General features: G+C 67.5%; 105 protein-coding genes, 2 pseudogenes and 2 riboswitches (2 of these 109 cut by a window edge). Of the genes and pseudogenes, 41 read left to right on the forward strand and 66 right to left on the reverse strand.

Annotated elements, in window-relative coordinates:
• On the reverse strand, nt 1–1,744 hold the 5' portion of the coding sequence (gene ptsP, locus AC0N04_RS02225; protein WP_474278160.1) for a phosphoenolpyruvate--protein phosphotransferase. The gene continues 20 nt to the left of window position 1, outside the view; the window shows 1,744 of its 1,764 coding nt (coding positions 1–1,744); its start codon is at nt 1,742–1,744; the stop codon falls past the left edge of the window.
• Nucleotides 1,745–1,880: 136 nt separating this feature from the next.
• On the opposite strand from ptsP, the gene AC0N04_RS02230 reads away from it, so the two are divergent.
• A complete protein-coding gene (locus tag AC0N04_RS02230; RefSeq protein ID WP_474278162.1) occupies nt 1,881–2,729 on the forward strand; it encodes a GNAT family N-acetyltransferase in 849 nt (282 codons plus the stop codon).
• A 33-nt stretch (nt 2,730–2,762) separates the two neighbouring features.
• Here the strand turns inward: AC0N04_RS02230 and AC0N04_RS02235 are convergent, their stop codons facing one another.
• From AC0N04_RS02235 to AC0N04_RS02245, 3 genes are all read right to left on the reverse strand, one after another.
• A complete protein-coding gene (locus AC0N04_RS02235) occupies nt 2,763–3,032 on the reverse strand; it encodes an HPr family phosphocarrier protein (protein WP_474278164.1) in 270 nt (89 codons plus the stop codon).
• Nucleotides 3,001–3,450, reverse strand: a complete 450-nt coding sequence (locus AC0N04_RS02240; RefSeq protein ID WP_474278166.1) for a PTS sugar transporter subunit IIA — start codon at nt 3,448–3,450, stop codon at nt 3,001–3,003. Before AC0N04_RS02240 ends, AC0N04_RS02235 begins: the two co-directional genes overlap by 32 nt.
• Nucleotides 3,451–3,605: 155 nt before the next feature.
• Entirely contained in the window at nt 3,606–4,205 is a 600-nt protein-coding gene (locus AC0N04_RS02245) for a hypothetical protein (RefSeq protein WP_474278168.1), read from the reverse strand.
• Nucleotides 4,206–4,293: 88 nt separating this feature from the next.
• Between AC0N04_RS02245 and AC0N04_RS02250 the strand changes: the two genes are divergently transcribed.
• Nucleotides 4,294–5,484: a hypothetical protein gene (locus tag AC0N04_RS02250; RefSeq protein ID WP_474278170.1), complete on the forward strand. Its 1,191-nt coding sequence runs from the start codon at nt 4,294–4,296 to the stop codon at nt 5,482–5,484.
• Nucleotides 5,485–5,491: 7 nt separating this feature from the next.
• On the opposite strand, the gene AC0N04_RS02255 is transcribed toward AC0N04_RS02250, so the two are convergent.
• The 9 genes from AC0N04_RS02255 to AC0N04_RS02295 form a co-directional block, all read right to left on the reverse strand.
• Nucleotides 5,492–6,172, reverse strand: a complete 681-nt coding sequence (locus AC0N04_RS02255) for a DUF4197 domain-containing protein (protein ID WP_474278172.1) — start codon at nt 6,170–6,172, stop codon at nt 5,492–5,494.
• A 237-nt stretch (nt 6,173–6,409) separates the two neighbouring features.
• Nucleotides 6,410–6,880, reverse strand: a complete 471-nt coding sequence (locus AC0N04_RS02260; RefSeq protein WP_474279044.1) for a nuclear transport factor 2 family protein — start codon at nt 6,878–6,880, stop codon at nt 6,410–6,412.
• 2 nt (nt 6,881–6,882) lie between these two features.
• The gene (locus AC0N04_RS02265) at nt 6,883–7,656 is read right to left on the reverse strand and encodes an SDR family NAD(P)-dependent oxidoreductase (protein WP_474278174.1); all 774 of its coding nucleotides are present in this window, start codon (nt 7,654–7,656) and stop codon (nt 6,883–6,885) included.
• A gap of 24 nt (nt 7,657–7,680) precedes the next feature.
• Nucleotides 7,681–8,247 (reverse strand): DUF3833 domain-containing protein, encoded by a 567-nt coding sequence (locus tag AC0N04_RS02270; protein WP_474278176.1) that lies wholly within the window; start codon nt 8,245–8,247, stop codon nt 7,681–7,683.
• Nucleotides 8,244–9,551: an MFS transporter gene (locus AC0N04_RS02275; RefSeq protein ID WP_474278178.1), complete on the reverse strand. Its 1,308-nt coding sequence runs from the start codon at nt 9,549–9,551 to the stop codon at nt 8,244–8,246. The genes AC0N04_RS02270 and AC0N04_RS02275 overlap by 4 nt, the downstream gene beginning before the upstream one ends.
• Nucleotides 9,552–9,560: 9 nt before the next feature.
• A complete protein-coding gene (locus AC0N04_RS02280; RefSeq protein ID WP_474278180.1) occupies nt 9,561–10,073 on the reverse strand; it encodes a chalcone isomerase family protein in 513 nt (170 codons plus the stop codon).
• Between the two features lie 107 nt (nt 10,074–10,180).
• On the reverse strand, nt 10,181–11,455 hold the full coding sequence (locus AC0N04_RS02285; protein WP_474278182.1) for a class I SAM-dependent methyltransferase: 1,275 nt from the start codon (nt 11,453–11,455) through the stop codon (nt 10,181–10,183).
• Nucleotides 11,452–12,249, reverse strand: coding sequence for a DUF1365 domain-containing protein (locus tag AC0N04_RS02290; protein WP_474278184.1), 798 nt, complete (start codon nt 12,247–12,249; stop codon nt 11,452–11,454). Before AC0N04_RS02290 ends, AC0N04_RS02285 begins: the two co-directional genes overlap by 4 nt.
• Nucleotides 12,250–12,258: 9 nt before the next feature.
• On the reverse strand, nt 12,259–13,578 hold the full coding sequence (locus AC0N04_RS02295; RefSeq protein ID WP_474278186.1) for an NAD(P)/FAD-dependent oxidoreductase: 1,320 nt from the start codon (nt 13,576–13,578) through the stop codon (nt 12,259–12,261).
• 147 nt (nt 13,579–13,725) lie between these two features.
• On the opposite strand from AC0N04_RS02295, the gene AC0N04_RS02300 reads away from it, so the two are divergent.
• On the forward strand, nt 13,726–14,391 hold the full coding sequence (locus tag AC0N04_RS02300; protein WP_474278188.1) for a TetR/AcrR family transcriptional regulator: 666 nt from the start codon (nt 13,726–13,728) through the stop codon (nt 14,389–14,391).
• Between the two features lie 78 nt (nt 14,392–14,469).
• Here the strand turns inward: AC0N04_RS02300 and AC0N04_RS02305 are convergent, their stop codons facing one another.
• From AC0N04_RS02305 to lipB, 3 genes are all read right to left on the reverse strand, one after another.
• Nucleotides 14,470–14,613 carry a hypothetical protein gene (locus AC0N04_RS02305; protein ID WP_474278190.1) on the reverse strand — a complete coding sequence of 48 codons (144 nt, stop codon included), beginning with the start codon at nt 14,611–14,613 and terminating at the stop codon, nt 14,470–14,472.
• A gap of 323 nt (nt 14,614–14,936) precedes the next feature.
• Nucleotides 14,937–15,935 (reverse strand): lipoyl synthase, encoded by a 999-nt coding sequence (lipA, locus tag AC0N04_RS02310; protein WP_474278192.1) that lies wholly within the window; start codon nt 15,933–15,935, stop codon nt 14,937–14,939.
• Between the two features lie 69 nt (nt 15,936–16,004).
• Complete coding sequence (lipB, locus tag AC0N04_RS02315; protein WP_474279046.1) at nt 16,005–16,667, reverse strand: lipoyl(octanoyl) transferase LipB; 663 nt, start codon at nt 16,665–16,667, stop codon at nt 16,005–16,007.
• Nucleotides 16,668–16,719: 52 nt separating this feature from the next.
• Here lipB and AC0N04_RS02320 point away from each other — a divergent pair, with 52 nt between their 5' ends.
• A complete protein-coding gene (locus tag AC0N04_RS02320; RefSeq protein WP_474278194.1) occupies nt 16,720–17,508 on the forward strand; it encodes a tetratricopeptide repeat protein in 789 nt (262 codons plus the stop codon).
• On the opposite strand, the gene AC0N04_RS02325 is transcribed toward AC0N04_RS02320, so the two are convergent.
• From AC0N04_RS02325 to AC0N04_RS02355, 7 genes are all read right to left on the reverse strand, one after another.
• On the reverse strand, nt 17,492–17,767 hold the full coding sequence (locus AC0N04_RS02325; protein ID WP_474278196.1) for a YbeD family protein: 276 nt from the start codon (nt 17,765–17,767) through the stop codon (nt 17,492–17,494). The genes AC0N04_RS02320 and AC0N04_RS02325 overlap by 17 nt on opposite strands.
• Nucleotides 17,768–17,781: 14 nt before the next feature.
• Nucleotides 17,782–18,672, reverse strand: coding sequence for an aminotransferase class IV (locus AC0N04_RS02330; protein ID WP_474278198.1), 891 nt, complete (start codon nt 18,670–18,672; stop codon nt 17,782–17,784).
• Nucleotides 18,673–18,704: 32 nt separating this feature from the next.
• Nucleotides 18,705–19,865 carry a D-alanyl-D-alanine carboxypeptidase family protein gene (locus AC0N04_RS02335; protein WP_474278200.1) on the reverse strand — a complete coding sequence of 387 codons (1,161 nt, stop codon included), beginning with the start codon at nt 19,863–19,865 and terminating at the stop codon, nt 18,705–18,707.
• A 62-nt stretch (nt 19,866–19,927) separates the two neighbouring features.
• Nucleotides 19,928–20,548: an alpha/beta hydrolase gene (locus AC0N04_RS02340; protein ID WP_474278202.1), complete on the reverse strand. Its 621-nt coding sequence runs from the start codon at nt 20,546–20,548 to the stop codon at nt 19,928–19,930.
• Nucleotides 20,549–20,600: 52 nt separating this feature from the next.
• On the reverse strand, nt 20,601–20,927 hold the full coding sequence (locus tag AC0N04_RS02345) for a (2Fe-2S) ferredoxin domain-containing protein (RefSeq protein WP_474278204.1): 327 nt from the start codon (nt 20,925–20,927) through the stop codon (nt 20,601–20,603).
• A 55-nt stretch (nt 20,928–20,982) separates the two neighbouring features.
• Nucleotides 20,983–22,104: a VanZ family protein gene (locus AC0N04_RS02350; protein WP_474278206.1), complete on the reverse strand. Its 1,122-nt coding sequence runs from the start codon at nt 22,102–22,104 to the stop codon at nt 20,983–20,985.
• Nucleotides 22,105–22,129: 25 nt separating this feature from the next.
• Nucleotides 22,130–22,570 carry a CopD family protein gene (locus tag AC0N04_RS02355; protein WP_474278208.1) on the reverse strand — a complete coding sequence of 147 codons (441 nt, stop codon included), beginning with the start codon at nt 22,568–22,570 and terminating at the stop codon, nt 22,130–22,132.
• 260 nt (nt 22,571–22,830) lie between these two features.
• On the opposite strand from AC0N04_RS02355, the gene hemB reads away from it, so the two are divergent.
• The 3 genes from hemB (at nt 22,831) to AC0N04_RS02370 (ending at nt 25,740) form a co-directional block, all read left to right on the forward strand.
• A complete protein-coding gene (hemB, locus tag AC0N04_RS02360; RefSeq protein WP_474278210.1) occupies nt 22,831–23,832 on the forward strand; it encodes a porphobilinogen synthase in 1,002 nt (333 codons plus the stop codon).
• A gap of 13 nt (nt 23,833–23,845) precedes the next feature.
• Nucleotides 23,846–24,952 carry a magnesium transporter CorA family protein gene (locus AC0N04_RS02365; RefSeq protein ID WP_474278212.1) on the forward strand — a complete coding sequence of 369 codons (1,107 nt, stop codon included), beginning with the start codon at nt 23,846–23,848 and terminating at the stop codon, nt 24,950–24,952.
• A gap of 89 nt (nt 24,953–25,041) precedes the next feature.
• Entirely contained in the window at nt 25,042–25,740 is a 699-nt protein-coding gene (locus AC0N04_RS02370; protein WP_474278214.1) for a PEP-CTERM sorting domain-containing protein, read from the forward strand.
• A 17-nt stretch (nt 25,741–25,757) separates the two neighbouring features.
• Here the strand turns inward: AC0N04_RS02370 and ybeY are convergent, their stop codons facing one another.
• Nucleotides 25,758–26,216, reverse strand: coding sequence for an rRNA maturation RNase YbeY (ybeY, locus tag AC0N04_RS02375; protein ID WP_474278216.1), 459 nt, complete (start codon nt 26,214–26,216; stop codon nt 25,758–25,760).
• Nucleotides 26,216–27,199, reverse strand: coding sequence for a PhoH family protein (locus AC0N04_RS02380; protein ID WP_474278218.1), 984 nt, complete (start codon nt 27,197–27,199; stop codon nt 26,216–26,218). Before AC0N04_RS02380 ends, ybeY begins: the two co-directional genes overlap by 1 nt.
• A 34-nt stretch (nt 27,200–27,233) precedes the next feature.
• On the opposite strand from AC0N04_RS02380, the gene ruvA reads away from it, so the two are divergent.
• The gene (ruvA, locus tag AC0N04_RS02385; protein ID WP_474278220.1) at nt 27,234–27,806 is read left to right on the forward strand and encodes a Holliday junction branch migration protein RuvA; all 573 of its coding nucleotides are present in this window, start codon (nt 27,234–27,236) and stop codon (nt 27,804–27,806) included.
• A gap of 73 nt (nt 27,807–27,879) precedes the next feature.
• On the opposite strand, the gene AC0N04_RS02390 is transcribed toward ruvA, so the two are convergent.
• From AC0N04_RS02390 to AC0N04_RS02400, 3 genes are all read right to left on the reverse strand, one after another.
• The gene (locus tag AC0N04_RS02390; RefSeq protein ID WP_474278222.1) at nt 27,880–28,374 is read right to left on the reverse strand and encodes a copper chaperone PCu(A)C; all 495 of its coding nucleotides are present in this window, start codon (nt 28,372–28,374) and stop codon (nt 27,880–27,882) included.
• 98 nt (nt 28,375–28,472) lie between these two features.
• Nucleotides 28,473–29,129, reverse strand: a complete 657-nt coding sequence (locus tag AC0N04_RS02395; RefSeq protein WP_474278224.1) for a Crp/Fnr family transcriptional regulator — start codon at nt 29,127–29,129, stop codon at nt 28,473–28,475.
• A 98-nt stretch (nt 29,130–29,227) separates the two neighbouring features.
• The gene (locus AC0N04_RS02400; RefSeq protein ID WP_474278226.1) at nt 29,228–29,620 is read right to left on the reverse strand and encodes a DUF2946 domain-containing protein; all 393 of its coding nucleotides are present in this window, start codon (nt 29,618–29,620) and stop codon (nt 29,228–29,230) included.
• A gap of 107 nt (nt 29,621–29,727) precedes the next feature.
• On the opposite strand from AC0N04_RS02400, the gene ruvB reads away from it, so the two are divergent.
• Nucleotides 29,728–30,795 carry a Holliday junction branch migration DNA helicase RuvB gene (gene ruvB, locus AC0N04_RS02405; RefSeq protein WP_474278228.1) on the forward strand — a complete coding sequence of 356 codons (1,068 nt, stop codon included), beginning with the start codon at nt 29,728–29,730 and terminating at the stop codon, nt 30,793–30,795.
• A gap of 7 nt (nt 30,796–30,802) precedes the next feature.
• Here ruvB and AC0N04_RS02410 read toward each other — a convergent pair whose 3' ends face one another.
• From AC0N04_RS02410 to AC0N04_RS02470, 13 genes are all read right to left on the reverse strand, one after another.
• Nucleotides 30,803–31,801: a TonB-dependent receptor gene (locus AC0N04_RS02410; RefSeq protein WP_474278230.1), complete on the reverse strand. Its 999-nt coding sequence runs from the start codon at nt 31,799–31,801 to the stop codon at nt 30,803–30,805.
• Nucleotides 31,802–31,957: 156 nt separating this feature from the next.
• The gene (locus tag AC0N04_RS02415; protein ID WP_474278232.1) at nt 31,958–32,329 is read right to left on the reverse strand and encodes a DUF2946 family protein; all 372 of its coding nucleotides are present in this window, start codon (nt 32,327–32,329) and stop codon (nt 31,958–31,960) included.
• A gap of 50 nt (nt 32,330–32,379) precedes the next feature.
• Nucleotides 32,380–33,327, reverse strand: a complete 948-nt coding sequence (locus AC0N04_RS02420) for a branched-chain amino acid ABC transporter permease (protein WP_474278234.1) — start codon at nt 33,325–33,327, stop codon at nt 32,380–32,382.
• Nucleotides 33,328–33,331: 4 nt separating this feature from the next.
• Nucleotides 33,332–34,216 (reverse strand): branched-chain amino acid ABC transporter permease, encoded by an 885-nt coding sequence (locus tag AC0N04_RS02425; RefSeq protein WP_474278236.1) that lies wholly within the window; start codon nt 34,214–34,216, stop codon nt 33,332–33,334.
• 55 nt (nt 34,217–34,271) lie between these two features.
• The gene (locus AC0N04_RS02430) at nt 34,272–35,477 is read right to left on the reverse strand and encodes an ABC transporter substrate-binding protein (protein WP_474278238.1); all 1,206 of its coding nucleotides are present in this window, start codon (nt 35,475–35,477) and stop codon (nt 34,272–34,274) included.
• Nucleotides 35,478–35,504: 27 nt separating this feature from the next.
• A complete protein-coding gene (locus tag AC0N04_RS02435) occupies nt 35,505–36,209 on the reverse strand; it encodes an ABC transporter ATP-binding protein (protein ID WP_474278240.1) in 705 nt (234 codons plus the stop codon).
• Nucleotides 36,209–36,985 carry an ABC transporter ATP-binding protein gene (locus AC0N04_RS02440; protein WP_474278242.1) on the reverse strand — a complete coding sequence of 259 codons (777 nt, stop codon included), beginning with the start codon at nt 36,983–36,985 and terminating at the stop codon, nt 36,209–36,211. The genes AC0N04_RS02435 and AC0N04_RS02440 overlap by 1 nt, the downstream gene beginning before the upstream one ends.
• On the reverse strand, nt 36,982–37,860 hold the full coding sequence (locus tag AC0N04_RS02445; RefSeq protein ID WP_474278244.1) for an IclR family transcriptional regulator: 879 nt from the start codon (nt 37,858–37,860) through the stop codon (nt 36,982–36,984). Before AC0N04_RS02445 ends, AC0N04_RS02440 begins: the two co-directional genes overlap by 4 nt.
• 192 nt (nt 37,861–38,052) lie before the next feature.
• Entirely contained in the window at nt 38,053–39,141 is a 1,089-nt protein-coding gene (locus AC0N04_RS02450; RefSeq protein WP_474278246.1) for a sterol desaturase family protein, read from the reverse strand.
• 84 nt (nt 39,142–39,225) lie between these two features.
• A complete protein-coding gene (locus AC0N04_RS02455; RefSeq protein WP_474278248.1) occupies nt 39,226–39,891 on the reverse strand; it encodes a histidine phosphatase family protein in 666 nt (221 codons plus the stop codon).
• Complete coding sequence (locus AC0N04_RS02460) at nt 39,888–40,193, reverse strand: DUF1840 domain-containing protein (protein ID WP_474278250.1); 306 nt, start codon at nt 40,191–40,193, stop codon at nt 39,888–39,890. The genes AC0N04_RS02455 and AC0N04_RS02460 overlap by 4 nt, the downstream gene beginning before the upstream one ends.
• 64 nt (nt 40,194–40,257) lie before the next feature.
• Nucleotides 40,258–42,432, reverse strand: coding sequence for a putative bifunctional diguanylate cyclase/phosphodiesterase (locus tag AC0N04_RS02465; protein ID WP_474278252.1), 2,175 nt, complete (start codon nt 42,430–42,432; stop codon nt 40,258–40,260).
• Nucleotides 42,429–43,715 (reverse strand): HD-GYP domain-containing protein, encoded by a 1,287-nt coding sequence (locus AC0N04_RS02470; protein WP_474278254.1) that lies wholly within the window; start codon nt 43,713–43,715, stop codon nt 42,429–42,431. The genes AC0N04_RS02465 and AC0N04_RS02470 overlap by 4 nt, the downstream gene beginning before the upstream one ends.
• Before the next feature lie 205 nt (nt 43,716–43,920).
• Here AC0N04_RS02470 and AC0N04_RS02475 point away from each other — a divergent pair, with 205 nt between their 5' ends.
• The 5 genes from AC0N04_RS02475 to AC0N04_RS02495 all read left to right on the forward strand — a co-directional run bounded on the left by AC0N04_RS02475 (nt 43,921) and on the right by AC0N04_RS02495 (nt 48,518).
• The gene (locus AC0N04_RS02475) at nt 43,921–44,985 is read left to right on the forward strand and encodes a homocysteine S-methyltransferase family protein (RefSeq protein WP_474278256.1); all 1,065 of its coding nucleotides are present in this window, start codon (nt 43,921–43,923) and stop codon (nt 44,983–44,985) included.
• 173 nt (nt 44,986–45,158) lie between these two features.
• On the forward strand, nt 45,159–46,331 hold the full coding sequence (locus AC0N04_RS02480; RefSeq protein ID WP_474278258.1) for a patatin-like phospholipase family protein: 1,173 nt from the start codon (nt 45,159–45,161) through the stop codon (nt 46,329–46,331).
• 16 nt (nt 46,332–46,347) lie between these two features.
• Nucleotides 46,348–47,085: an acetoacetate decarboxylase gene (locus tag AC0N04_RS02485; RefSeq protein ID WP_474278261.1), complete on the forward strand. Its 738-nt coding sequence runs from the start codon at nt 46,348–46,350 to the stop codon at nt 47,083–47,085.
• 51 nt (nt 47,086–47,136) lie between these two features.
• Nucleotides 47,137–47,919 (forward strand): 3-hydroxybutyrate dehydrogenase, encoded by a 783-nt coding sequence (locus AC0N04_RS02490; protein WP_474278263.1) that lies wholly within the window; start codon nt 47,137–47,139, stop codon nt 47,917–47,919.
• 176 nt (nt 47,920–48,095) lie between these two features.
• Complete coding sequence (locus AC0N04_RS02495; RefSeq protein WP_474278265.1) at nt 48,096–48,518, forward strand: cupin domain-containing protein; 423 nt, start codon at nt 48,096–48,098, stop codon at nt 48,516–48,518.
• 6 nt (nt 48,519–48,524) lie between these two features.
• Here the strand turns inward: AC0N04_RS02495 and AC0N04_RS02500 are convergent, their stop codons facing one another.
• Nucleotides 48,525–49,280 carry a glutathione S-transferase gene (locus tag AC0N04_RS02500; RefSeq protein ID WP_474278267.1) on the reverse strand — a complete coding sequence of 252 codons (756 nt, stop codon included), beginning with the start codon at nt 49,278–49,280 and terminating at the stop codon, nt 48,525–48,527.
• 110 nt (nt 49,281–49,390) lie between these two features.
• Here AC0N04_RS02500 and AC0N04_RS02505 point away from each other — a divergent pair, with 110 nt between their 5' ends.
• Nucleotides 49,391–50,614 (forward strand): polyhydroxyalkanoate depolymerase, encoded by a 1,224-nt coding sequence (locus tag AC0N04_RS02505; RefSeq protein ID WP_474278269.1) that lies wholly within the window; start codon nt 49,391–49,393, stop codon nt 50,612–50,614.
• A gap of 40 nt (nt 50,615–50,654) precedes the next feature.
• Here AC0N04_RS02505 and AC0N04_RS02510 read toward each other — a convergent pair whose 3' ends face one another.
• Nucleotides 50,655–51,275, reverse strand: coding sequence for a cyclic nucleotide-binding domain-containing protein (locus tag AC0N04_RS02510; protein WP_474278271.1), 621 nt, complete (start codon nt 51,273–51,275; stop codon nt 50,655–50,657).
• A 97-nt stretch (nt 51,276–51,372) separates the two neighbouring features.
• Nucleotides 51,373–51,459: riboswitch (S-adenosyl-L-homocysteine riboswitch) on the forward strand.
• A gap of 61 nt (nt 51,460–51,520) precedes the next feature.
• On the opposite strand from AC0N04_RS02510, the gene metH reads away from it, so the two are divergent.
• Nucleotides 51,521–54,334, forward strand: a complete 2,814-nt coding sequence (gene metH / locus AC0N04_RS02515; RefSeq protein ID WP_474278273.1) for a methionine synthase — start codon at nt 51,521–51,523, stop codon at nt 54,332–54,334.
• Between the two features lie 56 nt (nt 54,335–54,390).
• Here the strand turns inward: metH and AC0N04_RS02520 are convergent.
• The 3 genes and pseudogenes from AC0N04_RS02520 to cysQ form a co-directional block, all read right to left on the reverse strand.
• Nucleotides 54,391–55,500 (reverse strand): annotated as a pseudogene (locus AC0N04_RS02520) (capsule biosynthesis protein); the annotation flags it as partial.
• A gap of 181 nt (nt 55,501–55,681) precedes the next feature.
• Nucleotides 55,682–57,745, reverse strand: a complete 2,064-nt coding sequence (locus AC0N04_RS02525) for a capsular polysaccharide biosynthesis protein (protein WP_474278276.1) — start codon at nt 57,743–57,745, stop codon at nt 55,682–55,684.
• 56 nt (nt 57,746–57,801) lie between these two features.
• Nucleotides 57,802–58,632, reverse strand: a complete 831-nt coding sequence (cysQ, locus tag AC0N04_RS02530; RefSeq protein ID WP_474278278.1) for a 3'(2'),5'-bisphosphate nucleotidase CysQ — start codon at nt 58,630–58,632, stop codon at nt 57,802–57,804.
• Between the two features lie 992 nt (nt 58,633–59,624).
• On the opposite strand from cysQ, the gene cysD reads away from it, so the two are divergent.
• Together cysD and cysN are read left to right on the forward strand one after the other, a co-directional pair.
• Entirely contained in the window at nt 59,625–60,524 is a 900-nt protein-coding gene (cysD, locus tag AC0N04_RS02535; RefSeq protein ID WP_474279048.1) for a sulfate adenylyltransferase subunit CysD, read from the forward strand.
• The gene (gene cysN / locus AC0N04_RS02540) at nt 60,524–62,428 is read left to right on the forward strand and encodes a sulfate adenylyltransferase subunit CysN (RefSeq protein ID WP_474278280.1); all 1,905 of its coding nucleotides are present in this window, start codon (nt 60,524–60,526) and stop codon (nt 62,426–62,428) included. The genes cysD and cysN overlap by 1 nt, the downstream gene beginning before the upstream one ends.
• On the opposite strand, the gene AC0N04_RS02545 is transcribed toward cysN, so the two are convergent.
• The gene (locus AC0N04_RS02545) at nt 62,386–62,958 is read right to left on the reverse strand and encodes a hypothetical protein (RefSeq protein ID WP_474278282.1); all 573 of its coding nucleotides are present in this window, start codon (nt 62,956–62,958) and stop codon (nt 62,386–62,388) included. The genes cysN and AC0N04_RS02545 overlap by 43 nt on opposite strands.
• A gap of 175 nt (nt 62,959–63,133) precedes the next feature.
• On the opposite strand from AC0N04_RS02545, the gene AC0N04_RS02550 reads away from it, so the two are divergent.
• Nucleotides 63,134–64,384, forward strand: a complete 1,251-nt coding sequence (locus AC0N04_RS02550; RefSeq protein ID WP_474278284.1) for a cellulase family glycosylhydrolase — start codon at nt 63,134–63,136, stop codon at nt 64,382–64,384.
• 27 nt (nt 64,385–64,411) lie between these two features.
• On the opposite strand, the gene AC0N04_RS02555 is transcribed toward AC0N04_RS02550, so the two are convergent.
• Nucleotides 64,412–65,392 (reverse strand): GDP-L-fucose synthase family protein, encoded by a 981-nt coding sequence (locus AC0N04_RS02555; RefSeq protein WP_474278287.1) that lies wholly within the window; start codon nt 65,390–65,392, stop codon nt 64,412–64,414.
• Nucleotides 65,393–65,402: 10 nt separating this feature from the next.
• On the reverse strand, nt 65,403–66,545 hold the full coding sequence (gene gmd / locus AC0N04_RS02560; RefSeq protein WP_474278289.1) for a GDP-mannose 4,6-dehydratase: 1,143 nt from the start codon (nt 66,543–66,545) through the stop codon (nt 65,403–65,405).
• 366 nt (nt 66,546–66,911) lie between these two features.
• On the opposite strand from gmd, the gene AC0N04_RS02565 reads away from it, so the two are divergent.
• From AC0N04_RS02565 to AC0N04_RS02590, 6 genes are all read left to right on the forward strand, one after another.
• A complete protein-coding gene (locus AC0N04_RS02565) occupies nt 66,912–71,156 on the forward strand; it encodes a PAS domain-containing hybrid sensor histidine kinase/response regulator (RefSeq protein WP_474278291.1) in 4,245 nt (1,414 codons plus the stop codon).
• 51 nt (nt 71,157–71,207) lie between these two features.
• Complete coding sequence (rfbC, locus tag AC0N04_RS02570) at nt 71,208–71,750, forward strand: dTDP-4-dehydrorhamnose 3,5-epimerase (protein WP_474278293.1); 543 nt, start codon at nt 71,208–71,210, stop codon at nt 71,748–71,750.
• A 50-nt stretch (nt 71,751–71,800) separates the two neighbouring features.
• Nucleotides 71,801–73,249: a mannose-1-phosphate guanylyltransferase/mannose-6-phosphate isomerase gene (locus AC0N04_RS02575; RefSeq protein ID WP_474278295.1), complete on the forward strand. Its 1,449-nt coding sequence runs from the start codon at nt 71,801–71,803 to the stop codon at nt 73,247–73,249.
• 156 nt (nt 73,250–73,405) lie between these two features.
• A complete protein-coding gene (locus AC0N04_RS02580) occupies nt 73,406–74,800 on the forward strand; it encodes an undecaprenyl-phosphate glucose phosphotransferase (protein ID WP_474278297.1) in 1,395 nt (464 codons plus the stop codon).
• 77 nt (nt 74,801–74,877) lie between these two features.
• A complete protein-coding gene (locus AC0N04_RS02585; protein WP_474278299.1) occupies nt 74,878–76,107 on the forward strand; it encodes a TonB-dependent receptor in 1,230 nt (409 codons plus the stop codon).
• 176 nt (nt 76,108–76,283) lie between these two features.
• Complete coding sequence (locus AC0N04_RS02590) at nt 76,284–76,784, forward strand: PEP-CTERM sorting domain-containing protein (protein ID WP_474278301.1); 501 nt, start codon at nt 76,284–76,286, stop codon at nt 76,782–76,784.
• Nucleotides 76,785–76,880: 96 nt separating this feature from the next.
• On the opposite strand, the gene AC0N04_RS02595 is transcribed toward AC0N04_RS02590, so the two are convergent.
• Nucleotides 76,881–78,053, reverse strand: a complete 1,173-nt coding sequence (locus AC0N04_RS02595) for a glycosyltransferase (RefSeq protein WP_474278303.1) — start codon at nt 78,051–78,053, stop codon at nt 76,881–76,883.
• An 83-nt stretch (nt 78,054–78,136) separates the two neighbouring features.
• Between AC0N04_RS02595 and AC0N04_RS02600 the strand changes: the two genes are divergently transcribed.
• The 3 genes from AC0N04_RS02600 (at nt 78,137) to AC0N04_RS02610 (ending at nt 81,755) form a co-directional block, all read left to right on the forward strand.
• Nucleotides 78,137–78,988, forward strand: a complete 852-nt coding sequence (locus tag AC0N04_RS02600) for a PA4780 family RIO1-like protein kinase (protein ID WP_474278305.1) — start codon at nt 78,137–78,139, stop codon at nt 78,986–78,988.
• Complete coding sequence (locus AC0N04_RS02605) at nt 78,988–80,439, forward strand: MFS transporter (protein WP_474278307.1); 1,452 nt, start codon at nt 78,988–78,990, stop codon at nt 80,437–80,439. Before AC0N04_RS02600 ends, AC0N04_RS02605 begins: the two co-directional genes overlap by 1 nt.
• Before the next feature lie 62 nt (nt 80,440–80,501).
• A complete protein-coding gene (locus tag AC0N04_RS02610) occupies nt 80,502–81,755 on the forward strand; it encodes a cellulase family glycosylhydrolase (RefSeq protein ID WP_474278309.1) in 1,254 nt (417 codons plus the stop codon).
• A gap of 7 nt (nt 81,756–81,762) precedes the next feature.
• Here AC0N04_RS02610 and AC0N04_RS02615 read toward each other — a convergent pair whose 3' ends face one another.
• Nucleotides 81,763–82,086 (reverse strand): DUF190 domain-containing protein, encoded by a 324-nt coding sequence (locus tag AC0N04_RS02615; RefSeq protein ID WP_474278311.1) that lies wholly within the window; start codon nt 82,084–82,086, stop codon nt 81,763–81,765.
• 79 nt (nt 82,087–82,165) lie between these two features.
• A complete protein-coding gene (crcB, locus tag AC0N04_RS02620) occupies nt 82,166–82,555 on the reverse strand; it encodes a fluoride efflux transporter CrcB (protein ID WP_474278313.1) in 390 nt (129 codons plus the stop codon).
• Nucleotides 82,556–82,644: 89 nt separating this feature from the next.
• Nucleotides 82,645–82,708, reverse strand: a riboswitch (Fluoride riboswitch).
• Nucleotides 82,709–82,824: 116 nt separating this feature from the next.
• Between crcB and AC0N04_RS02625 the strand changes: the two genes are divergently transcribed.
• The 3 genes from AC0N04_RS02625 to AC0N04_RS02635 all read left to right on the forward strand — a co-directional run bounded on the left by AC0N04_RS02625 (nt 82,825) and on the right by AC0N04_RS02635 (nt 87,781).
• Complete coding sequence (locus tag AC0N04_RS02625) at nt 82,825–83,997, forward strand: nucleotide sugar dehydrogenase (RefSeq protein ID WP_474278315.1); 1,173 nt, start codon at nt 82,825–82,827, stop codon at nt 83,995–83,997.
• 592 nt (nt 83,998–84,589) lie between these two features.
• Nucleotides 84,590–86,251, forward strand: coding sequence for an Nramp family divalent metal transporter (locus AC0N04_RS02630; protein ID WP_474278317.1), 1,662 nt, complete (start codon nt 84,590–84,592; stop codon nt 86,249–86,251).
• 15 nt (nt 86,252–86,266) lie between these two features.
• Nucleotides 86,267–87,781, forward strand: a complete 1,515-nt coding sequence (locus tag AC0N04_RS02635) for a carbohydrate porin (RefSeq protein ID WP_474278319.1) — start codon at nt 86,267–86,269, stop codon at nt 87,779–87,781.
• 24 nt (nt 87,782–87,805) lie between these two features.
• On the opposite strand, the gene AC0N04_RS02640 is transcribed toward AC0N04_RS02635, so the two are convergent.
• Nucleotides 87,806–88,552, reverse strand: coding sequence for a YceI family protein (locus tag AC0N04_RS02640; RefSeq protein ID WP_474278321.1), 747 nt, complete (start codon nt 88,550–88,552; stop codon nt 87,806–87,808).
• A gap of 169 nt (nt 88,553–88,721) precedes the next feature.
• On the opposite strand from AC0N04_RS02640, the gene AC0N04_RS02645 reads away from it, so the two are divergent.
• Complete coding sequence (locus AC0N04_RS02645) at nt 88,722–89,117, forward strand: universal stress protein (RefSeq protein ID WP_474278323.1); 396 nt, start codon at nt 88,722–88,724, stop codon at nt 89,115–89,117.
• Between the two features lie 128 nt (nt 89,118–89,245).
• Nucleotides 89,246–90,697 (forward strand): aldehyde dehydrogenase, encoded by a 1,452-nt coding sequence (locus AC0N04_RS02650; protein ID WP_474278325.1) that lies wholly within the window; start codon nt 89,246–89,248, stop codon nt 90,695–90,697.
• A gap of 42 nt (nt 90,698–90,739) precedes the next feature.
• On the opposite strand, the gene AC0N04_RS02655 is transcribed toward AC0N04_RS02650, so the two are convergent.
• Entirely contained in the window at nt 90,740–93,430 is a 2,691-nt protein-coding gene (locus AC0N04_RS02655; RefSeq protein ID WP_474278327.1) for a cation-translocating P-type ATPase, read from the reverse strand.
• Between the two features lie 69 nt (nt 93,431–93,499).
• Nucleotides 93,500–94,168 carry a helix-turn-helix transcriptional regulator gene (locus AC0N04_RS02660; protein ID WP_474278329.1) on the reverse strand — a complete coding sequence of 223 codons (669 nt, stop codon included), beginning with the start codon at nt 94,166–94,168 and terminating at the stop codon, nt 93,500–93,502.
• 449 nt (nt 94,169–94,617) lie between these two features.
• Here AC0N04_RS02660 and AC0N04_RS02665 point away from each other — a divergent pair, with 449 nt between their 5' ends.
• Complete coding sequence (locus AC0N04_RS02665; RefSeq protein ID WP_474278331.1) at nt 94,618–95,124, forward strand: hypothetical protein; 507 nt, start codon at nt 94,618–94,620, stop codon at nt 95,122–95,124.
• 78 nt (nt 95,125–95,202) lie between these two features.
• Here the strand turns inward: AC0N04_RS02665 and AC0N04_RS02670 are convergent, their stop codons facing one another.
• Nucleotides 95,203–95,739: an FxDxF family PEP-CTERM protein gene (locus AC0N04_RS02670; RefSeq protein WP_474278333.1), complete on the reverse strand. Its 537-nt coding sequence runs from the start codon at nt 95,737–95,739 to the stop codon at nt 95,203–95,205.
• Between the two features lie 178 nt (nt 95,740–95,917).
• A complete protein-coding gene (locus AC0N04_RS02675; RefSeq protein WP_474278335.1) occupies nt 95,918–96,652 on the reverse strand; it encodes a glycine zipper 2TM domain-containing protein in 735 nt (244 codons plus the stop codon).
• Between the two features lie 313 nt (nt 96,653–96,965).
• Here AC0N04_RS02675 and AC0N04_RS02680 point away from each other — a divergent pair.
• From AC0N04_RS02680 to AC0N04_RS02700, 5 genes and pseudogenes are all read left to right on the forward strand, one after another.
• Nucleotides 96,966–97,055 (forward strand): annotated as a pseudogene (locus tag AC0N04_RS02680) (amidase family protein); the annotation flags it as partial.
• Between the two features lie 355 nt (nt 97,056–97,410).
• Nucleotides 97,411–98,418 carry a thiamine pyrophosphate-dependent dehydrogenase E1 component subunit alpha gene (locus AC0N04_RS02685; protein WP_474278337.1) on the forward strand — a complete coding sequence of 336 codons (1,008 nt, stop codon included), beginning with the start codon at nt 97,411–97,413 and terminating at the stop codon, nt 98,416–98,418.
• A 17-nt stretch (nt 98,419–98,435) separates the two neighbouring features.
• The gene (locus AC0N04_RS02690) at nt 98,436–99,476 is read left to right on the forward strand and encodes an alpha-ketoacid dehydrogenase subunit beta (protein ID WP_474278339.1); all 1,041 of its coding nucleotides are present in this window, start codon (nt 98,436–98,438) and stop codon (nt 99,474–99,476) included.
• On the forward strand, nt 99,473–99,718 hold the full coding sequence (locus tag AC0N04_RS02695; protein ID WP_474278341.1) for a biotin/lipoyl-containing protein: 246 nt from the start codon (nt 99,473–99,475) through the stop codon (nt 99,716–99,718). The genes AC0N04_RS02690 and AC0N04_RS02695 overlap by 4 nt, the downstream gene beginning before the upstream one ends.
• Before the next feature lie 11 nt (nt 99,719–99,729).
• On the forward strand, nt 99,730–100,485 hold the full coding sequence (locus AC0N04_RS02700; protein WP_474278343.1) for a lipoate--protein ligase family protein: 756 nt from the start codon (nt 99,730–99,732) through the stop codon (nt 100,483–100,485).
• Here AC0N04_RS02700 and AC0N04_RS02705 read toward each other — a convergent pair.
• Nucleotides 100,451–101,479, reverse strand: a complete 1,029-nt coding sequence (locus AC0N04_RS02705; protein ID WP_474278345.1) for an NAD(+)/NADH kinase — start codon at nt 101,477–101,479, stop codon at nt 100,451–100,453. The two genes, AC0N04_RS02700 and AC0N04_RS02705, sit on opposite strands and share 35 nt — an antisense overlap.
• 161 nt (nt 101,480–101,640) lie before the next feature.
• On the opposite strand from AC0N04_RS02705, the gene AC0N04_RS02710 reads away from it, so the two are divergent.
• The gene (locus tag AC0N04_RS02710) at nt 101,641–103,644 is read left to right on the forward strand and encodes a sigma-54-dependent Fis family transcriptional regulator (RefSeq protein WP_474278347.1); all 2,004 of its coding nucleotides are present in this window, start codon (nt 101,641–101,643) and stop codon (nt 103,642–103,644) included.
• Between the two features lie 13 nt (nt 103,645–103,657).
• A complete protein-coding gene (locus tag AC0N04_RS02715; RefSeq protein WP_474278349.1) occupies nt 103,658–104,269 on the forward strand; it encodes a methyltransferase domain-containing protein in 612 nt (203 codons plus the stop codon).
• Between the two features lie 117 nt (nt 104,270–104,386).
• On the opposite strand, the gene AC0N04_RS02720 is transcribed toward AC0N04_RS02715, so the two are convergent.
• The 8 genes from AC0N04_RS02720 to AC0N04_RS02755 all read right to left on the reverse strand — a co-directional run.
• Nucleotides 104,387–104,950, reverse strand: a complete 564-nt coding sequence (locus AC0N04_RS02720) for a PEP-CTERM sorting domain-containing protein (RefSeq protein WP_474278351.1) — start codon at nt 104,948–104,950, stop codon at nt 104,387–104,389.
• Between the two features lie 46 nt (nt 104,951–104,996).
• On the reverse strand, nt 104,997–105,632 hold the full coding sequence (locus AC0N04_RS02725; protein WP_474278353.1) for a DUF642 domain-containing protein: 636 nt from the start codon (nt 105,630–105,632) through the stop codon (nt 104,997–104,999).
• Nucleotides 105,633–105,887: 255 nt separating this feature from the next.
• Nucleotides 105,888–106,529, reverse strand: a complete 642-nt coding sequence (locus tag AC0N04_RS02730; protein WP_474278355.1) for a PEP-CTERM sorting domain-containing protein — start codon at nt 106,527–106,529, stop codon at nt 105,888–105,890.
• A 193-nt stretch (nt 106,530–106,722) separates the two neighbouring features.
• Nucleotides 106,723–107,190, reverse strand: coding sequence for a GNAT family N-acetyltransferase (locus AC0N04_RS02735; RefSeq protein ID WP_474278357.1), 468 nt, complete (start codon nt 107,188–107,190; stop codon nt 106,723–106,725).
• Entirely contained in the window at nt 107,187–107,495 is a 309-nt protein-coding gene (locus AC0N04_RS02740; RefSeq protein WP_474278359.1) for a type II toxin-antitoxin system TacA family antitoxin, read from the reverse strand. Before AC0N04_RS02740 ends, AC0N04_RS02735 begins: the two co-directional genes overlap by 4 nt.
• Nucleotides 107,496–107,762: 267 nt before the next feature.
• Nucleotides 107,763–108,866, reverse strand: a complete 1,104-nt coding sequence (locus AC0N04_RS02745) for a DUF1972 domain-containing protein (protein ID WP_474278361.1) — start codon at nt 108,864–108,866, stop codon at nt 107,763–107,765.
• On the reverse strand, nt 108,863–109,894 hold the full coding sequence (locus tag AC0N04_RS02750; protein ID WP_474278363.1) for a glycoside hydrolase family 99-like domain-containing protein: 1,032 nt from the start codon (nt 109,892–109,894) through the stop codon (nt 108,863–108,865). The genes AC0N04_RS02745 and AC0N04_RS02750 overlap by 4 nt, the downstream gene beginning before the upstream one ends.
• A gap of 37 nt (nt 109,895–109,931) precedes the next feature.
• Nucleotides 109,932–110,759, reverse strand: partial view of a glycosyltransferase family 4 protein gene (locus tag AC0N04_RS02755; RefSeq protein ID WP_474278365.1) — the 3' portion only. The gene runs 285 nt beyond the window's last position; the window shows 828 of its 1,113 coding nt (coding positions 286–1,113); the start codon falls outside the window, past its right edge; the stop codon is at nt 109,932–109,934.

Here is a 110,759-nt window from a genome sequence, read left to right on the forward strand (position 1 = left end):
CCGCGCAGGCCTCCTGCGGCGACTCGGCGTCCAGCACTCGGTCTAGGTGACTCTGTAGTGCACGCACATCGGCGCGCAAGATCCGCTGCTTGATGGCAGCGATTTGCGCGGGGTGCATCGAGAACGATCGCAGACCCATCGCCAACAACAACTCGGTGAAGGCGGGATCGCCAGCCATCTCGCCACACACGCTCACCCCTTTGCCTTGCTCGTTGGCCTGAGCAATCGTCTGAGCGATCAGGCGCAGCACTGCTGGGTGCCAGGGATCGTACAGATGGGCCACCGCCTCATCCGCGCGATCAATCGCCAGCGTGTACTGGATCAAATCGTTGGTGCCGATGGACACGAAATCGAAGTACCGCAAGAAGCTAGGCAACATCATGGCCGCAGCCGGTATTTCGATCATCGCCCCCAATTCGACGTCTGCGCACGCCTGGCCTCGCCGCGCAAGTTGATCCTTGGCCGCGGCTACTGCCTCGCAGATCTGCTGCGCTTCCGAACGATGCGCGACCATAGGGATGAGAATTCGCACCTTGCCAAAGGCACTTGCCCGCAGGATTGCGCGCAGTTGCTCGCCGAACATCTCCGGCTCCGACAAGCTCCAGCGAATCGCTCTCAGGCCAAGCGCCGGATTGAGCTGGCCGTCGCTGCGCTGTTCGTGCGCCGACATCCGATCCAGTGGCTTGTCTGCGCCAATGTCGACCGTTCGAATGGTCACCGGAAGCCCGTTGAGCGATTCGACCACGCTTCGATAGGCCTTGAACTGCTCCTCTTCGTCGGGCAGTCGCCCGCCGCGATTCATGAAGAGAAATTCACTTCGAAACAGCCCGACACCAACCGCGCCAGCAGCCAGCGCAGATGCCGCGTCGCTGGGCATCTCGATGTTCGCAAGCAGCTCCACGCCTTGTCCATCCAGCGTCACGGATGGCTTGTTTCGCAATCGATCGAGACGTGCGCGCTCCAACTCCGCCTGTCTCTGGCGAAATCGGTACTCCTCCAGAACAATCGGTGACGGATTGACCAACAGCACTCCGGCATCGCCGTCGATCACGATCCAGTCGTCCTGCCTCACGATGCGACTGGCCTCACGGGCGCCGACCACCGCAGGGATATCCAGGCTCCTCGCCACGATCGCGGTGTGCGAGGTCTTGCCCCCGACATCGGTCACGAATCCGGTAAAAACGCTTCGCTTGAACTGCAGCATGTCGGCCGGCGCGATGTCGTTCGCCACCAGCACCAACGGATCCTCGCCTGCGAAATCCCGCGGCGCCGGTGCCCCATCCGCGCCCAGGGCGCTTCGTTCCGACCGGGCCATCGCCTTCAATACCCGCTCGACCACCTGTTCGACATCTGCCTTGCGTTCGCGAAGGTAGTCATCCTCCATCTCGTCGAACTGCCGTGCCAACACTTCCAACTGTGCCGACATCGCCCACTCGGCGTTGTAGTGGCGCTCGACGATCCACTGCTTGGTGGCGTCGATCAGCATCTCGTCATGCAGCAGCATCAGATGGACGTCCAGCAGCGCGACCAACTCCGCATGGGCCTCCTCGGGCACCTCCTGCTTCAGGGCGATCAACTCGGCAGCGACCTCGTCGCGCGCCTGCCTGAGCCGTGCCACCTCGCCATCGGCCTGATTCGCGTCGACGAAGTAATGCGCCACATCAACGCGGCTAGACGCGACCAGCACGGCACGTCCGATCGCCACACCGCGCGACACCGGCAAACCAAACATCTGGATGCTCATGGCTTGACTGTAGCAGCGCATGACGGGGAGGGCGACTTGTCGACACCGCTCCACCGTCACATGAAAGTCATGGCGCTTTCATGGGTAAGTCACGGCCACGCGTCAGCATGCCGGGCAAGACATCAGGAGAAGCGCCATGAAGGAGTTGCCCAGCCCCACGCTGCCGTTGATCGGCATGCTGGACTTCAAACGTTCGCGTCCCGGGTCCCGTCCCGTCGCTCCCCAGCATGCCCTGGCGCCGGCCAACCCGCCGTTCAAGGTCACCTGGGCCCGCCATCAGGACGACGTCAGAGAGGCCCAACGCCTTCGTTACCAGGTCTTCGTCGAGGAAATGGGCGCTCGACTCGATCTTCCCGCGGGAGCCCCTGCCGGGCACGATATCGATCTCTTCGACGACTACTGCGAGCACCTGCTGGTTCGCACGGTGCCTACGGACGACATGCCGGCAACGGTGATTGGCACGTACCGGGTGCTGACGCCCGGCGCCGCCCGTCGCGCTGGAGGCACTTACAGCGACACCGAATTCGACCTCACGCGCCTGCGTCCGATGCGCGAACGAATGGCCGAGTTGGGCCGTTCGTGCGTTCACGTCGACCATCGCTCGGGCGGCGTCATTCTTGCGCTCTGGGGCGCGCTGGCCGGCTTCATGGACCGCAACGGGCTGGACACCATGGTGGGCTGCGCGAGCATCAGCATGAGAGACGGCGGTCACCTGGCGGCCAGCCTGTGGGCCCGGTTGAAACAGACCCACCTCGCGGGCATTGAATACGAAGTCCGTCCGCGCCTGGCGTTGCCCGTGGACGACTTGGACCAGAGCCTGGTCGTCGATCCGCCACCGCTGATTCGCGGCTACCTGCGTTGCGGCGCCAAGGTGCTCGGGGCGCCTGCATGGGATCCCGACTTCAACACCGCGGACCTGCCCCTGCTGATGAGGCTGGCGGATTTGCCCGCCCGTTACCGGCGCCATTTCCTCGAAGAGGCTTGATGCCTTCACGCTGCGGGATCCACCCGGGCCCGGTCACTGCCCTTCGCCGAACTTCTCATTGACCAGGGCGGCGATCGCGTCCATCGCCTGCTGTTCGTCCGGGCCCTCGGTTTCGACTTCGACGTCGGATCCGAGCCCGGCGGCGAGCATCATCACCCCCATGATGCTTTTGGCGTTCACCCGCCGGCCATTGCGTGTCATGAAGACCTCGCAATGGAAACCGCCCGCAAGCTTGGTCAGCTTGGCCGAAGCCCGGGCATGCAAGCCCAGCTTATTGCTGATGGTGAGCGTCTGTCGAATCATGATTCTTGGTTGTCAAGGACTGGTTCTGGGGCGGCTGCGAGGCCACTTGCATCACACCGTGGACCCCTCCCTGGGTCGCTCGCTCCACCAGACCATCGAGCGTCTCCGCCGAATAGCATAGAACACGCCACAGCATCGGGACGTTGACACCCGTCACCAGGCGAATACCGGCACCGTCGACAAGCCGCTGCGCCGCGTTGCACGGCGTTGCGCCGAACACATCGGTCAGTATCAGCGTCTGCCCCTGTTCGCCGACCCCCAGCATTTGCCTGGCCCCTGCTTCCGCCTGTGCCACGTCCCACCCCGGCAAGACATCCAGCGCGACCAACCGGTCCATTCCTTCGGGATAGACGTGCTCTGCAACGCTTCGAAGCGCAGAGGCGAGCGGCGCATGCGCCATGATCAACAACCGAACCATGAGTAGACTGCCATCCCATCGGGCAGGCGGTAGGTCCCGCCCAGGTCAACCAAAGCCGCCAGCGCGACTGAATCCGGCGATTATCGTTGCCGGCAGCTACTCGTACCTTGCCCAATGCATGGGTGTGCCTATTGACGCGCTTGAACCACCATCTCTCAAGGTTCGAATCTAAGGCCGTCAAAGAACGGTTGGGCCATCTGGTCGGACAAATCGCCTCCTGAACTGATCAGCAAGCCCTCGACCACCCGGGTTCCGCGCGCAAAGAGCGCCAGCTCGAGCGCTCGCCCGTGGTGTTGCGGCCCTTGGCGCCGGACCATCCAGCGTCCAGCCTCCGACTGTGGCGTCATCCCGGGCATGGCGTACGGCACAGGGCGCACCGCTCCTGCCGGCGACTGCTCGAAGGCCAGCGCGCGCAGGGCCGTCAAGACCGCCGGCACCTGCGCCGGATCACCAACATCCACCTGAGCCACCGCGAACGTCGCGCCGCCAGCTTGGCACACCTGCACTTGCCAGGTGACCGCCTGCCCGCCGATGTCAACCGTCCTGCTTTGCTGGGACGGGCGGCATGGAAACAAGCCGACCCACCCCGCATCTGGCGGCCGGACCTCGCGCCAATTCAGCGTCGGAGAACATCCCGCCGCGGCCAGCAACCAGGTCAGCACCACGGCTCGACCGCGCCTGACGCCCCCGAAATCCTGTCTCATGCGGCGATTATCAGCGCTCACTTCAAGGGGATGGACGTCCGCCACGGGCATGGCGAGGATGTGACTTTGTGAACCCTGTCACGCTAGAAGCGACCGACGGGCGCTTGCACTTGTTTCAATTTGTGTCAGTATCCGATTCGTGAACTCCAACCCGCCACTCGCCACGCAGCGCGCCGTGAACGTCCCTGATCGCCTGCCCGACCTTCCGGCAGACCTGAATTCCATCGGCGGCCCCCATGACGGGGGGTCGGAGGCCCATTGGCGGGAATTGATCGGACAGATCGGCAGCGACATCGGACTGCCGTTGACCAGCGCACTTGAAAGAGTGACCGCCTTTGCCGCCACAGGCAAGATCGACCGCGCAGGCCTCAAAGCGCTGCGCGAGGAGATTGAACGCGCCCGGCGCGTCGGCATGATGGGTCAACAACTGGCCCGCTACGCATCGGGTCGCATCCGTCAGTCGCCGGAGCAAACCAGCCTGACGCAAATGCTGCGCGACGTGCTGGTCCAGCGCGGGCGTGAGGTCACGTCCCGAGGTATCGAGATTCGACAGTCGATGCAGCCTGCCGAGGTGATCATCGATGCCACCTTGCTGCACGCGCTGATTCAGGCGGTGGTGGACTGGGCTTTCGAGCAGGCGACCCAGACCATCGAAATGCGGGTCGATTTCCGCCGTTGGCCGGCCAACGCCCGCCTGATCTGCCGTTTTCCCCACGCCCCCGAAGCGCACCAGCCGCTCGATGTCGTCGCCCGCCATGACCCTTCGGAAGCACTGGATTCCATGTCCTGGCGATTGGTGCAGCAGCTTGCCTGGACCCTGAAACTGGGCATCGAGCGCTTGGACAGCCTCGAAAACACCACGCTGACGCTGGAATTTCCGCACACGCTCACCGATCAGCTCGAGGGCGTCACGGCCATCGAGCTCGATCACGGATTCAGCACGTCGGACAACTCCAAGCCGCTGGCTGGAAGCCATGTTCTGGTGGTCGCCACGCGGCGCGACCTGCGTGCGGACATCCGTGAGGCCACCCGTCACATGGGACTGCTGGTGGACTTCGTCAACTCGGTCGAAGAGGCCGAAGAGTTCTGCCGCGACGCATTGCCGCACGCGATCGTTTTCGAATCGGCCTTGGCGGGCCAGCGCCTGAACCGCCTGCGCGATGGCATCCTGGAAGACGTGCCGGGATTCGTCTTCATCGAAATCGCCGAGGAAGGCGACGCGTTCGAACTCTCGGATGAAGACAGCAAGCGCCATGCCCTGGTGGGTCGCAGCGCGGTGGCCGAATCACTGCCTTCGGCACTGATCTTCGAGCTCTCCAGAACGATGTAGGTCGGTCTCAGCCGCCGAACACCTTGCGCAGCAACTCGCTGCCGGTTCCCACCGGATCCTGGCGGATTTTTCGTTCCTCTTCGCCGATCATCAGGTACAGCCCGTCCAGCGCCTTGCGTGTGACATAGCGCTGGATATTGGCGTCCTCCCCCTTCACCAGGCCCAACCCGGCCGCTTTGCCGGCGACCGCGTTGTACTTGTCCGCCAGCGAAACGCGCTCGGTCGCCTGGGTCACGATCGGCAGGAACTTCGTCGTCAGCGGCGCCCGGGTTCGGCTCGCAAAGTAGTCCGTCACCGACGTGTCCCCGCCGCGAACGATCTTCACCGCATCCGTCACGGTCACGGACTTGGCCGCATTCACCAACAAGGTCCTGGCTTGCGGCACCGCCGCCTCCGCCGCTCGGTTCATCGCCGTCACCAGTTCGTCGACCCGTCGTTGCTGACCTGAGAACCGCAACAATTGGGCTGCCTGCTCCAGCACACCCGGCAGCGGAATCCGCACCTTCGGGTTGCCCAGAAAGCCATCGGGCCGCCCGAGCAACCCCACGGCGGAGACCGCCCCGCGTTGCAAGGCCTCTCGCACCCCGGCGGCAGCGTCTCCCTGGCTCAGGAACCCGGCCCAAGCCTTCGACCCGGCTCCCCCCAGCATCGCCATCGAAACCCAGATCGACCACTGTCTGCGTTGCATTGCATCCCCTTTCAACGGTTGGCAGCATCTTGCGCGTGAAGACCGGTGGATGGCAATCGTCCGAACAATCGGGCGGCGGGCCACCGCGACCGGCCACAGTAAAAAGTGCTGGATGTCACCGAACCGTTGTCGGACAACGCCGGCAAGCGCCCCACTTGCGGACCTGGTCATGAACACCATTGCGGCCACCGCAGCGGCCGGATGCCTCTACGGTCGTGGACAAAAATCGACGCCCGGTTAGATCCCGGGAGGCTGAATACGACGGCGCAGCCACCGCATCAAGAGCCCGAGCAACGGCAGCTTGGCGTAGAGTTCCTCAGCGGCGTCCCAGTAGTCCCGGTGGAGGACGATGCGGCCACCTTTGTCATAGACCAGACGGGTCGCACCGTGAATCGTGAAGGGCCGAGCCGAGCGCGAGCGCCTGAACGTGAAGGTCCAGGTCAGGAAGGCCTGGCTCCCTTGGCTGACGGCATCAAGAATCGTGAAGCGCGGCTCGATCAGCGTGTCAAACATGTGCGCGAAAATCGCACGAATGGCACCGCGGCCACGCACCTCGTTGAACGGATCCTTGAACCAGGCCTCTTCGGCGTAGAGATCGAGCGTCGCATCCAGCGTGGCGCGGGTCAGTGCTTCAAAGCAACGCACCACCTGAGCGGTACGCGGGTCTTCGGCAACAGAGCCGGATGCAGGCGGATTCGGAATCGACATGCTCAAGCGCGTGTGATGTGACGGACGACCGCAAAATACAACGATTGCGGCAGGTGACGCAGCAGCCGTAACCACAACGTGAAACGACGTGGAAAGTGCATCTCGAAGCGCCCGCGGGACCAGCCGCGCAGGATGTGCTGTGCGGCTTCGTCGGGCGTGATGAGCGCCGGCATCGAGAAGTCGTTGTGCGCTGTCAACGTGGTATCGACGAAACCCGGATTGATGATGGACACGCCGATTCCCAGCTCATGCAGATCGAGGTAGAGCGTCTCGGCCAAGTGGATGAGAGCAGCTTTCGTCGGCCCGTAGGCCAGCGAGTTGGGTAGGCCGCGGTATCCCGCCACGCTGCCCACCAGACTGATGTGACCGCTCCTGGCACGCGTCATGCCGGGAAGAACGGCAGCCAGCATGTTGAGCGCGCCGACGTAGTTGACCTGCTGGTGCCGCAGCATCTCGTCCAGGTCAAAAGCCGTGGCGCGCAGTGGCCGGTAATGGCCCGCGCAGTACACCGCCACGTCGATGCGGCCATGCACGTCGATCAGCCGCTGGGCCGCAGAGTGCATGGCGGCGGCGTCCCCGGCATCGAGAGCCAGCGCGATGCAGTCGGGGTGCTGGGCGACAAAGCTCTCCAGGGCGCTCGCGTTTCGAGCCGACAACGCCACGGTCGCGCCGCTGGCGTGCAGAGCACGGGCGGTGGCGCGGCCTATGCCGGACGACCCACCCACCACCCAGACGACGCGGCCCTGCCAGTCCGAGAGCTTGGGATTGAGGGACATCTCGTTCCGATCTGGGTAACGCAATCAACCTTTGTGGAACGAGAGCGTCAAGTCGCCCAGACGCACGCCGAACTTGGTCATCACCGCCCGGTTCAGCAGAGTGTGCTCGTCCATGAGGTACATCCAGTCATCAAGCTGCACGTTGACGACTCGGCCATCGACCGGCAACGCGAGGGTGTAGTGCCAGTTGAAGGCATTTCCGGCGGCTTCGCCTCGGGCCTGCCCGACCACATCAGCCGCAGTACCGACATACCGCGAATCGGCACCTCGACGCAGGTGCCAGACTCGCCGCTGTTGCGTCCCGTCGCTGTAGGTAAAGGCTTCGTCGAGCGTCCCGGCGTCGCCCTGCCAACTGCCGGTCATCTGTACTCTGAAGCGCTTGACGACGCGCCCAGAGCGATCGGTGAACAGGCCGTCAGCGGTCACCGGTCCATTGAAGTAGCTGCGAAGATCAAGCAGCGGGCGTTCGTTGGCGTAGTCACGCACAACAGGACTGGCGCAGCCAGAAATTCCGGCTGAGACGGCAAGGGCGACAAGGCCCAGTCCACGCCACGCGCCGCGGTTGAAGGTGCCAATCAAGTCATTGCTCATGTGGAGGCTCCTAAGGCCGGGTGTTGACGATGCACGCGCCACAGGACTGCCGCGGCGCCGAGCTTGAAAGCACACGGCAGCGCGCCGTACACCAGGCAGAGGGCGATCAGGGCCCGGGGTTCGTGCGTCCCGTTGCGGTAGCCCGTCAACGTCAGCAGCGGCAATGTGACGCCGGCGGCCAGAGCCAGGTTGAGCTTCATGGCGCAAGCCCACCAGCCGAAGAAGCGCCCTTCACCTCGAGCCGCGGCGCCGGCGTGGCGAACCACCCCGGTCAACAGGGCGCCGGGCACGGCCAGATCGGCCCCGAGCGCCAGCCCGCTGGCCGCGCAGATGACGAGAAACGCCCCGCTTTCGCCCGCGCCCAGCGTCGACACACCGACAAACGACATCACGCTCAAGCCCATGCCGACAAGCCAGGTGCGCGACAAACCGTGCCGCTTGACGAGATGCAGCCACAGTGGCAATCCGACACCGGCGCAGACGAAGTAGGTCGTCAAAAACCACGGCTCGCGCGCGGCGTCCTGCAGGAAGTCGCCGACGAAGAACGGCAACAGCGTGGCAGGTATCGCACTACCGACGCCATTCAGAACGAACACTGCAAGCAGCGCGCGAAACGCAGACGAAGACCAGGGGGAGGCATCCTGGCGATCAGGCACGCCTCGCCCCCCTCGGGGCGCCGGCCCATCGGGCGGACGGGTGCGCCCGAGCATCGCCACGCCGAGGGCCAGCCCCGCACCCAGCACCACGCTGGTCGCGTTCAAGCCCAGCCACCCCGGCAGCAGGCTTGCGGACACCACCCCTGGCAGCGCCGCGCCTTCGCGCCAGGCCACGATGCGCGCCCGCTGGAGAGGCGTGCCACTCCAGCGGGCCCCCCAGGCCTGGTGGACCACGGACACCACGCTGAACGTCAGGTAGGTCGCGACCAGCGTCACGGCCAGCCAAGCCAAGGCGGCTTGGCCGCCCGCAGCGGGCGGCCGCCACAGCGCCGCGAAAGCCAGCGCCATTCCCAATGAGGCCAGTGCGGCGACCCGCCAGGCACGATCCACGCCTGTGGCGAAGAGGCCATCCACCCAGCGGCCGATCAGCGGATCCAGCACGGCGTCAAGCGCCCGCGTGGCCAGCAGTACCGCGCCCAACGCCGCGAGCGGGATACCAAACTGCTGCGCGTAGTGATGCGGCAAGGTCACATACAACGGCAGCGACACGAAGGCCAATGGCAGACCCAGCGCACCATAGCGCCAGCCGCTGAACGCCGGCTCGGTGGCTGCGGCGGGCGCGGTGCCGGGGGCGATGTCGCGGCGCATCGCCTCCACTCAGTCGGCTGCGCCGATCAAGTCCCGGCGTAGCGCAGGTGCCGACGTCTGCGGGTCGAGCCAGATGCCGAAAAACAGATGGGCGTAGGTGCGGTCGGTGATCTGGGCCGTGAACTTGCCGTTATGGAAGAAGCGCACACGGCCTTCGCCGTCGTACACCCCCACCAGCCGGTCGTGCGCCGCGACGTTCGGGAAGGCCTGCTGCATCAGGAGCAACCAAGCGCGGCCCTGCGCCTCAGTGAACTCGCCGACGCGGCGCATCTCGGCCACCGAGCGCTCGGCGATCGCCGAGCCATCGAGCTTGCGTGCGTAGTCAAGCTCCAGCGCGAAGGGCTGGCTGTCATACATGGAGGCATGGAAACCGGGCGCAGCCCACAGCCGCGCCTCGTAGACCAGCAGGCCGAAGAAGCGCAGCGACCCTCGTCCGACGAGTTGCACCTGGGGCGATGTGGCCAGGATCTCGGACGGCGCGGTGTTGGGGGCAGAGCGTTCTGTGGCCGCGATGGTGGTCATGATGGGTTTCGTGGTGAGTGAGCTGGACGCCGCGCCGGCGCTGACATGCAGGAACAGCGTGAAGCAACCGAAGGCAAGAGATGCGGCCGAAGGCCCTCGGCGCACGCTCACGACGCCCGGCGCAGGGTGAACTGCATGACATCGGTGTTGCCCATGTCGAAGGCCGCTTCGCAGTACGCCAGATAGAACTCCCAGATCTGCTTGAAACGCAGATCGAAGCCTTGCTTGAGCACCGCTGCTTCGCTCCGGAGAAACGCAGTACGCCAGCGACGCAAGGTCTCGGCGTAGTCCCGCCCGAAGGCCAGTCGACGCTCTACGACGAAACCACCCGCGCAGGCTAGCGCTTCGAACGCCGCAGGGCTGGGCAGCAGACCCCCAGGAAAAATGTACTGCTGGATGAAATCGGTGGATTTGACGTAGCGATCGAACAAGTCGTCCCGGATCGTGATGGTCTGAATGCACGCCCTGCCACCTGGTTTGAGGCAGCGCCGAAGCGCGTCGAAATAGTCCGCCCAGTATTCCCTGCCCACGGCCTCGAACATCTCGATCGACACGATCGCATCGAAGGGATCGCTATGGTGTCGGCTTGGCAGGTCACGGTAGTCCTGGAACCGCAGATCGGACTGTGCCTGCAAGCCGGCCTGGGTCATGCGCTCCTGCGCCCACACCAGTTGCTCCTTTGAGAGCGTCACTCCGGTCACATGGGCGCCGAAGTCGCGTGCGGCCACCTCGGCCAGACCACCCCAGCCGCAGCCGATTTCCAACACCCGACTACCCCGGGCCACTCCGGCCTCCCGCAGAGCTCGCCGCACCTTGGCCTGCTGGGCTGCGTGAAGCGGCACGGACTGCACGTCGCCGCGGCCTTCGAACCACGCGGCGCTGTAGCTCATCGACGGGTCGAGCCAGAGGCGATAGAAGTCGTTGCCCAGGTCGTAATGCGCATGGATGTTCTTCGCACTGCCGCGCCGCGAATTCCGGTTCAGAAGGTGCTTGACGCGATGCCACAGCGAGCCCCACCACGAACCGTAGAGGACACGCTCGATGTGTGCGCGGTTGGCGATGAACAGGCGTAACAACGCAGCCAGGTCGGGCGTGCTCCAGTCCCCATCGATGTAGCTCTCGGCAAACCCGATATCACCCGACCTGAGCGTGCGCTCGAACACACGCCAGTTGTGCAGACGGATCGAGGTGCGGGGGAGATGGCCCGCGTCCGCCGCTGCGCGCACCGTGGGGAAATGCGCCGTCGATCCGTCGGGCATTTGCACGTCCAGCTCGCCCTGCGGCAAACGGGCCAACAACTTGAACACGCTGCGCGCTGCGGCAGGTGCCGACTCGGGCAGCGCCGTGGTGCCCGCGAACGGGGGAGCGGTGGTGCTGTTCATCGTGTGACGAAGCGCTCAGGCTTGGCTGGTTTGCTGAAGAAGGGCACGCGCTTGGCGGCCAGACGCAAGGCGTGCCAATGGATGCGCAAGACCACGGCCAGCGTCATCAAAGGCATGCCGAAAAACGCACGACGCGAGGTCGCGGCGCAAAGCGGCTGCAGCGCGCCACTGACGCAGGTCTGCAGCAGCAGACCCTGTGCGTCGTGCAAGTCGATGCGCACGGTGGTCTGCTCGCCGCCGCCGTTCTGTCGGGGCGGTGTGCGCTGGAAATGAAAGCGGTACTGCCCGGTGTTGCGGCAAAAGGGCGAGACGTGGAACACCTTGTCGGCCGACAACTCGACTTCCCAACCGAGCGAAGGGCCCGCCAGCAGGTAGCCGTGCCGCTCTCCGAAGGTGTTGTTCACCTCGACCAACACGGCGGCCAGCGAGCCGTCAGCGCGGTGGGCGTACCAAAAGCTCACGGGCTTGAACGTGTGGCCAAGCACGCGTGGCAGGGTGTGCAGCCACACCTCGCCGTCCGCATCGTCGATGCCCTCTCGGTGCAACACCTCGTCGAACCAGGCCAGCGCATCCGCACGACCATCGCCGTGGTCGCGATCATGAAAGCTGATCAGCCCGAAGCGGTTTCGCCTGACGTCGGGACTAGGCTGTCGGTGCAGCGTGCGCAGGGGCAGCAGCAGGAAATAGGTCGGGTACCGGAACGAGTGCTCGACCGGCCGCAAGCGGCGATGCCATACCCGGCCGAAGCCGATCAACGGCAGCACGGCTGGAGTCGGGACAGGCTTCTTCGTCATGACGCTGTGTCAAGCCACGACGCGCAAGTCGGTCGCGGCCAACTGCGGCAACGCCTGCGCCAGTGACTCGGCCACGGCCAGGCCCGACTTCAGGCCGTCTTCGTGGAAGCCATAGCCGCACCACGCACCGCAGAACCAGGTGCGTTGCTGGCCTTGCAGCTCCGGCACGCGGCGTTGGGCCGCAATGGCCGGGCCATCGAACACCGGATGGTCGTAGGCGATGCGCTGGTGCACGTGCGCAGCCGCGATCGGGCGCACCGGATTGAGCGAGACGATCACCGGTTGCTGCCAGGGCAGCGGTTGCAACCGGTTGAGCAGGTAATGCAGGCAGACCTGGGTCTGCTCGCGTTGGGCATCAGCGGCTCGCTCGTAATTCCATGCGGCCCAGACCTTGGACCGCGTGGGCAACACGCGGGTGTCCGTGTGCAGCACGGCGACGTTGGGTTGGTAGCGAATGGAGCCCAGCACGCTGCGCTCGACGACGCTGGCACCGGAGCCCAGCAGGCGCAGCGCTTGGTCGGAGTGGCAGGCGAACACCACCGCGTCGAAGCGCTCGCTGCCATGCTCGGTCTGCACGAGCACACCGGTCTGGAGCCGCGTCACGCGATGCACCGACGTCTTCAGCCGCACGTCGCCCAGGCGGGTCAGCATCTTGCGCACGTACTGCCTGGAGCCGCCGCGCACGGTGAACCACTGCGGTCGGTCAGTGACCTGAATCAGGCCGTGGTTGTGGCAGAAGCGAATCAGCGTCGCCATCGGAAAGCGCAGCATTTGATCGGTCGGACACGACCAAATGCAGCCGATCATGGGCAGCAGATAGTCGTCGCGAAACGCCTCGCCGAAACCGTGGGCGTCGAGGAAATCCTTGATGGGCTGCGTCAGCGAAGCGTCGGCGCCACGCTCGGCCAGGGCGGTCGCCAGCCGGTTGAAGCGCAGGACGTCGGCGAGCATGCGCCAGAAACGAGGACGCAACAGATTGCCGCGCTGAGCGAACACGGTGTCTAGCGAGTGGCCGCTCCACTCCAGCGCCGGCAGACGCTCGGTCCGAGGCGCCTGCACCGAGAACGACATGTCGGACGCCGCCACATCCACCTTCAGCTCGGCGAACAGGCGGATCAACGCGGGATAGGTGCGCTCGTTGTACACAAGAAAGCCGGTGTCCACGCCGTGGGTTACGCCGTCCAGCGTCAGATCGACCGTGTTGGCATGGCCGCCGACATGCCCCGCCGCCTCGAACAAGGTCACGTGGGCCGCGCCACCGGGCGCCGAAAGCTGCCAGGCGGCGGACAGGCCCGCGATACCGGAACCGATGACGGCGACACGATGCATGGCGAAACACTGACCGAGTTGGGGGATGGCTGTTGAACTGAACTGGTTAGTTCATATATTGAACTACAACGTTCACACTATAGTCAATTTATACCAATATTGAACTGATGGGTATTTTCAACATCCCAATGGGTCTAAAATCCGCTCGTGGCCACCCGTCCCTCGATCCGTGAACAAGTGCAGCGCGTGCGCGAAGACGCCATCGTGGCGGCCGTCAATCGCCTGCTGGCCACCAAGGGCTACGACGCCATGACGGTGGACGAGGTCGCGATGGAAGCCGGCTTGGCCAAAGCCAGTCTCTACAAGCACTTCACCTCGAAGGAGGAATTGGCTGGCGCGGCGATGGTGGGCGTGCTGGATCGCACGCTGGCCTTCGTCGACGGCCTGCGCAAGCAAGCTCAGGCGGACACGACGATCCGGCCGCTTGACCAGTTGAAGGCCGTCACGCGCTGGGCCATGCAGACCCAGCTCGACGGCGAGATGCCTTCGCTGCCGGCACAGAACTCGTCGCTCAGCGCGTCGCTCAAGGCCAACGATGCCTACATGGACCGCCTCATCGACCTAAGCAACAAGCTCAGCATCTGGATCACCGAAGCGCAAACCAGCGGGCAGCTCAACCCGAAGCTGCCCGCCGAACTGGTGCTCTACACCTTGTTCGCCCGCGCCTGCGATCCGGTGGTGGACATGCTCAAGTCGTCGGGCCAGTACACCGACGCGCAAATCATCGACTGGGTGAGCGCCACCACCTTCGAGGGCATGGGTCCCGTGGCCGGCGCAGACGCCGGACGCCAGGCGTCTCCTGCCCTCGGCTGAACCGCGACGCGTCGGTGCGCGGTAGGAAGATCTGAACTCGCCGTCCGGCGACGATCGCGACGGTGGCGAAGGGACTTTTCACATTCCAAGCGCCTGACGCACGCTCTTCGCGTGGCCTGAACCGAAACCGCCGCCTAAATTCGCTGCGGACACCGCGCGGTCATGGTCCGGACAGGAATCGATCAAGCTTTGCTGGATCTGCCGGCGAAAAATCGCTGCCATGGAGGTTCCCATGAGCAAGCTTGCATCTCTCACGCACGAGCAGGATCGGGTCAGCGATACCCCGGCCCAAGCGCCTGAGCCTGCGTACGCCACGCAGACTGCGCGTCAGCAGGTCGTTTCAAGACGTGTTCAAGTCCGACACCCTTGAATAGCGCGCGCGGACTGGCGCCGCAGACAACCAGGGACCCGGTACGGATCCACGCGCGGCGGGTGCCCTGCGCCTCGCGTCTGCCATGAGATCTTGTGCGGCTGGCACGGCGCCGCAAGAGCCCCTGGCCTTGTTACATCCCGCCAGGTTCGCGCTTGCTTCGAGCAGTCCGCTGCTACTTCGCAGCGTCGACACCCACCCCCGCCTGCATCGCCTGCTGGTCCGCGTGGTAGCTGGAGCGCACCAGCGCGCCGACGGCAGCATGCGAGAACCCCATTGCATTGGCTTGCGCCTCGAACATCTTGAAGGTGTCCGGATGCACGTAGCGGGTCACGGGCAGGTGGTGGCCCGAGGGTGCGAGGTACTGGCCCAGGGTCAGCATGTCGATCCCGTGCTCGCGCATCTCGCGCATCACCGCGAGGATCTCTTCGTCGGTCTCGCCCAATCCCACCATCAGGCCGCTCTTGGTCGGCACGTCCGGGTGCAGGGCCTTGAATTTCTTGAGCAGGTTCAGGCTGAACGCGTAGTCGCTGCCGGGACGGGCCTGCTTGTACAGGCGCGGCACCGTTTCGAGGTTGTGATTCATCACGTCGGGGGGCGCCGCTTTCAAGATCTCAAGCGCGCGGTCGTCACGGCCACGGAAGTCGGGGACCAGGATCTCGATGCGGGTGGCCGGCGAGTGTTCGCGTACCTGCCGAATGCACTCGACGAAATGACCGGCACCGCCATCGCGCAGGTCGTCACGGTCGACGCTGGTGATCACCACGTACTTCAGCTTCAGCGCCGCGATCGTGCGGGCCAGGTTGAGCGGTTCGTTGTCGTCGAGCGGATCAGGGCGCCCATGGCCCACGTCGCAGAACGGGCAGCGGCGAGTGCACTTGTCGCCCATGATCATGAACGTGGCGGTGCCGTGGCCAAAGCACTCCCCGATGTTCGGGCACGAGGCCTCCTCGCACACCGTGTGCAGCTTGTGCTCGCGCAGGATGTTCTTGATCTCGTAGAAGCGCGTGCTGGGGGAACCGGCCTTGACGCGGATCCAGTCGGGCTTTTTCAGCGTCTCGGCGGCCACCACCTTGATGGGAATGCGCGAGGTCTTGGCCTGGGCCTTTTGCTTGACGCTGGGATCATAGGCCTCGCTGGGCTGGGCATCCTGGGGGTTGAGTTCGGTGGCCATGAGGGTGGGTTCAGGCGGCGCCAGACGGCGCGCAGGGAGGGTGCAGGAGGTGGAGCCGTACCGCGGCGCTCAGCCGCCCAGGTGGGCTTGCAGCCGCTCGGCCAAGCATTCTGAAACGCTTTGCAGCTCGACCTGGACGCCCAGTGTAGCGAGGTCCACCGTGCGCAAGCCTGCATAGCCACAGGGGTTGATGCGCTGAAACGGCGCCAGATCCATCGCGACGTTGAGCGACACGCCGTGATAGGTCCGGTGGTTGCTGACCTTGATGCCCAGCGCAGCGATCTTTCCCAGGCCCTGGAACGGATCCTGCCGGGGCCCGGACGGCAAGCCGGCATGAAACGGATCGCCCAGGTTGACGTAGATGCCAGGCGCGCCCGCGACACGAAACCCGAGCACGCCGAAGCGCTCCAGGGTCTGGATCACCGCCGCCTCGATCCGGTAGACGTATTCCTTGACGTAGACGCCCAGGCGACGCAAGTCCACCAGCGCGTAGATCACCACCTGGCCGGGCCCATGGTAGGTGACCTGCCCTCCCCGATCCGTCTGCACCACAGGAATCTCGCCCGCGCCCAGCACGTGCTCGGCCTTGCCGGCCACGCCCTGGGTAAAGACCGGCGGATGCTGTACCCGCCACAGCTCGTCGGGCGTCTCGGCCCCGCGCGCCTGCGTGAAGGCCCGCATGGCATCGAACGTCGCGGCGTAAGCTTGCAGGCCCAAGTCGCGACACACCATCGCGGGGGGATGCGACGAGGCGGTGGACACGGCGGTCTCGGCAGGATCACGCATGCCCGCATTGTTCCAGAGCGCCAACGTCCTGAAGCCATCGCGGGATATCGAGCCGGAGTATCGTCAACCCATGCCTTCTTCCCACCCGATCCTGCGCGCCGGCGCGGCCCTTCTGGTCAGCGTTTTGCTTGGTAGCCTGCCGGCGCATGCCGCCGGTGCACCGTCTGCGGCCTTGCTGGCCGCCGTGGATCTGTACCACCACGGCCACTTCGCTGCCGCACAGCGGCGCTTCGAATCCCTGGCCAGGCAGGGCGACCCCGCCGCGCTCCACGATCTGGCTGTGATGCATTTGCGCGGCGAGGCCCACCCCTCCGATGTGCGGACGGCGCGCAGGTTGCTGGAGGCTTCGGCGGCGCGGGGTTTCGTGATGGCACAGATGGCGCTGGGTGAACTGTATGAGAGCCGCCGACTGGGGCCGCCGGATCTGGCGCGCTCGCTGCAGGCTTATCAGAAGGCCGCCGAAGCCGGCAGTGTGGACGCCGAAGTCGCCACCGGAACGGCCTATTTCCTGGGACGAGGCACGGCAGCAGACGACACGCAGGCGCTGCACTGGTACCGGCTGGCCGCCGATGGCGGCGACGTCGGGGCGCAGTACATCCTGGCCTCGATGTTCGAAAAGGGCGACGGTGCGCCGAGTGATCTGCGTTTGGCTCGGTACTGGTACGCTGCGGCAGCAGCCCAGGGCGATGTGGCAGCGCCCTACAAGGTGCGCGAACTCGATGCCCGCCTGGCCGCGGCGGCCCCGGAAGCGGCCTCCGCGGCCGCGTCGGCTACAGCACCACCTTGACCATCGGGTGGCTGGTGAAGGCCCGGTACAGCGCGTCGAGTTGCTCGCGGTCGAGCACCGTCACCGTCACCGTCACGCCCAGGTAGTTGCCGCCCTTGCTGGGACGTGTCTCGATGCTCGCGGCGTCGAACCCGGCATCGAACTGCCGCGCCACGCTCACCACCGCGTCGACGAACCCATCGACGTGCGCCCCCATGACCTTGATCGGAAAGGCGCAGGGATAGGTGATCAGCGACTCGTTGTTGGGCAGGTCGGCCATGAGCGGGGGCTCCGTCAGATCGATTGGTCGCGCTTGGCGCGCTGGTAGGCCTCGAACAGGCGGCCGTAGACCGGCCCGGGCTTGCCGCGCATCGCGCCATGCCCGACCGGCTCGCCATCCAGCCGGGTCACCGAAAGCACTTCCTTGCCGGCCGAGCTCAGCAGGATCTCGTCGGCGGCACGCACATCGGCCTCGCTGATCGGGCGCAGGTTGTAGGCAATGCCCTGGTCTTCGCACAACTCGCGCAGCAACCCGACACGCACGCCTTCCAACACGTGCTCGTTCATCAGCGGCCCCAGCAAAGCCCCTTCGTGCACGATCCAGACATTCGAGGAGGAGCCCTCCGTCAACCACGGTCCGCCATGGGCGCCATCGCGAAACAGCAGCGTCTCGGCCGCACCGGCATCGGCCGAGATCTGCCGCGCCAACACGTTGCCGAGCAGCGAAATGCTCTTGATGTCGCCGCGCTCCCACCGAAAGTCGCGGGCACTGACGCAGGCGGCTCCATGATGACGCTGCTCCGCCGGCAGCGGCTGGAGCGCGTTGGTCATCATGAACACGGTCGGCTCGATGTCCACCGGCATCACATGATCGCGCGGCGCCACGCCGCGGGTGATCTGCAGGTAAAGCACCTGGTCCTCGGCCGGATGGGCAGCGATCAGCCGGCGGGCTCGCCGCAGACACTCGTCGCGACCCATCGGCGCGGCGATGCGCACCTTGTCGAGGTTGCGCGCCAGCCGATCCATGTGCTGGTCGAAGCGAAAGATGCGTCGTCCATAGACCGGCATGGCCTCGTACACGCCGTCTCCGAACAGGAAACCTCGGTCCATCACGGAAACCTTGGCCTCGCGCAACGGCAACACCTCGCCATTGAGCTCACACAGGGTGTCGGGCAACAGGCTCATCGCAAACTCCGGCAACTGACCAGGGGCCTAGATTACTTGATCCAGAGCCGCAGGGCATCCCACGCTCGCCCCAGCAGGCCCGCCTGGGGCACATCGGCCATCACCTGCAGCGGCACGGTGGCGACCACGCTGCCCGCCGCCGTGCTGACCTTGAGCGTGGCCACGCGCTGACCCTTGGTCAGCGGCGCCACCAGCGGATCGGTCCGCTCGATGGAGGTGCGCAAATGCGCCCCCTCGCCCTGCGGCACGTCCACGTACAGCGCGCCATCCACCCCCAATCCCACGGTGTTGCTGCTGCCCTTCCACACCGGCACCGTCACCACCGGCTTGCCCGCCTCGAACAGCCGGACCGCGTCGAATGCGGTGTAGCCCCAGTTGAGCAGCTTCTGGCTTTCGTTGGCACGGCCCAGCTTCGAATCGGCCCCCATCACCACCGAGATCAAGCGGCGCTTGCCGTTCGGGAAGTCACGCTGGGCCGAAGCCATCAGGCAGTAGCCGGCCGCATCGGTGTAGCCGGTCTTCATGCCATCGACCGTCGGATCGCGCCACAGCAGCAGGTTGCGGTTGGTCTGGTGGATGTTGTCGAAGGTGTAATCCTTGATCGAATAGTACGGATAGCGATCGGGAAAGTCGCGAATGATGTGCTCGCCTATCGTCACCAGATCGCGCGCCGTGCTGTGATGGCCCGGCTCGGTCAGCCCGGAGACATTCTTGAAACTGGTGTTCTTCAGGCCCCAGGCCTGGGCCTGCCGGTTCATCATCGCGACGAAGGTGTCGGTGCTGCCGGCCAGGCCCTCGGCCAGCGCGACGGCGGCATCGTTGCCCGAATCCACGATCAGGCCCTTGAGCAGCTCATCCACGGTCGGCGTCATCTTGGGATCGATGAACATCAGCGAGCCGCCGCCCTTGCGCTCGCTCCAGGCCTGCACGCTGACCGGCAGTCGCTGGTCCAGCGACAGCTTGTGGGTGCGTAGCGCATCAAACACCAGGTAGGCCGTCATCAGCTTGGTCAGCGAGGCCGGCTCGGCGGGCGCATCGGCATTGCGTTCAGCCAGGACCTGGTGGGTGGTCATGTCGATCAGCAGGTAAGCCTTGGCGGCAATCTCGGGGGGTTGCAGCGTCTGGGCTTGCGCCCACAGGGGAATCCCCAGCGCGAGCAGGGCGGAGGGCAGCAGCAGTCGGAGTCGGAACATAGGAAGGACGGTTTCGTGAAAAGTATGAAATGCGCAAGGGCCAGGGTGTCAGCCGCCGGACGTCAGTGCCGCCACGAGGAAACCACCAACGACTTCAGCAGAGGCAGTTGGCCGTGAAAGAAATGCCCCACGCCGGGCACCACCACCACGGGCAGCCCCTGTGGGCGAGCCCAGTCCAGCGTGGCCGCCAACGGAACGACCTCGTCGGCCTCGCCGTGCACCACGAGCGTGTCGGGCGGCACCGTGGCGACGGGAAAGTTCACGGTGGCCGGGCCGATCAAGACGAGACGCTCGGCCTTCTGGCCATCGGGCAAGCGGGCGGCCGCCTGCGAGGCGACATAGGCGCCGAACGAGAAGCCGGCCACCGCCAGTGGCAGGGCAGGATCGCGCTGGCTGGCGATCACGGCCAATGCGTCGTCGACCTCGCCGCGACCTTCGTCCCACTGCCCGGCCGAGCGGCCGACGCCGCGGAAATTGAAGCGCACGGCGCGGTAGCCCAACTGGACAAACGCTCGCGCGAGCGTCTGCGCCACCTTGTTGTCCAGGGTGCCGCCATGCTGCGGGTGCGGGTGACAGACCACCGCCACTCCGCGAGGCGGCGCACCATGGGCCGGATCGTCCACGGCGATTTCCAGCAGACCGGCAGGCCCGTCCGTGAATCCACGGCGAGTGTTCGAGTTCATCGGAAGTCAGAGGCGGCCGAAGCCGCAAGGTTCAATCGCGTTTGCGACGGGCTCAGCGTCCCACCTCGGGCGCCAGACGCAGCCGCTCGACCGGGCGGCCGTGCTTCAGGTGCGATTCGACGATCTCGTCGAGGTCGTGCTCGTCGACGTAGGTGTACCAGACGGCTTCGGGATAGACCACCACCACCGGGCCGCCAGCACATCGATCCAGACAGCCGGCCTTGTTCACCCGCACTCCGCCCGGCCCGGCCAGACCGGCCGCCTTGACCGCCGCCTTGCAGTGATCGAACCCCGCCTGCGCCCCTTGCGCCGCGCAGCAGGCCTCGCCGTTGTCGCGCTGGTTGAGGCAGAAGAAGACGTGGTGCTTGAAATAGCTCATGGTCCGATTTTGACACCGCGCTGCAGCGCACCCGGGGCGCGGGCCCCGAATGGCATCAGTCGCGCCGCCCCAGTCGCCCGACCAGCCAGGTGATCGCGGCAAAGGGCCACAGCCACCCCACCCATTCGGACAGGCCATGAAAGCGCACGAACTCGCCTTGCTGCCAGGCCTGCAGGCTGTCGGCGAAATAAGGGTCGGCCGGTGCCTGGGCGACCAGCATCACCAGCGCCGAGAGCGTGACCAGCCCGAGCGCCGCCGCCAGTCGGGGCCCCGCCGCAGCCAGCGCCCCGGCCAAGACCAACGCCAGCGCGAGGCCCGGCAAGACTTCGGGGGTCCACCAGCTCAGCGCATGCGCCGGGCCGAAGTTCAGCGCGGTCGACAAGGTGGTCGCAGCCAGTCCGGACAAGGCCAGCACCAGCGCCAGCACGAGACGGCGCCAGCCCGGGCGGCTGATCGAATAGGCCAGCAGGCAGGGCCCGAGCAAGCCCAGGGTCACCCCCAAGCCCAAGACCTCAGCGGCCGGCGGCTCCACCGGCACCGGCAGATCGCTGATGGTTTCCAGCCAGGCCTGAGCCCATGGCACATCCACGAGCCAGCCGACCCACCAGCTCTGGACCCGCTCCCAGCCCAGTCCAAGCCCGAGCGGAAACGGCGCCGGAAAGAGCATGCCGACAGGCCACAGCAGCAGCAGGCTCAGCGCGCCGGCGCTGCGTCGCACGAACCAGCGATCGCGCGCGGTCTGCCAGCGATCGATCAACGACAGCGCCTGGGCCAGGGCCGCCACCGCTGCGCCGCTGAGTCCGCCGCCGGTGTTCAACAGCCAATCCAGCAGCGAAGGCACACGGGTGGGAACGAAGTTCTGCGTCACCTCCATCGCGTAGGACAGAGCCGACGGCAACAGCACCGCCAGCCACCACACCGGCCAGGGCCGGCCGCCGCTGCGAACGCCCGCCACGTAGAGCAGGAACCCCATCGGCATGTAGCCGACCCAGTTCGTCCAGATGTCGAACGCGATCCGGTAGCGCGGCATCGGCAGGCGCGCCAGTTCGGTCCACTGCGCCCCGGGGGGCCAGGTCCAGCCGGTGAACGGGTACAGGCTGGCATAGACGATCAAGACCGCAAAGACCAGCGCCAGCGGCACGGCCGAACTGCGGTGGGGAACATTCAGGCCGGCCATGGCGGTACAGCGCAGGCAGTCGGGCTCAGAACGGCTTGAGCACCACCAGCAGCACGATCGCGATGAACAGCAGCACCGTCACTTCGTTGAACACCCGGAACCACCGTTCGCTGCGCCGGTTGGCCATCTGCTCGAACGCGCGCATCAGGCCCCGGCAGTGGTAGTGGTAGCCGATCACCCCCAGCACCAGCAGCAGCTTGACGTGCAACCAGCCGCTGCCCGGTCCGCGCCCCACGCCGTAGCCCAGCCACATTACCAGCCCCAGCACCAGGGCCGGCACCATCAGCAGCGTGGCAAAGCGATACAGCTTGCGTGCCATCAACAGCAAGCGCTCTCGCTCGGCGTGGCTGTCGTGCGGCACGCTGGCCAGGTTCACGAAAATCCGCGGCAGGTAGAACAGCCCGGCAAACCAGCTCGCCACGAAAACAATGTGGAAAGCCTTGACCCACAGATACGCTTGACTCATGGCGCCGCATTATGGACGGCCACAAAAGAAAGAGCCCCGGCACCAGGCCGGGGCTGAAAAGCCTTGACGCTGTCATCACGTGAAGGCACCTGCTCAGGGAGGAAAAGCAGGGAGCAACGCCCTCGCAGGCATCGCTCAGCGCGAACTTTAACACCGCCCGGACGGTCTGTACCATAGGCGTTCTGCCAAGACCACGGCCCCCCGCGGGTCTGTGAGGCGGACCCGCGACACGCCTCTTCGACACTCCAGGACCCTCTCGCATGACCCTCCCCGCCTTTCCGCTCAGCCGCCCTCGCCGCCTGCGTCGCGATGCCTTCAGCCGCGCCCTGGTGCGCGAGCATGCCCTCAGCCCTGCCGACCTGATCCTGCCGGTGTTCGTGCTGGACGGGGAACGCCGCGTCGAGGACGTGGCCAGCATGCCCGGCGTGCAGCGCATGTCGATCGACGGTTTGTTCGCCAAGGCCGAGCAATGCCTGGCCCTGGGCGTGCCGGTGATGGCGCTGTTTCCGGTGATCGATCCGGCGTTGAAGACCCCCGACGGACGCGAGGCCACCAACCCGGAGGGCCTGGTACCCCGCGCCGTGCGGGCCTTGAAGACGCGGTTCCCGGAACTCGGCGTGCTCACCGATGTGGCGCTGGACCCGTTCACCAGTCACGGTCAGGACGGGCTGCTCGACGAGCGTGGCTACATCATCAATGACACCACGACCGTGGTGTTGCGCGATCAGGCCCTGGTGCAGGCCGAGGCCGGTGTCGACATCGTCGCGCCGAGCGACATGATGGACGGACGCATCGGCGCGATCCGCCAGGCGCTGGAGGCCAAGGGTCACATCCACACCAAGATCATGGCCTACAGCGCCAAGTACGCCAGCGCCTTCTACGGCCCCTTCCGCGACGCGGTCGGCTCGGCAGCGAACCTGGGCAAGAGCGACAAGAAGACCTATCAGATGGACCCCGCCAACAGCGACGAGGCCTTGCGCGAGGTGGCGCTCGACATCGCCGAAGGGGCCGACATGGTGATGGTCAAGCCCGGCCTGCCCTATCTGGACATCGTGCGCCGCGTGAAGGACGAGTTCCGCATGCCCACCTTCGCCTACCAGGTCAGCGGCGAGTACGCGATGATCAAGGCGGCGGCGAACAACGGCTGGCTGGACCACGACGCGGTGATGATGGAAGCGCTTCTGGCGTTCAAACGGGCAGGAGCCGACGGCGTGCTCACCTATTTCGCCCTCGACGCCGCGACGCTGCTGCGCAACGCCTGAGCGCCCGGCCGCGATGCGCATCTTCCACATCGGCACCGACCATTTCGAGGAGTTGTCCGAACTGCCTGCGACGCTGCCGGACGCCGGCTTCTTGTGGATCGGCAGCGGCCGCCGTCAGTTCGAAGCGCGGGTGTCCGAGCTACAGGTGGGCCTGCAACGCTGGGTCGGTGCCGGGCTGGTGGACCTGCATGTCTCGGACCTGCTGAACCCACAACTCCCGTCCCACTTCGACGACACCTCGTGGTATGACCTGCTGGTCTTTCGCCGCCTCGCGGCCGGATCGGGCAGCAGGGATGGGTCGGTCGATGGCGAGCGCGTCAACCTCGCCTTGGCGTACCGGGCCCTGTCGGCGATCGACACCAGCCCGGTGGGCTTCGCCCTGTTCGACCGCGTGCTGATCACGGTCCATCCCGCCGATTGCCAGGTGCGCGAGTATTTCGCGCACCGCCTAACGCAGCATGCCCAGGAATCCGACTTGCGCGGCACCGCCCGGCTGCCCGTCGGCCCGGCCGAGTTGATGTTGCGCATGACGAATCACATGGTCGACAGCTACCTCGATCTTCGACGCCTGCTGACCCGGTACTTTGCGACGCTGCAAGGCGAGTTGCTCGATCCGCGCAGCCGTTTCGCCGACTGGCCCGCCATCCTGCAATCGCGCGAGGCCCTGCATCTGCTCGAAGACACCTGCGAAGACCAACGCAGCGCGGTGCAGGAATGGATCGACGCGCTGGACGAATGGCCGGTCGAAGGCCATCCGAACGCACAGCGCGAGCGCGACCTGCTGCGAGTGCGCTCGCGCGATGTCCTGGAGCACATCGAGCGGGTGCTGTCGCATGTGCGGCGCCTGGAGCTGTCGGCCGAGGCCGCCGTCCAGATGCACTTCACGGCGGTCGGCCAGCGCACCAACGACATCATGCGCACGCTCACGGTGCTGACGGCGATCTTCCTGCCGCTGAACCTGATCACCGGCATCTTCGGCATGAACTTCGAAGCGATTCCGATGCTGCACCAGCGCGACGGGTTCTGGCTGGCGATGGGCATGATGTTGTCAATTGCCATCGCGCTTGGGTATTTTTTCTGGCGCAAGCGCTACCTGGGAACACATCCGCCCCGCGCGTGAGGATGAACTAGGGGTCTCCGGTTCCACCGCGGGCGCACCGACGCTACGATGGTCCGGCGCGTTGCGCCAAGCACTCAGGGACTCTCACCATGTACATCCACAAGCTCTTGCTGGGCGGCCTGGCCGCCGCTGCTTTGTCGCCTGCCTCGGCGATGAATTTCGACTTCGGCGATCTGACCTACAACGGCGGCATCAACGCCGGCTTTCTGCCGACCGACGGCATCTCCTGCACCGGCGGCGATCTCTGCAGCTCGAACGTCGATCACGGCACCCGCAACGGCGACCTGACCTACACCGCCGGCGGCATGACCGTCAAGGCCACCGGCTCGTACCTGGGATCGACGGCAGCCGTCGTCCAGGATCACGACAATGCCTGGGCCCCCAACCTGCTGAACGGCGCGGGGCTGGGTGTCTATCACCAGTCCAACAACAACAGCGACGACAACATCACTTCGGGCGAGACGCTCACGCTGAGCTTCGACCATCCCGTCACGATCAGCGACATCGGCCTGCGGGCCGACGGCCACAACGTCACCAACTGGGCCCCCGGTGCCACCTTCCTGCTGGATGGCGTGTCCACGGCCCTGCCACTGGGATCCGGCGAGATCAGCGGCCTGCACCTGACCGGCACCACGTTCACCTTCGCCTACGGCGGCCTCAAGGCCAATCAGTTCTACCTGAGTTCCATCAACGCGGTCCAGGCGGTGCCCGAGCCGGCGTCGGCCGCGCTGCTGATGGCGGGCCTGGGGATGCTGGGCCTGGCCCGGCGGCGGCGTACGGCACGCTGAGCCCGGTCGACGCCCCTTCAGCGGCGCTGACGGTAGGGGTCGGCCAAGCCCAGCCCTTGCAGGATCTCGGTCTCGCGCGCCTCCATGGCCTCGGCCTCGACCTCGTCATCCTCGTGGTCGTAGCCCTGGGCATGGAGCGTGCCGTGCACCAGCAGGTGGGCGTAGTGATCTGCCAGAGGCACCTGCAACTCGCTCGCCTCGCGCTCGACCACCGGTGCGCACAGAACCAGGTCGGCCACCACCACCGGTTCGTGGGCATAGTCGAAGGTCAGCACATTGGTTGCGTAGTCCTTGTGACGGTAGTCTCGGTTCAATGCCTGCCCCTCGTCGGCCGAGACGATGCGCACCGTGATTTCACCGGGCGCCTCCAGCGCGGCACGGATCCAGCGCGCCACCTTGTGGCGCGGCAGCACCGCACGGTGGGCCGGATCGGCGAATTGCAGGGACAGGCGTAGCGTCGGCCGACCGTTGGACATCAGCGCGCCTCCTTCTTGTGCAAGGCGTCTTTTTGTTCTCGCTGTGCTTCGTAGGCCTCGACGATGCGAGCCACCAGCGGATGGCGCACCACGTCGGCCGAGGTAAAACGCGTCATGGCCACCCCCTTCACCGATGCAAGCACCTCGGCCGCGTCGATCAGGCCACTGGGCATGCCGCGCGGCAGGTCGATCTGGCTGACGTCCCCCGTGACGACCGCCTTGGCGCCAAAACCGATGCGGGTCAGGAACATCTTCATCTGCTCCGGCGTCGTGTTCTGCGCTTCGTCGAGGATGATGAAGCTGTGGTTCAGCGTGCGTCCGCGCATGAAAGCCAGCGGGGCGATTTCCAGCGTCCCCTTTTCGAAGGCCTTGGTGACACGGTCGAAGCCCATCAGGTCGTAGAGCGCGTCGTACAGCGGCCGCAGGTAGGGGTCGACCTTCTGCGTCAGGTCACCGGGAAGAAAGCCCAGGCGCTCGCCGGCCTCCACCGCCGGGCGGGTCAGCACGATGCGTTGCACGGCGCTGCGCTCCAGGGCGTCCACCGCACAGGCGACCGCGAGGAAGGTCTTGCCGGTCCCCGCCGGCCCGATGCCCAGCGTGATGTCGTGGGCGAGGATCTGCCGCAGGTATTGCACCTGGTTGGGCGTGCGGCCGCACAGATCGGCACGGCGGGTGTGCAGGACGATGTCGCTGTCGCCCGCCGCAGGCACCACGATCGGCTTGTCGCCCCGCAGCAAGTCGTCCAGCGCCAATTGCAGGGTGTCGGCCGGAATCGCCTTCTTTGCCCGCTCGTAGAGCGCCTGCAGCAGCGCCAGCACCTTCTCGGCGTCGCGCTTGCTGCCCTCAATGCGGAAGGTGGCCTGACGCCGCGACAGGGTGACCGGCAGCACCGCCTCGATGGCGCGAAGGTGCGCATCCATCGCACCGCACAGGTGGTTGAGGCGGGTGTTGTCCAGCGGCTCGAAGGTGTGGCGAAGCATCATCGCTGCGATTGTCCGGCAAACGATAATCCCCGTCATGATCGGTCGCCTCACGGGTTTGCTCGCGGAAAAGTCCCCCCCGCTGGTCTTGGTGGACGTGCAGGGCGTCGGCTATGAAGTCGACGTGCCGATGAGCACCTTCTACAACCTGCCCGGCCTGGGCGAGAAGGTCACGCTGCTGGTCCACTTCGTCGTACGCGAAGATGCGCACCTGCTGTACGGCTTCCTCACCCACGAGGAACGCAGCACCTTCCGTGAATTGGTGAAGATTTCCGGTGTCGGGCCTCGCACCGCGCTGTCGCTGTTGTCGGGGCTGTCGGTGGCCGATCTGGCGGGTGCGGTCGCCCGCCAGGAGGGCGCAAGGTTGCAAAAGGTGCCTGGCATCGGCAAGAAGACGGCCGAGCGGCTGCTTCTGGAATTGAAGGGCAAGCTGGGCCCGGACCTCGGCTTGCCGGCCACCCACCTGGCCAACGAGGCCCAGGCCGACATCGTTCAGGCCCTGGTCGCCCTGGGCTACAGCGAGAAGGACGCGGCCGCGGCCTTGAAGAAGCTGCCTCCCGATGTGGGCGTCAGCGACGGCATCAAACTGGCGTTGAAATCGCTGGCCTGACGCACCACACCGCGGGCCGCGACCGAGCGTCCCCCGACCGCCGGCCCGGCGCGGGGGCGCACGGCAGACAGGGTCAGTGGGGCATGGCCATCGGCGCCATGTCATGCTGCGGGCCCGCGCCGGGCATCCCCAGGGCGCGCACCGGCGCATGGATCTCGATGACTTCCTTCTTGCCGTCCTGGTCGACCACGGTCAGCGTCAGCGGCACCTGATCACCCGCCTTCAAGGCCTGCTTCAGGTCCATCAGCATCACATGGTAGCCACCGGGCTGCAGCGTCACCGTCTGCCCGGCCGGCAGGGTCAGTGCGTCGACCGGTCCCATCTTCATCACGTTGCCGTCCATCTTCATCTCATGGACCTGCACCACGCCCGCCACCGGCGATGCCACCGACACCAGCTTGCCGCCGTGTGCCGAGGTGATCTGCATGAAGGCCCCGGTGGCCGTCTGCTGGGCGACGACCCCGCGCACCCAGGCGTCCTTGACCGTCGTCTGGGCCCACACAGGCGTGGTCAGCGCGACGGCACACAGGCTGGCCAGCAGCCGGCTTTTGGAAAGAAACATGGACATCCTCGCATCGGCCGGCCGGAGATTGAACGAAGTCGCGCAGCGGCCAGACCTGAGCTGCGCGACCGAGAGATGGCGGAGACCCGCGGCGGGCCGCCTCGTCACGACGGCGTCACCAGCGGCACCGCACGCTGGCGCCCGTCACTGCGGGTCAGGCCCGCGGGCCAGGAACTGTCCCGCAGTCTGGCCGCACTGACGCTGACGCTCTGGCGCTGGCGGCTGTCGACCAGTTGGCGGCGCTTGAGATTGGCCAGGATCCGGGACACCGTCTCCGGCGCCGTATCGATGATGGCCGCCATGTCCTTGATGGTCGGCAGTGCGAAGCGGCTGTCGCCTTCGGCCCACGGCGCGTCCGCCGGCGCCAGCAGCAGCAGCAGATGCTTCAGGCGCTCCTGCGCCGGCCCGCTGCGCAACGCAATCAAGTCGTCGTTGCGCCGCTGCTGCTGGATCAGGCCGTCGACCAGCGCGCTGCGCCGCTCGGCGTCGCCGAGCAGGCTGCGCCGCACGACCGTGCTGGGCACGATCGCCCGCGCCGTGAAGGCATGGGGATAGGCTGCCAGCACTTCCAGCCCCAACAGATCGCCGGGCAGCGCGATCTGCGCGAAGCGTTCACCTTCGCGGCTGACCCGGTCCAGGCGCAATGCGCCACTGGCGAGTTGCCAGACGGTGCCGGCAGCCCCGGCGTCAAACAAAGCCTCGCCCGAGGCGAGCGCCGTCGGCGCTTCGGGCGCCGACCGGTTGATGAGATCGAAATTCATGTCGAGAGTCCCTGAGGCCGGCGGCGGCGCCCAAGGCGCGCGGCCGACCAGACAACACTGAACGCGGCAGGCCGCAGCCCTGCCGACGGACAAACCGCTCAGGTCTCGCAGGGAGGCGCTCGGGGTTGCGCGTCACAGCGCCAGATCGCCGGCGCCACCGCCGGCGGGCGGGCGCCCACCAGCACATCGCGGCCAGGCCATGACAGGACAGGCAGGGAAGTCGGGGGCGCCATCGCCACCGTCGCCAGGCCGCACATCGGGCAGTGGCGCAGGTGGTGCAGCACGCCCGCAGCCAGATCCAGCGGGGCGCGGCTCTCATCGTCCAGCGCGGAGTGCACGCCGTCGTCGGAACACAGCACGTCCCAATAACCGCCGTCCGCACGCCAAGTCGCCGCCGCATTGGACAGCGTAGGGGCGAACACCACGCCGAAGATCGCGAGGAAGACGATCCAGGACAGGCGCCGCAGACGAAGTTGCGTCGAGGCAATCACGGTTGAATTGTAGGCAGGGTGCGAGAGGGCTGCAGCGATCCAGGTCAAGTCGTCGCGCTGGCGAAGCCGGCCCTCGCCGGCGCGCCGCTTGTGGCGATAATGCCTGTATGTCCATCCAGACCGACGACTTCGGCGACCTGCCGGCACGCCCGGCCACGCGCGTGGTCACCGCCAGCCCCGCCACCCCGCAGGAAGAGGCGCTGGAGCGGGCGCTGCGCCCCAAGGGACTGACCGACTACGTGGGTCAGGTGAAGGCGCGCGAGCAGCTGGAAATCTTCATCGGCGCGGCGCGCAAGCGATCCGAGGCGATGGACCATGTGCTGCTGTTCGGTCCGCCCGGCTTGGGCAAGACGACGCTCAGCCACATCATCGCCACCGAACTGGGCGTCAATCTGCGCCAGACCTCGGGGCCGGTGCTGGAAAAGCCCAAGGACCTGGCGGCCATCCTGACCAATCTCGAAAAGAACGACGTGCTGTTCATCGACGAGATCCACCGCCTCAGCCCGGTGGTGGAGGAGATCCTCTACCCGGCGCTGGAGGACTACCAGATCGACATCATGATCGGCGAGGGGCCGGCGGCCCGTTCGATCAAGCTCGACCTGCAGCCCTTCACGCTGGTGGGCGCCACCACCCGCGCCGGCATGCTGACCAACCCGCTGCGCGACCGCTTCGGCATCGTCGCGCGCCTGGAGTTCTACACCGCCGATGAATTGACCCGCATCGTCACCCGTTCGGCAGGCTTGCTCAATGCCCCGATCGACCCCGACGGTGCGCTGGAGATCGCACGGCGCAGCCGGGGCACCCCACGCATCGCCAACCGCCTGCTGCGCCGCGTGCGCGACTATGCCGACGTCAAAGGCACGGGACACATCAGCATGGCGATCGCCGATGCGGCGCTGAAGATGCTGGACGTCGATCCGGTCGGCTTCGACGTGATGGACCGCAAGCTGCTCGACGCCGTGGTGCACCGGTTCGACGGCGGCCCGGTGGGTCTGGACAACGTCGCGGCGGCGATCGGCGAGGAGCCCGGCACGATCGAAGACGTGATCGAGCCCTACCTGATCCAGCAGGGTTACCTGCAACGCACGCCGCGCGGACGCGTCGCGACGCTGCTGGCCTACCGGCATCTGGGTCTGACGCCGCCGCAACGCGGCGGCGACCTGTTCGAAGGCTGATCCGAGGTCAGAACGCCCACTGGGCGCCTAGCGATCCGATGACCCGGGGTGTCAACTGAATGCCGTTGAGGTGCTGATACACCGGCACCTGGAGGTTCACATACGGCGAGAAGCGTCGCGACACCGGCAGTGCAGCCCCGACGGTCAGGTAGACCAGCGTGCCGCCGGTCGCGAACGTATCGGCGGCTTGACCGGAGTCCGCTTTCGCGGCTCTGGCGTTGAGCTGAAGCATGGGAACGATGGACGGCAGGCCGACGTAATGAGCGCCAAGACTCAGGTTCAGGCTGTTGCCCGGCTTGTAGGAGCCCCCTGCCATCCCGGAGCTGTTCAGAGCCATCTGCACGCTGGCTTGCGCGAAATAGCGCCACGCGGGTGACAGGCCACCGAATCGATAGGCGCCCAGCAACAGGTCCGTGGTGCCGGTGCCCCGCTGCAGGCCAGGGTCCACCGCCGTGCTGCCGTCACTCGCGCGCTGGTCTTTGGCTCCGGTGGGGAGCTTCAGACCCAGGGTGAGCCCGACGTCCTTCTGGATCGAAAACCCGAAGTAGCGCGCCACCACGCGCACGTCGCCCCAACCGCTGGCCGACGACACATAGGCCCCGTTCGCCGGATCGAACGTCACCCCATCGCTGCCAACCCCCAGGGTGCTGTGGTTGCGGTTGATGTAGGGCAGGCTCAGGCTCACGCCCCAGGCTCGGCCATCGCTGTGATCCAGCGTTGCCGTCAGATAGTGGTTGTTGGTGTCGCGCTCGACCTCGGCCGGCCCGCCGGTCTGCGGGTTGACGGCCACGGCCGCCGCCGTGGGCGAGATCGTTCCGGAGCCGGACCAAAGCGTGTTCTGGTCCAGGAAGTCGTAGCGCAGGTCCAGGCTCCAGCCCGGCGTGGTCGCCAGCCCCTGGACCTGCCAGTCGGAATTGATGCTGCAGCCGCAACTCGCGCAGGCCCACGCCGAACCGGCAGGCAGCGCCGCCAAGGCGGTCAGCAAGATCGGGCTTGAAATCTTCATCTCGGTTCTCCAAAGAGCTCCAAAGCGGGCTGCGCTCCGCGGCCCGCGCACAGTTCGGCACACCGCCAGCACGCGGCCGCGGTGAGGTCGTCAAAGAGAGGTTCGGGGTCGCGACACGTCGCCCGGCCAAGCCGGAGCACGGTGGACCAGGGGAGGTCAGGCGCGCGGCGGTGCGCGCGGCGGAGGACGGGTGAAGCCCGTTTGTCGACGGACTGCGCATGCAACCCGCCGAGGCGCCGCCAAGCCGGTGCCGCGGATCGGCACGACCGGCACGCCCTGGCTGGGCAGACCCAGGCCCAGCGCATTGATCGTGCAAAAGACGCAATGGCCGTGAAAGGGCGTCGCCGGCTGGCCGGGTGCGGCCGGGCCCCGCAGAGCCGGACCCTCGCCAGCGCTGCAGACCTGCCCCGCATCGCCGAAGTCCGACGACGTGGAGGCAAAGGCCACGCCGAAGGTGGCCGACAGCGTCCCAAACAGCAGGACGGCGGTCAGCCAGCCTGAAATTCGGCGACGCAGGGCACGGGTCATGCGGTCATGATAGCGACCGCTCGCGGTACCGCCCGGCGCAGTCTTTTCGTTCAGGCCGAGGCGGCGACCGCAGCGCGGCGCCGCAGCCGCCACGCCAGCACTTCCCCAACGAAGCCGCGCCGGAATGCGACCACGCAGACCACGAAGGTCGCGCCGATGATCACCGTCACCCAGGAGCCGACCAGGTCCGCCAGCACGTTCTGCAAACCGACCACGGTGAAGGCGCCCAGCACCGGACCGAAGAAAGTGCCGGTGCCGCCCAGCAAGGTCATCAGGATGACCTCGCCCGAGGTCGACTGCAGCACGTCGGTCAGGCTTGCCAAACCGAGCGTCAAGGCCTTGAGCGAGCCGGCCAGCCCCGCGATCGAGGCCGACAGCACGAAGGCCAGCAGTTTGTAGCGATCGACTTCGTAACCCAGCGAGATCGCACGCGGCTCGTTCTCGCGGATCGCCTTGAGCACCTGCCCATAGGGCGAGTGCACGATGCGGCGGATCAGCAGGAACACGCCGACGAACACGGCCAGCACGAAGTAGTACATGCTGTCATCGGAATGCAGCGACACCAGGCCGAACAAGCTGCCGCGCTTGACGCCCTGGATGCCGTTCTCGCCGCCCGTGAATGGTGCCTGCAGGCACACGAAATAGACCAGCTGGCCGAGCGCCAAAGTGATCATCGCGAAGTAGATGCCCTGCCTGCGGATCGCGATGGCACCGATCACCAGCCCCAGCAGCGCCGCCGTCAGCACGCCGGCCAGGATGCTTTCGACCGTGTCCCAGTGCCGGGCCACGATCAACCAGCTCGTCACGTAGGACGAGAAGCCGAAGAAGGCCGCATGGCCGAAGGACAGCATGCCGGAATAACCCAGCAGCAGGTTGAAGGCACAGGCGAACATCGCGAAGCAGAGCAGTTGCATCACGAGTACCGGGTAGATCCCCAGCAACGGCACGGCCAGAGCCAGCAGCAGCAGGGCGCCGTAGGCGATCATCGTCAGACGCATCGGATCACACCTTCCCGAACAGACCGGCGGGGCGCCAGATCAAGACCACGGCCATGATCAGGAACACGACCACACTGGACGCCTCGGGGTAGACGACCTTGGTCAGCCCCTCGACCATGCCCAGCACCAAACCGCTGACGATCGCGCCGAAGATCGAGCCCATGCCGCCGATCACCACCACCGCGAACACCACCACCACCAGCGACGACCCCATCAGCGGCGTGACCTGGATCACCGGCGCCGCGAGCACGCCGGCCAGCGCCGCCAGCGCGACCCCGCTGCCGAAGGTGAGCATCACGATCAACGGCACATTGGTGCCGAAGGCCTGCACCAGGCGGGGGTTCTCGGTCGCCGCGCGCAAGGTCGAGCCGAGCCGCGTGTGTTCGATGATGAACCAGGTGGAGAAGCACACCACCAGCGACGCCGCGATGACCCAGGCGCGGTAGATCGGCAGGATCATGAAGCCCAGGTTGAACACGCCTTGCAACGCATCGGGCACCGGATAGGACTGGCCCGAGGAGCCGTAATGGTCGCGCATCACGCCTTCGGCGATCAAGGCCAGGCCGAAGGTCAGCAGCAGGCCATAGAGCGGGTCGAGCTGGTACAGGTGGCGCAGCAGCAGGCGTTCGAGCACGATGCCCAGCGCCCCCACCACCAGCGGCGCCAGCACCAGCGCGGCCCAGTAATTGATGCCCAACGAGTCGAGTCCGACATACGCGGCGTAGGCGCCGAGCATGTAGAACGCGCCGTGGGCGAAGTTGACCACGCCCAGCAGGCCGAAAATCACCGCCAGGCCCAGGCTGAGCATGGCGTAGAAGGAACCGTTGACCAGGCCCAGCATCAACTGGCCCAGGATCACCGGCAGTGGGTAGCCAAAGATTTCGGTCATGCGGCGTAGCTGTTCATGAGATCGGCGGACGCATCACGCGTCCGCCGGATTCGCCTCAGTGCTTGGCGATCGGGCAAGCCCCGGTGATCGGGCCGAAGGCCTCTTCGCCGGTCATGTCCTTGACGAGCTTGTAGTAGTCCCAGGGGTACTTGGACTCGGCCGGGGTCTTCACCTGCATCACGTACATGTGGTGGACCATCAGGCCATCGGCGCGGATGTAGCCGCCCTTGGCGAAGAAGTCGTTGATCTTGGTCTTCTTCATCTCGGCCATGACCTTGTCCGAGTCGGTCGAGCCGACCGCCTTGACCGCCTTCAGGTAGTGCATCACGGCCGAGTAGTAGGCCGCCTGGTTCATCGTCGGCTCTTTCTTCATCACCTCGAAATAGCGCTTGCCGAACGCGCGCGTCTCGGGGTTCAGGTCCCAGTACCAACCCGTCGTCAGGTACAGGCCCTGGGCGGTCTTCAGCCCCAGGCTGTGGATGTCCGAGATGAAGGCCAGCAGCGCGGCCGGCTTCATGGTCTTGGTCAGGCCGAACTCCTGCGCGGCCTTGAGCGAGTTGGTGAAGTCGCCGCCCGCGTTGGCCAGGCCCAGCACCTGGGCACCGGAGCCCTGGGCCTGGAGCAGGAAGGACGAGAAGTCGGAGGTCGACAGCGGCACCCGCACCTCGCCCATCGATTTGCCGCCGTTGGCCGTCACGACCTTGGTGGCGGCATCGCGCAGCTGCGTGCCGAACGCATAGTCGGCGGTCAGGAAGTACCAGTTCTTGCCACCGTTCTTGACGATGGTGCTGGCCGTGCCGTTGGCCAGTGCGGTGGTGTCGTAGGCATAGTGCACGGTGTAGGGCGTGCAATCCTGGTTGGTCAGCGAGGCGCCCGCCGCGCCGATCGCGATGAACGGCACCTTCTTCGCGGCCGCCACCTTGGCCATCGCGATCGACACGCCGGTGTTCGAGCCGCCCAGCACCATGTTGACGCCGTTCTGGTCGGCCCACTCGCGGAACTTGGAAGCGCCGATGTCCGGCTTGTTCTGGTGGTCCGTGCTCAGCAGCACGATCTTCTTGCCCAGCACCGTGCCGCCGAAATCGGCGATGGCCATCTTGGCGGCCTCGATGCCGCCCTGGCCGATCACGTCCGAGTAGACACCCGACAAATCGTCGATGTCGCCGATCACCACCTCATTGCCAGCGGCGCGCGCCGCCGATGCCGCCATCAGGCCGCCGAGTGCCACGCTCGCCGCGATGGCCAGTGTCTTGCGCTTCATGCATCTCTCCTTCGTTTGAAAAACAGCTCACACACCGAGGAACTCGTGCAACATCTCCATGTTGGCTGCCAGTTCGGACTGCGCAAATTGCTGCACGATCCGACCATGCTCCATCACGAAGAAGCGATCCGCCAGCGGTGCAGCAAAGCGGAAGTTCTGTTCAACCATCACGATCGTGTAGCCGCTCTTGCGCAGCGTGCGGATCATCTCGGCCAGCGCCTGCACGATCACCGGCGCCAACCCTTCCGAGATCTCGTCGAGCAGCAGAAGTTTCGCGCCGGTGCGCAGGATGCGACCCACCGCCAGCATCTGCTGCTCGCCACCCGAGAGGCGGGTGCCCTGGCTGGCCGAGCGCTCGCGCAGGTTGGGGAACATCGCGTAGATCTGCTCGACGCTCATGCCGCCGGCCGCCAGCGTCGGCGGCAGCATCAGGTTCTCTTCGGTCGACAGGCTGGAGAAAATGCCGCGCTCTTCCGGGCAATAGCCAACGCCCAGACGCGCGATGCGGTGGGTCGCCATCGAGATGGTCTCGGTGCCGCGTACCTTGATCGAGCCCTTGCGCGCGCCGATCAACCCCATGATGGCCCGCATCGTGCTGGTGCGCCCCGAGCCGTTACGGCCCAGCAGCGTCACGACCTCGCCCTCGTTGACGTGGAAGTCGACACCATGCAGCACGTGGGATTCGCCGTACCAGCCCTGCAGGCCGGCGACTTCCAGGAATGGCACGGCCATCAATGCGCCCCTTTCAGCTCGGCATCGGCGCTGCCCATGTAGGCCTCGATCACCGCAGGATTCTTCGACACTTCCGCGTACGGCCCTTCGGCCAGCGTGGCGCCGCGCTGCAAGACCGTGATGGTGTCGGCGATGCTCGACACCACGCTCATGTTGTGCTCGACCATCAGCACCGTGCGGTCCGCGGCCACCCGCTTGATCAGCTGGCGGATGCGATCCACGTCTTCCAGCCCCATGCCCTGGGTCGGTTCGTCCAGCAGCATCAGTTTCGGGCTCATCGCCAGCGTCGTCGCGATCTCCAGCGCCCGCTTGCGCCCGTAGCTGAGTTCGACCGCGGGGATCTGCGCGTAACGGGTCAGGTCGACCTCGTCCAGCAAGGCCATGGCGCGGTCGTCCAGCACCGTGAGCGAGCGCTCGGAACGCCAGAAATCGAACGAGGTGCGCAGCTGGCGCTGCAGCGCGACGCGGACGTTCTCCAGCACCGTCAGGTGGGGAAACACGGCCGAGATCTGGAACGACCGGATCACGCCGCGCCGTGCGATCGCCGCCGGCGATTCGCCGGTGATGTCGTGACCGTCGAAGGTGATCGTGCCGCGCGTCGGCGTCAAAAACTTGGTCAGCAGGTTGAAACAAGTGGTCTTGCCCGCGCCATTCGGGCCGATCAGCGCATGGATGCTGCCGCGCCGCACCTGAAGGTTGACCTTGCTCACGGCGACGAAGCCCTTGAACTCCTTGGTGAGTTCGCGGGTTTCGAGAAGGATGTCGTTCTGGCTCATGAGGTTCTCGGCTTGGCGGCGGCGGGCCGCGCCGGCGCCTTCGATCGCAGCGGCGCCGGTGCCTTGCCGCCCAGGCGTTCGGTCAACAGGCCGGCCGCCTTCAGCACCGCGTCTCGCAGCCGCGGCGCGACTTCACGCTGGCGCCCCGCCATGTGCACGCAGATGCCCAGCCCCGCCACCGGCCGGCCGAGCGCATCGAACACCGGCGCGCCGATGGCGTACACGCCCTCGCGTACCGCCTGGTCGTCGACGCTGAAACCCTGCGCCCGCACCTGCGCCAGCTCCTTCATCACTTCCGCCACCGAACGCTCTCTCTGGCCGACCAGCGGCGCCAGCGGGCCCGCGCCCAGGATGCGCCGCACGGTGTCGGCATCCTGGAACGCCAGCTGAGCCTTGCCCGTGGCCGCCAGCCACGCCGGCAGGCGCATGCCGACCTTGAACGCGAGGCCCAGCGGCCATTTGCCCTGGCGGGTCGCGATATAGGCGACCTCGCTGCCGTTGAGCACCGACAGGATCACCGTTTCCTCGGGCGCTGCCGCGGCGTCGGGCCAGAGCGCGTTGAACTCCTGAGCCACCTCGGTGCTCTCGACGAAGGCCTCGGCCAGCGACATCACCCGCGGCCCGAGACGGAACGCGCCATCATCCTGCCGCCGCAGATAGCCGTGGCTCAGCAAGGTGGTGCACAAGCCGTGCACGCTGCTCTTGGGCAACGACAGTTCGGTCGCCAGTCGCGCCATGCTCATCGGCTCGCGCTGCTGCGCCAGGTGATCCAGCAGCGACAGGGCCCGATCGACCGCGGGCACCAGCGCCGGCCGCGGCAACGCCGCCGCAGGCGGGCGCTTGCGGGTCGGGCGAGCGGGGGCTGACAGGGTCACAGCGTGCATCGAGTCCGTTGGGCGGTAGTACAGCAACCGGTCCGACTCGGATGAGCCGGTTCAGCCTGCTGAATACAAGTTCAGCAGGTCGAACGCAGTGTAGGCACGGCCACCGGCTTCGACGATGACCGGCGCGGGCATTCGCGGGAAAGTCCGCACAGGGATTGCCCTGAACGCGCCGCGGCGACGGACTCAGCCGGCACGCTCGGCCGCAGGGTCGGCGGGCGGCATGCACAGGCGCCCGGTCGCCCACAGACCGAGCGTGATCGACAGCGCCGCCCCCGCCTGCTGCCCCCCGCTCATCGTCTGCGCCCGCCAGAGCAGCACCGCCGTCGCCGACAGCAATCCGAGGAACAGCCCCGTCGCCAGCGCTGCCCGCAGACGTCCCAGGGTCGGGTCGAAGCGAGGCCGGTGCAGGTCGAACGGCGGGGCCGGAAAGCGCTCGGCGACATCGGCCGGCCGCCAGCCGGGCGGCCCCCACCACAACGCCAGCTTGTCGGCCCAGCGGCGGGTCTGCCAGGTGTCGCGCAGCAGCTTCGCGTACACCTCCGCATTGGCCCACAGCGGGTCCCAACTGCGCAGCGGGGTCCGCGTGCCGTAGACGATGGGCTCGAGGTCGTCCTCTTCGACGAAGGTGCCGAACAGCCGGTCCCAGACCATCAGGATGCCGCCGTAGTTCTTGTCGAGGTAGCGATCGTTCACGGCATGGTGCACGCGGTGGTTGCTGGGCGAACAGAGCCAGCGGTCGAACCACCTCAGGCGACCGATCTGGCGGGTATGGACCCAGAACTGGTAGAGCAGGTCGATCAGCGCCAGCGTCCCGAACACCTGCGGCGGAAAGCCGATCACCGCCATCGGCAGGTAGAACACCCAGCCGGCCAGCCAGCCGGTGCCGGTCTGGCGCAGGGCGGTCGACAGGTTGTAGTCCTCGCTCTGGTGGTGCACGGCATGCGCGGCCCACAGCAGCGCGACCCGGTGGCCTGCACGGTGCAGCGCGTAGTACAGCAGGTCGTACAGCAGCAGACCGGCGACCCACACGGCCGGCGACGAGGCCGGCAGCCGCCACACCGCCAGATGCTCGTAGACCCCGCTGTACAAGCCGATCGCGAACAGGCGCGTGAACAGGCCGACGATCTGGCTGAACACGCCCAGGCCCAGGCTGGACAAGGTGTCGTGCAGGCGGTAGGTGTTGCGGCCGCGGCGCCAGCCGATGACGAACTCGACGCCCATCATCAGCAGGAAGACCGGCATGGCGAGAACGATGATCTGGGCGGGTGTCATGGGCGGCGCGGCGGGCGCCGCATCATGCCCCGGGCGGGCGACCCCGCGAGACTGGGGAAAACCTGCAGCCCGGTCGCGCCAGCTTCAGGCAGCGTGGCCGACGCGGTCGCTCGATTCGTCGAGCGAGCCGTCGTCCAGATGCTGCACGTCCGCCCAGCCCACCAGCGTGAAACCCCGTCCGTTGAACAGCAACCGGTTGACACCGGTGTTGGGCAACTCCCAGGTGCGGGGCGCATCCAGCGCCATGTGCGAGGCGGCCCGGTACAGGCAGTCCAGCACACCGCCGTGGGCAACCATCAGCACGCTCTGTCCGGGGTGGGCCGCCGCCAGACGCACCGCGCAGGCGAGCACGCGGTCGAAGAATCCTTGCAGCGTCTCGCCCTGCTCGGGGCCGAAGCCGGGCTCGCGCCGCCGCCACCGCTCGCTCAACTCGGGCCAGCGCTGCTCGACTTCGGCATAGGTGTGGCCTTGCCAGACGCCGAAGCAGCGCTCCCGCAGGCCGGCATCGGTGCGCAGCGGCAGACCCAGCCGATGCGCCACCGCCTCGGCCGTCTCGCGGGCCCGGGACAGGTCGCTGCTGTAGACCACGTCCGGCGCGTCATGGCTCAGCGCCGCGGCGACGCGGCGCGCCTGTTCGCGGCCTCGGTCGTTCAAGGGGATGTCGAGCTGGCCTTGCAGCCGGGTGTCGACGTTCCAGGCGGTCTCGCCATGACGCACCGCGATCACTCGCGTCGGGTCGACGGCGCTCACCAGACGACCGGCTCGTCAGCGGCCAGCGCCCGCTTGAGCATCTCGACGAAAGGCCAGGCACGTTGGTGCAGGGAAATCGGGTCAGGGTGTTCCGCGTCGTCCGCGACCACGTTGCCATGCGCCCGCAGCGCGTCGTCCGCCGCGATCGCGGCATGCAGCGCGTCGATCGCCGCGGCCATCGCCGCCGGCTCGATGATGCCTTGTGGCGCGGGCGTCTTGCCGATCAGCGTCAGCACCTGGTGGCCATTCGGCCCCAGCATGATCACGTCGCCGGCGACCTTGCATCTGAACTTGTAAATCATGGCGGAGCCTTGTGCGCCACCGGACACGGCGGCCAAGCTGCATTGTGCCGCGGCACCCGAACCCTCAGGTCCCCGTGCCGCGGTCGCCGTCGGCCGCGACCGCCCGCTCCAGCGCACCCAGCCGGGCACCGAGCTGGGCCGCTGGCATCGGCGCGACGAACAGGAAGCCCTGCCAGGCGTCGCAGCCCTGCTCGGCCACGAACTGGCGCTGGGCCTCGTTCTCGACGCCCGTCACGAGCGCCTCGATGCCCAGCGAGGTCGCCAGGCGGATCATCGCGCTCACCAGGGCACCGGCCGCACGCTGACGCGGCACGCGGACCATCAGGCTTCGGTCGATCTTGACGGCCGACCACGGCAGGCCCGCCAGCAGCGCCATCGACGCCTCGCCGGCGCCAAAGCCATCCAGCACCACCCGCACGCCCAAGCGCTGCAACGCTTGCACCGCCGATCGCGCGGCCTCGGGATCGGCCTGCAGCGCCGATTCGGCGATCTCGAGCTCCAGGTCGCCCGCAGACCATTGAGCATGGTCGAGCACCGCCTTGACGCGCCGCGCATAGCCCGGCTGGGTCAGTTGCCAGCCGCTGACGTTCAGCCCCAGACGCATCGACCTGCCCGCCGCGCGCCAGGCCTGCATCTGCCGCAGCGCCTGCTCCATCACCCAGTCGTCCAGAACGCCGCAGAGCCCGGCCCGCTCGACCATCGGCAGGAACTGCGACGGCAGCAGCAGCCCCTGGCCGGCGTCGTGCCAACGCACCAGCGCCTCGACCGCCTGCACCTGCCCGCCGACGGTGTCGCAGCGCGGCTGGTAGAGCAGGCTGAATTGCGGATCGGCCAAGCCCTCGCGCAGCGCGCGCGTCAATCGAAGCTGCCGCTGCGAGTCGGCCGAGCTGGCGAAGCGATGGACCAGGCAATCGCTGCCGATGCGCAAGGCCTGGGTCAGGGCCGCCTCGGCATGGTCCAGCAACTCGTCGGCGCTGAGCCCGGCTTGCGGGTACGAGGCGATCCCCACGGTCAAACCCAAGCCGTCGGTTGCCAGCGCCCCGGGGCTGACGGCCCGGGCCTGGGCCAGCAAGCGCCGCGCCTGCGCTTCGGCGGCCTCGTCGCCGCAGTGTTCGAGCAGCACCCCGAAGCGCGCGCCGCCCAGCCTGGCGATGGGCTGCGGCGCGCGCAGCCCGGCGCGCAAGCCCTCGGCCAGCTCGGCCAGGTTGCGCGCCTGGCACGCGCTCTCGCCCTCGTCGAACAAGGCCTGGCGGTCGTACTCGATGCACATCACGGACAGCGCGGCGCCGCTTTGGCGGGCGTCCGCGACCGCCACTTCGAGCCGCGCCACGAAGCCTCCCCGGTGCGGCAGACCGGTCCATTCGTCCAGATGGCCGTCGTGCTCGCGCCGCGGCGCGCCCACCCGCTTGCGGTTCAGCTCCCTGAACGAGTACACCCGGCCGATCGGCCGACCCTGGTTCCATTGAGGCTGGGTATGACGCTCGAGCCGGCTGCCATCGATCAGCGTCACGGTGTCGGTGGCCTGCATCTGCAGATGCTGCTGGATCTCGTCGAGTCGCTGCTGGTAGCGCAAGGGTTCCGTCACGTTCAGGCGCATCCATTGCTGCACGCGGGCGTCATCGCGCTCGGCCATCGCCGCATCGGGCAGCGACCACAGCGCGGCGAAGCGCCGGTTGAAGGCGCGGATGCCGCCGGCCAGATCGGTGACCAGGATGCCGTCGGCGGTCGCTTCCAGCGTCGCCCGCAGTTCGGCGAGCGCCCGCTCCCGATCGCGCTCGGCCTGTCGCTCGGCGCTGCGGTCGCGCCAGGTCATCAGGTAGGCGGCGGGGGGCTCGTCCGGCCGCGCCCGGATCGGCACGATGCGGCGCAGGCCGCTCAGCACCCGGCCATGCGGTGCCGGCAGCTCGGTCTCCGACACCAGCGAACCCGGGTGGCCGGCGCGCACCTCGGCCCAGAACGCCGCGTCTTCGAGGCAGGGCAACAGGCTCTCTGCGGGTCGCCCGACCCAGGTGGCGGACGGATCGTCCAGCCACCGGGCCGCGGCGGGATTGGCGCAGCTCACCACCAGCGTGCGGGCGTCGATCACCCAGGCGGCGTCGTCCAGCCCGTCCAGCAGCGCGGCCTGAACCGGCAGCCCGGCCAGCGCAGCGGCACTGTCGCTCGCCACCAGGGCTCGTGCGGGTTGCGGCGGTCCGGCCGAGCAGCCCGCGGCGCCTTCGGGCGGTCGCACCGGCGTCATGACACCTCCGCAGGGGCCGCTTCCATGTCGAAGAAGTAGGAGATGCGCTGGCGTGGGGCGAGGTAGTCCACCGCCCGCGGCGGCAGTTGCTCGCTCCTCAGGCTGCGGCGGATGCCGATGTCCGGGGCGCTGTCCAGGTTGAGGTGAAGCGCCTGCGCTGCCGCCACATCCGGGTCGAACACCAGCACGCGCGGCTTGAGCGGCCGGGCCGAGTTCACGCTCATGACCATCGCGTAGCGCTCGTCGGACAGCTGCACCAACGAGCCGGGCGGATAAATGCCCATCAGGCGGATGAAGGCGTTGAGCATGGTCGCGTCGAACTTGTTGCGCATCTGGGCGAACATGCGCGACAAGGCCTCGTGCGGCGTCAGCGCCTGCGATGGCAGCGCCGGGTTGCACAGGTTGTCGTAGTGGTTGACCATCGCCACGATGCGCGCGGCCGCCGCCATGCGGTCGAGCGGGACCGCCTTCGGGTAGCCCGAACCATCGGCCAGCTCATGATGCTGGGCGATCACCAGCAGCGCCGCGGGCGCCAGGCCCATGCGCCGGCCGTGCGCCACGCCGTGCGCCACATGCTCCTGGTACAGCGCGGTTTCCGAGCGGTTGAAGTTGTCGTGCAGCAGGCGTAGGCGATCGGGCAGGTCGAGCTTGCCCACGTCGTGCAACAAGGCTCCGGTGCCCAGATCGACCAGGTCGGCCGGCGCCATCTCCACCGCCCGCCCCAGCAGCATCGAGATGATGGCCACGTTCATCGCATGCGCCGAGAAGCGGTCGCCGACCGGCTCGCCGAGCACCCGCACGCACAACTCGCCCTCGACCAGCATCTTGTCGAGCAAGGCCTGGGTCAGTCGCTGGGCGCTGTCGCGCGCCTGGACCGGCTCGGCGGTCACCGCATCGTTGACCCGGCGAAGATCCCGGCAGGCCTCGCCGTACTGGCGTTCGCACAGACGGATGGCGGCGCACTGGGCGTCCAGCGCCTGGGCGCGGCGCAGGCGCTCCTCCTCGGCCGCGCTCAGGGCCGGCTTGACCGGGGCTTCGGGCGCCTGCGAGGCCTCGTCCGGCACGGCGGCGGACCTGGCGCCTGCCGAGGCGGGCGTCTGCGCCACGTCGCTGCGCTCCGGGCTCCAGCGCACGCGCTTCAACCCCAGGCCGCGAATCGTCTCGATCTGGTCCGACGAGCTGATCTTGAAGCTCGACAGCGGAAACGGATGCGCCATCCAGCCCAGGTCCAGATGAATGAACATGCCGACCTGCAGATCCTGAATTTCAACCGTTTCCGTCATGATGATGCTCCCCTGGCCGCCCCCCTTGGGCCGGACCCTCTGTGCCCTGTTTCGGCCGATTCTGGAAAGAACTTGAATCCTGACCTGGCTCAAATCCGTTCGCCGCCGGGGGGTTTGCGCCGGCGGGCCGGCAGCGAACCCAGGCGACCGGGCCGCCCCGACCCCTTGCCGAGCCCGGTCGAGCCCGCGTTCCTACAATCGGGCCATGAGCACCTTGCCCGCCCCCTACACCCGCGCTGCCGCGCTGCCGGCGATCCTGGCCCAACGCATCGTCGTCATCGACGGCGCGATGGGCACGATGATCCAGCGCTACAAGCTGGGCGAGGCCGACTTCCGCAACCCTGCGCTGAAGGACCACCCCAAGGACCTCAAGGGCAACAACGATCTGCTGGTGCTGACCCGGCCCGACGTGATCCGCGAGATCCACGAGCAATACCTGGCGGCGGGCGCCGACATCATCGAGACCAACACCTTCGGCGCCACCGCGATCGCGCAGGAAGACTATGGCCTGGCGCACCTGGCACGCGAGATGAACCTGGCGGCTGCCCGCCTGGCGCGCGACGCCGCCGACCGCTACAGCACCCCCGACAAGCCCCGCTTCGTCGCCGGCGCGCTGGGCCCGACGCCGCGTACCGCCAGCATCAGCCCGGACGTCAACGATCCCGGCGCGCGCAACGTCAACTTCGACCAGCTGCGCGACGCGTACAAGGAACAGGCTGCCGCGTTGCTGGACGGCGGCGTCGACCTGTTCCTGGTCGAGACCATCTTCGACACGCTGAACGCCAAGGCGGCGATCTTCGCGCTGGACGAGCTGATGGAAGAGACCGGCCAGCGCCTGCCGGTGATCATCTCGGGCACCGTCACCGATGCGTCGGGTCGCATCCTGTCCGGCCAGACGGTGGGCGCCTTCTGGCACTCGGTGCGCCACGCGCGGCCGCTGGCGGTCGGCTTGAACTGCGCGCTGGGCGCGGCGCTGATGCGTCCCTACATCGAAGAGCTCGGCCGACTGGCCGACGACACCTTCATCAGCTGCTACCCGAACGCCGGCCTGCCCAACCCGATGAGCGAGACCGGCTTCGACGAGACCCCCGAGGTCACCGGCGGCCTGATGGAAGATTTCGCGAAGGCGGGCTTCCTGAACATCGTCGGCGGATGCTGCGGCACCACGCCGGACCACATCGCGTCGATCGCCCGCCATGTCGGCCGCTACCGTCCCCGCAGCCGGCACGAACCGCTGTTCGGCGGCCTGCTGACCTCGACCGACGCCTGAGGTCGCCACAACGCCGATCGCGCCTGCCGCCTCGCTGGATTGAACTTCCCGCGCGTCCTCGGGTCCGACGGGTTTGCCCCGACGCGGTTCGAGCCCCTCACGGGCCGATGCGGGGTGGACTGCCCGGGCATCCTGTCGACCGCCTGGGCGGTCGTTGCATGGATGACCCGCAGATGACAGCTCCTGGCTCGACGCCCTCGCCGCTCACTGACGCCGATCCGCACACGACGCCCCACACGGCTCGCGATTGCGTGCTGGTGCTTCAAGGCGGCGGTGCGCTGGGGGCGTACCAAGGCGGTGTCTACGAGGCGCTGCAAGCCAGCGGACACGAGCCGACCTGGGTTGCGGGTATCTCGATCGGCGCGATCAATGCCGCGCTGATCGCCGGCAACCCGGAGCATCTGCGCCTGGATCGTCTGCGGGAATTCTGGCAGCTGGTGAGTTCGTCGCTGCCGGCGGCCCCCGCGATGCCGACCGCGGGCCTGCGCGAGTCGATCAACGACGCCAGCGCCACCCAGGTCATGCTGTTCGGGGTGCCCGGCTTCTTCAGCCCGCGGTTTCCGCCGGCGCCGCTGCAACGCAAGGGCACACCCGAGGCGATCAGCTACTACGACACCGCCCCGTTGCGTCAAACGCTCGAGCGCCTGGTGGACTTCGACCGGATCAACCGCGGCGACGTCCGGCTGTCCGTCGGCGCGGTCAACGTGCGCACTGGCAACTTCGAGTATTTCGACTCGGCCCGGCAGCCGCTGGACGCTCGTCACATCATGGCCAGCGGTGCACTGCCGCCCGGCTTTGCACCGGTCGAGATCGACGGCGAGGCCTATTGGGACGGCGGACTGGTGTCCAACACGCCCTTGCAGTACGTGCTCGATCAGCCTGGCCGGCAGCGCCGGGTGGTCTTTCAGGTCGACCTGTTCGCCGCCCGCGGCGCGCTGCCGGCCTCGCTGGCCGAAGTGACCGAGCGCGAGAAGGACATCCGCTTTTCGAGCAGGACGCGGCTGAACACCACCCACACGCTGGACCGCCAGGTCATCGCGCAAGCCGTCCAGCGCCTGATCGGCAAGCTGCCCGAGTCCCTGCGCGACGATCCGGACGCGCTGGCGCTGTCGCGCCTGAGCTGCCTGGGCGAGATCGATGTCATTCACCTGATCTATCGCAGCAAGCACTACGAAACCCAGTCGAAGGACTACGAGTTCTCGCGCCTGTCGATGCGGGAGCACTGGCAGGCCGGCGTCGGCGACATGGCGCGCAGCTTGCTGGATCCGCGCTGGGTCAACCACGCTCCGGGCAGTACCGGAGTGCATGTCTTCGACGCTGCCGCCGACGGCAGCCCCCCACCCTAACCCAGGACATCGGCGCATGAACATCGACGACGTACGGCGCACAGCCTTTGCCATGCCGCTGACCAGTCCGGCTTTTCCGCCGGGCCCCTACCGGTTCGTCAACCGCGAATTCCTGGTGGTGACCTATCGAACCGACCTGGACGCGCTGCGGGCCGTGGTTCCGGAGCCCTTGCAGGTGACCGAGCCGATCGTGAAGTACGAGTTCATCCGCATGCCCGACTCCACGGGCTTCGGCGACTACACGGAATCGGGCCAGGTCATTCCGGTCAGCTTCGAAGGTCAAACCGGCGGCTACGTTCATTCGATGTACCTCAACGACGAGGCGCCGATTGCCGGCGGCCGCGAACTGTGGGGGTTCCCGAAAAAGCTCGCCTCCCCCTCGCTGCGGGTCGAGACCGACACCTTGCTGGGCACCCTCGACTATGGCTCCGTGCGGGTCGCCACCGCCACCATGGGCTACAAGCATCGCGCGCTGGACATGGCGGCGGTGCATGCCAGCCTGCTGGCGCCGAACTACCTGCTGAAGATCATTCCTCACGTCGACGGCAGCGCGCGGGTGTGCGAGTTGGTGCGGTATTTTCTCGAGGACGTCACCGTCAAGGGCGCCTGGACCGGCCCGGTGGCCCTGGAGTTGGCCAGCCACGCGCTCGCACCGGTCGCCCGACTGCCGGTGCTGGAGGTGATCTCCGGCACCCACCTCCTCACCGACATGACGCTGGGCCTGGGACAGGTGGTCCACGATTACCTGGCCTGAAGCGCGCCAACGCGCAGACCGCTCCCATTTCTCCCCAACGAAAGGCGCTCCATGAAACTCAAGGACAAGGTCTGCATCGTCACCGGCGCTGCCAGCGGCATCGGCAAGGAGATCGCACTGACCTTCGCTCGCGAAGGCGGCAAAGTGGTGATCGCCGACCTGAGCCAGGACGCTGCGCAGGTCACCGTCGACGACATCACGCGAGCCGGCGGCACGGCGATGGCCGTGGCCATGGACGTCACCAGCGAGGAACAGGTCATCGCCGCCGTGGCGGAGGTGGTGAGTGCGTACGGCGGCGTCGATGTGCTGGTCAGCAATGCCGGCATCCAGATCGTGCACCCGATCGAAGAGTTTCCCTTCGCCGACTGGAAGAAGATGCTCGCCATCCACCTCGACGGCGCCTTCCTGACCACCCGGGCCTGCGTGCCGCACATGCAGGCCTCGGGACGCGGTGGCAGCATCATCTACATGGGCTCGGTGCATTCCAAGGAAGCCTCGGTGCTGAAGTCGGCCTATGTGACCGCCAAGCATGGCCTGATCGGCCTGTGCAAGACCGTGGCGAAGGAAGGCGGCCGGCACGGCATCCGGGCCAATGTGATCTGCCCCGGCTTCGTGCGCACGCCCTTGGTCGAGAAGCAGATCCCCGAGCAGGCCAAGGCCCTGGGCATCAGCGAGGACGACGTCGTCAAGAAAGTGATGCTCAAGGAGACCGTGGACGGGGAATTCACGACCGTCGAAGACGTCGCCGCCGTCGCACTGATGTTCGCGTCGTTCAACTCGAACGCATTGACCGGCCAGTCGCTGGTCGTCAGCCACGGCTGGTTCATGCAGTGAGGGCCAGCGCGGCGGTGCGGGCCGGCGCCTGATCAGAACTCGATCGCGTCGGCCATTCTCTGGCTTGAGGATGACGATGCCGATCCACGGGCGGCGATGCGCGGGATCCGGGCAGGCCGGTGGAACGTCTTATGCATGAATTCGTCCGACGCCAACCCTGACGCCGGAGGATCCCCATGCTGGACAAGACGAGCACCGATTTCTCACACGTCAAGCCTGCCGACACGCCCTGGCGCGGCGACGGGTTGCGCGACTTCTTTCTCTACCGGGATCTCGGCGTGGCCGAAGCGACCCGGGGACGGGTGATCGCGCACCTCGTCAAAGCCCATTCGGCACCGGAACGAGGCACGGGATGGCACCGCCATGAGGCCGATTTCCAGATCGTCATCATGACCAAGGGCTGGGCCAAGTTCATGTACGAGGACCAGGTGACCCTGGTGGAAGCCGGAGACTGCGTCCACCAGCGCCCCGGCATCGTCCACTACCTGTTCGACTATTCGCCGGACATGGAGTACCTGGAAATCGTCGGCCCCGCCGACTTCAAGACGGTCGACATGCCGGGCGTGTGCGAGATCCCGGCGCCCACCCCCTGGGCTTGAGGCCGGTCAGAAGTCCATGTCGAGTTCTTCGATCTCGTCGGGCTCGAGCAAGGCCGCTGCCACCCACTCCTTCATCTCGGGCATCGCCATGATCGTCTTGCAATAGCGGGCGCAGGGCGCAGGCAGCGCCACGTCGTAGGTCAGGAACCGGGTGGCCACCGGCGCGAACATTGCGTCGGCCATGCAGCGCTGCGCGCCGAACAGATAAGGCCCGCCGTAGCGGTCCAGGCATTCGGTCCAGATCTCGACGATGCGCTCGATGTCGGGCCGTGCGCCCGCCCACACCTTGTGGCCCGGGAAACGGGCCTTCAGGTTCATCGGCAACGAAGACCTCAGGTTCGCGAAACCCGAGTTCATCTCGCCGCAGATCGACCGGCAATGGGCGCGGGCGATCCGATCCTGCGGCATCAGCCCGGCGTCGGGGCACACCTCGTCCAGGTAATGGGCGATCGCCAGCGTGTTCCAGACCTTGGCTCCGTCATGCGTCAGGCAGGGCACACGGATCGACGGGGCCAGCAGCAGCAGTTCCTTGCGGACATCCGCGTCGTCCGGCGACACGCTGAGCTCGGTGAAGCTCAGCCCGGCAAAGCGGACCAGCAGCCAGCCGCGCAGCGACCAGGACGAGTAGTTGCGACTGCTGAGGGTCAGCGTGCAGGCCGGCGGCTGCAGCCGGGACTTGGGTGCGGGACGCGCCGGGGCTTTGGCTGCCGGCGCACGCAAGGCGGACCCGGAACGGGATTGGGCGGGCGTGGCAACAGGCATCGAGGCATCTCCGTCGCGAGAAGGGGGCGCAGGACGGTCGCAAGCCGCATGCCACCTCAGTGGCGCGTTTGTTGCGTGGCAGCGGTCGTTGCACAACGACGGGAGTCTTCATGATGTACCAGGCCTACCAGGCCCATGTCGACTTGGCGTGGCCGCTGCGCACCGCGGCCCGGTGGTCGGCCCCCTTGCTTCGAGACCTGTCGGAGCGCAGCGCCGGTGTGGGCAGCGCGGCCGCACGCCATTGGGCAGCGGCCTGCAAGCTGATCGAGCTCGCCCAGGTGACCCACCGCAGACCGGCCTGGGACATCGCGTCGGTCAGCGTCAAGGGCGAGCCCGTGGCGGTCACCGAAGAGGCCGTGCTGACCACGCCCTTCGGCACCCTGCTGCGGTTTCGCAAGGCGGGCGATCCGGTGCAGCCCAAGGTGCTGGTGGTGGCGCCGATGTCGGGCCATTTCGCGACGCTGCTGCGCGATACCGTGCGCACGGTGCTGCAGGACCACGACGTCTACGTGACCGACTGGCACAACGTGCGCGACGTGCCGCTCGCGGCCGGTCGATTCGGCATGGACGAGTACATCGAGCATGTGATCGATTTCCTGGCGGCGCTGGGTCCGCATGCGAACGTGATCGCGGTCTGCCAGCCTTGCGTCGCGGCGCTGGCGGCCGTGGCGCTGATGTCGGAGGACCAGCACCCCGCCACCCCGGCCAGCCTGACGCTGATGGCCGGCCCGATCGACTGCCGGATCAGTCCCACGGTGGTCAACCGTCTGGCCACCGAGCGGCCGATCGACTGGTTCGAAAACAACCTGATCGGTGTCGTGCCGCTGCGCTATGCGGGGCGGGGGCGCCGTGTGTACCCGGGCTTCGTCCAGCTCTCCGCCTTCATCAGCATGAACAAGGAACGCCACGCCACGGCCTTCAAGGACTACTACCAGCATCTGGTGGACGACGAGCACGATCAGGCCGAAGTGACGCGCCAGTTCTACGAGGAGTACCTGGCCGTCGCCGATCTGGCCGCCGAGTTCTATCTCGAAACCGTGCGCCTGGTGTTCCAGGAGTTCGCCTTGCCGCGGGGCGAGTTGCGGTTCCGCGGCCGCCGGGTCGATCCGGCGGCGATCCGCCGCACCGCGTTGCTGACCGTCGAAGGCGAGCGCGACGACATCTGCGCCATCGGCCAGACGCTGGCCGCGCAAGACCTGGCCAGCAGCCTGCGACCCTACCTGCGCACCCACTACGTGCAACCCAACGTCGGCCACTACGGCGTGTTCAGCGGCCGGCGCTGGCAGAACCACATCTACCCGGTGGTGCGCGACGTCATTCACCTGTCGGCGTGACCGGGCGAGGGCCGGACCGGCAGACCGCCCCCGATGCCCTTCAGCGCGACGCGCCTTCGACGCCCAGCTCCCTGCGCCGGGCGGCACCGTCCATCACCTTCTGCAACTGGCGCTGCAGTTCGTCGATCTCGCCCTGCATCGCCGTCAACAACTGGTGGTAGACGCGCTGCTGGCGGCTGGAATCGCGCAGGCGCTGGGCCATGCGCTGGGAAATGCCCACCATCAGCTTGGCCGCCACGTCGGCCTCGTCGCGGATCAGCCGCTTGAACGCGCTGAGCGAGAGTCCTGCCGCGGTCAGCGGCGTGGTGGCGATGCAGGTCGCCGTGCGCGGCCCGCCGTCGAACAAGCCGGTCTCACCCAGCAAGTGTCCCGGCCCCAGCACCGACACGACCACCGGCGCCGCGCGGCTCGCCACGGTGTTTTCCACCGTCACCTCGCCGTCCAGGATCAGCAGCATGAAGCCATTGGTCGCCGCCTCGCCCTCGCGCATCAGCACCTGGCCCTCGCCGCTGCGCAGCAGCCGCATGTACGACACCACGCAACGCGCGTCCGCCGCACTGAGCTGGGCCAGCGCATCGTCGCCGCGCAGCAGCCGGGCCGCTGCGGCGGCCAGCTCGGGCGCCTCGGGCAGCGACGACGAGGTCAGGGATGACGAACTCATGACATGGAAGATAACAGGCGCCCGAAGATACCGCGCTCCGGGGCGGGCGGCGCGTTGGCGCCACGACACGCAAGCCGTCGGCGCGGTAAAATTGCCGCCATCCAAGGAGCGTTGCAGCAGCGTCCCAGGGCCTCAGGGCTCCTGACGCCGTCAGGCTTGGTGGCATCAACGACGCTCACCCGACCCCCCGGGTGAGCCTGCTCGCCCGGGGGATCGGGCCGACTCCGTCCCTGACCCAGCGCGCCATGACCCCCACGCCTTCCGTCGCTCCGCCGCCTCCCCTTCGCCTGTCCGGCCTGGAACCCGTCACGCTCGACGCCAGCGCCCTGTTCGTCAACATCGGCGAGCGCACCAACGTCACCGGCTCCAAAGTGTTCGCCAGGATGATCCTGGCCGGCGAGTTCGAAAAGGCGCTGGCCGTCGCACGCCAGCAGGTGGAGAACGGCGCCCAGGTCATCGACATCAACATGGACGAGGCGATGCTGGACAGCCAGGCGGCAATGGTGCGCTTCCTGAACCTGATCGCCGGCGAACCCGAGATCGCGCGCGTGCCGATCATGGTCGATTCGTCGAAGTGGAGCGTCATCGAGGCCGGCCTGAAGTGCCTGCAGGGCAAGGGCATCGTCAACTCGATCTCGCTCAAGGAGGGCGAGGCCGAGTTCAAGCGCCAGGCCAAGCTGGTGCACCGCTACGGCGCGGCGGCCGTGGTCATGGCCTTCGACGAAACCGGCCAGGCCGACACCTTCCAGCGCAAGATCGACATCTGCGCTCGCGCCTACCGGCTGCTGGTCGACGAGGTGGGTTTTCCAGCCGAAGACATCATCTTCGATCCCAACATCTTCGCGATCGCGACCGGCATCGAAGAGCACGACAACTACGCCGTCGATTTCATCGACGCCACCCGCTGGATCAAGCAGCACCTGCCGGGCGCACGCGTCTCCGGCGGCGTCAGCAACGTCTCGTTCAGCTTCCGCGGCAACGAACCGGTGCGCGAGGCGATCCACACCGTGTTCCTGTACCACGCGATCCAGGCCGGCATGGACATGGGCATCGTCAACGCCGGCATGATCGGCGTCTACGACGATCTGGACCCCGAGCTCCGCGAGCGTGTCGAGGACGTGGTGCTGAACCGGGTGCCCCGGCTCAAGCCGAACGAAGCCGCGAAATCGGCCACCGAACGGCTGCTGGAAGTGGCCGAGCAGGTCAAAGGGGCCGCCAAGGACGATTCGCAGCGCCTGGCGTGGCGCCAGGCGCCGGTGAACGAGCGGCTGTCGCACGCGCTGGTCCACGGCATCACCGACTTCATCGACGAGGACACCGAGCAGGCCTGGCAAGCCATCCAGGCCGATGGCGGCCGGCCGCTGCACGTCATCGAGGGCCCGCTGATGGCCGGCATGAACACGGTGGGCGACTTGTTCGGGGCCGGCAAGATGTTCCTGCCCCAGGTGGTCAAGAGCGCGCGGGTGATGAAGCAGGCCGTGGCCCACCTGCTGCCTTACATCGAGGCCGAGAAGGCGGCGCTGGTCGAGGCCGGCGGACAGGCCCGCGCCAAAGGCAAGATCGTCATCGCGACCGTCAAGGGCGACGTGCACGACATCGGCAAGAACATCGTCACGGTGGTCTTGCAGTGCAACAACTTCGAGGTCATCAACATGGGCGTGATGGTGCCCTGCCAGGACATCCTGGCGCGCGCCCGCGAGGAAGGGGCCGACATCATCGGCCTGTCCGGCCTGATCACCCCCAGCCTGGAAGAGATGCAGCACGTGGCCGCCGAGATGCAGCGCGACGCGTACTTCCGCGAGCGCAAGACGCCGCTGCTGATCGGCGGAGCCACCACCAGCCGGGTTCACACCGCCGTGAAGATCGCGCCGAACTTCGACGGACCGATCGTCTACGTGCCGGATGCCTCGCGGGCGGTCGGCGTGTGCTCCGAGCTGTTGTCCGACGAGCGCGCGACCCGCTACATCGCCGAGCTCAACGCCGACTACGACCAGGTCCGCACCCTGCACGCGAACAAGAAGAGCAAGCCGCTGGTGCCGATCGCCCAGGCGCGCGCCAACAAGCAGTCGCTGGACTGGTCGGCGGCGCCGCCCGCGCCGCGCTTCATCGGCCGACGCGAATTCCGCCATTACGACCTGGCCGAACTGGCGCGCTACATCGACTGGGGCCCGTTCTTCCAGACCTGGGACCTGGCCGGTCCCTATCCGGCCATCCTGAAGGACCCGGTGGTGGGCGACGCAGCGCGCAAGGTCTTCGCCGATGCCCAGGCGATGCTGAAGAAGATCATCGACGGGCGCTGGCTGCAGGCCAGCGGCGTGATCGGCCTGTACCCCGCCAACACCGTCGACGACGACGTGATCGAGGTCTACGCCGACGACACCCGCAGCCAGGTGCTGATGCGCTGGGCGCCGCTGCGGCTGCAGACCGAGCGCCCGACGGTCGACGGCGTCAAGCGTCCGAACCGCTCGCTGGCCGATTTCGTGGCGCCCAAGGGCGTCCAACCCGATTACCTGGGCCTGTTCGCCGTCACGGCCGGACTGGGCGCCGACAAGAAGGCGCAGCAGTTCGAAGCGGCGCACGACGACTATTCCGCCATCATGCTGAAGGCCCTGGCCGACCGCCTGGCCGAAGCGTTTGCCGAGCGCCTGCACCAGCGCGTGCGCACCGAATTCTGGGGCTACGCCGCCGACGAGACCTTGACGACCGAGGACCTGGTGGCCGAGAAATACACCGGCATCCGCCCGGCCCCCGGCTACCCGGCCTGCCCCGAGCACGGCGTGAAAGCGGACTTGTTCCGGGTGCTGCAGGCCGAGGACATCGGCATGGGACTGACCGACAGCATGGCGATGACGCCGGCCGCCAGCGTCAGCGGCTTCTACCTGGCGCACCCGCAAGCGGTCTACTTCAACGTCGGACCGGTGGGTGAGGACCAGTTGGCCGCCTGGGCCGAGGCCTTGGGCCTGCCTGAAGCGCTGGCGCGGCGCCGCCTGGCCAGCGTGCTGGACGACCGCTCGGCCAGGACGGCCGCGGGATCGGGCAGCCCGGGCGCGTCGGCGTAGAAGCTGGCGTTGAGCTGGTTCTCGCGGACCAGATAGCCCCGGAATCGCCGGAACAGGTCGGCGTCCACCGTGCCCGGCTCGACCCAGAATCGGTCCAGCGGGCCGCGGTTCACCAGTCCCTCGACCGCATAGATGGCGTCGCCCAGCGTCGTCACCGGCGTGCCGTGGAACAAGGCCTGCAGGCCGCTGGTGCTGTTGATCGTGACCACCCCGCGGGCATGCTGCAGCAGGCTGGGCAGGTGCTGGTCGTGGATGTAGAGCACGCGGTCCTGCACGCCTTGCCGGACGCTGCCGCGCGCGATGGCCGCCGCGAAATCGGAGTACGGCCGGTCCAGCGGGTGGTGCTTGAAGACCAGCAGGGTGTCGGCCGGCGCGCTGCGGGCGAACGACGCCAGCACCTCGTCGATGAAGTGGCTCATCTCGCGGAAACGCGAATGCACGACGATCTGGCTGTCGTTGCAGACCTGCAGCGGCACCAGGAAGAAGCGCTTGTGTTGCGCCGGCGCGCACAGGAAATCCTGCAGATGTCGCTCCCGCACGCGGCAGACCCACTTGCGCCATGCGCCGCGCACCCAGCGCAGGCCTTCGGTCACCGGGGCCAGGCTGCGATGGTGTTCATAGTGGGGATAGGCGGCGCGGCCGGCATGGCAGGCCAGGGCATAGCGCATCGCGATGCCCGCCACGGTGCCGAACTCCTGGCGGGTGGGCTCCGGGTTGGGCGTGACATCGGGGGTCAGCGCGCGATAGAAAGCCGGGTCGCGTGGAATGCCCGACGCCGCGTTCACGCCCCCCGATTCCAGCGTGACGTAGTCGGGTCGCACATAGCCTTCCTCGAACACGAACACCGCCAGGCCCCGGGCCCGCGCGATCTGGATGGCCTGCACATGCATGAGCCGGGATTGACCAAACAGCACCAGGGTGTCGGCGTCCAGTTCGTCCAGCAAAGCCGACAGCCAGGCGGAGAAGCGGTTCGGCGGCGCCTGAAAGCGCCGCACCGAATCGTCGCTGAAGTAGAGATCGTCACCGCCGTTGAAATTGACCTTCCAGACCTGCTGCCCGCGCGCCCGCAGCGTGGCGGCCAGGCGGGCGAAGAACGGACCCATCGGTCCCTGCAGCATCAAGGTGCGGCGGCGGGCCATCAGAAGATCAAGCGAGCGCGGGATCATGGCGGCAGACAGAGTACAGCGTGTGCAAGCCAGCAGAGGGTCCAATTCGGTAACAGTTACCGAAGCTCTTGGCGGATGCGGCCCAGTCTAGAGAGGAATCTCACCGTCCTGCATCCCACGAACCGGTGGCCGGTCGCGCCCGATACGTTTTAAGCGGCCCTCGTGACCGCTTCAGCTGCGCTCACACGCCGCGCCATCGGCGCAGCAGGCGCAGTCCCAGGCGCCGCACGCCCTGGAGCAGCGCGGCACCGCGGCCTGAGCGCCCCTGATCCTCGCGCCAGGCTTGCAGTTCGTCGAGCGCCCGCTCCGGTGTCGTGAACGCCCCCGTCACCCGGCTGACATAGGCCGGATAGACGATCAGCACGCCGGCGACCAGCGCATCCAGGCTCAGGCACCGGCTGCGCCGCGGGGTCGCGAGCTGATCGCGGGTCAGGCCCCAGCCGGCGTAGAACGGAAGCCCCCAGGTCGTCACCGGCGTGCCTCGCAGCAAGGCTTCGAAGCCGGCCAGCGAGGTCAGCACGTGCACGCCGTCGACCTGGGGCAGCAGGTCCTCGATGCGCGCCCGCAGCACCACCTCGTCGCAGACTTGCGCCGCCGCGGCCTCGCCGCGGCCGCCGGCGCGCAAGCCCGCCACGACGTCGGGATGCGGCTTGTACAGCAGCCAGGCGGCGGGGTGCGCCTGGCGCACCGCCTTCAGCAGGTCCAGGTTGCTGTGGAGCCCCGGCGCGCCGTGCCGGATCGAGGCATCGCCCTCCACCTGGCCAATCACGAGCAACACCTCTGGGCGGCCCGCCGGGCGCGTCCAGGACTCGCCCGCCAGGTTGTACTTGCTGAGGCCGCCGCTGACGATGCGCTCGCGCAGCCGGGCGGCCCGCGCCAGCAGGTCTGGCGGCGGGTCGGCCGTGTTCAACCCTTGCTCCAGCGCCGAAGGGGATTGCGCGTCGTAGTACAGCCCAAGCGCGTCCTGCACCCAGGACAGCGGCTGGCGCAGGTCCGCCCCCAGCCCGACCGAGCGAATGAAACCGTCCTCGAGCCGGATGACGCCCGAGGGGCGGGCTTGGGGCGGCGGCGGGCGCGCGCCCCACAGCACCAGCGTCGCCCCCTCGGGCACCGGCCGGCGCGAGGACTGGAAGCGGACCTCGCTGCCCGCCAGGAAGCGGCGTGCGATCGGCCGCTTCCACCAGGAGAAATCCAGAGCCACCAACTCGGCGGGAAAGCGCTCGCGCTGGCGACGTTGCAAGGCCATCCAGCTGACCAGGTGTTCCGGCAGACAGCGCTGGCCGGTCTCCGGGTCCACACAGCGGCCGTAATCCACCAGCGCCGCATGCACCAACGCCTCCAGCGGCGCCGGGGTGCGGCGTGCCGGCGCCGGCAGGTCGTCGCCGGTGAGGCCCCAGCCCGCGTAGAACGGCAGGCCGAAGCAGCGCACCGGGCGTCCCCACAGCAAGGCTTCGAAACCGAGCTGCGAGCTGACCCCATACACCGCGGCGACCCGGGCTAGCAGGCCCGGCGGATGGACGTCGCGCCCCAGCCAGACGATGCGGCCGCGGGTGCCCACCGACAAGGCCTGCGGGTCGAAGTGCCCGCGCTTGCGCCCGGCCACCACCTCCGGATGCTGCTTGAGCAGGATGCGCGCGCGCGGGTGCTCGTCGAGCGCGGCGTCCAGCATGCGGACGAACGAGGCGGGCGAGGCCGCGCCGAAGGCGATCGAGGCGTCGCCCGCCGTCTGGTCGACGACCAGCACGTCGTCGTCTCGCAGTTCGAAGGCCGGCTCGCGGGCCTGGTTGTACTTGGACAGCCGTCCGTCGCACCAGGCCTGCCGCAAGGCCTGCGCCCGGGCCAGGCGCGAGGCCGTCAGCGGCCGGCGTACCAGGCGCTCGAGCCGCGAGGCCTGCGACGCGTCGTAGTAGATGCCCTCGTCGTCCCACACCAGCGACAGCGGCGGCGACCGCGGTCCGGGTTCGATCGAGCGCAGCAAGCCGTCCTCGATGCGCCAGACCGGCAGGCCCTGGCGACGGGCCCAGGCTTCGGCCCGGACGGCGCTGGGCTTGCGACCCCAGGCCAACACCGCATCCGCGCCGTCGCGTCGCGCCTGGGCCGGGCTCAGCAGCCGCGCCGGCGACAGCAGGGCCGCGAGCGTGGGCACCGCGGCCAGGCCGCGCCCGTGCCATACCAGGCGCAGGCCGGCACCAGGGCCTTCGCTGCTGGGGTCGGCGTCGTCAGCGGGGGCGGCGTCCTCGTGCATGCGTCGACTGTAGCCGCCGGACCCGGCGCGTCAGCGCAGGTTCTGGATGCCGGGCATCACGATCCGCTGGCCGCGAAATGGGGGTTGTCGAAGCCCGGTTTGCCGTACCGCAGCACCTGACCGTCCGCCACGGTCCGGACCTGGCCGCCGGCAGCGCGCAGCACGGCATCGCCGGCCGCGATGTCCCATTCCATCGTGCGCCCGAGGCGCGGATACAGGTCGGCCTCGCCCGCCGCCACCAGACACAGCTTCAGAGAGGAGCCAGCGTTGGTGCGGGACGCCACGGCGCGCCCGTTCAGGAAAGCGTCGAGTGCCGCCTCGTCGCCGTGCGAGCGGCTGGCGACCACCGTCAGGCCCTGGGCCGGCACCGCGCGGCAATGGATCGGCCGCCGCCCGGCGGCATCCTCCACCCAGGCGCCGACCCCTTTCGCCCCCCCGAACAACCGACCGACCGCGGGCGCGAACACCAGGCCCAGCACCGGATAGCCGTGTTCGATCAGCGCGATGTTGACCGTGAACTCGCCATTGCGGCTGATGAATTCCTTCGTGCCATCGAGCGGATCGACCAAGAAGAAGCGGTCACCCACTTGCGGAATCTGCCCAGCCGAAACGGCCTCCTCGGCCACCACCGGAATCCCGGGCATCCGTCGGCTCAAGCCCGCCAGGATCACCGCCTCGGCGCGCTGGTCAGCCTGGGTGACGGGCGAGTCGTCGCCCTTGCGGCTGACGTCGAAGTCGGTCGCATAAATGTCCATGATCACGTGACCAGCCTCGCGGATCAGCGGCGTCAGCGCGTCCAACCAGGCGGCGAGATCGGGGGAAGTCGGTGTGGTCATGGCCATTTTTCCAAGCTGGGGATGCCCGATTGTGAGGCTGTCGTGGCACACTCAAACCCCTAAAACATTTATTGACCAGGTTTTACGCCGTGAATCCGCCCAGCCAGGCCCTGCCGTCGCTGAATGCGCGCCGCAAGCGCGCGGTGCAGTTGCGCGTCGACGGTCACAGCCTGAGCCAGATCCGGACCGAGACCGGGCTCAGCGTGCCGACCATCATCCGCGCCTGCCAGGCTTTCGAGTCGGGCGGCTGGTCGGCGATCGAGGTCGGCCCGCGCGGACGCCCCAAGGGCGACGGACGGGTGCTCGACGCGGCGCAGGAGCGCGAATTGCGCCGCATCGCGCTCAAGCCGCCGGCCGTCGGCCTGTGGGACGGCAGCGCGCTGCAGACCGAGGCACGGCAGCGCTTCGACGTGACGCTGGACGCCCGAGCGATGTCGCGCCTGCTGGAGCGCTGGGGCCTGGCGCTCAAACCGATGGCCGCCGCCGCCGAGCACAGCAGCGGCGCGCGGGCCTGGGCCGACCAGGCTTGGCCGCAAGCGGTGCAGGAGGCACGCGCCGACGGCGCACGGCTGATCTGGGCCGGCTCCGTCCACCACCCGGACCTGCCTTCGGGTGCGGCGCTGCTGGTCGGCATGAGTCCGCGCGGCAGCCTGACCTGGTTGCCCGTGGCCCGCAACGGCTCGATCGACGCCCACATCGACTTCCTGCAGCGGCTGCTGCACGGCCATGACGGGCGCTGGCACGTGGCCCTGCACGGCCCCGACCTGAGCCGCGCGCCCGCGCTCGACCTGTGGCTGGCCCAGCAACCTCGGCTGCGAGTGCGGGCTTGTTCCGTGGCGCCGACGCCGCGCCGCATCCCCGAAGCCTTGCGTGATCCGGCCGAGGTGCGGCAAGCTTTGCCCCCCCCTGCCGCCAAGGCGGCGACCGCGACCCCGCCGCTTCGGCCGGAGCGCCCCGCGGCCGGCACGACGCCGGCCCCCCAGAGCCCCGCGGGGCCCTTTGCCCGCCCCGCCGTTTCTTCCCTCCTGCCCACGGACCCCCCCATGAGCCTGACCCACCTGCAGCGGCTGGAAGCCGAGAGCATCCACATCATGCGCGAGGTCGTCGCCGAGGCCGACAACCCGGTGATGCTTTATTCGATCGGCAAGGATTCAGCCGTCATGCTGCACCTGGCCAAGAAGGCCTTCTACCCGTCGCCACCGCCGTTCCCGCTGCTGCACGTGGACACGACCTGGAAGTTCCGGGCGATGTACGAGATGCGCGACCGCATGGCCAAGGAACTGGGCATGACGCTGCTGGTGCATCACAACCCCGAAGCGATGGCGTTGGGCATCAACCCGTTCACCCACGGCTCGCAGATCCACACCGACATGTGGAAGACCCAGGGGCTCAAGCAGGCGCTGGACAAGTACGGCTTCGACGCTGCGTTCGGCGGCGCGCGCCGCGACGAAGAGAAGAGCCGCGCGAAGGAGCGCATCTTCAGCTTCCGCTCCGACCAGCACCGCTGGGATCCGAAGAACCAGCGCCCCGAACTCTGGCACCTCTACAACGGACGCAAGCAAAAGGGCGAGTCGATCCGCGTGTTCCCGATCTCGAACTGGACCGAACTGGACATCTGGCAGTACATCCACCTGGAGAACGTGCCGATCGTGCCGCTGTACTTCGCGGCCGAGCGCCCGGTGGTCGACCGCGATGGCACGCTGATCATGGTCGACGACGAGCGCTTTCCGCTGCGCGACGGCGAAGTGCCGATGATGAAGAAGGTCCGCTTCCGAACGCTGGGCTGTTATCCGCTGTCGGGTGCCGTCGAGTCCGAGGCCGAGACCCTGACCGACATCATCCAGGAGATGCTGCTGACCAAAACCAGCGAGCGCCAGGGTCGCATGATCGACCACGACGCCGCCGCCTCGATGGAAAAGAAGAAGCAGGAAGGATATTTCTGATGGCACACGTTTCCGACCTCATCGCCACCGACATCCAGAAGTATCTGCAGCAGCATGAGAAGAAGAGCCTGCTGCGCTTCATCACCTGCGGCTCCGTGGACGACGGCAAGTCCACCGTCATCGGCCGGCTGCTGTACGAGTCGAAGATGCTGTTCGAGGACCAGCTCGCGGCGATCGAGAACGACTCGAAGAAGTGGGGCACGCAGGGCGGCGACATCGATTTCGCGCTGCTGGTGGACGGCCTGGCGGCCGAGCGCGAGCAAGGCATCACGATCGACGTGGCCTACCGCTTCTTCAGCACCGACCGGCGCAAGTTCATCGTCGCAGACACGCCCGGGCACGAGCAGTACACCCGCAACATGATCACCGGCGCCTCGACGGCCGACGTCGCGGTGATCCTGGTCGATGCCCGCAAGGGCGTGCTGACGCAGACCCGCCGCCACAGCTACCTGGTCAGCCTGATCGGCATCCGAAAGGTCGTGCTCGCCATCAACAAGATGGACCTGGTCGACTACTCGCAAAAGGTCTTCGACCAGATCAACGAGGACTACCGCGCGTTCGCCCAGCAGATCGGCCTGACCGACATCACCAGCATCCCGCTGTCGGGCCTCAAGGGCGACAACATGCTGGTGCCCAGCGAGAAGACGCCCTGGTACCGCGGCACCACGCTGATGGGTTTCCTCGAAACCTGCGAAGTGGACGAGGAGCGGCTTCAGCACGAGCCCTTGCGCATGCCGGTGCAGTGGGTCAACCGTCCCAACCTCGACTTCCGCGGCTTCAGCGGCCTGATCGCCAGCGGCATCGTCAAGCCGGGCGACCGCATCCGCGCCCAGCCCTCGGGACGCGAGAGCAAGGTGGCGCGGATCGTCACGCTCAACGGCGACCTGCCGCTGGCCGTGGCGGGCCAGAGCGTGACCCTGACGCTGGAGGACGAGATCGACATTTCGCGCGGCGACGTGATCTCCACCGCCGCCAGCCCGGCCGAGGTCGCCGACCAGTTCGAGGCCAGCCTGGTCTGGATGACCGACGATCCGATGCTGCCCGGGCGCTCGTACCTGCTGAAGATCGGCACCCAGACGGTGACCGCCACCGTCACCGAGCCCAAGTACAAGGTCAACGTCAACACGATGGAGAAGCTCGCTGCCAAGCAGCTCGAGCTCAACGAGATCGGCGTGGTCAACCTGGCGCTGGACCGCCAGATCGCGTTCGACGCCTACACCGCCAACCGGGACACCGGCGGCTTCATCCTGATCAACCGGCTCACCAACAACACGGTGGGCGCGGGGATGCTGAACTTCGCGCTGCGCCGCTCGCACAACATCCACATGCAGCCGGTGGACGTGGCCAAGATGGCGCGCGCCGCGGCCAAGGGCCAGCGTCCCGGTGTGCTGTGGTTCACCGGCCTGTCAGGCGCGGGCAAGTCGACGATCGCCAACCTGGTCGAGAAGAAGCTGCATGCGATGGGGCGCCACACCTACCTGCTCGACGGCGACAACGTGCGGCACGGCCTCAACAAGGATCTGGGCTTCACCGAGGCCGACCGGGTCGAGAACATTCGCCGCGTCTCCGAGGTCGCCCACCTGATGGTCGACGCCGGCCTGATCGTGCTGACCGCGTTCATCTCGCCGTTCCGCTCCGAGCGCGCGATGGCGCGCAGCCTGGTGGCCGACGGCGAGTTCATCGAGATCTATGTCGATACGCCGCTGGCCATCGCCGAGGACCGCGACGTCAAGGGTTTGTACAAGAAGGCGCGCCGCGGCGAGATTGCGAACTTCACCGGCATCTCCAGTCCGTACGAGCCACCCGAGCGGCCCGAGCTGCGCGTGAACACCACCCACTGCAGCGCCGACGAGGCGGCCGATCAGGTCATCGCCCGGATCAGGGAGCTGGGCCTGATCGACTGATCCGACGCGGCCGTCGCACCGGCCCCGTGGCCGGCGCGACGCACCTGGTGAACGGCACACAGCGGATCCTCGCCATAGCCGGTGTCCGCCACCGTGCCATCCAACCCCATGCCGATCATGAACCAGCGGCACTCATAGGTCGGATAGCGGTAAGACCAGACCTGCTGACGCTGGTGCGCCAGCGGCCAGACTTCGGAAGGCCGGCCAAGACGGCGCAACACCTCGTCCGAACGCATGCCGGGCCGGATCTCGTTGAAGTGCGCTTCGGTGAGCACCTGCCCGGCGCGATCCAGTCGCCCGGCCGGATCGAAGACGAGCATGTAGGTCGACTTGCCGTAGGGTCCGGTGGCATATTCGAGCTCGCGCGCGCCCTGCGGCAGGGCGTACTCCGCCGTCGGCGGCCCCAGGGCCTGCACGACCGACGCCAGGGAGCTGCCTGGCGCAAAGCTCAGCGGCGCGGGCGTGACGCAGGCACCGAGCAAGACGCTGAGCGCCAGCGCGACACCCCCGCCCCACCTCGACTCCTTCATCGCGACACCTCCTGCCCGGTTGACCGCCGGTCGATTCCCGGCCGTGCAGCCCCCCAAGAATACCGGGGGACGGGGTCTCGCCGAGCCACCCGAATTGCGCCGGCCTCGGTAAAGTGCCTGGACAGGCCCGGGCGACGCCCCGATCCTTGCCAGAAACACCCAGGAGGCTCTGACCATGATCGGATTGTCACGCCGCAGCGTCGCTGTCGCCATGTTCTGGATCGGCCTGCTGGCGGCCCTGCCCTGGTACCCGCAGGCGTACGCCAGGAAACCCCGCCCCGGCCCTGCCGACGCGGTGGCGGCCGCCCCCAATCCCGCCGTTGCGGACTGCCTGGGCGCGCGCTGCGTGGTCACCGTGTCGGGCCACCAGTTCATGCGCGACGGGCAGCCCTGGATTCCCAAGGGAGTGGTGATCACCGGCTTCGTCGCACCGCCGGAGTACCTGAAAGGCGTCTATGCCAAGGCCCACAAGGCCTGGGGCGACGTGTTCCTGCGGCAGTTGCAGGACATCGGCGTCGACACGCTGCGCTTCAACCTGAGCATCGCAGGGCTGGATCCGACCAACCGCATGCCGGACGGACAAATGGGGCCGGCGCAGAAGAAGGCCTACCTCGACGAGATCGTGGCGGCCGTGGATCTCGCGGCGCGCTACGGCATGACCAGCATGCTGACGATCAGCGCGGGCAAGCCGTCCGCGTCCGTCGGTTCCGAGCGCACCCCCGGCGCCGAGGCGGCCCGCGTATGGTCGGTGCTCGCACCGCTGTTCGCCCAGCGGGGGTCGGTGTACTTCAATGCCTTCAACGAGCCCGGCTATGGCAAGGCCGACAAGCTCGCCTCGGACCCGACGCTGTGGCAGCGCTGGCGGGTGGACCATCAGTTGATGGTCAACACGATCCGCAAGACGGGTGCACGCAACGTGATCATCCTGGAAGGCATCTCGACCTCGCACATCTGGCGCAAGAACACCGATGCCAACGTGCCTGACGATCCGCTTCACCAGCTGGCGTTCGACATCCACCCGCTGCCGACCGACGACTCGCAGCACACCAAGCTCGGCGCCGCCAAGACCGACTACTACCGCAGCTCGGACATCGACTACTGGCTGGACGGCTGGTGCGACCGCCACGCCTGCATCGCCAGCGCGTTCTTTTCGGGCACCACCGCCAAGGAGGAACTGGGCCGCTGCTATGACAGCCGCAGCGGACCGGGGGTCGACTCGCCGCACATCGCCGCCGACTTCGTCGATTACTTCATTCGCAGGCGCATCGGCGTGCTGATCTTTCCCGGCGACTGGAACCACCGCATGTTCGACTTTCCAGGCAGGCCTGGCGCGCGCCTCACGAGCTTCGACGGGTTCAAGAGCTGCGACGACAAGAACATGGGCCCCGGTGAGTTGATGAAAGCCACCTGGAGCCGGCTGCGCTGAGCCCGCCGCGCGATGCGCAGGCGCGCTTCAGGCGCCTGCGGCGCTGGTGAGAAAGTCCTGGTAGGCCAGCGCCACCCCGTCGCGCAGCGACGTGCGCGCGCGCCAGCCCAGCGCCGCCAGCCGCCCCACGTCCAGCAGCTTGCGCGGCGTGCCGTCGGGCTTGGTCGCATCGAAGACGATCCGGCCCTCGAAACCCACGACGCCCATCACTGTCTCGGCCAGCTCGCGGATCGTCACGTCCTCGCCGGTGCCGATGTTGACCAGCGGGCCGTCGTAGCCCTGGTTCATCAGGTGCACGCAGGCATCAGCCAGGTCGTCCACGTACAGGAACTCGCGCTTGGGCGTGCCGGTGCCCCAGACCACGTACTCGGCGTCGCCGCGCAGCCTGGCCTCGTGCGCCTTGCGGATCAGCGCCGGCAGCACGTGGCTGTTGGCCAGATCGTAGTTGTCGTTGGGCCCGTACAGGTTGGTGGGCATCACGCTGACGTACTGGCGCCCGTACTGCGCGTTGTAGGCCTCGCACAGCTTGATGCCGGCGATCTTGGCGATCGCGTAGGGCTCGTTGGTCGGCTCCAGCGGCCCGGTCAGCAGCGCCTCTTCGCGGATCGGCTGCGGCGCCAGCTTGGGGTAGATGCAGCTCGAGCCCAGGAACATCAGCCGCTGCACGCCCGCCAGGTGCGCGCCGTGGATCAGGTGGTTCTGGATCGTCAGGTTGTTGTAGAGGAACTCGCCCCGGTAGGTGTTGTTGGCCTGGATGCCGCCCACCTTGGCCGCCGCGATGAAGATGTAGGCCGGCCGCCTGGCCTGCAGGTAGGCGTTCACCGCGGCGCCGTCCATCAGGTCCAGCTCGGCGCGTCCAGGCGCCAGCACCGCCGTGTGGCCGGCGCGCTGCAGGCGCCGCACCAGCGCGCTGCCGACCATGCCGCGCGCTCCGGCGACCAGGATCGGTGCGTCCTTGGCCGGCGCGTTCTCGGGGTGCAGGTGGGGCTTGGGATCGAAATCGCTCATCGCCTGCCCCTCACTCATGATGGTCGAAGGCCTGGAAGCCCGCGAGCTTGACCAGGCTGTCCTTGCGCGCGGTGGTGTAGTCGGCCTCCACCATCTCCTTGACCAGCTCCTGCAGGCTGGTCTTGGGCGTCCAGCCCAGCTTGGCCTTGGCCTTGCTCGGGTCGCCCAGCAGCGTCTCCACCTCGGTCGGCCGGTAGTAGCGCGGGTCCACCTTGACGATCACGTCGCCCGCCTTGCACTTGGCCTTGATCTCGCCGTTCACCGGCGTCACCGCCTTGACCGTGCCCACCTCCTGCTCGCCCTGGCCGCTGAACGCCACCTCGATGCCCAGCTCCCTCGCCGCGAAGTCCACGAACTGGCGCACGCTGTACTGCACACCCGTGGCGATCACGTAGTCCTCGGGCTGCTCTTGCTGCAGCATCAGCCACTGCATCTCGATGTAGTCCCTCGCGTGCCCCCAGTCGCGCAGCGCGCTCAGGTTGCCCAGGTACAGGCTGTCTTGCAGGCCCAGCGCGATGCGCGCGATCGCCCGCGTGATCTTGCGCGTGACGAAGGTCTCGCCCCTCAGCGGGCTCTCGTGGTTGAACAGCACGCCGTTGCAGGCGTACATGCCGTAGGCCTCTCGGTAGTTGACCGTGATCCAGTACGCGTAGAGCTTGGCCACCGCGTAGGGGCTGCGCGGGTAGAACGGCGTGCTCTCCTTCTGCGGCGTCTCCTGCACAAGCCCGTACAGCTCCGAGGTGCTGGCCTGGTAGAACCGGGTCTTCTTGCCCAGCCCCAGGATGCGCATCGCCTCCAGGATCCTCAGCGCCCCGATGCCGTCGGCGTTGGCCGTGTACTCGGGCTCCTCGAACGAGACCGCCACGTGGCTTTGCGCCGCCAGGTTGTAGATCTCGTCGGGCTGCACCTTCTGGATGATGCGCGTCAGGCTGGTCGAGTCCGTCAGGTCCCCGTAGTGCAGGATGAACTTGCGCCCATCCACATGCGGGTCCTGGTACAGGTGGTCGATCCGGTCGGTGTTGAACAGGCTGGCTCGGCGCTTGATGCCGTGCACTTCGTAGCCCTTCTTAAGCAGGAATTCGGCCAGATAGGCACCGTCCTGGCCGGTCACGCCGGTGATCAGGGCAACTTTGGAGCGGGGGGGTTGGGTCATGAGGCCGGCAAGGCAGAGACGCGAAGCTGACATTCTCGCCGATGGGCCTGCGGGCTCGCGGGCCAGGGTCCGCACCGGATCGGCCCCGCGCAGCGACCCATGTCAAAAAGACCTCAAAATCGCCCCTTTCATCGACTGCAAAGGATTGGAATCCCCCTCCAATCCTCCAGAATGCAGTCCGCTGCAGCTTTCCTGCGACAAGATCGACATGGTGGACAACAGGGTGGATTCCGACCGCATCCAGGAACAACGGCTTGCGACGTGCCGTCACCCGATGCGCCGTGGCAGAACCCCACGCCCCAGCCTCGCGGAACGGCACTCGTTCGCCGCGGCGCGACCGGCCGCCTCACGCCCCTTCGCGACGCGATGACTGTCACCGACGCCTCCACCCAACCGCCCGCAGAACCGGCCCCTCGCCGGCGCGCGTCGCTGCGCCGCCATCTTCATCGCCTGATCGTGATCTGCCTGCTGCCGCTGGTGCTCCTCGCGGGCTGGCTGGGCTACGACAGCGTCCGCGCCACCCGCCTTTCCAGCCAGGAGGCCGCCCAGGAACTGGTCGACGACACGGTGCAGGCCGTGGACTTCCATCTGAGAGCGCGATTCGCCGCCTTGAGCGTGCTGGCAGGCTCTCCCTCGCTGGCCGATCCCGCCCGCTGGCACCGCCTGTTTCAACAGGCTCAGAGCTTCAAGCTGACCCTGGGCAGCGACGTCATCCTGGGCGACCGCGGCGGTCACATGCTGTTCAACACCCACAGCCCCTACGGCCGCCCGCTGCCGCCCGTGCCTCATCCCAAGGGCCATTCCGCGGTTTCGGTGGCGCTCGCCTCGGGCCGGGCCGCGGTCGGCGACGTGTTCGCCGGCCCGGTCGCCCATCGCCCGATGGTCGCCATCGCCGTCCCGGCGGCGGCGGCGGCGGCGGCGTCCGCCTCGCAAGACTTGTACCTGTTGACCGCCGTGGACACCGACACCTTCGAGCAGGCCATGACAAAACGGGGGCTGCCGCAGGGTGCCAGCCTGAGCTTGCTCGACGGCGTCGGCGCCGTGATCGCGAGAAGGGGGCCGGCGCTGCCCCCCGACGAGCTTCGCGGCGCCCAGCATTTCAGTGCGAAATCCAGGGTCTCGCCCTGGTCGGTGCGCCTCGACGTGCCCACCGAGGTTCTCGATGCTCCCAGCGAAGCCGCAGCGAAGGCGATGGCCCTGGCCGTCGTCCTCGCCACCGTGCTGGCGGCGCTGGGCGCACGGCTGACCGCGCAACGCATCGCCGGCGCCGTCGCAAGCCTCAGCCAACCGGATCCGGAACCCCCTGCGGGCACCGACTTCGCCGAAGTGGCCGCGGCGCGCGACCGGTTGACCCTGGCCAACCTGCAGCGAGCGCAGTCGCTGCAGGCCTTGCAGAACAGCGAGGCCTCGCTCGAGGCCATGGTCCGCGGTTTGCCCGACGCCTTGCTGTTCGTCGATGCCGAGCGGCGCATCCTGCAGGTCAATCCGGCCTTCGAGACCCTGTTCGGCTACCCCGCCGAGCACGCCGTGGGGCGCACCACCGAATTCCTCTACGCCGTGCCGGCGGACTATGCGCGGCAGGGGCGGGAGCATTTCGACGCGTCGATCGACCCCTCGCCGACGCCCTACGAGGTGCAGTACCGCCGGCGCGATGGCAGCCTGTTCTGGGCCGAATCGCGCGGCATCCGCATCAAGGACACGCACGGACAAGTCCTGGGCTTGATGGGCCTGCACCGCGACGTCAGCGAGCGCCGCCAGGCCGACCGGCACTTGCGCGAACAGCACCTGCGTTTTGCCACGGTGTTCTACAACAGCCCGATGGCGATCGCGGTCGGCCAGCTGGTCGATGGCGTGTTCATCGACGTCAATCCGGCGCTCGAAGAACTGCTCGGCTTCAGCCGGGGAGAATTCCTCGGCCCCGACGGGCCGCGGTTGCCGATGTGGGCGAACGCAGCCAGCCAGCCCCGGGTGCTCGCGCGGCTGAGATCCGGCCAGCGGGTCCACGACCTCGACGTCCAATTGCGGCGCAAGTCGGGCGAGGTGATCGACGCGCTGCTGTCCGGCGGTCTCTTCGAGATGAACGGCGTCACTCACTTCGTCGCGATGGCCAAGGACATCAGCGCCGAGAAAGCGGCGCTGACGGAACTGGCCCGCCACCGCGACGCGCTCGAATCCGAAGTGACCCAGCGCACCGCCGAGCTGGCATCGACCGTGACCGAACTGGAGCGGCGCAACGCGGCCGTCAGCGATCTCTACAACCGCGCGCCCTGCGGGTATTTCTCGCTGTCGAAGGAGCGCGTGGTGGCCGATGTCAACGACACCCTGGTGTCGTTGCTGGGCTACCCGCGGCAACAGATCGTTGGCCGCCCGATCAGCGACTTCATGACGCCCGACAGCGTGGCCTTGCACCTGCAGCGCTTCCGCCACTTCCTGGAAGTCGGCTCGGCGCGCGATCTGAGCTACGACTTCGTGCGCGCCGACGGCAGCGTGATGCCGGTGCTGGTCTCGGCCGAGATCGTGCGCGACGACCAGGGCAACTTCCTGCGCAGCCGCGCCACCTTGGTCGACAACACCGAGCGCCGGGAGCGCGACCGCCAGATCAACGAGATGCAGATCGAGTTGGCGCACCGCGCCGAGGAGGCCGAAGCGGCGACCCGGGCCAAGAGCGCCTTCCTGGCCAACATGAGCCACGAAATCCGCACGCCGATGAACGCCATCATCGGCCTGACCCACCTGATCGCCCGCAGCACCCAGGACAGCGGCCAGCGCGAGCGCCTCGGCAAGATCGACGCCTCGGCCAGCCATCTGCTGCATGTGATCAACGACATCCTCGACCTGTCCAAGATCGAGGCCGGCAAGCTGGTACTGGAGGACGTCGAGTTCTCGGTCGACGAGATGATGTCGCGCGCCTTCGAGATGGTGAGTCTGCGGGCGCGCGACAAGGGGCTGGAACTGGTCCTCGACACCGATCACCTTCCGGCCCGGATGCGTGGGGACCCGACCCGCCTGTCCCAGGCGCTGATCAACCTGCTGGCCAACGCGGTGAAGTTCACCGAGCGAGGCTGGGTCCGGGTTCGGGCCGAGCTGCTGCAGGAGCAGCGCGGCACACTGCTGGTTCGCTTCGAGGTCCAGGACACCGGCGAGGGCATCGCCCCGGAACGCCTGGGCGTCCTGTTCAACGCCTTCGAGCAGGCCGACAGCTCGACGACCCGGCGCCATGGTGGCACCGGCCTCGGGCTGGCGCTGACCCGGCATCTGGCCGAACTGATGCAGGGTGAGGCGGGGGTCGTCAGCAGCCCGGGGGAAGGCAGCCGCTTCTGGTTCACGGCGCGGCTCGGTCGGGCGGCAGAAGCGGGCGAGCACTCCGCCCCCATCCCGCTGGATGGCCTGCGAGCGCTGCTGGTCGACGATCTGCCCGAAGCCCTGACGGCGCTGGGTGAGCGGCTGGCGGCGATGGGACTGCAGGTCGACAGCCGCGACAGCGGTGACGCCGCATTGCAGCTGGCGACCCGGGAAATTGCCGCCGGCAACACCTTTGATCTGATGCTGATCGACTGGCGCATGCCGGCGCCCGACGGGATCGAAACCCTGCGCCAACTGCGCCAGTTGCTCGGCGCCGGCATGCCGCCCAGCATCCTGATCACCGCCTTTGACGACCCGGCGATGTGGCAGCAAGCCCATGGCGCCGGCTTCGACGGCATCCTGATCAAACCGATCACCGCCTCGGCCCTGCACGACATGGTGGTGCGCGTCATGCGCCGGCAAGGACATCTGGCCCACCGGCCGACCTACGCGACGGGCGAGGCCGAGGCGCAGCTCCGACGCAACCACGCCGGCCAACGGATCCTGCTGGCCGAGGACAACGTCGTCAACCAGGAAGTCGCCGTCGAGTTGCTCCGCTCCGTAGGCCTGGAGGTCGAGACGGCCGGCGACGGCGAGCAGGCGGCTGCCCTGGCCACCACCCGTCCGTACGATCTGATCCTGATGGACATGCAGATGCCGGTCATGGACGGACTGGCAGCGACCCGGCGGATCCGCGAGATCGGCGGGGCAGGCACTGCCATCGTCGCGATGACCGCCAACGCCTTCGGCGAAGACCGCGCGGCCTGCCTGGCCGCCGGCATGAACGACCACATCGCCAAGCCGGTCGATCCCGACCTTCTTTATGCCGCGCTGTTGCGCTGGCTGCCGATGCCCGGCACCCAGCCGCCGCCGCCAGGGCCTGTATCAGCCCTGGCACCGCAGGAACTGACCGAGCGCCTTGAGGCCGTCGACGGCCTGGACCTTCAGAGCGCGCTGCGCCATGCCGGCGGCCAGGCGCCCACGCTGGAGCGGGTGTTGCGGATCTTCGTTCGGGTCTATGACCGGGGACTGCCGGCCTTGCTGGAGCCCGATGCGCCAGGCGCCGCGCCCCGCTGGAGCGAGCTCGGCCATGCCCTGCGGGGTGCCTGCGGAACGGTTGGCGCTGTCGAACTGCAGCAGCGCCTTGAGTCGTTTGAAGCGCAGCTGCGCGAAGGCCGCGGGAGCGCGTCCCTGGCCGGCGAGGCCCGTCAGATCCATCAGGCGCTGCTGAACCTGGTCGAACGGCTTCGGCAGGCGCTCGACGGATGACGGCATCGGTCGATTCGCAAGACGACTGCGGCGTGCTGCCAAAATCCGCTCATGAACATTGAGCGCACCGCCATCGCCGGCGTCCTGATCTTCGAACCCAAAGTCTTTGGCGACCCACGCGGCTTTTTCATGGAAAGCTTCAATCAGCGCGTCTTCAACGACGCCGTGGGTGGCGACCTGAACTTCGTGCAGGACAACCACTCCCGCTCGGCCAAGGGCGTGCTGCGCGGCCTGCATTTCCAGAAGCCGCCGCATGCGCAGGGCAAGCTGGTGCGCGTGACGGCCGGCGCGGTGTTCGACGTGGCGGTGGACATCCGTCGCGAGAGCCCGACCTTCGGCCAGTGGGTGGGCGTCGAGCTCAGCGCCGACAACCACCGCCAGCTGTGGATTCCCGCCGGCCTCGCCCACGGCTTCCTGGTCGTCAGCGAGTCCGCCGATTTCCTCTACAAGACCACCGACTACTACGCGCCGCAGTCGGAAGGCGCGGTGCGCTGGGACGACCCCGACCTGGCGATCGCGTGGCCCGACATCGGCATGGCGCCGCAACTGTCGGCCAAGGACGCCGCCGCCCCTCGTCTACAGCAAGCCGTTTGACCGCTGCGTCAGCGGTTGACGGGCGCCCCCACAAGATTCCAGGAGTTGTCATGTCGAACACGATTTCCGTGCTGCCGGTGGTGATGGCCGGCGGCAGCGGCACCCGGCTCTGGCCGCTGTCGCGTGCAGGCTTTCCCAAGCAGTTTCTGGTGCTCTCGGGCGATTCCAGCCTGTTCCAACTGGCCGCGCAGCGCCTGGCCGCACTCGGGGCGCCCGACATCGCCGTCGCGCCGTTGCTGGTCGTGGGCAATGCCGAGCACCGCTTCCTGACGCTGGAGCAACTGCGGGAACTCAGGCTGGAGCCGACCGCGCTGCTGCTGGAGCCGATCGGGCGCAACACCGCGCCGGCCTTGACGCTGGCCGCACTGCAAGCCGTCGAAGGCGGCCAGGACCCGGTGCTGGTGGTGACACCGGCCGACCAGACGGTCGCCGATGCCGCGGCCTTCACGACGGCGCTGCAGCGCGCCGTGCGCAAGGCCGCCGACGGCGCCATCGTGATCCTGGGCATCACGCCCGACCGGGCAGAAACCGGCTACGGCTACATCCGCAGCGTTCCGGCCGACGACGGTGTGGCCAAGGTCGCCCAGTTCGTCGAGAAGCCCGACCTCGCCACCGCCCAGTCTTACCTGGCGCAGGGCGGATACACCTGGAACAGCGGCATGTTCGTGCTTCGCGCCTCGGTCTGGCTCCAGGCCCTGGCGCAGTTTCGGCCCGACGTGCTCGCCGCAACGCGTGCCGCGTGGGCCGCTCGCCAGACCGACGGGCGCTTCGTGCGTCCCGGCCAGGCCGAGTTCACCCAGGTCCCGGCGGAATCGGTGGACTACGCGGTGATGGAGCGCTGCCCGGGCAGCGCCTTCGACATCCGCATGGTGCCGCTGGACGCGGGCTGGAACGACCTTGGCGCCTGGGACGCGGTGTGGCAGGCCGGCGCCAAGGACGACGCCGGCAACGTCTCCACCGGCGACGTGCTGCTGCACGACACCGGCAACACGCTGGTGCACGCCAGCAGCCGGCTGGTGAGCACCGTGGGGGTGAACGACCTGATCGTGGTGGAGACCGCCGACGCGGTGCTGGTGGCGGACCGGGCGCGGAGCCAGGACGTCAAGCACATCGTCAGCCAATTGCAGGCCGGGGGCCGCGGCGAGCAACTGCTGCACCGCAAGGTGCACCGCCCCTGGGGCTGGTACGACAGCATCGACATGGGGCCGCGCTTCCAGGTCAAGCGCATCATGGTCAAGCCGGGGGCTAGCCTGAGCCTGCAGATGCACCATCACCGGGCCGAGCACTGGATCGTGGTCAGCGGCACGGCGGCGATCACCAACGGCGACAAGACCCTGCTGCTGACCGAGAACCAGAGCACCTACATCCCACTCGGGCAGACCCACCGGCTGGCCAACCCAGGCAAGGTCGAGCTGGAGATCGTCGAGGTGCAGTCCGGCAGCTACCTGGGCGAGGACGACATCGTCCGGTTCGAAGACACCTATGGCCGCACGGTGTGAGTTTCCGCAACGTGCCGGTTGGTAAACTGGCGCAAATTTCGCTTAAAAAAAGTGGCGGCTCGGGCCACCCTGGCGCGGCCGCTCCTTCGATGGGGGCCGTGATGTCACCCGATGTCGCGGGAAGCGCGTTCCCCAGCCCCTGTCGAATCCTCATCCATGTTTGAAGAGCGAAGCGCGCGCAAGCAATTCCTGAATGCCCCGCCGTCGGTGTCGGCCACCGTGGCGGCCCTGATGGAGCCCGCGCTGGCCGGCCTGTCGCTGGCGCTATGCCATGCCGCTTTCGGCGAGCGCTTCGACGGCCCGTCGATGGCCTTGTTGACGCTGCTGGTGGTGCTGCTGTTTCCAGGTGTCAACCGCTTCGGCCGCAGCGGGATCGGCGTGCTGATCGACATCATGCTGTCCTGGGCCAGCGTGCTGATCGTGCTGGCTCTGCTGGGTTACGCGACCGGAACGCTGCGCGGCTTCAACACCCGCATGCTGTGGACCTGGGCCGGCAGCACGCCGCTGGCCTTGTGGCTGTGCACGCTGGCCGGCACCGCGTGGTTGCGGCACGAAGCCGGTCTGCCCAGCGCGCGACGGCCCGCCGTGATCGTCGGCGCCAACCCGCTGGGCATGCGCGTGGCGGCGATGCTGAAAAGCCGCCACAGCTTCGGCCACGACTGCCTGGGTTTCTTCGACGACCGCGGTGCCGAACGGGTCAATCTGCCTGCCACCGCCCAATTGCAGGGCACGCTGGAGTCGCTGCCGCGCTTCATCGACGAGCACGGCGTGAAGGACGTCTTCATCACGCTGCCGCTGTCCTCGCAGCCGCGCATCCTGAACCTGATGGAAGCGCTGCAGAACACCACCGCGTCGCTGCACTTCGTGCCCGACGTCTTCGGCGTCAGCATCATCCAGGGCCGGCTCGAAGACATGGGCGGCGTGCCGGTGGTCGGCCTGATCGTCACGCCGTTCACCGGCGTCAACGGGCTGGTCAAGCGCGTCAGCGACATTGCCTTGTCGATCCTGATCCTGATCCTGATCTCGCCGGTGCTGCTGCTCGTGGCGATCGGCGTTCGCCTCAGCTCGCCCGGGCCCGTCCTGTTCAAGCAGCGGCGCACCGGCCTGGACGGCGACATCATCGAGGTCTACAAGTTCCGCTCGATGACCGCGCTGGACAACGGCGCCAACGTCAAGCAGGCCACCCGCAACGACCCGCGCATCACCCGCTTCGGCGCATTCATCCGCAAGACCTCGCTCGATGAATTGCCGCAGTTCGTCAACGTGCTTCAAGGGCGCATGAGCATCGTCGGTCCGAGGCCGCATGCCGTCGCCCACAACGAGCAGTACCGCAAGATCGTCAAGGCCTACATGGCGCGCCACAAGGTCAAGCCGGGCATCACCGGCTGGGCCCAGGTCAATGGCCTTCGTGGCGAGACCGACACGGTCGACAAGATGGCGCGCCGCGTCGAATACGACCTCGAATACCTGCGCAACTGGTCGCTCTCGCTCGACCTGCTGATCATTGCCCGCACGGCCAAGCTGATGTTCTTTGACCGCAAGGCGTTCTGAATCCCGCGTCCAGCCGGCCAAAGCGGTTAACCTGCGGCCCGCGTCCGAGTTCTTTGCCGCGTCGGCGGCCCGCTGCCATGAACCACTCCCCTGCCGCCTGGACCCTGGTGCTGCCGCTCGCGCTGCCGCTGTTGGCGGCAATGCCGGCGCAAGCCGAAACCAGCCCGTACTCGCTCGGCCTGAAGCTGGCCGTCGCGCAGGACTCGAACGCCTTGCGCAGTGAAACCGCGGCCACCTCCGACACCTTGACCACCGCCAGCGTCGTGCTCGGCCTGGATCAACCCATCGGCCGGGACCGGCTGCATGCGGCGGGACAATTCGACGTCAACCGCTTCCGCACCCTGAGCGCGCTGGACAACAACAGCTACAGCCTGAGCGGTGGCCTCGACTGGACGGCCGCCAACCTGTGGGCCGGCGAGTTCGGTGCCGATACCAGCACCCAGTTGCTGCGCTACGACCTGGGCGTGGTTGGCGGTTTCGCCGGCCGCAACCTGGAGCGGAACTCGCACGCCTACTTCCGGGCCCGGCGGGGCGTCGTCACCCGCTGGACCTTCGAAGGCGGACTGGAGACCTTCGACCGCAACGACTCGGCCGCAGCGTTCAACTACCGCGACCTGCGGCACTGGATGGCCAACGCCGGACTGCGGTTTCAGAAGAGCCCCGATCTGAGCCTCAAGGGCCTGGTGCGCCATACCGGCGGCACCTACCCCAACGGCGAGTACCTCGGCGCCACCGCCGCGGACACCTACACCCGCGACGACGTCGAAGGCAGCCTGGCCTGGCAGGCCAGCGGCGCCAGCCAGATCGATGCGCGGCTGGCCCTCTCGCGAGAAAACCACGCCCAGGCCAACGTGCGCAGCTTCAGTCTGTGGTCCGGTTCTCTGAAATGGCTATGGCAGCCCACCGGCAAGCTCAGCTTCAGCACCGGGCTGACGCGCGACAGCGATACCGGCTCCTACGACCTCAACCCCAACCTCGCCACCAGCCAGTACAACAACGCCCGGCTGCGCACCGCGCTCGACCTGACCGGCACCTGGGCGCTGAGCAGCAAGGTCCAGCTCAACGCCGGCTACAGCCGGGCCTACCGCAACCTCGATGCGACGCTGGTGGCGCTGGGCGCCTCGGCGACCGGCACCGACACTTCGTCGCTGGCCAGCCTGGGCCTGGTCTACCAGCCGCGCCAGGCCTGGCAAATGGGCTGCAGCGTGTCCCATGAAAACCGCAGCACCTCGGGCAATGTGCAGGGCATCAGCTATCCCTACACCGACCGGACCGTGGGCTGCTATGGCTTGTTGATGTTGCGCTGACGGTCTGCGGCAGCGTGCATAAGTCCTGAAAGAGCCGCTCGCTTAGGGGGGTGACTCCCTACACCCCCCTAAGTCGTGGAGGCCCCGCGATTGACCCGTGCTAACCCTGACCCTAGCATCGGTTCCATCGCGGCGTCCTATCCATCGGACGCGCCGTTTGAACCTCAGGAGGGTCCATGAAAAAATCTCTCGTGGCTTTGGCTGTTCTGGCAGCGGCATCCGCCCCCAGCTTTGCGGCCACGTTCGCCAACGTGGTGACCACCGGCGAGACCGGTGCCGGCACCTATGCGGTGGCGCAAACCACCCAGGACACGGCGTTTTCCTGGAACCTCGGCCCAGGTACCTACCAGTTCTCGGTGGATCTGGGCACGTCGGGCAACACCCAGTTCACCAACGTCTGGCTCAGCACCAACACCAACAAGGGCTGCTGCAACCCGACAGCGGACTACGGCCAGTTCACGGTGACCCCCACGACCGCCGGCGGCAGCCTGGGTGCCTTCACGTTCGCGACCGCATCCACCGTGTATTTCGACGTGAAGACCAGTGCGTCGGCCAACTCGGGCTTCAATGGCAGCTTGTCGGTGGCTGCCGTGCCGGAACCGGCATCGACCGCGCTGTTCCTGGCCGGCCTGGGTGCCTTGGGCATCGTTTCACGCCGCCGCAAGCCGCAGGCCTGAGCGGGCGCGCCGATCGAAAGGCCTCTTCGGGGGCCTTTTCTCTTTCCGGCGCCCGGCTGCGCACCCCATAGGCCCCGAAGGGCTGCCGTCCCGGGTTCATCGCCCCAGCGCCAACGCCCTTTCCCCGTCAGCATGTCCGGCAGCCGCGCTTGACGCCAGGAGCTGCGCCAGGATCTCCGGCACTTCGAACACCGCGCGATTGCGCAGCCGACGCGTGTTGGCGTGCAGCTGCTCTCGCCGCGCCAGCAGGTCCTCCACCAGCGGACGCACGCGGCTGAGCGAGCGCCCCACCACGCCCACGCCGTGCTCCAGCAGCCATTCGGTGTTGTAGCGCTCCTGCGGCATCGTCCAGGCATTGCGCACCGTCACCACCGGCACGCCCAGGTGCACCGCTTCGCTGAGGCTGCCCGGCCCGGGCTTGCCGATCAGGAAATCGCCCAGCTGCAGATACGCCGGCACCTCCGGCGTGAAGCCGAGCACCGCGCGCGGAGCGCGTCCCGGCAACGCGCGCAGTTGGCGAGCCAGGCTTTCGTTGTGGCCGCACAGGAAGATGAGCTGGACATCGTCCAGCTGCCGGGCGATCGACAGCATGACCTTGGCGCCCTGCCCGCCGAACATCACCACGCCGGTCGCCTGGTCCGGCGCCAGGCCCAGCGCACGCCGCGCAGCGGCGCGGTCGGCGCTGCGCGCCTCGTAGAACGAGGGGCGCAGGATCATGCCCGATACGGCATGCACGTGGGACGCCGGCATGCCGGCCTCGCGCGCCTGCGCCAGCGCCCTGGGCGTGCCGCAGACCAGGTGCTGGCCTCGCCAGGGCTCGATCCAGAAACCGGGCGGGTGATCGGCCAGGTCGGTCATCACCGTCACGTAGGGCACGCCGGGCAGTGCGCCGGCCAGCGCGTCGATCATCGCGCGATTGAAGTTCGGCACCAGCGAGACGACCAGGTCCGGCTCGCTGCGCAGCCAGTGCTGCCGCAGGCGCTCCACCAGGGTCGTGTGGCCGAGCCGGATCATGCCCTGCAAGAGCTTGAGTTCCTTGTCCAGCCCCAGGGTCCAGCCGCGCGCCAGGCGCTTGTTGTACAAGTCCTCGGGCGCCATGCCGGTCACGCGCTTGAAGGTCCCCTTGGGGTCCAGCACTTCCAGCAAGTTGACGCTGCGCACCGTCCAGGGTCGGCCCTGGGCCTGGATCACCGCGTCCAGCGCACTGGCTGCCGCACGGTGACCGCCACCGGCGTTGAAATAAATGAGATCGATCGTGGGCCTGGACATGAATGGGTCCGATGCTGGCCCGGGCAAATGACGCGCCGATGACGCTCCCGGCGCTTCCGGCGCTTCCGGACCACAATGACGTGATGAAAATACCCCAGCGGCTGCGCTCGCTTGTCGAAGAAGGGCTGATCGACAGCGTCGTGCGCCAGTTGATGAGCGGCAAGGAGGCCACGGTCTACGTGGTGCGCTGCGGCGACGACACCCGCTGTGCCAAGGTCTACAAGGAAGCGCAGCAGCGCAGCTTTCGCCAGGCCGTGGACTACACCGAGAACCGCAAAGTCAAGAACAGCCGTCAGGCGCGCGCCATGGCCAAAGGCACGCGCTTTGGGCGCGAGGCCCAGGAGGCCGCCTGGCAAAGTGCCGAGGTGGATGCGCTTTATCGCCTGGCGGCTGCGGGCGTGCGCGTCCCCCGGCCTTACAACTTTCTCGACGGCGTGCTGCTGATGGAATTGGTCAGCAATGCCGATGGCGACGCGGCGCCACGGCTGAACGACCTGAGCTTCACGCCCGAGCAGGCGCGAAGCCACCACGCGGCACTGCTGGCCGAGGTGGTGCGCATGCTCAGCGCCGGCGTGGTCCACGGCGATCTGTCCGAATTCAACATCCTGCTCGGAGAGAACGGCCCGGTGATCATCGACCTGCCCCAGGCCGTCGATGCCGCCGGCAACCGTCACGCCTGCCGCATGCTGCTGCGCGACGTGGGCAATCTGGGCGCTTATTTCGGCCGCTTCGCCCCGGAGTTGCGGCACACCGGCCATGGCCCGGAGCTCTGGAGCCTGTACGAGCGCGGCCAGCTCAAGCCGGACACCCCACTGACCGGCCATTACGAAGCCGCGACGGGTCCGGTGGACCTGCGCGCCGTGCTGCGGGAAATCGAAGAGGCGCGCGCCGAAGAGGCCGAGCGCCAGCGCCGCCAACTGAGCGCCGTTCCCTGATGCCGTCGAGCCTTCCCGCGTCCGAGGCCGGACCGTCGCCCACCGCCTCCACCGCCCTGCCCGACGGCCTGCCGACGCCGCTGCGCTACCGCGCGATGGCCACCGTGCTCTGCGGCATCGCGTTGTGCGTGCTGGATGGCACGGTGATGAACCTCGCGCTGCCGGGCGTCGCACGAGACATGCGCGTCAGCGCATCCGAGGTGATTTGGGTGGTCAACGCCTACCAGGTGGCCATCCTCGCGCTGATGCTGCCGCTGGCCAGGCTGGGCGAGCTGTTTGGCTACCGGCGGGTCTATCTCTCGGGTCTGGCCTTGTTCACGCTGGCGTCGCTCGGCTGCATGGCGTCGCACAGCCTGGCCCAGCTCAGCGCCGCCCGTGCCCTCCAGGGCGCCGGCGCAGCGGGGATGTTCGCGATCAATGCTGCGCTGGTCAGAGCGATCTACCCGCGCCGACTGCTCGGCCAGGGCATCGCCATCAACTCCGCGGTGGTCGCGATGTCGTCCGTGGCCGGCCCCTCGGTGGCGGCGGTGGTGCTGTCGGTGGCGTCATGGCCCTGGCTGTTCGCCATCAACGTCCCGCTCGGGGTGCTGGTGCTGGCCTTGGGCCTGGGCAGCCTGCCCGGTCGAAACCCTGCGCTGCCCGCGGGCGAGTCCTTCTCGCTCCCCGACGCGGCCCTGAACGTGGCCTTGTTCAGCCTGGTCTACCTGGGCGTGGACCGCCTGGTGCCACGAGGTGTGCAAGCGCTTGAGGCCGGCGCATCGGTCGCAGCCGTCGGCCTCTTGGCGGCCGCGGCCGTGGTGGGGCGGATCTACCTGCGGCGCCAGCGCGCGCTGACCGCCCCGCTGCTGCCCATCGACCTGCTGCGCATCCCGGTCTTTCGCCTCTCGATGTTCACCTCCGTCGCCTCCTTTGCGGCGCAGATGCTGGCCTCCATCGCCCTGCCCTTCTTGCTGCTGCAGGATCTGGGGCGCAGCCCCGCCGATGCCGGCCTGGTGCTCAGTGCCTGGCCACTCGCCACCGTGGTGGCCGCGCCGATCGCCGGACGGCTGATCGGCCGCATCGCCGACGGCCTGCTGGGTGGCATCGGCCTGCTCACGCTGGCCGTGGGGCTCGTGCTGATGGCGACGCTGCCAGCGCACCCCGGCCTGGCGCAGATCGCCTGGCGCCTGGCCTTGTGCGGTGCGGGCTTCGGCTTGTTTCAGTCGCCCAACAACCACACCATCGTCACCTCGGCGCCGCATGCACGCTCCGGTGCCGCCGGGGGCATGCTGGGCACGGCGCGACTGACCGGGCAGTCCGTCGGTGCGGTGCTGATGGCCCTGCTGTTCGGGCTGCACGGGGCGCCGCAGCGCGCACCCGTGCAGGCTCTCGCTTTCGCGTCGCTGTGTGCTCTGGGTGCCAGTGTCACCAGCCTGCTGCGCTTGCGCGCGCCAGTCGCCAGCACAACGTAAGCCATTGGTAAGCGATTGGTAAAAGGGCCATACACGCCGAAGTGCTGCGCTAGCATCGCTTCGTGAAACTCAGCGCCCTCCTCCTTCTGACGCTGCTGAGCCTGGCGGGCTGCGGCGGCGGTGCGGCGCCCAACCTCGGCGGGGGAGGTGGTGGCGGTGGCGGCGGGGGGGGTGGCGGCGGGGGAAGTGCCTGCGGCGGCAACACCTGCGCCATCCAGGTGAGCGCGGGGCAGTTGACGCGCGACGGCGCCGCGTGGATGCCCAAAGGGGCGGTGGTCACCGGCTTCGTCGCGCCGCCGGCTTATCTCTCCGGGGTTTATGCGACCGCCCACGCCGCCTGGGGACAGTCGCTGCTGACGGCACTGAAAGCGATGGGTGCCAACACGGTCCGGCTCAACCTCAGCATCGCCGGTCTGGACCCCACCAATCCGATGCCCGATGGCAAGCTGACCGCTGCTGATAAGGCGGCCTATCTGGCGGAGATCGAGAGCGCCGTCGCGTTGATCGAGACCAATGGCATGAACGCGATGCTCACGCTTCAACCCGGCAACGCGGCTGGCGACCCGAACGAAGAAACCACACCCGGCAGCGCCACCGTCCGGGCCTGGCAGGCCTTGGCGCCGGCGTTCGCGAACGACAAGGCGGTGATGCTGATTGCCTTCAACGAACCGGGCTATGGCGGTGCCCAAACCATCGATCAGGACCCCTCGCCCTGGTTGGCCTGGCAGGCCGGCTTCACTCCGGTGGTCGCGGCGATACGCAGCACCGGTGCGACGAACGTCATCCTGCTCGACGGCCTGTCCGTCTCCCGCGTCTGGCGCAAGCTGGCCGATGCCAACGTGCCCGCCGATCCGCTGGGCCAGCTGGCCTACGACATCCACCCCTTCCCGACCGACCCCTCCGAACTCACCGGCGGAAAACAACCCAAGCTAAGCTACACCAGCCGCTCGGACATCGACTACTGGCTCGGCGGCTGGTGCGGCACGCATGCCTGCGCGGCCACCGCGTTCTTCACCGGCATCGGCAACGACCCGGTCACCGCCAACTGCTACGACGGCACGCAGCCGCCGGGACCCAACGTCACGTCGCCGCAGATCGTCGCCGACTTCGCGGGCTATTTCCAGGGCAACCACATCGGCCTGATGCTGTTCGCCGCCGACTGGACGAATCGCGTCTTCGTCGATCCCGACCTCGCCGCGCCCGTGCTGACCAGCTTCAGCGGCTTCACCAGCTGCGCCGGACCGCCCCAGATGGGGCCGGGCACCGCGATGCAGGCCCTGTGGACGACCGGCGCCGTCCCGGTGCCCGTGCCCTGACCGCGGCTTACGCGGTGTCGCCCAGCACGCCCATCTCCAGCGGCAGCTTGACGTAGAAGAGCTTGAGTTGCTCGCCGGCCAGGTGCGCCAGGAAGCGGTCGGCATCGTCGTCGGACAGCACGAAGCCCACCTCGACCGAGACGTCGCCCGCGAGCTCGAAGAAGTGCTCCTCGTGCAAGGTGCCCTGGCGGCCGAAGCCGGCGATCGCACGGAAAGCCGAGCCGCCGTGCAGGCCGGTCTTGCGCGCCTCTTCCAGCAACCACTCATAGGTCAGACGGCCATGGTGGCGATGGCTTTCCTGCACGTAGAACTTGAGGTAGACGCCTTGCATGCTGAGCCTCCGGGTCAGAAACGGATCTTGAGGATGGGGTGCCGCAAACGGTGCCGCTGGGGCTGGCTGCTGTCGGTCGCTAGGCCCGGAGGTACAGCGCGTTGGCCAGCAGGATCCCCAGCGCCGTCAGCAGCAGCGAGCCCGCCAGGTGGACGCAGGCTTCGCCCAGTGCCCAGGCGTACTGCTGGCGCCCGATCAGCGTCACCACCTCCAACGAAAAAGTCGAGAAGGTGGTCAGGCCGCCCATGAACCCGGTGATGACCAGCAGTCGCCATTCGGGGGGCAGGCTGGCGTTGTGAGAAAACCAGGCGCCGGACAGTCCGACCAGGAAGCCCCCCAGCAGGTTGGCGGCCAAGGTCCCCAGCGGAAGCGTCGGAAAGACGGGATTCAGCACCCCGCCCAGCCACCATCGCAGCAAGGCGCCGAACCCGGCTCCACCAAAGACCACCAGCATCGATAAGCCGCTCATCTCGTTCCCTCTTCCTCGAAGAAACCGGAGCGATCGGGCCGCGGATGTGCGAGTTGCGCGCACAAAGCCTACGCCGATCCGTCCGGGACCTGGGTGTAGGCATCATCAGCCCCGAGGGGCGGTTACGGGAGGAATGCCATCTCCGTGCGCGCCAGTATATCGGCGCGCCCGCACGGCCTGCCGCCATGGGGAGCTTCAGCGTCGCGGGCATGTCACGAAGCGCCGCTAGCGTTCAGCGCCTGAGCACAACTTCCAGGCGACGCAGCACCATGGCTCTCAAGATCGCCGTTGCCGGCACCGGCTACGTGGGCCTGTCCAACGCCGTGCTGCTGGCCCAGCACAACGAAGTGGTGGCGCTGGACATCGACGCCGCCAAGGTCGCGCTGCTGCAGTCCCGCCGCACCCCCATCGCCGACCCCGAGATCGAGCACTACCTGGCCCACCGGCCTCTGCGCCTGCGCTTCACGCTCAGCCAGGCTGAGGCCTACGCCGGCGCCGACTTCGTCGTCATCGCCACCCCCACCGACTACGACCCGGTGACCAACACCTTCGACACCCGCTCCGTCGAGGCCGTGGTGCGCGACGTGATCGCGCTCAATCCCCATGCGGTCATGGTCATCAAGAGCACCGTGCCGGTGGGCTACACCCAGGCCCTGCGCGAGCGCCTGGGTTGCCCCAACATCCTCTTCTCGCCCGAGTTCCTGCGCGAGGGCAAGGCGCTGCACGACAACCTGTATCCCTCTCGCATCGTCGTGGGCGAGCAGAGCGAGCGCGCCCAGGTCTTCGCCGATCTGCTGCGCCAGGGCTCGCTCAAGCCCGACACCCCTGTGCTGCTGACCCGCAGCACCGAGGCCGAGGCGATCAAGCTGTTCGCCAACACCTACCTGGCGATGCGCGTGGCCTACTTCAACGAGCTCGACACCTACGCCGCCAGCCACGGCCTGGACACCCGCCAGATCATCGACGGCGTCTGCCTGGACCCGCGCATCGGCCACCACTACAACAACCCCAGCTTCGGCTACGGCGGCTACTGCCTGCCCAAGGACACCAAGCAGCTGCTGGCCAACTACAGCCAGGTGCCCCAGAACCTGATCGAGGCCATCGTCAACGCCAACACCACGCGCAAGGACTTCGTCGCCTTCGACATCCTCAAGCGCCAACCCAAGGTGGTGGGCATCTACCGCCTGATCATGAAGGCCGGCTCCGACAACTTCCGCGCCAGCAGCGTGCAAGGCATCATGAAGCGCATCAAGGCCAAGGGCGTCGAGGTGATCGTCTACGAGCCCGCCCTGGCCGACGAGCACTTCTTCGGCTCGCGCGTCGTGCGCGACCTCGACGCCTTCAAACAGCAGGCCGACGTGATCGTCGCCAACCGCCTCTCCGACACCTTGAACGACGTCGTGGGCAAGGTCTACACCCGCGATCTGTTCGGCGGGGATTGAGGTTCCCGCCCGCTTACCGATTGACGACACGCGGTCCGCTGCGCCACAATTACAGCTTCGCAGCAATGGAGAAATCCGTGGAATCTGGCCCTAGTACCTGTTCGCCACTGGCGAACTGATCAGCGAGTACCTAGGCAGTTCCATTTCTGTCGCCGTCTCGCTGATATCAGCGGGACGGTGTGTTGTTGCAAGTTCTCTTGCCTGTCGGTTCTCGACAGCGCACCTCCCCACGTCATCACGCACCAGCGTCGCTCGTCACCGAGCGGTTGGCAGCAACGCTGCCGATCGCCGCGCATCACGGGTCGAATTTGCTGGGGCATTGTGCAAATCAGGCTGTACCTCTTGAGGTGCGGCCATGCATTGGGTTGAGGTCGAATCATGACGATTCAAATTTTCAGCGTCCGTCGCTTCGCGCTGACGTTCTCCAAAGGGCTTACCAGGGTTTGCCGAGGCCACCGTCTTGCCGATCGCGCGGTGCCTGACTCCTTCAGCCATGACCGTGTCGTCCAGCCTCCGAGGTGGGCCGGCGTGCTGGCCTTGTCCGGCGTCCGCCACTGAGCTTGCTTCCGGCAACAAGGCAAGGGGAACGAACATGACTCTACACACCACTCTGCAACTCACGTCGCCGACTGGAGAGCGCAGCGCCGTGCTTGACAGCGCCCACATCGGCGACATCCGTGGCGCCTTCGGCACCATCAAGAGCGGAGACACCCACGCGCGCCAAGGCCTTTGGCCGCGCTTGCGTACGCTGCTGGCGATCCTGGGCCCGGGCCTGATCGTCATGGTGGGCGACAACGACGCAGGCGCTTTCGGCACGTACGCCCAGGCAGGCCAGAACTATGGAACCTCGCTGCTTTGGACGTTGTTGTTGCTGATTCCTGTGCTGTTCGTCAACCAAGAGATGGTGCTGCGTCTCGGTGTGGTCACCGGCGTCGGCCATGCACGCCTGATCTTCGAGCGCTTCGGAAAGTTCTGGGGCGCATTCAGCGTCGTTGACCTTTTCCTGCTCAACGCACTGACCATCGTCACCGAGTTCATCGGCATCAGCCTGGGCCTCGACTATCTGGGCGTTTCCCGACCCTGGGGTGTCGGCATCTCGGCGCTGATCATCATCGCGGCGGCGAGCACCGGCGACTTTCGACGCTTCGAGCGCTTCTCGCTGGTCCTGGTCTTTGCCAGCTTGCTGCTGGTGCCGATCTTCATGATGATCCACCCGCCCATGGCGCAGATCACGCATGATCTGTTGACGCCTCGACTGCCCACCAGCGGCAAACTCGGCGAGGTGATGTTGCTGGTGATCGCCATCGTCGGAACCACCATCGCACCGTGGCAGCTGTTCTTTCAGCAAAGCTATGTGATCGACAAACGCATCACGCCCCGCTTCATGCGCTACGAGCGGATCGATCTGTGGATTGGCATCGCGCTGGTGATCGTGGGTGCCGTGGCGATGATGTCGTTCACGGCGGCGACCTTCGCCAACAAGCCCGAGTTCGGCCACTTTGCCGATGCTGCACAAGTGGCCTCCGGCATGGGTAAGTACTTCGGCCGCCTGCCAGGAACCCTGTTCGCGATCGCGTTGATCGATGCCTCGATCATCGGTGCGCTGGCGGTATCCTTGTCAACGGCGTATGCGATTGGCGATGTCTTCGCGGTCAATCATTCGCTTCATCGCAAGCCCAGCGAAGCCAAAGGCTTCTATGCCGTCTACACCGGCCTGATCGTCGTCGCTGCCGTGCTGGTGTTGACCCCCGGAACACCGCTAGGCCTGCTGACCAATCTGGTGCAGACCCTGGCTGGCGTGCTGCTGCCCAGCGCCACCGTGTTTCTATTGTTGTTGTGCAACGATCACGAAGTCCTGGGGCCTTGGGTCAATTCGCGGCGTCTGAACCTGTTCACCGCCGCCGTGGTCGCCGTGCTGGTGATGCTGTCGGTCCTTCTCACGGCGGCCGTGCTGTTCCCCGACATGGATGAACGGGATATCGCGATGGTGATCGCGGGCAGCCTCGCCTTCTTCGGGCTGCTGACCTGGACTGCCAGACGCTTTGACGGCGGCCGAGGCGCGGGACAGAACACTGCTCGCACCGTGGATTCGAGCCTGCGCGACAACTGGCGAATGCCTGCGCTCGACCAACTGCGCCCCATCGTCCTGACCCCGACGAGCAAGCTCTGGATGGCTGTCCTGAGAGGCTATCTGGTGATCGCCGCCGGGCTGCTGATGATCAAGCTGGTTCAGGTCGCTGTTACGGCCCATTGACTCCAGCAGGGCGCCATGCGCCCGGACCCATTTCCACTCAGCACGTGTTCCGTTGGTCGCGAGTGGGCCTGCACCAGTGCCCGTGCAGCCCACGCCGTCATCATGAACGTTTTCATCAAACCGTCGCGCGCGTCGCGGAAACTGCCGATCCTCATGGCTCTCGGATACCTCAAACCAACGGTCATCGCGCTGGCCTTGTCCGGACTCACCCTGGCGGCCCACGCCGATTCCGGCACGACGCCACCGTCGTCGACGCCGGCAGATCCGTCCGCCAGCCAGTTCGATGCTCCCGCTGAAACCTTCCAGGTGCACGGGCAGTTCACGAACGTGGCCCAGCGGCATCCGGCGTTCCGCTCCCCCTATCAAGGCGCCAACAGCCTGCCCCCCGTGGAACCGACGATGGAGACGGCGGACATCACCCTGTTCGTCGGCCTCAGGTTGGGCCAGCACACCGAGCTCTACGTGAATCCTGAAATTGATCAGGGTTTCGGGCTCGCCAACACCTTGGGGGTGGCGGGCTATCCCAGCGGCGAGGCCTACAAGGTCGGGACTTGGACGCCGTACTACCGCACGCCCCGCGCCTTCATCCGCCAGACCTGGGCGCTGGACGGAACGCGGAGCCCGGTCGCCTCCGACGCCAACACCCTGGCAGGCAGTCGCCCGGACAACAACCTGACGCTGACGGTCGGCAAGTTCTCGGTGGTCGACATCTTCGATGCCAACGCCTACGCACACGACCCGCGCGGCGACTTCCTGAACTGGTCGATCGTCGACTCGGGGGCCTTTGACTACGCGGCCGATTCCTGGGGCTTCACGCTGGGCGCGGCCCTGGAGTGGAACCAAGGTGACTGGAGCCTTCGCGGCGGCTATTTCGCCCTGTCGACCAGCCCCAACAGCGAGACCATCGACACCACGTTCGCGCAACATTCGTGGGTGCTGGAGGCCGAGCGACGATTCAACACGCTGGGCCACCCCGGCCGTGTCCGCGCACTGGCCTTTGTCGATCACGCCCGGATCGGCCGCTACGACGAGGCCGTGGCGCAGGGACTCGCCAGCGGTTCGACGCCGGACACCGCCCTCGTGCGCCGCACCGGCAACAAGGCAGGCTACGGCTTCAACCTGGAACAGGCGGTGGCGGATGACGTCGGCGTCTTCGCCCGCTTGAGCGCCAACAACGGCCGCTTCGAGACCTTCGACTTCACCGACATCAACCGTTCGGCGTCGGCCGGCCTGTCCGTCCGAGGAGCCCGGTGGGGCCGGTCCCAGGACACGGTCGGCATCGCGGGCGCCGTCAACGCCTTGTCGAGTGCCGCGCGCGCCTACTTCGCCGCCGGGGGCATGGGGCCGTTGATCGGCGACGGCCAGCTGCCCCACTACGCGCAGGAACGCATCCTGGAAGGCTACTACGCGATGCAAGTCACCCCGGCTCTCACGATCGCCGCCGATGTGCAATCCATCGCCAACCCGGCGTACAACGCGGACCGGGGCCCGGTCCGGGTCTACGGCACGCGGCTTCACGCCCAGTTCTAGGTCCGCACCGTGGGGGCCGTCCAGCTACAGCGGCCCGGTGGTCAGCCTGAAGTCGATCTCCACCGGATCCTGCACCGCCAGCAGGCCGCCCAGCACCGAATACGGGTGCACGCCGAAATCCGTCTGAAGCAGCACGAACGAGCCGCTGAAGGCGGGGTGGTCCGGCCAGCCGGCGACCTCCAGCGGCACCCATTGCTCGCGGCGCTGGCCGTGCAGCTCGACCTGGATTTTCACCGCCAGCTTGGGCGGCTCGCCGCGGACCTCCAGCGAATGGATGAGCACCCAGGGAAAGCGATCGGCCTGCAGGTTGAACGGTCCCAGCATGTGCTCGCGCGTGTCGTCGATCGCAGCCGCGGACACCGGGCTGGCAAAGGCCGGCCCCAGCCGGGCCCTCAGCTCGGGTCGGTCGATGTCGAGCTGGTCCAGCCGGAACGCCAGATCGACCCGGGCACCGGCCAGGTCGCCCGCCGCCGGCCAGGCCAGAAAGCCGACGAAGCTTCGCGCCGACAGCACGTGATTGTGGCCCAGCTTCGCCGCCCGTCCGGCGCGAAACACGTGGATCCGCACCTCGGAGGTCGCGGGATCCACGGCCAGCACCGACTGCCCTGCGCGTGCGAGTCGCTCGTAGTCGGCGCGCAAGCCGGCCGGACCTGGCGTCGACGGCGCGGCCAGCCTCGCCTCGTCACGCGGCGGCGAGACCTCCGAACAGGCTTGCAGCGTCGCTCCGACGAGCAACGCGGTCATCAGCGACAGAGGCCAGCGGCGAGACATGACAGCACTCCCAGAACAGCGCGACGATCCGACCCAACGCACCTGCAGGCGCACCGCGGTGATCGCGCCCTTCACCGGATGGTGAAGAAGCCGATTTGGCGCTAAGCTGACATGGATGCCCTTGCGGGCCCGCCCTTCCTTCACCTTTGCATCTTCGCAGGAACTTGCCATGACCATCATCGTCGCCTACGCACCCCGCCCCGAGGGCCGTGCCGCCCTCGAGAAGGGCCTTGAGATCGCTGCCCGCCGGAAAGAACGGCTGCTGGTGGTCAACGCCATCTCCGGCGACAACCAGGACGACCCGTCGTTCGCCGACCCGATCGACGCCGAAGCCGTCGAGAAGCGGCTGGCCTCTTCAGGAGTCGAAGGCGAATTCAAGCAATTCGTCCGAGGCCGCGACGCGGTGACCGAGATCCAGGAACTCGCCGAAGCGCCCGAAGTCTCGCTGGTCGTGGTGGGCCTTCGCAAGCGCAGCCCGGTGGGCAAGCTGATTCTCGGCAGCGTCTCGCGCGACATCCTGCTGGCGGTGCGCTGCCCCGTGCTGGCCGTCAAGGCCAACGAGTAAGCACGGGCCGAGGCCGCCGGCCCGGCCCTTCCTGCGGCGTCACACCGGCAGCGCAGCGCGACCCGAGGCATTGCCACGGCGTCGAGCCGGTGCCGCCACGCCCTTCACGACACCCCGGAGACACCGTCATGAGCGCCCTCTCGATGCTGATCAACGGCGAGGCCTGCCAGGCCCGCCTGGGAGCCACCTTCACGCGGCTGAACCCGCTCGACGGCCAGGTCGCCACCACCGCGCCGGCGGCATCGCCCGACGACGCGGTGGCGGCGGTCGATGCCGCCGCGGCGGCGTTTGCCGGCTGGTCCCGCACCGGCCCGGGCGAGCGCCGCGCGCTGCTGATGAAGGCGGCGTCGGCCCTGGAGGCCAAGGCCGACGACTTCGCCCGGGCGATGGCGGCCGAAACCGGCGCCTCCGGCCTGTGGGCAGGGTTCAACGTCCACCTGGCCGCCGGCATGCTGCTGGAGGCCGCCGCACTGACCACGCAGATCAACGGCGAGGTCATCCCCTCCGACGTGCCCGGCAGCCTGGCGATGGGCATGCGCCAGCCGGCCGGCGTGGTGCTGGGCATCGCGCCGTGGAACGCGCCGGTGATCCTGGGCGTGCGCGCGATCGCCGTGCCGCTGGCCTGCGGCAACACGGTGGTGCTCAAGGGCAGCGAGCTGTGCCCGGCCACCCATGGCCTGATCATCGAGGCGCTGCAGGACGCCGGGCTGCCCAGGGGCGTCGTCAATTTCGTCACCAATGCCCCGGCCGACGCGGCGACCGTGGTCGAGGCGATGATCGCTCACCCGGCGGTGCGGCGGGTGAACTTCACCGGCTCCACCCGTGTCGGCAAGCTCATCGCCGCCACCTGCGCCAAGTACCTCAAACCGGCGGTGCTCGAACTCGGCGGCAAGGCACCGGTGCTGGTACTGGACGATGCCGATCTCGATGCGGCCGTCGACGCCGTGATCTTCGGCGCGTTCGCCAACTCGGGCCAGATCTGCATGTCCACCGAGCGCATCGTGGTCGACCAGCGCGTGGCCGCGGACTTCGTCGCCAAGCTGGCCGCCCGCGCCACCTCGCTGCCGCTGGGTGACCCGCGCCACGGGCCTGTGGTGCTGGGCTCGGTCGTGGACATGAGCACGGTGCAGCGCTGCAACGCCTTGATCGAGGACGCGCTCGCCAAGGGCGCCACGCTGGTCTGCGGCGGCCCGGCCGACAACACGCTGATGGCCGCCACGCTGCTCGACCACGTGACCCCGGAGATGCGGATCTACCACGAAGAGGCGTTCGGGCCGGTCAAGGGCATCGTGCGCGTGGACGGCGTGGACGCCGCGGTGGCCTGCGCCAACGACAACGCCTACGGCCTGTCGGCCGCGGTGTTCGGCCGCGACATCGCGCGTGCCTACCAGGTGGCGCTGCGCATCGAGTCCGGCATCTGCCATGTCAACGGCCCGACCGTGCACGACGAGGCGCAGATGCCGTTTGGCGGGGTCAAGGGCAGCGGCTACGGCCGCTTCGGCGGACGGGCGGGCGTGGAGGCCTTCACCGAACTGCGCTGGCTGACGGTCCAGACCACCCCACGACACTATCCGTTCTGAGGGTTCGCACGCCCCTCCCCCGGCCGGGCGTCGCCGACGAGGTCAGGTCGGGCGCGACCGCGTCGCGCCCGCGCCAAGCGCCCGCCGCAACGCCTTGACTCCCTCGAACCACAGCACGCCCAGCAGGCCGAGCGCCACGGCCGCCGCAGCCTCGTGGGCCGGCAAGGGCGCGAAGCGCAGCACGCCGACCGCCCACGGCAGGTACAGCGCCGCCCCCAGCAACAGCAAGGCCAACGCGGCGACCGACCACAGCATCGCGTTCGGTGCCCGCAACGTGGCCCACAGCGGCTTCGTGCCGGACCGGTTGGAAAAGATCAGCGTCAGATTGGCGATCACCAGCGTGGCGAAGGCGAAGGCCCGTGCCTCGGCGTCGGGCAGGCGCCCATGGGCCCAGGCGTAGGCCGCCAGCACCACCGCCAGCACCCCCACGCCCTGCAGCAGCGCCAGCCCCAGCGTGGCCCCGCCGAACAGCGGCGCCCGGGCATCGCGCGGCGGCCGCCGCATCACGTCGCTCGCCTCCGGTTCGTTCTCGAAGGCCAGCGAACAGGCCGGGTCGATGATCAATTCCAGGAAAGCGATGTGCATCGGGTACAGCAAGGCAGGCCAGCCCAGCAGCGCCGGCAACAACGCCATGCCGGCGATCGGCACGTGCACCGCGAGGATGTAGGACATCGAATGGCGCAGGTTCTCGAAGATCCGGCGTCCCAGCCGGACCCCTTGCACGATGGCCGTGAAGTCGTCGTTCAGCAGCACCAGCGACGCCGCCTCGCGGGCCACGTCGGTGCCGCGCCCGCCCATGGCGATGCCCACGTGCGCGGCGCGCAGCGCCGGGGCGTCGTTGACGCCGTCGCCGGTCATCGCGACGATCTCGCCGTCGGCCTTCAGCGCCTGCACGATGCGCAGCTTCTGTTCGGGCGCGATGCGCGCGCAGACGCGGACGCGGGTCATGCGCGCGCGCAGCGCTTCGTCGTCGAGCGCGCCCAGTTCGTCGCCGCCCAGCACCGCGCCCGGATCCTCGCCCACGCCGATCAATCCGGCCTGCCGCGCGATCGCCCGCGCGGTGGCCGGATAGTCGCCGGTGATCATCACGACGCGGATGCCCGCGCTGCGAAACTCGGCCATCGCGTCCGGCACCTGGGCCCGCAGCGGATCCGACAACCCCAGCAAGCCGACGAACTCGAAGTCGAGGTCATGCTCGGAGTCCGGCCACGCCCCGCCGTCGAAGCGGCCACGGGCCACGGCCAGCACCCGCAAGCCGTCGGCCGCCAGCCCGTCGACCGCGGCGGCGATGCGCGCCTGCGCCGCCCGGTCCAGATGGCATAACTCGATCACCGCTTCCGGCGCCCCCTTCGCGGCCACGATCCGGGCGCCTCCCACCGGCGTGGACCAGCCGTGCGACATCGCGCGCAGCGCCGGGCTCAGCGCGTAGGTCTGCTCCAGCGTCCAATCGCGGTGGAGGTGCTCGGTCTGGGCCAGGAAGCGCTCGCCGAGCCGATGGAAGGCCTGCTCCATCGGGTCGAACGGATCGACCCGGCTGGCCAGGATCGCATGCTCGACCAGGCCGTGAAACGCCTCGGGCAGCTCGCGCAGCCCAGGCGCCGCCAGATCCAGCGACGCCTCCAGCGCGGTCCCGCCGGCCACCAGTCGCGCCACCGTCATGCGGTTCTCGGTCAGCGTGCCGGTCTTGTCGGTGCACAGCACGGTGGTGGCCCCCAGCGTCTCGATCGCGTTGATCCGTCGCGTCAGCACGCCGGCGCGCGACAGGCGGCGCGCCCCGAGCGCCGGGAACACGGTCAGCACGACCGGGTATTCCTCGGGCAGCATCGCCATCGCCAGCGCGATGCCGGCCAGCAGCGCGGCCAGCCAGTCGCCGCGCAGCCACCCCTGCACCAGCACCAGCGCCAGGCTCAGCCCCAGGGCCAGCAGCGCCAGGTTGCGCACCAGGGCCGCCGTCTGCAGTTGCAGCGTCGAACGCTCCAGGCCCAGCGTGCCGAGCGCGGCGCCGATGCGGCCGATCTCGCTGCCGGCGCCGGTCGCGGTGACGCGCGCCCGGCCGTGGCCCTGCACGATCAGCGTGCCGGCGTAGACCCAGGGCAGTTCATCGCCGCCGGGCCGCACGGGCTCGGTTCCCGCGGCCGCCAGCGGGGGCGTCGAACCGGTGGCGATCTTGCTCACCGGCACGGCCTCGCCGGTGAGCAGCGATTCGTCCGCCTGCAGCCCATCGGCGGCGACCAGCCACGCGTCGGCCGCCACCCGGTCGCCTTCGTTGAGCTGCAGCAGATCGCCCCGCACCACGTCGCGGCCGGCGATGCGCAGCGGCCGACCGTCGCGGACGACCAGGGCCCGCGGGCTGGCCAGATCGCGCAGCGCCTCGATCGCGCGCTCGGTCTTGCCCTCCTGGAACAGCGTCAAGCCGAGCGTGACCAGCACGAAGCCGAACAGCGTCAGGCCTTCCTGCAGGTCGCCGAACATCAGGTACAGCGTGCCGGCTGCCAGCAGCAGCAGGAACATCGGCTCGCGGACGGTTTCCGCCGCAATCGCCCAGAGCGTGCGGCGCCCACCGCCGGGCAAGGTGTTGGGTCCGTCTGCCGCCAGGCGCCGCGCCGCCTCGGCGCTGCTCAGCCCGGCCTCGGCATCGCCGGGTTCGCTCAGGCCCTCCCTCTCATCCATCGACGGCTCCCGCATCGGCTTGACGCCATGGCTCCAGTATCGCGGCACGGCGTGCGGCGCCATGGACTCTCGTCGTCCAGCCCTCCAAGGGATGGACGCGGATCAAACCGGCCGCGGGGACCGGCCCCCGGGTCAGGCCGAGCGCAGCGCGCCTACCATCGGCGGCAAGGCTGCCGCCATGCGGACCAGCGACAGCACGTCCGCCGCGCCGGCCTTGCGGCGCAGGTTGTGGATGTGCGTGCGCACCGTCGCCAGTGCCAGGCCCATGCGGGCGGCGATCTCGGTCGGACGCTCGCCGCCGCACAGCGCGGACAGGATGTCCTGTTCGCGGCCGGTCAGACCATGCACCTGTGCGAACGCCTGCAGCGACAAGGCCTGCACCATCTGGCGCCGCCCCAGCTTGACCAGCAAGGCCGCCAGGCCGGGCCGGCCCGGCACCGCCGGCAACGGGATCACCGAGGCGGTGCACGACCCGCCTGGGGCTTGCAGCGTGACCAGGCTGCGGAGTTGCCGGGCGCCGGCGGTCGCGAGGGTCGCGCTCAAGGCGGCCTGCTCCCCCGCATCGGTCGCAACCAGGCGCTGGCCTTGCAGGCTCAGCGGCGCGCCCGGTTCGGCCAGTTCCTTGCGTGCGGCGTGGTTGGCATACAGCACTGCGCCGTCGGGCGACACCACCAGCAAGCCGTGGTCGACCTCGTCGAGGACGGCGAGCAGCAGCCGGGGCAGCGACTGCGCATGGCGTCGCCGCTCGGGACCGACGTAGGTCAGCAGTTGTTCGAACTTGGGCAGCAAAGGGGTGCTCATGGAGTCAGGTGGTCACCCCGGCGATGGGTCGCAGCCTGGCATGCTGTGCTGCGGTGTCGTCATGGGACGCAGTTGTCTGGCGATGATCGGTATCGATGGCTGGGGCAAGACCCGTTCCCGGCACGACCGACCACGAGGCCGACCGGCAGGGCAGGGATCCACCGCCGCGGCGGCCGATGGCGTACGAGGAAGCGGCGCGAAAGAAAGGCGATGGAAGGACGCAACGAGGTGCGCAACGAGATGCGCAAAAGCTTGCACAGTCCTGTGGATCGTGCGCGCTCGGAATGGCTGCCATGTGTCCGGCATCGGTGTCCCGTGCAAAGCTTCTGCGACCCGTTGTGACCGCGCGTCACGGGCGCGCGGCCGGTTCACTGTCCGTGCCAGAACGGCGACACCCCCTTCGCGGCGATCGTCTGGCCGCCGGGCCCGCAACCTGCTCTGCGGGTGTCGTGCACGCCTGGTCTTTCTCCCCGTTCGAGTGCCTGTCGCGGTTCAAGCGGACGGGACTGCGCTCGGCGCTGGACCGCGCGTTCCGGGGTGTGTGGTCGGCGGCCTGGGTGCCACCGGCGCTGACGCTGGCGCTGTCGGTGAGCGAGCTGGCACTCGAAGCCGCGCTGCCGGGATCGAGCGCCTCGCGAGCGGCCACCGTTCTGGCCCACGGGCTGGCCGGCTGCTTCGCGGCCAGCGCAGAGGCGTTCGTGGTCGGCGCGCTCGGCCTGGGCACGATCGGCCTGCCGCTGGTGTTTCTCGCCACCTGGGCCGGGCTCGATCAACCCTTGCTCGTGATCGCCGGTGTCGAGCTCGGATCGCTGTGGGCCTTGATGGGCATGCCTGCCACCGCCTGTCCCGACGCGCCGATGTGGGCCCTGGTGGTGGACGCCACCGTGGTCACGGCGTTCTTCCAGGCACACGCCCACGGCAACCATCGACCTGAGCGGCTTCAGGCAGGCCGATGAACGCTACCCCCCACTGAAAAAAATCGGGGCCCGAAGGCCCCTGCGTTGACCGACCCCGTCCGGGCCGTACCGGAACGCTCAACCCAGCTTGCGGCGTTTGGCCAGCGTGCCCAGCATCACCAGGCCGGCCAGCATCAGCGCCAACGACTTCGGCTCCGGGACCGGCGCCGTCGTGAAGGCCGCCGTGGCGGTGTAGTTGCCCCCATAGAGGCCCGACGCGACGCCGGACACGTCGAAGAAATAGTGGCCGGGCGCCAGCCCCGAGAAGCTGCCTTGACCCTTGGTGCCGCCAAAGCTGAAGCCGCTGCCGATCTGCGTGAAGCCCGCCGCCGAGCCGGTGGACGTGCCCGAGTAGAGCGCCACGGTGCCGGCGGTGTTGAACAGCTGCGTGTAGTCGAACGAGCTCGCCGCAATGCTGGTGCTGGCGCCCGTCCCGCCCAACGTGAAGTTGTAGACGTCCTCAAAGCTGCCCGGCGCGACCGACACCGGGCCGCTGGAAACCAGGCCCGAGCTGACCGTGCCCCAGTTGGTCACCGAGGCCTGTGCCGGCGCGCTCAGCCCGGCCGCCAGCGCGAAGGCCGCCGACGCGGCGACGAACGAAGATTTGAATGACATGACCGTTCCCTTGCTTGATGGCGGTGGACTGTGATCTCACCGGATGTCGACGCGCGACGATGGTCGCGCCGGACGGTTTATAGCAAGAGCTGCCCAAGGCACGGTGCGCCGGCCGGCCAGCGCCTCATCAACTGTGATGAGGCTGGCCGCACCGTCCGGCAGAGGCGCCGGCGCAGGCTCAGATGTTCGCGGCACCGTCGCCGGGTGTGGCAGCGGGTGCGACGGCCGGGCCGTCCGACGACAGCGCGCGCAACTGGTGCCCTTCCACCTGCACCCGGGTGCCGGTCGCCGGCGCGGTGCTCTCGGTGAAGCTGCGCACCGCGCCGCTGTCCATGCGCACGCGCACCTCGTACACGGTCTTGCTGCGCTGGCGCTTCTCGATCTCGTTGCCGGCCATGCCGCCACCCACGGCCCCGAGCAGCGTCATCGCCGAGCGGCCGTTGCCGCCGCCGAAGCGGTTGCCCAGCAGGCCGCCCACCACGCCGCCGGCCACCGCGCCCAGGCCGGTGCCCTGGCCCTTTTGCTGGACCGCCCGAACCGACTCGACCACGCCGCAGGACGCGCAGGCCACCACCGGCTGGGTGCCCATGCGATACGCGGGCTCGGCGGACGAGCCACGCGCCACCTCACGACCCGACGACCGCTCGGGCTGCTGCCGTGGCGCGACCTGGGCGCCGCGCGCCGCGGGCGCGGGCGCCGTTGCGGTGGCGGGCGAGTAGACCGGCGCCGGCAAGGACGCCGCGCCCGCCGGTGCCATGGCCACCACCGGTGTCGGCTCCGGCGACGCAGCCGGCCGCCGCAGCGCCAGCCCGGCCGCCAGGCCGACGGCCGTCAGCGCGACCCCGCCGCCCAGCAAGGCCAGGCGGCTGAAACCCGTGGCGGAAGAAGCACCCGTTGAAGGAATGTTGGACATGTTGATCTCTCCTGCCGCCGAACCGGCGGCGTCGCCGAACCATGCATGCCGGGATCGGCCCGGCACGCGACAGGGGCGCAGCATCGCACCGCTGCGGCGACGCACCGTAACAAGCTGCTTCGCGTGTTTCAGGCGGGCCGATCGCGACGCCGTGGTAGTGCGGCGCCTGTTCGACGCCGGCGCAGTGCCGATGGGCAAGACCGCCCTGGACCACCGTTCGCCACGGGACTGGTGGACACTCGCTCGCCCCACGGCGAGGTGCCCAACCGCTTCGACGGGGGCCTAGGTCAGCGGTGACCCCGGCTCAAGCTTCGGCTCGGCCTCAGTCGTGGCGCGCGGGCTGGTGCCGTTGGCGCTGGGCACCGACACGGCCGGCTTGGGCCGCGGGCCGGCGGGATTCAACGACCTCGTCGGCGACCCGACCGAGATCGCCGCCTGCATCGAAGGGCCGGCGTGCGACGCACCCGTGGGTCGCCGAGCGCCATGCGGTGGTTCTCCCGTCGCGTCGGTCGAGGTTCGCGTCGCATCCGCAACACCTGGCGCGACACACCTGTCGCACCGGGACACCCTCCGTCGCCGCGTCCACGCCTGGCTGTCCGGGGTACGGCGTACCTGCCACCGATGGCCAGCGGGCAGCGCGCCACTTGGCACATCCTCTGCATACGCGATTTGTGCCGACGTCGGACGTGCAGTGCGCCAGAGGCGCCTGCGCGGCCAACGTCCTCTCAGTCGCCCGACAGAGTTACAAGGAGACCCTCATGGATGCCAGTGCCGAGCGCAAGCTCTGGATGTACGAGACGATGATCGAGATCCGCGAGTACGAGGAGACCATGGCCAAGGTCTATCTCGAAGGCAAACTGCCGCCCGCCATCCAGAAGGGACTGGCCTTCGACATCGGCGGGGGGCCGGTGCCTGGCGAGATGCACCTGGCGGCCGGCCAGGAGCCGGTGGCCGTCGGCGTGTGCGCCCACCTGAGCGATGACGACACGGTGGTGGGCACGCACCGCCCCCACCACTTCGCGATCGCCAAGGGCGTGCCGCTCAAGCCCATGACGGCGGAGATGTTCGGCAAGGACACCGGACTCGGCCGCGGCAAGGGCGGGCACATGCATTTGTTCGATCCGGTGCATAAATTCAGCTGCAGCGGCATCATCGGCGCCAGCCTGCCGCCGGCCTGCGGCGCGGGCCTGGCCGCCAAGAAGCGCGGCAAGGATTGGGTCGCTGTGGCCTTCTTCGGCGACGGCGCCAGCAATCAGGGCTCATTTCACGAATCGCTGAACTTGGCCGCCCTCTGGCGGCTGCCGGTCATCTTCGTCTGCGAGGACAACAAGTACGCAATCTCGGTCGAGAAGGCCGACTCCACGTCGGTGGCGTGGAACGCCGACCGCGCCGCCGGCTACGGCATTCCGGGCGTGCTGGTCGAGCAGAACGACGCGCTCGCGGTCTACGAGGCGGCCGGCGCGGCGGTCGCACGGGCCCGGCGCGGTGAAGGGCCCTCGCTGCTGGAGGTCAAGACCGACCGGTACCTCGGCCACTTTCAGGGCGACGCCGAGACATACCGTCCCAAGGGCGAGGTCGATGAACTTCGCCGCCATGACCCCATCCCGCGCCTGGGCGAGCACCTGCGCAAGCTGGGCCTGCTGGACGATGCCCGCGACGCGGCCCTGCGCCAGCGCGTGAGCGCGCGCATCACGGAGGCCTACGAATACGGCCGCACCAGCCCCTACCCGAAGCCCGAGGACGCGCTGCTGCACGTCTTCCACTGAACCTCGGAGCCCACACCATGAGCACGACACGCAAGCTGACGATGGCCGCCGCCATTTCCGAGGCCATCTCGCAGGAAATCCAGCGCGATCCCGACGTCTTCGTGATGGGCGAGGACATCGGCAAGTACGGCGGCATCTTCGGCGCCACCGGCGGGCTGCTGGCGCTGCACGGCAAGGAAAGGATCATGGACACGCCGATCTCCGAGACGGCGTTCATCGGCACGGCCATCGGCGCCGCAGCCGCCGGCCTGCGCCCGGTCGTGGAACTGATGTTCGTCGACTTCTTCGGCGTGTGCATGGACATGATCTACAACCACATGGCCAAGAACACCTACATGGCCGGCGGCAACGTCCAGCTTCCCGTGGTGTTGATGACCGCGATCGGCGGCGGCTACAACGACGCGGCCCAGCACTCGCAGTGCCTGTACGGCACCTTCGCCCACCTGCCTGGCCTGAAGGTGGTGGTGCCGTCCAACGCGTACGACGCCAAGGGCTTGATGACGCAGGCCATTCGCGACGACAACCCGGTGATGTTCATGTTCCACAAAGGCATCATGGGCCTGCCCTGGATGGCGTACTTCGAAGGCAGCACCACGGAGGTTCCGCAGGAACAGTACACCCTGCCCTTCGGCCAGGCCCGCGTGGTGCGTGAGGGTGCAGATGCGAGCATCGTCACACTCAGCCAGATGGTCCACAAGGCCCAGATCGCGGCCCAGCGGCTGGCGGCCTCGGGCATCCAGGCCGAGGTGATCGACCTGCGCACCCTGGTTCCGCTGGACCGCGCCACGGTGCTGGCTTCGGTGCGCAAGACCGGGCGCCTGCTCGTGGCGGACGAGGATTACCTGAGCTTCGGCCTGTCCGGCGAGATTGCCGCGCTGATCGCCGAAAACCTGGACAGCGTGGCGCTGAAAGCGCCCGTCAAGCGGCTGGCCGTACCGGATGTGCCCATCCCCTACAGCCGCCCGCTGGAGCAGTTCGTCATTCCGCAGGTCGATGCCATCGAGCACGCCGTGCGTGCCCTGATGCAGGCTCCCGTGCCGGCGATGGTGGCAGTATGACCGACGTGGTGCTGGCTCCGGAGGCCTGGAAGGACATCGAACCCGGCACGCAGGCGTTGATGGACGCCTGGCAGGTGAGCGAAGGCGAGCGTGTTCGAGCCGGCCAGACGCTGGCCACCGTGGTCCTGATCAAGAGCACGTTGGAGATTCAGGCGCCAACGGACGGCGTGGTCGATCGCATCCTGGTGGCCAAAGACGCGACCTTCAGCCCGGGCGAGGTGTTGGCCCGGTTGACGCCCTGAGCGATGCCCGGGTGAGACGGGTTACCTGGGTCTCGGCGGCGCAAGAGCAGCTCTGGAACGAGCAGGCGCTGATCGCCCCTGTCGCGCGCCCGGAGTGGCGGCTGTGGGGCTACCTCGAGACGGCGGTGGTGCTGGGACGCTCGCAGCGCCACCTGCTGGCCGAGGTGGCAGGCCGCGCATCGGTGCCAGACATCGACGTGCTCAGCCGCGCGGCGGGAGGCGGCGCGGTGCTGGTCGGACCCTGGATGCTGGGGATCTCGGCGGTGCTGCCAGCCGCCTCTGCGTGGGTGGGTGGCGGTGTGGTCGCCAGCTACCGCGGGCTGGGCGAGGCCGTGGCGCGGGCCCTGCAAGGCTGCGGGGTCGACGCCACGGCACGGGGGCCGGCGCAACTTCATGCGCTGCCCGGTGCATCGCAGGCGCCTCCTCTGGATTGGGCCTGTTTCGGCGGGATTTCGCCGTGGGAGGTCTTCGTGGGTGATCGCAAGATCGCCGGCCTGGCCCAGGTGCGCCGGCGCGAACGTGTGCTGCTGGTGGGGGGCGTGCTGTTGGCGCCGCCGCCGTGGGAGATCCTGTGCGCGTGCTGTGACCGGCCGGCTGGCGATGCGAAACGGCTGGACCGGCTCACCACGGACCTGCTCAGCTCGCGTCACCAGACTCAGGCCTCGCCGGGCGGAAACCAGGACCCGGCCGAGGTGCTGTGCCAAAACCTGGCCGCCGAACTCTCGGCGGCGCTCAATCCGGCAGTGCCATCGACCCGGGATCGGTGAACATCAGGCCATGGCGGGCCGCGTACTCCAGCGTGGCCGCAACGTTCAAAGTACGAGGCCCGAACCCGTCGAGCTCGACCTGCAGCGCGGACCGGACGTCGACCTCCAATTCTCGTTCGCCGTCCAGCGCCACGGTCCCCTGCATGGCAGGCAGTGCGACCGGCCCCCCCGGCCACAGGCGGCGCAGACCCGCCACCGTCACGGCTTCAACGGTGCCCGGCATCAGCGGTGCCAGCAGCACTCGGCCCGGTCCGAAATGCACGTGCACGCCGAACGGATCGTCCCGGGACACGGGGTGCGCCATCGCGGCAATCGCCGAGAGTCCGAGCGCCGTGGGCTCGGCGAAGGTGGCGTACAGGTCGCACAAGTCCTCGCCGCGCCCCACGGCGCGCGCGCCCGTGCCCAGCTGGCGGGTGAGGCAGATGTCGACCAGCGCCTGCTCGTCCACGCCGTCGCCGCTCAGGCGCAGGCGCTTGTTGGCACGCAGTGCGACGCTGGCCGGCACCAGCCCGCGGATGAACAAGGCCCCGGCCATGCCGGCCAGCGTGGCGTCGCATCGCAGCGGAAAGGCGTTGTTCGTGCCGGTGGAGAGCGTGGCCAGCGGAATGTCGCCGCAGCCGCGGGCGACCGCACGGTGAGTGCCGTCGCCCCCAAGCACCGCCATCAACCGCACGCCGAGCCCGCGCAAGCGCGTGGCGGCCTCGATGCTGTCGGCAGCGCCATCGCGCAGCGGCATGTCCAGCACGCGCACCTTGGGCATCGCGGCCGGGTGGTCGGGCCGCTTGCGCGCCAGGTCAGCCGCCTCGCTCACCTTCAGGGCGATGCCCGCCGCATCGGGCGGCATCCAGGCCTCGTCCACCCCCAGGCTGCCCATGGCGCACAGCAGGCGCAGGATCACGTTCACTTTTTCCGACGTCGGAAAGACCGAGGCCCAGCCCAGCAGACGCCTGACATCGCGGCCGGACGCCGGATTCGCGATGACGCCAACGGCCAAGGGCGTGCCAGGAGGCCTCGAAAACGGTGGCTGCATGGCGTGCCGTGGTCCCAGATCAATGAATGGCCACGAGCAACATCGGTGCCATGGCGCACGGCGCGCCTCGGCGAGTACGATGGCCGTCGACGGCGCGACGACGCCGGGGTGATGGAGACATGCCGATGACGCACGTACCAGCTTCCCTCCCGGTGGCGACGCCGGGGCCTTCGTTCGGGTCCGGCGCGCCCAGCGTGGACGCCTTGCTCAGGCGATCGCGCCAGCGCTCGCTCAACGTCCACGGACTCGATCCTGCGCACGGCCAGCCGCGCGTGCTGTCAGCCTCGGCGCTGCGCGATCACCGCGAGCCGATGGAGCCGCTGCTGAACCTGGCGCGAAGCGGCATGGAGTCGCTGTTCCTGCAAATCCGCGACGTCGGCTACGTGGTGCTCTTGACCGATGCCCATGGCGTGGCGGTCGAGTTCATCAACAACCCCGGCGTGGAGCGCGAGGCCCGTCGCGCCGGCTTGGCCGTGGGCGGCTGCTGGACCGAGGACCACGAGGGTACTTGCGCGGTCGGCATGGCGCTGGTCGACCACCTGCCGATCACGGTCCATCACGGCGAGCACTTCCTGGCCAACAACAGCTTGCTCACCTGCAGCGCGGCGCCGATCTTTGCGCCCGACGGCCAGTTGATCGCGGTGCTGGACGCCTCGGCTCTTCATTCGCCCGGCGACCGCAACAGCCAGCACTTGGTGCTGAAGCTGGTCCATGCCACTGCCAAGATGATCGAGAACGCCCACTTCCTGCGTCAGTTCGAGCGCCATCTGGTGCTGCGCACCAGCGGCCGGCGCGAATTCCTGGAGGTCGCCACCGAGGGCCTGCTCGCGCTCGATGGCGCCGGCCATGTCGTGGCAGCCAATCAGCGGTTCGTGCACGACATGGGGCGCAGCCCGGCATCGCTGTTGGGCACGCATGTGGAGGACTTGTTCGGCGTGCGCTATGAGGAACTGACCAGCGCTGCCGCGGCTCCGGGCGCCGCCCCCCTGGCGCTGACGCTGCAGTCCTCAGGCAGCCAGTGTTTCGCGCTGGCCCGTGGGCCCCGGCCGCCGCGGCAGGCCGCATCGCCCGCCGCGGCGCTCAGGCCTCGCAGACAACCGGGGCCGACGCCGACGACCGCTCCCGCACATGGCGATCGCCTCGGCCTGGACGAGCTGGCCGGGCAGGACCCGCAGATGCAAGCCGAGGTGGACAAGGCACGGCGAATCGTGGACAAGGGCGTCGCCGTGCTGCTTCAAGGCGAATCGGGCACCGGCAAGGATGCGTTTGCACGCGCCCTGCACGATGCCAGCCTGCGGGCTGCGGCGCCCTTCGTGGCACTGAACTGTTCGGCCATTCCAGAGACCTTGATCGAGAGCGAACTGTTCGGCCACAGCGAAGGCGCCTTCACCGGAGCGCGTGCCAAGGGCGCGCGCGGCAAGTTCGCCCAGGCCCATGGCGGCACCTTGTTCCTGGACGAAATCGGCGACATGCCCCTTGCGCTGCAGACCCGGCTGCTGCGGGTGCTGTCCGAACGCCAGGTGCTGCCGCTTGGGGCCGAGCGCGAGGTGGCGGTGGACCTGCAGATCATTTGCGCGACGCACCGCGACCTGCCCTCGCTGGTGGCCTCGGGTCAGTTTCGGCTCGACCTGTACTACCGCCTGAACGGGCTGGCCCTCCGCCTGCCGCCGCTGCGCGAGCGCCGCGATCTCGGACATCTGGTAGACGCCGTGTTGGCCGAGGAGGCTGCGCGCCAGGACCGGGCTGCAGCCCGCCTGTCGCTGGCCGCCCGTGCCTTGCTGCTGAGCTACCGGTGGCCCGGAAACATCCGGCAACTGCGAAACGTACTGCGCGCCGCGTTGGCCCTGGCCGCCGGCGAGCCGATCGACCTGGCCCAGCTGCCTGCGGAGATCGTCAACACGTCGCACGTCGTGCTGCCGCCCCCGCGCTTGGCCTCGCGCAGCTGGGATGACGGCGGACCGGACGCCCAGGCGCTGTCACCGGCACGATCACATGGCACACTGCTGGCGGCCTTGAAAGCGCACCACTGGAACGTCAGTGATGTGGCCCGCAGCCTGGGGGTCTCGCGCTCGACCGTCTACCGGCGCATGGCCATGCACCAGATCGTCGAACCCAACCGCCTCGATTGAACCCATCGTCCCCATGGCCGGCCCCACCCCCGAATTCTGGCAAGAACGCTTCGAGACCCAACAGACCGGCTGGGACCGCGGTGGCCCCAGCCCGCAGTTGCTGGCCTGGCTGGACAGCGGCGCGCTGGCGCCCTGCCGCATCGCCGTGCCCGGCTGCGGCAGCGGCTGGGAGGTGGCGGAGCTGGCGCGGCGCGGCTTCGATGTGGTGGGCATCGACTACACCGCCGCGGCGGTCGACAAGGCCCGCGCCTACTGCGCACAGCAGGGCGTGAACGCCCAGGTCCTGCAGGCCGACGTGCTGGGCTTTGCGCCGACCGAGCCCTTCGACGCGATCTACGAGCAGACCTGCCTGTGCGCGCTGCACCCGGATCACTGGGTCCGCTACGCCGGCCAGCTGCAGGCCTGGCTGAAGCCCGAGGGCCAGCTGTGGGCGCTGTTCATGCAGATGCTGCGGCCGGCCGCCAGCGAAGAAGGCCAGGTGTTCGGCCCGCCCTACCACTGCGACATCAACGCGATGCGCGCGCTGTTTCCCGACAGCGCCTGGGCCTGGCCCAAGCCGCCGCACGCCAAGGTGCCGCACCCGAACCTGGCACACGAGCTGGCGGTGCCGCTGCGGCGGCGCTGAGGCCCGGGCGGCCCGGGCCAGAAGAGGAGCAGGAGCAGATCGAGTCGAACGCCTGAGCCGGCGCCCCAACGGAAAAGAGCCCCGGCGGGGCTCTTTTTGTCGGTCGGGCGAAGCGCCTCAGCCGTTGATGCGGCGACGGAAGGCCATCAAGCCCATCAGGCCAATCACCAGCAGGATGGCGGACGCTGGCTCCGGCACGGCGGCCACGTGGGCCGTGATGCTGCCGGTGTTGTCGGCGTAGTTCGAATCCCAGTAGTACAGGTTCAGCGTGCCGTTGGTGGACGCGACGCCGCTGTAGTTCGTGCCGACCAGGAAGTAGTTGCCGCCCCCGATCTGGCCCACCAGCGCGCCGTAGGCGGCCGTCAGGTTGCCCTGGCTCCAGGTGCCGAAGCTCTGGCCGATCAAGGTGCCCGCGGGCTGGCCCGAGGCATCGGTGCCGGTGGCGTACAGATTGCCGGTCAGGCCATTGGCGTTGGACCAGCGCGGCAGCGCGCCTGCGCTCCAGAGCTGGCTCGGATCGACCGAGACGGTGAAGGCTTCACCGCTGGTCAGCGCGATCGTGCCCAGCGCCGTGCCGCCCGAAGACGAGTTGGCATAGGCGTTGACGGCAAAGTCGGTCGCGTTGGCGGCGAAGCCCAAGGCCCCGAGGGCCGCAGCCAGGAACAGATTCCGAAACTTCATGACATTCCCCTTTTGTTGTTGAACTGCGAAACGGCACGCGCCTGGATCAAGCGCGATTCTTGCGGCGGCGGCTGACGCCACCGACGATCGCCAGGCCAGCGAACATCAGCGCCAGCGAGCTGGGCTCAGGCACCGCGGCCACCGACACCCCGCCCACCACCGGGCCGTAGGCGCCACTGCCGTCCTTGCTGGTGAACGACAGCGTGGTGGCGGCCGCCGTGGTGAAGCTCAGCGTCTGCAACTGGAAGCCCATGTTGGTCTTGCTGTTGCCCAGCGGCGAGCTGGTGAAGGTCTGCGAGGCATTGCCCACCGACACCAGAACGCTGTTGTTGTAGGAAGGATTCGGGTTGTCCGGGTTGGACGCGAGGTAGAAGCTCAGCTGATACGAGCCGGCCGCCAGGCTCAGCGACTGGCTGATGCCGCCCGGGCTGCCGCCGTCCAGATCGACCGAGTAGCTGCCGCCCGGCGCTTGTTGCCAGTAGGTGCCGATCAGGTCCACCGAACCCGAGGTCACAGCCCACGGGCCGATGTTGCCCCCCGCCGAATAGGTACTGAAGCCATTGACGGCAGCGCCTTGCGCGAAGTTGCCGTCACTGACCAGATTGGGCGTCGCCAGGCTGCCTTGGGAGAAGGCGAGCGCCACCGCCGCGGTTGCGCAGAGCTTGAATGCAGAGAGAGCCATGGCGTACGTCCTGATGATGAGAGCTTGGCCCCGACTCTATCGGGGTCTTGCCGATTTCGCCCCCCCTAGGGTGGCGCCTTGACACGCTTCGAACCGCCACCGCGGACGCGCCACGCACCGAAAGGCGCACCGTGCGCAGCCCGATGGCCATGCACCCGTTCACCGCGAACGCGGCCAACGAGCACCGTCAACGAAAAAGCCTCCCGGCGGGAGGCTCTTGACGGCTGGCGGCGCGGGCCGCCGGCCTTGGGGGGCTCAGACGCGGTTCTTGCGACGACGGCTGACGCCACCGACGATCGCCAGGCCGGCGAACATCAGCGCCAGCGAGCTGGGCTCGGGCACGGCCGCGACCGACACGCCACCCACCACCGGGCCGGTGGCACCGCCCGCATCCAGGCTGTTGAACGACAACGTCGTGGCCGCCGCGGTCGTGAAGCTCAGCGTTTCCAGCTGGAAGCCCATGTTGTTGGCGCTGTGGCCCGCCGGCGAGACGGTGTATTGCTGCGAGGCATTGCCCACCGACACGGCGACGGTGTTGGACTGGCCGCCGTTGTACCAGTTGGCATCCGGGTTGGAGGCCAGGTAGAAGCTCAGCTGGTAGCTGCCGGCCGCCAGGTTCAGCGTCTGGCTGATGCCGCCTGGGGTGTTGCCGTTCAGATCCACCGAGTAGCTGCCGTTGGGCGTTTGCTGCCAGTAGGTGCCGATCAGGTCCACCGAACCCGAGGTCACCGACCACGGGCCGATGTTGCTCGCCGCGTTGTAGGTGGTGAAGGTGCCCGCCGTCGCGCCCTCGACGAAGTTGCCGTCGCTCACCAGATTGGTGGTGGCCAGGCTGGCCTGCGAGAAGGCCAGCGCCAGAACGGCGGTGGCGCAGAGCTTGAACGGGGTGAGGGACATGGCGTACTTCCTGAATTTGTGGTGACTACAGCGGTCGCGGAGAGTGTATCGAGGTGTTGCCACCCCCTACCCCCCCTAACTCGGTAGATTGACGAACGCCATGGAGTGCAGTGGCGCCACGCAGATGACCGCCGCCATCAACATCAAGGCTCGCGCAGCGCCTGGTCGACCGTGGCCAGCATCAGGCACAGAGTCATGGGCTTGATGGGCGACTCGTGAAGCCGCGCGAGAGGTAGAAGCGCCGGGCGGGCTCCGAGATCGCGTGCACCAGCAGCGCGGTGACACCAGCGATGCCGGCGGCCTGGATCGCGCGCCGGATGGCGTCCCCCAGCAGAGCGGTGCCGATGCCCTTCTGATGGTGATTCTTGTGGATGGCCAGGCGGCCGAGGACGAGCACAGGGACCGGGTCAGGCCGATTGCGCTTCAGGGTGGAAGGCGCCTCGGCGTGGCCGATGGCGCCGGCCGCCAGGCCGTAGTAGCCGATCACGCGATCCAGGTTCGGGCCCTCGCACACGACGTAAGTGCGGGACGCGCCATTGGCCTGATTCTTGGCGGCACGATGCTTCAGCCAGTCGTCCAGCGACAACTCGCCGCTGTCGAAGGCGGCAAGCTGGTGGTGGCTGGCCAGCGGTTGTGGCGCTGAAAGCATCGGCGCCGTCACTTCACACGTTGGCCGGTCGCCTTGGCCGCGGCGGTGTCCCACGGCGCACGGGCCTTGAGGGTGCGGCGCAGGCGATCGGTGGGCGCGGGCGGCGTGTCGAGCAGGTCCTGGAAGCTGGTAAAGGTCTTGGTGTCGAGCGCAAAGTAGGTTTGATCTAGCAACACGTCCTCAGCCTGCCTGCAGGCGGCTTCGAGCATGAAGTCCGAGCGACTGCGGCCCAGGCGGTCGGCAGCCTGATCGATCAGGTCGCGTTGCCCTGCCTTGGCGCGAATGCTGATCGTGACGGGATCTTGGGCATGGGCCATGAGGCACCTTTCGGAGTATTGCGTTCGTAATGTCAATATTGAATGTCATTTGTCCATACATTGAGACTTGACGATTCTGCAGGGAACGCCCATCACGCTGCGCATCGGGGTCGCGTTCGGTTCGCTGACGCCGCCCAGGCCAGGAGGGACGAGAGTGCCTGCACATCGAAGTAGCGCTCTACACCACCAGATCACCAGCAGCCTTCCAATGCCTACGGCCGCAGCCGCGATCACCAGGCAATTCGAATCGTCCGCGGGATTCTGAGATCAGCGCCGTGGCAGCCAGCCCGCAAGCAGTGTTTCGTATTGCGCCAGCACTTGAGGCCAGGTCAACCCATCTTTGAAGCGCTGGCGACTCGCCTGCCCCATTCCATGAAGGGATCCGCGATCGGCAAGCAAGTCATCCAACAGCGCCGAAAATTCCCAGGAACTTTGAAAGTACCGTGCCCCACTCCCGGCCACCCACCTGTTGAATCGGTTGTCATGGGCGATCACAGCGTTACCTGCGCCAAGCGCCTCTACCAATGAAGGATTGGTTCCGCCAACTTGGTGACCATGAACGTACGCCAGGCTATGGAAACGCAGCGCCTGCACGACCGGCTTGTCGTAGATTGCACCTAGAAAGCGGACCTCATCACTTGCCGCCGCCTTAACCGCTCGGTGGAACCGGTTGCTGTCGTCATATCGACCCAGCACCGCCAATGTCACCCCCCGCCGAGCCGCTGAAAAACCGGTGACGATCTCCAGCAACGAGTTTTCCGGTTCAGGACGGGCGATAACGGAAAGGTATTCGCCCGGCGTTAAGCCTAGTGCACGCACACTGGTTTCATATGCTGCCCCCACCGCGTCTGCACCATAAGGAATCATGGTGATCTTGGATGCTGATGTACGGCTTGACAGATGCACTTTGATCTCAGGATGGTCAGCCACCAGATGATTACCCAGCCAGCAACCTACCCAATCATTGATCCAAAACCAAGCCTTGGCCGTACCGGCCCACTTCGCGCGCGACCACTCAATGCCGTCCATGTTGATCACGTTGGGCACACCACGCAGGCGCAGCGCTGCACAAAAAATGGCGGTGTTGTAGCCTAGAGTCAGGCATAGATCGCCCTGCTTTGCAGCGTGCTGTGTGGCCTTCCAATCGAAAGTGACGGTGCTTTTAGCACCGTCACCCCTTACTGGAATACAAACTCGCTCTATGCCGTTCCAGACGTCAGTAAACACAGGGCCACTGCCGTCTTCTTGGCAATACACCACAACGCGCCAACCTCGGTTGATTAGGTACAGCGCCAGATGTTCCGCAAAGGTCTCAAAACCACCATGAGCGGCTGGCACACCACGGGTGCCTAGAATTCGAAGCGCTTTCATTGAGTTTGTACACCAAACACCTTTTTGACCTTTTCGAGATAGCTGAATCCGTCCTTCTTGGTAGGCTCAAGGTAAGAGCCTTCTCCAAACTCGTTCCAGCAGCAAATCACACCCATTTTTAGATTTCCAGATCGCCCTGAATCCATGATGGATTTAGCAGCCCGCAAGTGCACCTCAAACTGATTTGCGGTGCCTCTAGACCGGTCATGTAAGGGATTTACGCTCCCCCCCCAAGGACGCTTATCCCAGCCCACAGTCATAGGAACAACCAATGGGAGATCCCCCTTCGAAAGAAACTGGACCCACTGCTCTTGGTAATCCTTATCCAATTCTGAGAAACTTTCCGACATCACTGGCGACCTAAGCCCTTGGTGATAATTGTAGGCCGACAGTGCAGAATAACCAGAGGCTCGCGCATAGCCGTCGATCATGGGTGAAACCGCACCAGTACCAGCAACAAAATATATACCTGGCAAACCATTCCGCCTAGCAATAGATTGTGCAGAATCCAGTAGATCCTTGGTAGTGGCCCCAAACTTAGCAGCATCATCCTTCAAAAAGTCTGCATAAAAGACAAAGACCACCGGCTTATTGTCGATTCGCAAAAATTCTGGCCTCTGAAAATAATGCGTTACCCAATAAGTTATCATACTGTCGAAGTTCTGGCGACTAGACGGCACACCGTTATGATTAGCCCAGAGTAAGGAGATCTTAACCTTGTCCCTATTGGGCGCCCGCATGTGGGCGGAAATAGCATGCTCCAAAAATACCTTTCCGTCTTTGCTCCAATACCAGTCGTAGGCCACAAATCCAATTCCGTATTTCGCCATCCAGTCAATCTGTTGACGCATCACATCGTCAGCACCGTCATGGTACCAACCCAGCATCGGCTCTCGCTCAGGATATGGCTTTATTTTCTCCCAAGGTTTCGAAAACTGTGCTCCATTTTGATTATCAGCCCACCCTGGAAAATAATATACACCCACACTATATTTAGCAGTCTGGGCCGACGCATACAAACCACTCATGAAAAGGACCACCAAAAGTAGAGTACGCTTCATTATTTTAGTCTTCGTGCAAAATGATCTTATATCTGCTCGCCACCCTGGTAGCAGCCGCATCCCAGGAAAACTGCTTTGCCTGTACCAATCCCTTTTGCACGGTCGCCTCGCGCAACTCTGGATCAGTCGCGATTTCATACAGCGCATCTCGGAGTGCACCCATATCGGTCGAGCTCACTAAGCGCCCAGCAGCACCTACCACCTCAGAAAGTGCCGTGTTATTCGCAACGATCACAGGCGCTCCGCTCGCCATGGCTTCTAATGGGGGCATGCCAAAGCCCTCAGCCAACGATGGGTAGACAAAGGCTAGGCAATGCCTATAAAGGGCAGGCAACTCCTTGTCGCCCACATTGTCGAGAAAAATAACTTTGTCTTTGATCCCTGACTCCACGACCACTTGAAATAGGGGATCAAAGCCAAAATCCTTTTGACCCACAACAACCAATGGTGGCGCGTCTTGCCCTAGCGCGGCATAAGCCTTGAACAGGGTTACGTGATTCTTTCGTGGTTCAAGTCGGCCCACGGTCAAAAAATAACTACGCGACAGCAATCCTCTCGCGGCCAGGAACTCTCCACCCTCGTTGCCAGAATAAAATCGCGCTGAGTCCGCAGCATTGGTTGTTACCGTTAATCGGTTCTCAGGCACACCATATCGATTACAAATTTCGCGCTTCGAAAATTCGCTTACCGTGAAAATATGTTCGGCGCGGCACGCAGCCCAACGCATCAGAATACGCGACCGAACCCGGAATAGTAATTGAAAATACTGAGGATGGCTTTCGAACAAAACATCATGAATGGTGACTACTGTTTTGGAGAGCGAAGGCAGGGG

This window comes from Ideonella sp. sgz306126, assembly GCF_056032705.1.

What these genes read in the sequence shown, in the direction of transcription:
- lipB (WP_474279046.1), bottom strand. Translation starts at nt 16,667, where the DNA reads ATGGTGTGTCGCGACTTGGGCCTGCAAGCTTACGCCGCGACGTTCGAT.
- AC0N04_RS02425 (WP_474278236.1), bottom strand. Translation starts at nt 34,216, where the DNA reads ATGACCGAAATCTTTGGCTACCCACTGCCGGTGATCCTGGGCCAGTTG.
- AC0N04_RS02240 (WP_474278166.1), bottom strand. Translation starts at nt 3,450, where the DNA reads ATGGTTCGGTTGTTGATCATGGCGCATGCGCCGCTCGCCTCTGCGCTT.
- AC0N04_RS02695 (WP_474278341.1), top strand. Translation starts at nt 99,473, where the DNA reads ATGACCGACGTGGTGCTGGCTCCGGAGGCCTGGAAGGACATCGAACCC.
- AC0N04_RS02435 (WP_474278240.1), bottom strand. Translation starts at nt 36,209, where the DNA reads ATGGCCGTGCCATTCCTGGAAGTCGCCGGCCTGCAGGGCTGGTACGGC.
- AC0N04_RS02480 (WP_474278258.1), top strand. Translation starts at nt 45,159, where the DNA reads ATGACAGCTCCTGGCTCGACGCCCTCGCCGCTCACTGACGCCGATCCG.
- AC0N04_RS02230 (WP_474278162.1), top strand. Translation starts at nt 1,881, where the DNA reads ATGAAGGAGTTGCCCAGCCCCACGCTGCCGTTGATCGGCATGCTGGAC.
- AC0N04_RS02345 (WP_474278204.1), bottom strand. Translation starts at nt 20,927, where the DNA reads ATGAGCTATTTCAAGCACCACGTCTTCTTCTGCCTCAACCAGCGCGAC.
- AC0N04_RS02575 (WP_474278295.1), top strand. Translation starts at nt 71,801, where the DNA reads ATGTCGAACACGATTTCCGTGCTGCCGGTGGTGATGGCCGGCGGCAGC.
- AC0N04_RS02710 (WP_474278347.1), top strand. Translation starts at nt 101,641, where the DNA reads ATGACGCACGTACCAGCTTCCCTCCCGGTGGCGACGCCGGGGCCTTCG.
- AC0N04_RS02745 (WP_474278361.1), bottom strand. Translation starts at nt 108,866, where the DNA reads ATGAAAGCGCTTCGAATTCTAGGCACCCGTGGTGTGCCAGCCGCTCAT.
- AC0N04_RS02295 (WP_474278186.1), bottom strand. Translation starts at nt 13,578, where the DNA reads ATGCATCGTGTCGCCGTCATCGGTTCCGGTATCGCGGGCCTGTCCGCC.
- hemB (WP_474278210.1), top strand. Translation starts at nt 22,831, where the DNA reads ATGACCCTCCCCGCCTTTCCGCTCAGCCGCCCTCGCCGCCTGCGTCGC.
- AC0N04_RS02580 (WP_474278297.1), top strand. Translation starts at nt 73,406, where the DNA reads ATGTTTGAAGAGCGAAGCGCGCGCAAGCAATTCCTGAATGCCCCGCCG.
- AC0N04_RS02645 (WP_474278323.1), top strand. Translation starts at nt 88,722, where the DNA reads ATGACCATCATCGTCGCCTACGCACCCCGCCCCGAGGGCCGTGCCGCC.
- AC0N04_RS02585 (WP_474278299.1), top strand. Translation starts at nt 74,878, where the DNA reads ATGAACCACTCCCCTGCCGCCTGGACCCTGGTGCTGCCGCTCGCGCTG.
- AC0N04_RS02475 (WP_474278256.1), top strand. Translation starts at nt 43,921, where the DNA reads ATGAGCACCTTGCCCGCCCCCTACACCCGCGCTGCCGCGCTGCCGGCG.
- metH (WP_474278273.1), top strand. Translation starts at nt 51,521, where the DNA reads ATGACCCCCACGCCTTCCGTCGCTCCGCCGCCTCCCCTTCGCCTGTCC.
- AC0N04_RS02465 (WP_474278252.1), bottom strand. Translation starts at nt 42,432, where the DNA reads ATGACGCCGGTGCGACCGCCCGAAGGCGCCGCGGGCTGCTCGGCCGGA.
- AC0N04_RS02555 (WP_474278287.1), bottom strand. Translation starts at nt 65,392, where the DNA reads ATGAGCGATTTCGATCCCAAGCCCCACCTGCACCCCGAGAACGCGCCG.
- AC0N04_RS02305 (WP_474278190.1), bottom strand. Translation starts at nt 14,613, where the DNA reads ATGGCAGCGATTTTTCGCCGGCAGATCCAGCAAAGCTTGATCGATTCC.
- AC0N04_RS02255 (WP_474278172.1), bottom strand. Translation starts at nt 6,172, where the DNA reads ATGCAACGCAGACAGTGGTCGATCTGGGTTTCGATGGCGATGCTGGGG.
- AC0N04_RS02650 (WP_474278325.1), top strand. Translation starts at nt 89,246, where the DNA reads ATGAGCGCCCTCTCGATGCTGATCAACGGCGAGGCCTGCCAGGCCCGC.
- AC0N04_RS02685 (WP_474278337.1), top strand. Translation starts at nt 97,411, where the DNA reads ATGGATGCCAGTGCCGAGCGCAAGCTCTGGATGTACGAGACGATGATC.
- crcB (WP_474278313.1), bottom strand. Translation starts at nt 82,555, where the DNA reads ATGAGCGGCTTATCGATGCTGGTGGTCTTTGGTGGAGCCGGGTTCGGC.
- AC0N04_RS02290 (WP_474278184.1), bottom strand. Translation starts at nt 12,249, where the DNA reads ATGACGAAGAAGCCTGTCCCGACTCCAGCCGTGCTGCCGTTGATCGGC.
- AC0N04_RS02350 (WP_474278206.1), bottom strand. Translation starts at nt 22,104, where the DNA reads ATGGCCGGCCTGAATGTTCCCCACCGCAGTTCGGCCGTGCCGCTGGCG.
- AC0N04_RS02655 (WP_474278327.1), bottom strand. Translation starts at nt 93,430, where the DNA reads ATGGCGCCGCACGCCGTGCCGCGATACTGGAGCCATGGCGTCAAGCCG.
- ybeY (WP_474278216.1), bottom strand. Translation starts at nt 26,216, where the DNA reads ATGTCCAACGGTCGGCCGACGCTACGCCTGTCCCTGCAATTCGCCGAT.
- AC0N04_RS02320 (WP_474278194.1), top strand. Translation starts at nt 16,720, where the DNA reads ATGCCCGCATTGTTCCAGAGCGCCAACGTCCTGAAGCCATCGCGGGAT.
- AC0N04_RS02550 (WP_474278284.1), top strand. Translation starts at nt 63,134, where the DNA reads ATGATCGGATTGTCACGCCGCAGCGTCGCTGTCGCCATGTTCTGGATC.
- AC0N04_RS02335 (WP_474278200.1), bottom strand. Translation starts at nt 19,865, where the DNA reads ATGTTCCGACTCCGACTGCTGCTGCCCTCCGCCCTGCTCGCGCTGGGG.
- AC0N04_RS02750 (WP_474278363.1), bottom strand. Translation starts at nt 109,894, where the DNA reads ATGAGTGGTTTGTATGCGTCGGCCCAGACTGCTAAATATAGTGTGGGT.
- AC0N04_RS02600 (WP_474278305.1), top strand. Translation starts at nt 78,137, where the DNA reads ATGAAAATACCCCAGCGGCTGCGCTCGCTTGTCGAAGAAGGGCTGATC.
- AC0N04_RS02595 (WP_474278303.1), bottom strand. Translation starts at nt 78,053, where the DNA reads ATGTCCAGGCCCACGATCGATCTCATTTATTTCAACGCCGGTGGCGGT.
- AC0N04_RS02420 (WP_474278234.1), bottom strand. Translation starts at nt 33,327, where the DNA reads ATGCGTCTGACGATGATCGCCTACGGCGCCCTGCTGCTGCTGGCTCTG.
- AC0N04_RS02615 (WP_474278311.1), bottom strand. Translation starts at nt 82,086, where the DNA reads ATGCAAGGCGTCTACCTCAAGTTCTACGTGCAGGAAAGCCATCGCCAC.
- AC0N04_RS02235 (WP_474278164.1), bottom strand. Translation starts at nt 3,032, where the DNA reads ATGATTCGACAGACGCTCACCATCAGCAATAAGCTGGGCTTGCATGCC.
- AC0N04_RS02670 (WP_474278333.1), bottom strand. Translation starts at nt 95,739, where the DNA reads ATGTCATTCAAATCTTCGTTCGTCGCCGCGTCGGCGGCCTTCGCGCTG.
- AC0N04_RS02605 (WP_474278307.1), top strand. Translation starts at nt 78,988, where the DNA reads ATGCCGTCGAGCCTTCCCGCGTCCGAGGCCGGACCGTCGCCCACCGCC.
- AC0N04_RS02630 (WP_474278317.1), top strand. Translation starts at nt 84,590, where the DNA reads ATGACTCTACACACCACTCTGCAACTCACGTCGCCGACTGGAGAGCGC.
- AC0N04_RS02690 (WP_474278339.1), top strand. Translation starts at nt 98,436, where the DNA reads ATGAGCACGACACGCAAGCTGACGATGGCCGCCGCCATTTCCGAGGCC.
- AC0N04_RS02510 (WP_474278271.1), bottom strand. Translation starts at nt 51,275, where the DNA reads ATGAGTTCGTCATCCCTGACCTCGTCGTCGCTGCCCGAGGCGCCCGAG.
- AC0N04_RS02660 (WP_474278329.1), bottom strand. Translation starts at nt 94,168, where the DNA reads ATGAGCACCCCTTTGCTGCCCAAGTTCGAACAACTGCTGACCTACGTC.
- AC0N04_RS02730 (WP_474278355.1), bottom strand. Translation starts at nt 106,529, where the DNA reads ATGTCCCTCACCCCGTTCAAGCTCTGCGCCACCGCCGTTCTGGCGCTG.
- AC0N04_RS02625 (WP_474278315.1), top strand. Translation starts at nt 82,825, where the DNA reads ATGGCTCTCAAGATCGCCGTTGCCGGCACCGGCTACGTGGGCCTGTCC.
- AC0N04_RS02365 (WP_474278212.1), top strand. Translation starts at nt 23,846, where the DNA reads ATGCGCATCTTCCACATCGGCACCGACCATTTCGAGGAGTTGTCCGAA.
- AC0N04_RS02635 (WP_474278319.1), top strand. Translation starts at nt 86,267, where the DNA reads ATGCGCCCGGACCCATTTCCACTCAGCACGTGTTCCGTTGGTCGCGAG.
- AC0N04_RS02330 (WP_474278198.1), bottom strand. Translation starts at nt 18,672, where the DNA reads ATGAGCCTGTTGCCCGACACCCTGTGTGAGCTCAATGGCGAGGTGTTG.
- AC0N04_RS02565 (WP_474278291.1), top strand. Translation starts at nt 66,912, where the DNA reads ATGACTGTCACCGACGCCTCCACCCAACCGCCCGCAGAACCGGCCCCT.
- AC0N04_RS02245 (WP_474278168.1), bottom strand. Translation starts at nt 4,205, where the DNA reads ATGCCCGTGGCGGACGTCCATCCCCTTGAAGTGAGCGCTGATAATCGC.
- AC0N04_RS02450 (WP_474278246.1), bottom strand. Translation starts at nt 39,141, where the DNA reads ATGACACCCGCCCAGATCATCGTTCTCGCCATGCCGGTCTTCCTGCTG.
- AC0N04_RS02720 (WP_474278351.1), bottom strand. Translation starts at nt 104,950, where the DNA reads ATGAAGTTTCGGAATCTGTTCCTGGCTGCGGCCCTCGGGGCCTTGGGC.
- AC0N04_RS02505 (WP_474278269.1), top strand. Translation starts at nt 49,391, where the DNA reads ATGATGTACCAGGCCTACCAGGCCCATGTCGACTTGGCGTGGCCGCTG.
- AC0N04_RS02285 (WP_474278182.1), bottom strand. Translation starts at nt 11,455, where the DNA reads ATGAACAGCACCACCGCTCCCCCGTTCGCGGGCACCACGGCGCTGCCC.
- ruvA (WP_474278220.1), top strand. Translation starts at nt 27,234, where the DNA reads ATGATCGGTCGCCTCACGGGTTTGCTCGCGGAAAAGTCCCCCCCGCTG.
- AC0N04_RS02265 (WP_474278174.1), bottom strand. Translation starts at nt 7,656, where the DNA reads ATGTCCCTCAATCCCAAGCTCTCGGACTGGCAGGGCCGCGTCGTCTGG.
- AC0N04_RS02460 (WP_474278250.1), bottom strand. Translation starts at nt 40,193, where the DNA reads ATGATTTACAAGTTCAGATGCAAGGTCGCCGGCGACGTGATCATGCTG.
- AC0N04_RS02725 (WP_474278353.1), bottom strand. Translation starts at nt 105,632, where the DNA reads ATGGCTCTCTCTGCATTCAAGCTCTGCGCAACCGCGGCGGTGGCGCTC.
- AC0N04_RS02675 (WP_474278335.1), bottom strand. Translation starts at nt 96,652, where the DNA reads ATGTCCAACATTCCTTCAACGGGTGCTTCTTCCGCCACGGGTTTCAGC.
- cysN (WP_474278280.1), top strand. Translation starts at nt 60,524, where the DNA reads ATGGCACACGTTTCCGACCTCATCGCCACCGACATCCAGAAGTATCTG.
- AC0N04_RS02590 (WP_474278301.1), top strand. Translation starts at nt 76,284, where the DNA reads ATGAAAAAATCTCTCGTGGCTTTGGCTGTTCTGGCAGCGGCATCCGCC.
- gmd (WP_474278289.1), bottom strand. Translation starts at nt 66,545, where the DNA reads ATGACCCAACCCCCCCGCTCCAAAGTTGCCCTGATCACCGGCGTGACC.
- AC0N04_RS02280 (WP_474278180.1), bottom strand. Translation starts at nt 10,073, where the DNA reads ATGACCACCATCGCGGCCACAGAACGCTCTGCCCCCAACACCGCGCCG.
- AC0N04_RS02410 (WP_474278230.1), bottom strand. Translation starts at nt 31,801, where the DNA reads ATGAAGATTTCAAGCCCGATCTTGCTGACCGCCTTGGCGGCGCTGCCT.
- AC0N04_RS02260 (WP_474279044.1), bottom strand. Translation starts at nt 6,880, where the DNA reads ATGTCGATTCCGAATCCGCCTGCATCCGGCTCTGTTGCCGAAGACCCG.
- AC0N04_RS02485 (WP_474278261.1), top strand. Translation starts at nt 46,348, where the DNA reads ATGAACATCGACGACGTACGGCGCACAGCCTTTGCCATGCCGCTGACC.
- rfbC (WP_474278293.1), top strand. Translation starts at nt 71,208, where the DNA reads ATGAACATTGAGCGCACCGCCATCGCCGGCGTCCTGATCTTCGAACCC.
- AC0N04_RS02380 (WP_474278218.1), bottom strand. Translation starts at nt 27,199, where the DNA reads ATGATGCTTCGCCACACCTTCGAGCCGCTGGACAACACCCGCCTCAAC.
- AC0N04_RS02495 (WP_474278265.1), top strand. Translation starts at nt 48,096, where the DNA reads ATGCTGGACAAGACGAGCACCGATTTCTCACACGTCAAGCCTGCCGAC.
- AC0N04_RS02640 (WP_474278321.1), bottom strand. Translation starts at nt 88,552, where the DNA reads ATGTCTCGCCGCTGGCCTCTGTCGCTGATGACCGCGTTGCTCGTCGGA.
- AC0N04_RS02430 (WP_474278238.1), bottom strand. Translation starts at nt 35,477, where the DNA reads ATGAAGCGCAAGACACTGGCCATCGCGGCGAGCGTGGCACTCGGCGGC.
- AC0N04_RS02275 (WP_474278178.1), bottom strand. Translation starts at nt 9,551, where the DNA reads ATGCGCCGCGACATCGCCCCCGGCACCGCGCCCGCCGCAGCCACCGAG.
- AC0N04_RS02500 (WP_474278267.1), bottom strand. Translation starts at nt 49,280, where the DNA reads ATGCCTGTTGCCACGCCCGCCCAATCCCGTTCCGGGTCCGCCTTGCGT.
- AC0N04_RS02355 (WP_474278208.1), bottom strand. Translation starts at nt 22,570, where the DNA reads ATGAGTCAAGCGTATCTGTGGGTCAAGGCTTTCCACATTGTTTTCGTG.
- AC0N04_RS02440 (WP_474278242.1), bottom strand. Translation starts at nt 36,985, where the DNA reads ATGAGCCAGAACGACATCCTTCTCGAAACCCGCGAACTCACCAAGGAG.
- lipA (WP_474278192.1), bottom strand. Translation starts at nt 15,935, where the DNA reads ATGGCCACCGAACTCAACCCCCAGGATGCCCAGCCCAGCGAGGCCTAT.
- AC0N04_RS02390 (WP_474278222.1), bottom strand. Translation starts at nt 28,374, where the DNA reads ATGTCCATGTTTCTTTCCAAAAGCCGGCTGCTGGCCAGCCTGTGTGCC.
- AC0N04_RS02325 (WP_474278196.1), bottom strand. Translation starts at nt 17,767, where the DNA reads ATGGCCGACCTGCCCAACAACGAGTCGCTGATCACCTATCCCTGCGCC.
- AC0N04_RS02340 (WP_474278202.1), bottom strand. Translation starts at nt 20,548, where the DNA reads ATGAACTCGAACACTCGCCGTGGATTCACGGACGGGCCTGCCGGTCTG.
- AC0N04_RS02370 (WP_474278214.1), top strand. Translation starts at nt 25,042, where the DNA reads ATGTACATCCACAAGCTCTTGCTGGGCGGCCTGGCCGCCGCTGCTTTG.
- AC0N04_RS02270 (WP_474278176.1), bottom strand. Translation starts at nt 8,247, where the DNA reads ATGAGCAATGACTTGATTGGCACCTTCAACCGCGGCGCGTGGCGTGGA.
- AC0N04_RS02415 (WP_474278232.1), bottom strand. Translation starts at nt 32,329, where the DNA reads ATGACCCGTGCCCTGCGTCGCCGAATTTCAGGCTGGCTGACCGCCGTC.
- AC0N04_RS02545 (WP_474278282.1), bottom strand. Translation starts at nt 62,958, where the DNA reads ATGAAGGAGTCGAGGTGGGGCGGGGGTGTCGCGCTGGCGCTCAGCGTC.
- AC0N04_RS02470 (WP_474278254.1), bottom strand. Translation starts at nt 43,715, where the DNA reads ATGACGGAAACGGTTGAAATTCAGGATCTGCAGGTCGGCATGTTCATT.
- AC0N04_RS02395 (WP_474278224.1), bottom strand. Translation starts at nt 29,129, where the DNA reads ATGAATTTCGATCTCATCAACCGGTCGGCGCCCGAAGCGCCGACGGCG.
- AC0N04_RS02490 (WP_474278263.1), top strand. Translation starts at nt 47,137, where the DNA reads ATGAAACTCAAGGACAAGGTCTGCATCGTCACCGGCGCTGCCAGCGGC.
- AC0N04_RS02740 (WP_474278359.1), bottom strand. Translation starts at nt 107,495, where the DNA reads ATGGCCCATGCCCAAGATCCCGTCACGATCAGCATTCGCGCCAAGGCA.
- AC0N04_RS02715 (WP_474278349.1), top strand. Translation starts at nt 103,658, where the DNA reads ATGGCCGGCCCCACCCCCGAATTCTGGCAAGAACGCTTCGAGACCCAA.
- AC0N04_RS02525 (WP_474278276.1), bottom strand. Translation starts at nt 57,745, where the DNA reads ATGCACGAGGACGCCGCCCCCGCTGACGACGCCGACCCCAGCAGCGAA.
- ruvB (WP_474278228.1), top strand. Translation starts at nt 29,728, where the DNA reads ATGTCCATCCAGACCGACGACTTCGGCGACCTGCCGGCACGCCCGGCC.
- cysD (WP_474279048.1), top strand. Translation starts at nt 59,625, where the DNA reads ATGAGCCTGACCCACCTGCAGCGGCTGGAAGCCGAGAGCATCCACATC.